This window comes from Paenibacillus contaminans (assembly GCF_003285015.1).
GTDB lineage: Bacteria > Bacillota > Bacilli > Paenibacillales > NBRC-103111 > Paenibacillus_V > Paenibacillus_V contaminans.
Genome location: NZ_QMFB01000012.1, coordinates 1 through 115343, shown reverse-complemented (window position 1 = coordinate 115343; position 115343 = coordinate 1). Strand labels below are relative to the sequence as shown.

Genomic DNA, 115343 nt, shown 5'->3' with positions numbered 1-115343 from the left:
CATCTTGATGGAGCATGAGATCTACCTGGGCCGCGCCGATCCCGACGCTCGCAAGCATTCGTTTGAACATAGACATTATTGCAGATCTCCTCCTTATGATTGCCTACCCACTGATACGTTCAGACAATAGAAGAGGTTTCATGTGCCGGCGATGGAGTTTTTCGGGGCCGATGAGGCGGTCATTTAAGCAAAAAGGAAGTAGGACTATTAGCACTACAGTAAAAATACAATAAAGGAGTAAAGAAATGGATATTTATCCGATAGGTCCTATTGTGGCGAACCGCTTGAATCGTTAACCTTTACTTAGGTATTTGCCGCGAATTATGGGAGGAGAGGTTTACACTTTGCTGAATGTCAGAAATAATAAAATATCGGTCATACTGGCAAGCTTCGTCATGCTGGCAGCGTTGCTGTTCCTTTTTGCAGCTTCGGCCGAGGCGGCGGAGGACAAACGTATTGAAGTATATACGGATAAACAACCGGTCGAGTTTGCGATTGATCCGCTGTTGGAGGACGGCACGACACTGGTGCAGCTTCGCCCGCTGTTCGAGTCGCTTGGCATTGAGCTTTCCTGGAATGGGGAAACGCAAACGGTGAGCGGCAAGAAAGAAGGACTAACCTTTTCACTGACGATTGACAGCGAGACGGCGGAAGTCAACGGACAACCGGTCGAATTGACCAAACCGGCCTCCATTGTCGACGGTAATACGCTGGTGCCGCTGCGTTTTGTCGGGGAAGCGACGGGAGCGGTCGTAGGCTGGAACAGCGGGCAGCGGACGATCAGCGTGTATAGCGAGGAGTTCATCCAGGTTTCCGGTCTTTCCAAGGCCGCTGCGCAAGGACAGGCGGATAAAGGCGTCCCGGCTGCCGCCCAAGGAACGCTTCGCGGTTTTTTTGCAAAATGGGAGATGGATTTGCCGGGAATGAGCTATTGCTCCACGCTGTGCTGGGATTATTATTATTTTATCAATGACACGCAGGTTGCGACCGACTTCCCCGATGGTGGACTAGATGCGCTTGATTGCAGCAAAGACGAATGTTTGACCTATGAAGTCAAAGGGGATCAGCTTGTTTTAAGCAACGGCAAGTCGTATTCGCTCAAGGTGAACTCCGAAACGGAGCTGGAAATCGACGGGGACAAGTATATTCAATATTTGCCGTCCCGCAGATTGAAGCTTGAAGGCGAGTACGTATCCGCCAGCTACTCGTCCAGTCCGACGGGAAGCGGATTGGCAAGCTCGGTCACTTATCGCTTTAATAAAGACGGTACTTTTACCGACAACAAATTCGTAGGTCATACGACCGACGGTTCGGATAGCGGCGACAATTCGGGTGTCTCTACAACCGTTACTTCCGAAAAGGGAGCCTCGGGAACCTATGCGATAGTCCATTATACCTTGCTGCTCAAGTATAAGGACGGAACAAGCAAGCAGCTATTGTTTTTCTTGCCCGAACAGCCAAGCGTCAAAATGCTGCGGATCGGCGGCCGCGATTATCTGATTGAAGAAGATGACGGATCGAATGGTTCCGGTTCGCCGGCTGAAGAACAACAGCCTTATGAGGATATTTTGACGACGGAAAAAATCGCCCGAAAGCAGCTGCTTTTCGCCTGGCAGCCTAACAGAAGCCAGCAGCTGGAAAATATAAGCATTACGCTGGAAGGTTACCAATGGGCAAAGCTGACCATCGATCCGGCGCATGCCCAATCCTTCAAAGGATATGGCGATAATGGGATCATCGCATTGACAACAAAATATCGTATTGAGAATAAGTCGGCGCAAACCATACATGTAAACAGTTTGAAAACGACGCTTGCCATGTCCGGCGCGAGCATACAGGATACAAACGGATTGGCGCCCAAAGTGAAGGATGAACTGAAGCCGGGTGAAAGCGTGGAGAAGATATCGGTCATTTTGCTGCCAACGGATTTTTTTGAAAACAATAAAGATTTCGAGCTTGCATTCGGTCCTCTAAACAATCTCGAGGGCAAGGATATGTTTCAAGACGACTGGCTTGAATTTAATATTTGGAAAGATCTATAGCAGAAAGAAAGCTTCTTGCCGTTCTTCATGAACCGGTAAGAAGCTTTTTTTGTAAGGTAAGACGGATTTCGCATAGAACAAGACATTCGTTTGACCGCTGATTTCCGCATCGTGATAATAGGAAGTAAGCAGGCGGAGCGATAAACATTATGGAAACGAGGACATTTCATGGAACCTAAAATCATAACATTGCCGCTTTTTCATGTTGTAGGATACAGAATGGAAGCACCTGTTGAGGAGTTCGAGTCGGGTCTTGGCAAGAGCAAATATCACTTACTGCTGCAAAGAAAAGACGAAATTCAATATAAGAAAAATGAAAATGTAATGTTAATGCAGATTTACCCGATGAATGCCGATTTTAACCCCAAGGCGGATGTATTTACCCATATTCTTTGTTATGAAGTAAGTAAAAAAGGCGATGTTCCGCCAAATATGAGCAGCCATACCGTTCCGGAAAGTAAGTATGCGGTTTACACACACAAAGGACCTGAATCGGAGCTTTCTCTTTCCTATGACTATATATACGGGCAGTGGCTTGAAGAAACCGGAAACGAGCCGAAGGATTACGATTTTGAAATTTGGGACGAACGTTATAAGCCGGAAAGTCCGGACAATGAAATTGACTTGTTTGTAGCATTGAAGTAGTTATTCGGCTTAATTGCGGACGACAGTATTTGCCGGTGCGCACAGGTCGCACATTTACCGAACATTTATTCATTTACCGATTTATAAAGGCATTACGCCGTTACGGGAATAAAAGTACGGAGATTGCAGCTATCTTGGAGAGAGAATTCGCCTATATAATGACAATTAAGGTGTGGCTTTGGATGGAGTCGATCAGGAGCACCGGCATGATCGCTTTAGCACTTATGATGCAAGGGGGCGGGAAATGAAAATAAGAAGCGCGCTCTGAGGCTTAACAGGAAAGCCGGACGGATATGAAAGCGCTTGCCGTATCCGTGAGTAATCATACGCCGGTTTAGGCGTTTTAAACACCGGACGGGACACATTTTCATCATAGCCTGCGGCCGAGAGGCCATGAACGTTTATCCTTGAAATCAGGAGGCGGAAAAAATGTCGGAAATCATGGATCAAGTCAAGCAAAGCGACGAGCGGCAGGGAGTGGCTGCAAGACCGGACGCAACTAAAGGAAATGCTTCTTCAGCGGCTGAATTAAGCAGAAGAAAATTTTTGACGGCTATGGGCGGCTTGGGGGCGGCTGTTGCGACAGGCGGTTTGCTGCTTGGCGGCGCCGGGTCGGCTTCGGCTGCCGTAAAAACGAGCAGTGATGTCGTCTATCTGGACAGTGTCGCCGATATTCAATCCCTCGATTTATCGACGCTAACCGATGGGCAGCCTATCCATATACATAGCTTCCATCCCGGCACAATCGCCGGCGGCGGGGTTTTCTACGTAGATAAGACTCGTGCAAAATCCGCCCACAACGGCGGGACGATCATCTCGGCCACCGTCCCATGGAATGGAACGGAAGCGGGGCTGCCGGGCTTCCTCAGCGGCACAGGCGAAACGAATCCATCGGGAGCCGGATGTCTGGTCCGCTTCTATGAGGGCAGGCTCACTCCGCTTATGTTCGGTGCGCTGGCCAATGGTACAAGCGACGATACGACCTCCATTCAGAAAGCCATCGACGCTGGCGTACCCCTTTATTTTCCGGAAGGGACCTATTTATTAAGACTGGACAAAACGATCAATCTCGCCGGCGGCCCGAGCGTTTGTGCTTTGATTGCGCGGGACAAAATGGATCTGCAGGGAGCGGGCATCGGCAAAACGATTTTCAAGTTGAAGGATAACGAGTCTACCGATGCGAGCCCCAAATATTTTAACATCATCTCGGGAAACACGGTGATCCACAATCTTTATGTGGAAGGCATTACGTTTGACGTGAACGGTGCGAACAATAAAATTAGTCCTAACAGGGCCAGCGGCGGTTATAACCAATTTAATTGCGCTGGCATTTTTATCTCGGGTACTGTAGCCACTTCCGGCGCCGACGCCCGGCTGTACGATTCCAAAATCACGAATTGCGAATTCATAAACTCCCCCGGCGTTACTTGTATTGCTACAGGGCAGCAAGAATCCCCCGCTACGCACAGCCGCAATGTCGAAATAAGCTTTTGCAAATTTTACAACAACGGGATTGACAGCAGCGACCATTCCTCCGTTTACATGTGGGGCGATAACATCAATGTCCACGACTGCGTATTCGATCACCCCACCGTTTCCACAGGCCTGGCAGGTCCGGTTGTCGCCGCCGAGCTGCATGGGTCCGAAAACCTCTTCAACAATAATATTGTGAATAATTACGCGCAAGGGTTATGGATTACCGGAAATCAGAAAACGCCGTCCAGGGGAATTACCGTAACGGGGAATTCTTTTACCGTTTCGTGGTTCGGCGTCGGGTTGTTTAGCATTGCTCCAATAGACCTCGGGACATCGGATCTGCTGATTGCCAATAACCGAATCCACATTGTGGACGGACAAATTTTAAACCCGTTTATGGGCTTCCCTAAGACTGCGGTATTCTTGAATATGACGAGCGGGGCAGGCGACCGGATGACGGTTACCGGGAATCAATTGTATTGTACGGACCGGTCTTCCAACATTGCCGTTCTGGTCAGCTCCGCCGCAGAAGGTTCTCTGTACGATACCATGATCTCCGGAAATTTGATCAACGGTTTTTGCAGGGGGATTTGTATAGGGCTTGGGGCACTGGGATCCGTTCATAATACGACGGTAAAATCGAATGTGATTTGCAACATGCAGCCTGCGGCAAGCGTGCCCGAAACGGTAGCCATTCACGTATCCGGAACGCAGGGCGGGGTGACGCTGACCTCTAATGATATCGGCGGAGGGACAGGGACGACTCACCAAGGCATTTATCTTGGGGATTTGGGAACCCCTGCCACTCTGGACTACCTTCACATGGAAGGGAATCGCGTAGATGCGGCCACGTCTTCCCCTATCGTGGACAGTATTACGGTAACCGGCCGGCGATCGGGCGATCAGGCGCTGACCTTTGCGGCATTGCCTGCACAATCCACATGGAAGATAGGGGATTCCGCAACCTTACGCTCTCCCATACAAGCGGGCAACGGCTCGAAGAAGTATCTGATGGTCGGTTGGCAAAGGATGACGAACGGTACCTCCAATGTTCTAAACACAGACTGGCTGGAACGAAGAGTGTTTACCGGTAATTGACTTGGCATCCATGCGGCGCCGGCATAAGGACGGATGAATGTATAGGCGGAGGCCATCCTGCAAAGGAAGGCCTTTTTTGTCACAAAGTATATCCTCCGCTGATTGTTCCGATTCCCGGTAAACGCGCTCGTCCTTTAAAGGACGGCGAAACCGCTGAAAGCCCCAACCCACTACCTCCCCCACGCGCAAACGTATATCCTACTCCAAGGACGCCGCAAGGCGTTTTTCTTAGTTTATCAGCAAGTCTATCGTGGAAGCCTATAAGGATTTTGGCGGATCATCTGAATGAAGTTCCGCGTGGAGGCGGATAAAGGTTCGTTTTTGCGTGTGCAGATGGCAATCGTGTTTTTGAGATCGATCCCTTCGACGTAAACTCGCGACAACTCTCCCCGTTCCACATATTCCCGCACGACCAGCGAAGAGACGAAGTTCGCGCCGTATCCGGCAATAACGGCAGTAATCGCTTCATGCAGCCCGTTGAATTGCAAGGAAATGGTAGGGAGGGATGATGTGTAGGTGCGGCAGAGAGATAATAACCGCTCGCGGGTCGAACTGCCTTCCTCACGCATGACGAAAGGCTCCTTCATCATTTCGGACAAAGTAACCCGCTGATTCGCGTACCGGTGATTGGGGGCGACTACAAACCATAACTCGTCTTGAAACAATTCCTCCGTCAGGATCGTATCGGGATATTCCTCGGCGATCCCCCCATAAATCGCTATGTCCGCATCTACATCCAGAAGCCGTCTCAGGGCATCGTTCGAATTGGTCGTCGTGATCGTCATTTCAACTTCTTCATGTAACCGCTTGAACTTTGCGATCCAGGCGGGGATTAGAAAATGAGCCGGCAAATACGTCGCGGCCAAACGAATGCTGCCTTTCGTGCCGTTACGGTAATCATGAGCGAACTGCTCGATCTGCTGCTCGACTGCGAAAAGTCTTTTGGCAAGCAGAGCAAGCTCTTCGCCGGCATCCGTCAGAGCGATTCCTCTTCCCAGAGGTTTAAGCAGGGTGAGCATCAATTCTTTCTCGAATTTTTTAATCTGGGCGGTAATGGCAGGTTGGCTTATATTCAACAGCTCCGAAGCGCGCGTCACGCTTCCGGTAGAAGCTATGGTATGAAATAAACGCAAAGCATGCAGATTCATCGGATACTCCCTTTACTGCAGATTCATATACTATAAGTATAGGTTCATCAAAAACATATATTATATTTATGATTATAACTCGTTTACAATGCAGGTAGAAGATAAAAAAGGAAAGAGGAGATGTGATCGCTATGAATCCACGAAGCACATGGGAAAAGGTCGACGAGTACATTACGGAGCGCTTGATTCCTCAAGACGATGTGCTGGAAAGCGTGTTGGCCGCCAATCAACAGGCAAGGCTGCCGGCCTATGACGTTACCCCCGCGCAAGGAAAGCTATTGCACTTATTGGTCCGCATGCAAGGCGCAAAACGAATTATGGAGATCGGTACGCTTGGAGCATACAGTACGATCTGGTTGGCGAGAGCGCTGCCGTCCGACGGACATATCGTGACGCTGGAGCTCGACCCGTTCCATGCCCAAGTGGCACGGTCGAACATAGCGCTTGCCGGGATGAACGATAAAATAGAGCTTCGGGTAGGAGACGCTTTGGAGCAATTGGCTCGAATGGCGGAGGAGGGCGTAGAGCCGTTTGATTTTATTTTTATCGATGCCGACAAACCGAACAATCCGAAATATCTGAAATGGGCGCTTCACTTCTCGCATCCCGGAACGGTCATTCTTGGGGATAATGTGATCCGGGAAGGCGAAGTCGTCAATGAAAGCAGTCAAGACCCCCGTGTAAACGGAGTGAGGCGGTTTTACGATCTGCTGGCCGAGGAGCCGAGAATTGAGGCAACCGCCATACAAACTGTCGGCAGTAAAGGCTATGACGGCTTTGTATTGGGTATTGTGAATAGCTGAAAATCCCCAAGGATAAGGTGTCTTTGGCGCGCCGGTGGTTTAAGCAGGTTTAAAGCTGCTTTCGCGATAACCTTTCCGATAAACGCATCAAATGGCAGGCGCCGGAAAACGGCAGCCTGCCTTATAAAATCCAAGCCTTAGGGGAGCAGATCGCTAATAATTATCAAGCTCGTAAATAGGTTCAGCTTCCGCTTTCCAAAGGGATGCGTTGCCCGAATTGCAGCAAGTAGCCGTTATTATCGTAGATCGCGAATTCCCTCATGCCGTATGGAAAACTCCCAATGGGGTAGCAGACGCTTGCTTTTCCTTGAATTCCGTCCCAGTATTCGTCCACATTGTTCAGTTCGATGTACAAGGAGCCAGTAAAAGAAGGCTTGTCAAAAGGCATATGCTCGTTCGGCAATGCGGCCATAATGACGACACGATCCAGCCGCAAAGACGCCCATCCCCAATCCTCGCTGTAGCTTTCACATTCAAAACCGAGAATATCCGTATAAAAAGCGATCGTTTCTTTCAGTTCCTTCGTTCGGAGCATAAGGGACAATCCAAGAGCACTCATTTGAATAGCCTTCTTTCATCGAGGGAGTTAGTATCACTATATCAAATTTCTTTTCAGTAGAAATATGGCAATTTGTTTGAGTGCATCCTTAACGAGCGGCGAGGTGGTTTCGCCTTTGGGCGCCTTGAACTTGTGGTCGGCGTTTTGTACGGGGATGAAGGTCACCTGTGCGCCGGCCTGTTTGGCGGCCTCATAAAATTTCTCGGCCTGCTGGAAGGGGACCCTTTCATCAAGCGTGCCGTGTGCGATAAGAGTCGGCGGCGAGTCCTTTTTGATGTGAGTAATGGGCGAAGCCAATATGTATTTGTCGGACATGTCTTCGTAGCTGCCGCCGATCAATCCCTTTAACAGCTCGGCAGCTTCGCCGCGAGCGGCATCGTCGTACCCGCTAAGATCGGTCAAATCGGTCGGACCGCAGAGCGATACGATGCTATTTATTTGAAAATCTACCTCGGCAAGAACGGGATCATCCTTGAAAATGTTGCCTGCCAAGCCTTCGAGCAGCGCCATTTGGCCTCCTGCGGAGGTGCCGATCAGATTGATTTTATCTTTGTCGAGCCCGTATTGCGAGGCATTCCGATGAAGCCAGCGTATCGAGTCGGAAGCGTCTGCAAAGGGCGCGGGAAAGGAAATTTGTTTATTGGTCAGGCGGTATTCCACGCTGACAATCGCGAAACCAAGCGAGCGAAAGATGTTGAAGGTCTCCATATCGCTGTCGCTCAAATGTTTGCTGCCGCTATCCCAACCGCCGCCATGAAAAAACACCAGCATGGGAATCTTCGCTACGAATTGTCTTTCCGGCATATAAATATCAAGCTTGAGCTCCCGGCCGTCCTTTATTTTATAGGGAACGTCAGCATAGACTTGATCCAGCCTCGGGTTATTATTGATGACAAGGTAGTAGAAAACTGCGGTCAGCATAACGGTTGCAAGGCATGCTGCTGTGATGACCAGCACTTTCCGTATTCGAATGCGGAAATTTTTCATAACCCTCCCCCGTTCTCTCCGTATAATAACTATATTGTAAGTTGCATCCATTCGAATTGTATAGCGTCAATCTTTAAGTATTCGCATCGTAATGTATTCCTCTGGAGTTACGTGCCCGATACTTTATATAAAAAAATGCGGCAGAACCCAATACTTTCACTTGCACCTTACGTAACGTAAGGTTTTATAATAAAGCTACCGGTAACCAGCTAGCGCAAATGAAAGGGGATGGTTATGAAGAAGCATTGGAAGGTCGGGGACCTCGCAAAGCTGACGGGGCTTACCGTACGCACTTTACGTTTTTACGACCAAATCGGTTTATTCTCTCCATCCGGCCAGACGGAATCCGGTCACAGGCTGTACAATGAACCCGACTTGTCGCGTTTGCACCAGATTTTATCGCTTAAGGAGCTGGGCCTGTCTCTCGAGGAGATTAAATCGGTCTTGGATGGCGGGCAAATCAGTCCGCTGGAAATCGTCAACCTGCAAATAGGCCGAATCAAAGAGCAGATCAGGCTGCAGCAGAAACTATTGGAGCAGCTCGGACACGTGTCCAAGCTTATGCAGGGGAAAGAGCAAATCACCGTTGATGATTTCACCGGCGTTCTGCAAGCGATGAAAATGGAGTTCGAGAAACCCGTCATTGAGCGGCAAGCGAGCTGGGAGCGGCACTTGGACCTGTTGAGAGATTTTCTTGCCGGAGAGAGCGAGATACCCAAACCTAAGGAGGAAAATGAATGAACGAACGATTCGTCAAACATGCGACTTTTGTCGTCGAGCGGACTTATGCCGCTTCGCCGGAGCGGGTTTATCGCGCCTGGTCCGATCCTGCAGCCAAAGCCAAGTGGTTTTCGAAGGCGGATATCTTCGATTTTCGGGTCGGCGGGCGCGAGTATAGCAGCGGCGGGCCGCCGGAAGGGCCGGTCTTCACCTTCGACGCCAGCTACCTGGAGATCGTTCCGGAGCAGCGGATTGTTTATACGTACACTTTGGATTCGGACAGTACGCGCATGTCCGTCTCGATTACAACGATTGAGCTGATTAAGGCGGAAGGCGGCACGAAGCTGATATTTACGGAGCAGGGCGCGTTTTTTGACGGACACGATACGCCTGAAATAAGGGAGCACGGAACAAACGAATTGCTTAACGCGTTAGGCAAGTCATTGGAAAAGGAGGAGTAGGCATGACGATAGGCGAGAACGAGATCGTTTCCGAACGAGAGTTCGATTTCCCGCGGGAACTTGCGTTTCAAGCCTGGACAACCCCCGAGCTGCTGGCTCGATGGTGGGGGCCGAAGGGCTTTACGAATACGTTTCACGAGTGCGAGATAAAACCCGGCGGTACTTGGCGGTTGATTATGCACGGGCCGGACGGCACCGATTATCCCAATCACAGCGTCTTTGTCGAGATCGTGCCGCTGGAGCGGGTTGTCCTTGATCATTTATCCGGTCACGAATTTCGGATCACGGCTGTCTTCGAGGATCTGGGGGGACGTACAAGAGTCACGTTCCGTCAGCTCTTCAAGGATATAGCGGAGTTCGAGAAAGTCAAAGCCTTCTGCTCGGAAGCCAATGAACAGAACCTCGACCGGTTCGGCGAGCTGTTGGCGGAGTTGGCCGTCTAGCTTTGCTTATATGGTGAGGCTTTACTTGGATGAGCGCTGTGTTGATGCCAAAATCGTTGCCGTTCGCGCTCCCTGCAGGGAGACGGACGGCGTTTTTGATTGCCGTTCCGCCGATCCGACCGCGGCAGGCGAATGTCCGTGCGATTATGATATACTGTTTACAAAGTATACATTTTCGGAACAAGCAATGACGATGGAGGATCGGACAACATGGAGCGCGGCGATGGGATTGATGAAGAAACGATAAAAAAGCTGCCGCCTGGGGTAAGGCTAAGCTGGGGAATCGTCAAGCAGCCGAGCAGAGGACCCAAAGGCGAGCTGAGCATCAAAAAAATCGTCGATGCGGCGATCGCGATTGCCGACCGTGACGGGCTGGCGGCTGTTTCGATGAGCAGAGTCGCCCAATCGCTGGGCTTCACCACAATGTCGCTGTATCGCTACGTCACGAGCAAGGAAGATTTGCTGGTGCTTATGCAGGACGCGATTTGCGACATACCGATTCCGCCGGAGGAGGCGGGCAAACCGTGGCGTCAGGAAATCAGGGAGTACGTATGGGCTTGTATCGGCGTTTTTCGGGAGCATCCCTGGTACGGCGATATCCCGATTATGAGCGTGCCGCTAACGCCGGGCAATCTTCAGGTCGTCGATTGGATGCTAAGAATCATGCGGGATTTCCCTCTTAACGATTTCGAGAAAATGTCTTTCCTGCTGCTCATAAGCAGCTACTCAAGAGCATGCGGCCTGATTGCGCGAGATATGGACCGCGCCATCCGCGAGGGAGGGAGTCCGGAAGCGTTCAACGGAGCCAGCTACGGCGAAGCGCTTCGACAGCTTGTCAAACCCGAACGGTTCCCGAATTTGCATCCGATTGTGATGTCCGGCACGTACACGGATGAAGCCGACAATCCGATTGCCGACGATCTGGATTTCGGGCTCGAACGCATTTTGGACGGCATCGAGCATTACTTAAAGCAGAAAACATCCGGTCAATAACCGGGCTGTTCCCAAAAATTTTTTTCTCATGTTCATGCCCTGCTTGCAGTGCTAAATGACCAAAAGAAAAGCTTCCGTCCCTGCTTTGGCAGCGGGGTATGGAAGCTTTTCCGATTGTATGGACTGTCCGGTTGCCGTTAGCGCCGTCCGCCTTTACGATGGAAAACGATATTGCACCAAGCGATCGCGATCGCCAGAATCACCGTGCACCAGCCGGCCGCCCACCAGACGTAGTCCGTCACCGGCGTTCCGGTCAACAGCCCGCGGATCGTCTCGATGACCGGCGTGATCGGCTGATGGTTGGCGAATCCTTGCAGCCAAGCAGGCATCGTGCTCGTCGGGACGAAAGCGCTCGACAGATAAGGGAGGAACAGCAGCATGAACCCGTATCCGCTGGCGGCGGAAGGACTGCCCGTGACGAGGCCGATCGCGGCGAACAGCCAGGTAAAGGTAAGGATGAACAGGACGATGATGCCGATCGCCCCCAGCCACTCTGCGAAAGTGGCGGTAGGCTGGAAGCCGACAAGCAGGGCGACACAGATGACGATGCCCGTAGCGAGCAAGTTCCGGACGAGGCTGGCGGCGACATGGCCGGTGACCACGCCAAGGCTGCGGATCGGCATAGCTCGGAAGCGGTCTATGATACCGTTCGTCATGTCCGTTGCAACGTCTACGGCGGTGCTTGACGAGCCGAAGCCGGCGCACAGCAGAATGATGCCCGGTACGACGTAATTGACGTAATCGCCGCCCGGATCAATCGCGCCTCCGAATACGTAAGTGAACAGGAGCATTAACATAACGGGCAGCATGATTGCCATGAGGAGAGACTCGACGTTGCGCAAGCTATGACGGATGCTGCGGCCGATGAATACGGCATTAGTCGTCGCGAAAGAAGCGGTTTTGACGGTCGGTTGAAGATTGTTCATGCTAGCGAAGCCTCCTTTTGGTGTGCGGTCGTTAAGGCGAGAAAGACGTCGTCCATGCTGGGCTTGCGAATGACGATCCGCGTATCCGGCGGGCACAGGTGGGCGATCTCGTTCAGCGTTTGACGGACATCGTGAACGCTGCCGCTCGTCGGTATGGTTCGAATCACTTCATCAAGCCGGTTCCGTAATTCGATAACCTCGCCCCCGACATGCGCCTTCAACGCTTCGGCCGTGCCTGCCGCCACGATTCGCCCGGCGCTCAGCACCGCGATTTCATCGGCAAGCTGGTCCGCTTCCTCCAAATATTGCGTAGTCAAAAAAATGGTGATCCCTTGCTCCTTCAGCCGTAAAATAATTTCCCACAGCGAGCGCCTGCTCACCGTGTCCAAGCCGGTTGTCGGTTCGTCGAGAAACAGCACGGGACGATTGACGACCAGGCTTACGGCCAGGTCCAGCCTGCGGCGCATGCCGCCGGAGTAAGTTTTCACGCGTTTGCCTGCGGCGGACTCAAGGTCGAACTGCTTTAGCAGCTCTGCCGTCCGTAAGCGGGACTCCCCGGGCGTCAAGCCGGACAGCCGGCACATCATCATGATGTTCTCCTGACCGGTCAGCACCTCATCTACCGCGGCGAATTGACCGGTGAGACTGATCGATCGGCGGACCTCATTCCGTGCGTAGACGACATCGTGACCTTCGATTCGCGCAAACCCGTCGTCCGGCTCGGACAGCGTGGATAAAATGTGGATCAGCGTCGTTTTGCCGGCGCCATTCGGTCCGAGCAGCGCGAAAATCGTTCCTTTTGCCACTATGAGGCTTACTCCGTCCAATACGGTTTGTTCGCCGAAGCTTTTGCGCAAGTTGCTGACCTCGATGGAATAAGTATTCATTAGGCATCACCCTGTTTCTTTGAATTGTATATTGTATAAACAGTATATTATATACGCTGTTATTTATCCTCATTCTCAAGACGGATATTTCACTCGACTGAAGACGGAACTAAATCGTCGTAGAGACAGCATTACTGCTATACAAATATCCGTGAAGGCCGAACTTTCGATATGTTATAATCTAAGCAAATATATTCACTCAACCTAGAGCGTATACACCACTGCTTTCAACGTACATCGGTAGATTGACGAAAAACGCTGCGGGAGCTCGGGTTCGCAAACAGCCAACGCACACTTGATGCGATTGCCCGGACAACGAATGATCCCCAAATGGCGCGGAGAGTGGAGTTCTTTTGTGAAGTATACTGGAAGAATCGCGATAACGACTGTTATCCTGGTATTGATAGCGTCAGCCAGGATCTACGGCAATCTGTATTACGATGTCCCCATGTTTAAGCCGCCTACAATCGGAATTTTAGCCCTATTGATTTGCTGGTGGCTCGGCAGCCAATATGACAAGGTCAAATTTTACTCCGAGAAAGATATTTTGACTGGAATCCATAACAGGAGATTCGTCGTCCAGAAATTCCCCAAGCTTCTAATGCAGATGAGCAAGAGAAATCGAAAATTAACTATGCTGCTTATCGATATAGATAACTTCAAAGTTGTAAACGATACGTACGGACACGAGAAGGGGGACAAGGTCCTTCAATATATTGCCAAAACGCTGTTATCGAGCACATCGAAAAAGGATATTGTCGCCCGTTGGGCGGGGGATGAATTTTTGATCATTTCCCCTTGCTCGAATGAGAACACGGGTGAAATCATCATGAATCGAGTCCAGCATGCTTTACGAAAATCGTTTGACGAAATCGCAATAGACGTTTCCGTATCCATTGGGGCTTCCATGTATCCGAGAGACGCCGAAACATTGGATGCTTTACTTCATGCTGCGGATCGTAAGATGTATAGCATGAAGTCGCAATCAAAACCCCGCACTAAATAACCGCAAAAAAGCCACTCCCCGATAGGCAGCGAATGGCTCGTCCATGGAGCGTTAAAAATTAAAGTTATCCGGGTCGGGACCGACTCGCCGGTTTTGATTCAACCCATCGATCCGTTCCATATCTTCCTGGCTCATTTCAAAATCGAAAATCGCCGCATTCTCGATAATGCGATGCTCTTTCGTCGACTTCGGTATGGTGATAACGCAATGCTGGATGTCCCACCGCAGAATGATTTGGGCGACGGATTTTCCGTACTTGGCCGCCAGCTCAAGCAGCAAAGGGTTATCCAGAAGCTCGCCTTGCATTAAAGGCGACCAGGCCTCCAATTGAATGCCTTGCTCTTTCGTGAAGCGGAGCAATTCCTTCTGGGTTAAGCGAGGGTGGAATTCGACCTGGTTTATCATCGGTTTGATTTGGGCTTCGCTCATTAAGTCTTCCAAATGGTGAATTTGGAAATTGCTTACTCCGATCGCTTTGACCCTGCCTTCCCGATACAAGGCTTCCAGGGCTCTCCAAGCTTCTTTGTATTTGCCTTTCACGGGCCAGTGGATGAGATACAGATCGAGATAGTCCAGCCCCAGCTTTTCCAAGCTCGCTTCATAGGCGGCCAAAGTCTGCTCATAGCCCAAATCGGCGTTCCATACCTTGGAGGTGACGAAAAGATGCTCCCTGGATAGCGAAGACTCCTTCATGGCTTCGTGAATCCCTTGTCCGACGCTCCGTTCATTCTCATAAATGGCGGCCGTATCGATGCTGCGGTATCCGTGGGCAATAGCCGATTTTACAGCTTGCACGAGCACAGGTCCTTCCTCCACTTTAAATACGCCAAGTCCGAGTCCCGGCATGTTGACGCCATTGTGCAAAGCGACCGTATCTTGAATATGTTTTATCATTATTGTGATCCTCCTAAAATGTTGTTATAGAGTGTGCGGCGGTTTCCTGACTCCGGCAGTTTAGCACGCCTGCGATCGTAGGTTAATTTCGCTTGATTCGAGCGGCCTGTCTGCTTGATCCTTGCTGTCCAAAACTCGGGTCCAAATGGTCAATATAACGGCTCCCGCAACCATTATTGCGCCGATCCACGTCGTATGAATCAGCCCTATCGAGTCGGCGACGACACCGCCTAAATAGGCGCCGATCGCAATGCCGGCATTAAATGCGGCAATATTTACTGCGGAGGCTACATCCTTCGCTTGAGGCGCCAAGCGTTCAGCCAGCATCACGACATATACCTGAAGACCGGGTACATTCATAAATGCGAATAGTCCCATGAAAAAGACGGTAATCAACCCTGCAGCTTGGAATGGCGCGGTAAACGTTAGAACCAAGAGGACAATGGCTTGAATCGCAAACATATAGATCAAAGCCGTTACAGGATTGCGGTTAGCCGCTTTTCCTCCGATTACGTTCCCTATAGCAATGGCGATTCCATAAACAAGCAGGATGACGGCTGTCGTTTTTTGCTCGAATCCGGTTATTTCATGGAGCAGGGGGGATAAATAAGTAAAGACGACAAAGGTGCCTCCGTAGCCTAATGCTGTAATCGTAAAAGCGAGCAGCAGCCGGCGGTTCGTCACTAACTTAACTTGATCCTTAAGACGTATTTTCATTCCTCTGCGCAAATTCGAGGAGACCAACGTCAAGTTGGCAAGTAAAGCAAGGATGCCGACAGCGACGATAGCGAGAAAAGCCGCCCGCCAGCCCATTTGCTGCCCGATGAAGGTTCCTAGGGGAACACCGGTCACCGTAGCTACGGTAAGTCCGGAGAACATAATCGAGATGGCGCTCGCCCGTCGATGCTCGGGTACGAGATCGGCTGCGATCGTAGACCCGATCGACATGAATACGCCGTGAGCTAATGCGGAGATGACGCGCGCTGCCAGCAGCACGGCAATCCCATCCGCCACCGCGGCGAGCATATTGCCCGCAATAAATACGAGCATGATCCATAGCAGCAGCGTTTTGCGCGAAAGCTGCGAGGTCAGGGATGTTAATACCGGCGCTCCGAAGGTGACGCCTAGCGCATATAAAGTAACGGTTAAACCGGAAGTTGTAACCGATATATGAAGGTCCTCAGCAATAAGCGGAAGCAATCCCACGCTGATAAACTCGGTTGTTCCTATCGCAAAAGCGCTGATGGCTAAGGCCAGTAACGCCAAGCTGCTCCTTCTTTTCTCCACTGACATGATTTCCACTCCACTCTGCAATGTTGTGATACCCGGCCGGTAACTGCTATTATGGGTTATAGGGATCGAAATGAATAGTAAGTACTTTTTTGTAATGTAGGTACTTCAAAGTTCCTATCTCCATATAGAAGGGCGGGAGACTATGGCGGAAGAGGTTGCCGTTAAGAAGAAATATAATATTTCCGTCGAGGCGACGCTTGAAGTAATTGGCGGGAAGTGGAAGTGCGTCATTCTTTGCCATCTGACTTATGGGAAGAAAAGAACAAGCGACTTGAAGCGTCTGATGCCGGGCATCACGCAAAAAATGCTGACCCAGCAATTGAGGGAGCTAGAAGAAGACGGTATAGTGAACCGGATCATATACAATCAAGTGCCGCCTAAAGTAGAGTATGAGCTTAGCGAGTACGGCTGGAGCTTGAAATCTATTTTGGATTCTCTATGCGCTTGGGGAGAAAAGCATATCATCAAGGAGTACGGGGATAAATTCGCCGTGCTGGAGGATAATATTTTGAATCGTAAGGAATAGGCGGGGATTGCCCGCAATTCGTGCATCATTTCTATTGAAGAAGTCTTCTGCAAACGAAGGCTTCTTTTTTGTTTTCCGGCAAAGCGTGTTTCGGGGCGGGTTTCCATCAAACAACATATTTCGACCAAAAATTCAGCATACAGGAAATGGATTCCGAATGATGAATACCAAAGTTTGTATGAAGAGGGTTTTACAGGTGGCGTGGACCGAGCTCCGCTCAAGCGGCGGGAGGTTGCATGCAGCGCGAAACTCTAGGTCCGTTAGGCGTGTGGCTCTGGCATGGGAATGATGGATTTTTCACGTGGAACATTTTGTGGAGAAGGGGAGGGGGCGCGGGGAAAACGCAAAAAATGCCGCCGCACCTTCCTTCCGGAAATGGGCGGCAGCGCGTTGCAAATCAACTATTTCTTTTGTTTGGTTGGCTCGGCTTCATGCGGGACGTAGCCGAGCTTGGCCGATATCGTTAAAGCTTTGCTCCGAACGAACCTCCCGATTTCATCCAGCTTATGTACGGGAAGCTCATTGCGCAATGCGGTGACGCCAAGCGAGGCGATAACGGTTCCCGCCTTATCGTAAACGGGAGCGGCTATGCAGCGAATGCCGATTTCCCCTTCCTCATCTTCAAAAGCATACCCGTTCTCCCGGACGGTATGCAGGTTCTCCATCAACGCTTCTTTCGAGCGTATTGTATTCGGTGTATAGGCCTCGAACGTACAAGGTTTCAGAATCTCGGATAATTGCTCGCTCGGCAAATATGCGGCCAGGACTTTACCTCCCGCCGATATATAGATCGGCCATGATTGACCCACGGCGGTAGAAAATTGCACGAAGCCGGGACCGTTAACCTTCTCGACGTACAATGATTTATCTTTCTCCAGAATGGCCAGATGTACCGTAAAACGGAGATGTTCGGCCAACTCTTCCATGATCGGACGGGATACCTGGCGTACGTCCAGCTTGGTCAAAATTTTCGTGCCGAGATTGTTTATTTTTAACGTTAATTTGTATTTGTCGTCAGGCAGCTTCTCAACGTAATCCATATTTTCCAAAGTCGTCATGATCGAAAATACGGATGACTTGGGTAAACCGCAAATCGCATTTATTTCCGTGATGCCGAGCGGCTGATCGGAGTCCGCCAACAACTCGCAAATAAGCAAGCCCTTTTCTAAGGCAGGGACGGCATATTTCTTTTTGTCCATCTTGAGTATCTCCTTTTTGGTTTGCAGAACCTGCATGCAGTCAATCTACTCTTTATTTAAGCATATAACTTAATAGTCGGGCAACTTTCTAAAATATATTTTTGGTATATCGAACACCCGGTTAAAGCGAACGGTGCATAATTAGGGTCAAAACATTCGCGGGCGTGAGGAGAAGCGGCTAATGCGAGGTTCGATACGCTGGAACGAGTTCTCTCTCCCTCTTTTTCGGGTTACGAACGGCGCGTTTTTTTATTATTGACCTATTATCGAACAATTTGTTATTATTTTTATGAACATAAGTTCAGTATATTGAAAATTATGAGGGGTTTTCTGTGGTTCATCTTCAGGTGTCCGGTGTCGCTAAGCAGATGGGGGGAATAACGTAAAAAGCCCGCATGCCGCGAAGAGTTGCCGTCGCTTTCCGTAGAGCGTTAGCGAGTGGATGGTGGATTTTGAAATAATTTTCTGTATACGGAACGGTGATTTGCGGTTCGATGAGAGCGCGATAAGCGGTCGCTGATCCCGTTTTCGTAATAAAACTTATACGACGGAGGATGATATTCATGGCATTGCAAGGTAATATTCCCGTAATTCCCACCCCGTTTGTTAACGGAAACATTGATTACATAAGCTTCGACAGGCTGATTCAAAAAACCGTCGATTATCTGGAAGGCTACGTGGTGTGCGGAAGCACCGGGGAAGCTCCTGCTTTAACCGCGAAAGAAAGGATTGAAATTGTCCGTTATTTTTCGGCTAACATACCGGCAGGCAAAGAGATTGTAGTCGGGTTGGGCCATACATGTCTGGAGGAGGCGGTGGAGATCGGCCTCGCGGCGTCCGAATCGGGTGTAAAAGCGGCGCTTGTGCCGAGCCCGTATTATTTTCCGAATTCCTTGAGTATGGTTGTGGATTATGTCGGGAAGCTCGCCGAGCGAACCGGTCTAGATATCGTTTTCTACGATAATCCGGTAACGACAAGCACGCGTTTTACTACCAACGATTTGATCCAATTGTCCGAGGCGGTGCCTCAAGTGAAGGCGATTAAAATGACCGACCACAGCTTCGAGAAAATTCGCCAGCTGAAGACTCGGACGGCTTTGACGGTTTTTGGCGGCGACGATATTATTTGCTACCGAGCATTTGTGGCGGGGGTCGACGGGAATATGATTATCGCGCCGATTATCTTTCCGGAAGCGTTCCGCACATGCTGGGAGCTGCACCGCGAAGGGAAATTCGAGGAAAGCTTCGATATTTACAGCCGCAAGCTATTGCCGTTCATCAGCATGTTCGGTCCGGGCGATGAAATTCCTACGACTAAAGCTCTTTTTAAACACTTGGGCATATTCGCAAGCGATGAAGTCCGGAGCCCGCTGCTGCCTTCAGACAATCTCCGTGTTCGCGAAGTCTTGACAGGTTATCGGCAAGCCGAGAAGGCCGGGGCGATATAAAGCTCCGGGCAATTACGACGACTTTCAATTTTTCCGCATATCGATCGATTGTTCGGTATGCTGAAATTCGACGTGGTTCTATCCGAGACAAAAGGATTAATGGTGTATAGTTCCTATATTTGGGTAAAGAAGCCTCAAACCACTATAAAGTGGTGAGGGGGCTTCTTTTTTTGAACAAATACAAATATGTTCCACATATCAAGGGCTTATATTTCACCGGTAAACGCACCTGTCCTCAGCTTATGCTTACGAGGCCGCTTTCTTCGAAAGCGTTGAGGACGGCGAAGCCGTTTATCCTTGTGAACTTGGGTGGTTTGAAAAAAATAATAATCAGCAAAAATCGTCAAGGAAATACCGGATGAAGATGTTAACATTATTGGTAACTTACCGGTGGAGGGAATGGGATGCCATACATGGAACGAATTCAGAAAACGATCGATTTCATGGAGGAAAATCTATTTGCCGAGCTTACATTAAAAGAACTCGCCGATATAGCAACATTCTCAGAATATCACTATCACAGGACGTTTCATGTGCTGGTTGGCATAACGGTTGGAGATTACATCAAAAGAAGACGTTTATCTGAAGCTGCGAATTTGCTGCTAACAAGTAAACTAAAGGTTGTCGAAATCGCCTTTGGATGTGGCTATAACAATCATGAGACGTTCTCCAGAGCGTTCAAGAAATTTTTTAAAGTGAGTCCTAAAATGTTTCGTTTGAATGAGGACGACACCGCTATTTATAAAAGAGCCACGTTAAACCGACTGACTCTATCTAAACATACAGGAGGCGCTGTGATGGAACCGCGAATGATTACGATAGACGATTTTAAATGGATGGGCTATCAGCTAAAAACTACGGCCATAGATAATCAGAGTTTTAACGATATTCCTCCGTTTATTGGAAACTATTTTGAAAATAGGCTGGGCGAAAAAATCCCGAACAAAATAAACCCAAATCGGAGACTAAATATACTTACAGACTTCGAGAGACAAAGACACGGGAGTTTCACTTACCTGATTGGTTATGAGACAGATATCCAAGGAAGGGTGCCTGATCCTATGGTTAGCAGGTTGTTCGGCAAACAAAAATTTGCAGTATTTACAACGCCTAAAGCTCGTATAGAAGATTTTTCAAATGCGATTCAAAATACGTGGCGGTATATCTTTCAAGAATGGTTCCCCAAAAGTAATATGGAGCATGCAGGGACGTATGAAATGGAAGTGTACGACGAAAGATGTTTTGATAAATCCGCTATGGAAATGGATATATGCATCCCAGTCATAGCCCGATAAAGAAATGGTTATCAATTACCACGGTAGCGTGTTTGCTGCTCATGATCTAGTTAAAATGGGACATCCCTACCTTGTTGCCATCCAAGTCGGTAAATACAAAACCGGAATGATCGGAATAATGGATAAGCTCTGATACATGTACCCCCTTATTTAGTAACGAGTAGTAAGCGAGCTCGATATTCGCGGTATCCAAATAAAAATAAGGTTGTTGTAACGGTTGGATTGTATCTCCAATAAATAAATGCATGAAATATGATCCGTTGGCATGCAATTCAACAAAATTATTGAAATCTCCATTATAACCTCACTGTTTACCATGCCATCCTCCTTACCATCATTATACCGAGGGAATTCGGATATAACCTGACTGAAATTGCTATTCGGAAAAAATGGATTAGTCTAGGCATAAGCATAATAAAGAAAGGCTGCCGATATGTTCGATCAGTTCATCTTAAAGTTTGAATCCGATTTGCGCAGCTACTGCCGTATGCTGACAGGGACGCCGTGGGATGCAGACGATTTGTATCAAGACACGATAATGAAAGCGCTTAAAGCGCAAGCGAAGCTAGTGGCGCATCCGGCGCCGAGGGCGTTTTTGTTCCGGATCGCTTCGAACGCCTGGATCGATGAATGCCGAAAAAGAAAAGCCAATGTAGGCCTGCCGGACGGCTACGAGGCACTATCCGCCGATTTGGACGAGTATTCGATCGATATCAAGGATTCTTTGGAGCTTTTGGTTTCCTCAGTTCCGCCATTCCAGGCGGTGGTGGTTTTACTGGCGGATGTTTTCGGCTATAGCTCCCGGGAAATTGCGGACATGCTGGAGACTACGGAAGGAGCGGCCAAAGCCGCACTCCATCGAGCGCGCAAGCGGCTAGCCGCCCTTGGACAAGAACAAGACGCGGCATCGAAGGCCGCCCGGCTCTCAAGCAAAAACATGGAAGAGCAAACCTCCTTGATTCAGCGGTTTTTAGCCGCATTTCGCTTACAAGAGCCCATGGCGATAGCGGCAGCGTATCGTCACCTGATCCAAGCGGGCATCCGCGCAGAGCGACTTTCGCTGCGGGGCAAGCTGCATTTTTCATTCTACGATCCCGAGGGAAATGCCTTTACGGTAATGGCCGAATAATTTTTTCAACGTACCGTATCGTTTGGCGGATTTGATTCGTGTATGAAGTGATGGAGAATATTTTGAGAGGAGTTTTGTAAATGTACATCCGCAATCGAATCAACACTTGTTTCATTCATCTGAAAGACCTGAAGAAAGGGAAGGAGTGGTATACCACTGTTTTCCCATTCGAAATAGCGGCAGAGGGCGACGACTTCCTTGAGTTCAAAATGGAAGGGACCAGTCTGATTTTACTGCAATCGCATCATGAGGACATTACGCCGCTGCCGTATTCCGTTTTTTTCTTTGAAACCCCCGATGTGGATATAGCCTTCGAGGAGCTGACGCAAAAAGGCGTAAAAACAGACGGCATTCAACCGTTCCCGGACGGGATGCGCGGCTGCCATGTCTTTGATCCTGAAGGCAATATGCTGCTGATTTGCACGCCGCCTGTCGTATAACCGTGAGCGGCAGTCATGTTAAAAAGACCGGAAGCTTTAGCGGCTCCCGGTTTTTTCCATTCCAATGGAATTCGGCCGTAACCGGAACCAACGTTTTCATCATATCGAGAATCGCATAACCCATATGATTTACCAATCGTATGTACCCTTTATCCGGAACGTCAATAAGAGTCAAAGCGATTACCTCCTGAAATGTGCTCCTCCTGCAAGCCTTCCATGAATCGGACAGGCTCTTTTTGGCATATTAGGAGTAGTGCGCCGTTTGGTCGTCAAAGTGCCGGCAGTGCCGCGTTCGTAATATTGCTCTTTACAATCGCGCCGTCATGAATTACTATACAAGTATAGTTACTTACGAAATTAAAGTTTAAAACAAATACATGACAGGGATGTGCCGAGCATGGATAAATTTCATCAAAGCCCGAATGTGACGGTCGGCGAGATCAATATGAAAGTAAAAGAACTGGAACGCACGGTGTCCTTTTACGAGACGATTATTGGCTTGAAGGTGCAGGAAAAATCGGCGGAGCATGCCGTGTTAACGGCCGACGGGGTGTCGCCGTTGGTGACGCTCGAGCAGCCGAAGGATGTCATTCCGCTTGCCGGGCGTCATTCGGGGCTGTACCATTTTGCGCTGCTGCTTCCGACGCGTGCCGATCTTGCCGTTTTTCTGCGGCATTTGATTCAGACTAACTATCCGTTCGGGGCGGCGGATCATTATGTGAGCGAGGCCTTGTACATCACGGATCCCGAAGGGAACGGGATTGAAGTTTATCGGGATCGCCCTTCATCGGAGTGGAATTGGAAAAACGGCTCCGTGGAAATGGCGACGCTTCAGCTCGACGCGAGAGGGATTCTTGAGGCAAGCAGCGAGCCGTGGAGCGGTCTTCCTGCGGGAACGATCATGGGCCATATCCATCTTCATGTCGGAGATTTGAAGCAAGCGGAGCGTTTTTATAACGACGTGCTTGAGTTTAAGACGGTGTCTTATTACCCGCAAGCGGTTTTCATGTCTACGGGAGGGTACCACCACCATATTGCAGTGAACACGTGGCAGGGCGCCGGGGCGCCGACTCCGCCGCGGAATATGGTCGGTCTGAACTGGTATACGATCGTGTTCCCCGATGACGCGGCCCGGCAAGGGGCGATCGGGCGATTGGAGCAATCCGGTGCGCCGGTGGAGAAAGAGTCAAACGGATATTTTACGAGCGACCCGGCGGGCAATCGGATTCGATTAACGATTGAAGCTAAGGGCGAATGAGGAGAGCATGATGGAAATTGGGGTATACACGTTAGCCGATCTGTGCCGGAATCCGCATACGGGGGTAACCATTAGCGCCAAACAGCGTATCCGTGAAATCATAGAGGCTGCGAAAATGGCGGATGAAGCCGGACTTGACGTTTTCGGCGTAGGCGAGCATCATCGTCTGGAATATGCGGTATCGGCCCCGGCGGTAGTCCTCTCGGCGATCGCTCAAGCAACGAAGCGCATTAAATTGACGTCGGCGACAACTGTGTTGAATACGGTAGATCCGGTTCGTTTGTTCGAGGATTTTGCCACGCTCGATCTTTTGTCGGACGGCAGGGCGGAAATTATTGCCGGGCGCGGAGCGTTTATCGAGTCTTTCCCTTTATTCGGGTACGATATGAACGATTACGACGAGTTATTCGAAGAGCATCTGGAGCTGTTTCTAAAGCTGAACGAATCCGGGAAAGTATCGTGGACCGGCCGTCATCGTCCTTCCTTCCAGAATGCCGATATTGCGCCGCGGCCCGAGCAGGATGAAATCCCGCTTTGGGTCGGTGTCGGAGGCACGCCGGAGAGTGCGGTACGTGCTGGCAGATTGGGAACCAATCTAGCATTGGCGATACTTGGCGGCGATCCGCTCCGGTTCAAGCCGTTCGTCGAGCTGTACCGGCAGTCTGCGCTTCAAGCGGGGCACCCGCCGGAGAAGCTGAAGGTCGCCGTGACGGGGCATACGTTTATCGCAGATACGACTGAGCAGGCCAGAGAGGAATATTATCCGTACTATGTGAACTATTGGGCGGAGGTCAACCGGCAGCGCGGAATGAGCGCCCATCTGTCCAGAGGCGATTACGATCGAATGTCCGCGCCGGAGACGGCGCTATTTGTAGGAAGCTCCCAGCAGATTATCGAGAAAATATTGCACCAGCACGAGTTGTTCGGCCATCAGCGGTTTATCGCCCAAATGGATATCGGCGGAATCCCGTTCGGCAAAATTGCCGAAAACATTGAACGGCTGGCGACGGAGATCGCGCCTGCCGTACGAAAAGCTACGAGGAACGATGTCGCTTAGTGAATAAAAAAACGGGGCACCCATGTCATTCAAAGGGGTGCCCCGTTTTTTGAAATCTCAGAAGAAATCCCCCGTATGATTCGTTTCCGTATATACGGAAATAAGGACAATGGCGGGCTCGTCGCCGATATTTTTCACAAAATGAGGCGTGCAGGCGTTCCACGAAAACGAATCGCCCTCGCCGAACTCGGCCGAATCTTCTCCTTGCTCTGCGTAGATGTTCCCCTTAATCACAACATGTACTTCTTCGCCCTCATGCGCATGCGGAGCATCGCCGGTAGAGGCTCCGGGCGGGAACTCGACGAGCATCATTTTGACGTTTGTCGTAGAGCTCAGGTGCTCCACCTTTAAATTCCCGCCGCCGCTAGTCGTCATCTTCCGTTCCTCTTTGCGCACGATGCACATGCGTTCTTCTTTTTTCAGCAGCAAATAAGCCAAAGGTACTTTCAACGCAGCGGCGATGTTTTCAAGCGTGGCGATCGAAGGAGACGTTTTATTCGTTTCCACCTGGCTTAAGAAGCCTTGGGATAAGCCGGTTTCCTCGCAAATTTGCGCGATTGTAATATTTTTCCGTTTGCGGATTGCCCGTATGTTAGAACCGATGTCCATTGTATTCACTCGTCCCCCATAATATTTGCAATAGAGAATATATATTCATATTAACAATTTTACTATTGACATGCTAGTGCCATGTGAGATAAATTACTTATATAAAATATAAATTATTATTACTAATATATAGTTGATCAGCCGAAAGCCAAGCCTAATAAATCATAAGTGAGGAGATCCATCATGAAACCAGCTTACCTGTATGACATTCATATGCCGGCCAATATGGAACCGGACAGAAAATACCCTGTCATTTTCACGCTTCACGGCAAAGGCTCCAATGAGAAAAATATGCTCGGCTTGGCGGCTCCGCTGGCATCCGAATTCATTATCATCAATATTAGAGGCAATCTTACGCTGGGTAACGGGTATCAATATTATGAGCTCAAAAGCTTGGGCAACCCGATTCGGGAATTGTTCGATCAGGCCGTTCAAAATCTGGAGGCATTTATCCGGTATGCGACGGAGAAGTATCCGGTCGATGCGAACAAGCGTTATTTGTTCGGTTTTAGCCAAGGCGCTATCTTGTCCATGACGCTTGCGCTTACAATGGGGGATCAGCTGAAAGGAATCGTGGCGTTGAACGGGTATGTGCCGGCATTTGTTAAGACCGAATATTCCTTGCAATCCGTCAAAAATACGTCCGTATTTATTTCCCACGGGGAATTCGATTCGGTATTCCCGGTCCGGATCGGACAGGAGACGGCGGCTTATTTTCAAGATCAAACGTCCCATCTGACTTTTAACCTGTATCCGACCGATCACGGCGTCTCAGAGGAGAATCAACGGGACTTTGTGAGATGGCTTGAATCGGATGCCGGTATCAATACGAATAAGGAGTGAACCGCTATATGATGCCATCTTATTTTTTCGCGCACGGTGCGCCTTCTATCGTTCTTGAGGATAATGCATACACGGCTTTATTGAAAAATTTCGCTGCCCATACGCCTAAACCGAAAGCGATTGTATTATTTTCAGCGCATTGGGAGCAATCTATGCAAACGGTGAGTGCGGCAGGCCGGTACAGCACCATTTACGATTTCGGAGGATTTCAAGACGAGCTTTATCGGATGACTTATCCGGCCGAAGGGGATCGGGCGCTAAGCGATCAAATCCAATCGTTATTTTCGAAGCATGGGATTCAGAGCGTACTGGATGAAGAAAGAGGGCTCGATCACGGCGCTTGGGCCGTTCTCAAGCTTCTTTATCCCGATGCGGATATTCCGGTAGTCGCGCTGTCCGTCAACCGTTATTTGACTAACGAGCAGCAGTATCAGGTTGGCAAAGCGCTGTCCGAGCTTAGAAAACAAGATATTCTGATCATCGGCAGCGGGGGAACCGTCCACAACTTGCGTAAATTGAATTGGAAGTCGGAAGGCATTGACGGATGGGCCGAAGCGTTTGATAATTGGATTCAAGCCAAGCTGGAGGCGTGGGATGTCGATTCGCTGTTCAACTATAGAGAACTGGCTCCTTATGCGCAAGAAGCGGTGCCGACAAATGAGCACTTTATTCCACTGCTGCTTGCCATGGGGACCGGCGACGCGAACCGGCAGGCCAAATTGCTTCACCGGAGCTATCAATACGGCAATTTAAGCTTAAGCTGCTGGCAGTTTAATTAGGGCGTGTCTGAAAACTCACTCAGGGTCATCTTTCACCGCCTTTTTGCCCTATGCTTCGTTCCGTTTGCTTGACGTACCCCCGGTACGCCTTCACAAACGCGCCTTGCCTAGAACAAAAATTCGGCCAAATCTGCTCCCCTCGGAGTATTCAGACATGCCCTAAAAAAAGAAGGCGTATCGCATGACAAATAAAGTAAAGGCAGCAATAGACAGGACGATCATTATTCTCCTTGCGGTCGTGTTTATCGTACAACAGGTGACGCACTGGGAGCCGCTGACCGTATTGCTCGGCTGCATGGTTTTTGCAGCAATCGTCCTGCTGCTTTTTCAGCTTAAGGGAGCGACGCTGTGGCTGACCGCTGCCTTCGTGGCCGGCGGTGTGCTGCTCATGCTTTGGCAGAAAGCGGATGCGCTGTACTGGTTCGAATCGGCGAGCATTAATGTGACGCTGGTTACTCTGTTTGTTTTCGCCCCATTGTTCGGCATTCCCGTTCGGCTTCCGGCTTATGTCGAAGCCTTGAAGCGGTTTTACCAAGCGAACGTTCGGAGCAAGACGGCTTTGTTCGCCGGTACGCAGCTCCTTACTCAAATTATGGGTGCATTCATCAATGTAGGCTCCATTCCCGTCGTATACCATCTGACGTTCGTTAAACCGCAGCCGGGCATTATGACCCGGCTGCTTGTTAATGCAATGAACAGAGGATTCGGGGGAGCGATTTTATGGTCGCCGTATTTTGCGGCTATGACAATTGTGACCTCTTCGCTTTCGTTGTACTGGTCATCCCTTCTTCCCTACGTGCTCGGGCTGGCGTTGTTGAGCGTGCTTGTCAGCTTGGTTGTAGATTTCCGGTGGCTAAGGGAGAGCCGGAATGAGGAAGAGGAGACCGCCTCTTCGGAGCGGGAGAGACCCGATGCGAACCGGGAGCGTGCCGGTTTTCCGGCAGGGCTGGGCATGTATTTGCTGCTGGCCATAGCCGCCGTCTTGCTGCTGGAGCGGTTGATCGATCTGCCTATGGTTTTGATCACTTGTATGGCTGCCGTCTTATTCCCGCTAGCCTGGTGCTTGGGGAAGGGAGCGATGGCGACATACCGGCAAGGGCTGACCAATCATTTTACGGTGACGCTTCCGGCTTTGCAGAAAGAAATCGCGCTGTTTCTGGCGGCCGGTTTTTTCAGCGGCTCGATCAGCGCCACCGGGTTCGGCGCTTCCGTCCCAGCACTGCTTGACGCGGTTCCGCTTCCGATTTCTTTATCCTTCTCGATTGCTGCGATAGCTTTAATTGCAGCTACATCTTTGATCGGCATTCATCCGATCGTACCGGTCACCGTTCTTGCGACAGGGATAGATCCCTCGGCGGTTCATATAAGCCCGGTTTATTTCGGGGTTCTGCTGCTTGGAGGCTGGGGCCTGTCGAATCCGATTTCCCCTGTCTCCGCCGTGAACAATCTGTTGGCGGGGATCCTGCAGAAGTCGGTAGTCGAGCTTGCGCGGCCGAATTATAAATATGCGGCTGTAATGGCGGTTATCCTCTTGCTCTTCTTATCTGCGGGCTTGTTCTGAAGCTTGTTGAGAACGCAGCTCACATCATTGCAGGGCATATAAAAATCATGCAGCGCCTGTAAGCTTTTCCGAGGCCGCTGCCGTACCTCCAGTCAACAAAAAAGCCGGCTTAATGCTAAGCCCGGCTTCTTTTCATTTCGTACATGGCATTGTCGGCAATGTTGATCAAGGCTTGCCCCTCGACTCCGTCCGTCGGGTAACGGCTTACGCCGATGCTCATCCCGACGGGAAGAGCTCCGTATTTCGAAATATATTTTGAGAATTTCTCCTGCATGTGCTCGATCTTCCTCTCGACTTCTTCGTACGACGGCGAATTGGCGATAAATAAAATAAACTCGTCCCCGCCCATTCTCGCTGCAACCCCGCAATCTTCAACCGCCTCTTTTATGATTTGCGCCGCGTATTTCAGGGTTTCGTCCCCGGCGAGATGTCCGCGTGTATCGTTCAACAACTTGATTTTATCCAGATCGATAAGGAGGAGGGCCAGCGTTTGGTTATGGCGTTCCGCTTCTTGTAACGCTTCCTCCAATTTCTCATGGAAGTACCGCCGGTTCGGCAATCGTGTCAGCGGGTCGTGATAGGCCAAAAATTTGACCTCTTCCTGGTGCCGTTTCTGAACGGAAATGTCCCGAAGAATCAAAAGCACATGTTGTTCGTTGTCGACCCATACGTAATCGGCGTTAACCAGCAGAAAAAGCCGCTTGTTGTTGTGGGAAATATCCGTTTCATAATGATCGATTTCCAGCTTCGCTTGCATGCGCTCTTTAATTATGGGGTCCAGCAGGTTGAAAAATTGCGCGAACTCCAGTTCAAACGAACGGAAAAGTTGAATCGCCCGCGGATTGGCGTCTTTGACCGTTTGCATGCGATCGATAAGAAGGATGGCGTCCGGATTCATATTGAACAGCTTCTCGTAACGCTTATCGTATAAATTTAGAAAATCATGCCTTTTCATCGTATGTCTCAGGAAGTAACACCAAATAACGCCGCTGTATAAATACGGATATGGAGGCAAGCTGTCTTCGAAATTGAAGTAGCCGAAAATGATATGCCCGATTACGGAGACGACGACGCCGAAAATGAGATGGTTGTATATGGTTCTCTGCTCGAGAGTGTCCGATTTCGACTTTGCGATCAGCAGCGGAATCAAATAGGAGAAATTGATCATTATGCTCACCGACATCGCTTGGTAATAGCCGGCATTATAGACCGGAAGCTTCCACATGCCCATCTGAACGAATTGTTGGGCGGAGATCCATTTTGCGCCTGTAACCAGGTTCATAAAAATGAAAATCAGAGGCAAGTAAAAAACATAGGGGTAAACGAATCTCGGCAGCTTCGTTTCTAAACGGGTAAACTTGACCAGGAAATGAAAGCCGAGTCCGGGAATGGCAATGCCGACGCTGCTTAGCCAAAGGGCGGACAATATGGGGCTATAATCGATGGAAACCTGGTTTCGAATGTATTCCTCGGCGAATAAAAGAAGATAACAAAGAGAGATGAGACTGAGTAAAATATGCTCGGTTTTCTTCTTATTGCGCAGCAATACGTCGGTAGCCATATAGGTGAAAAACAAAATGGGAATGCCGTGCGTAAATAAAAGAATGAACGCTTCCTTCAGATTCATAGGCTCACCTTGGCTTTCTGTATGCTGGGATGCAGTTTGATTCTATTCATTTAATGAATCTATTGCAATAGCTTTATTTATCGACCATACAAGATTTGATATGATTGTAGGGATACCGAAAATATACGCGATTGAAGCAGGTGGGTTCATGATAGAGATACCGGGTTTTCGAGTTGTCGAAAAAATCGGCGGCAATGGGGAAATCAGTGTATACCGATTGCTGCGATTGGAAGATAATCTGAAGATCATTGCTAAGACAACATGCGAAAATTATGCCGGATCGAATATGATCGCTGCCTTTCAATACGAGTATGAGCAGCTGCTTCGTTTAAAGGGCAGAGGAGTGCTTGAGCCGCACAGCTTGGAGCTGGTGGCGGACCGGCCTGTCCTGCTCCTGCACGATCCCGGCGGGACGACGCTTGAGCAAGCGATGCGAACGCGGAGAGCTTCTTTGCGGTTTCCGGAGCTTCTGGGGGCCGCTATAGCTATGGCGGATTGCATTCGGCACATTCATCATGCCAATATTAGGCTCCATGAAATAACGCCTTTCCATATATTAATTAACGATACCTATACCGAAGTCAAAGTGATCGATATTCGTTTATGCTCCACAGAAAAAGACCCGAATCCGTTCTCGCAGCCGGCGGGGAGGCCGGACTCCGTTCTTCCTTACTTGTCTCCGGAGCAAACGGGGAGAACGGGGAGGGGACCGGACTACCGTTCGGATTTTTATTCTTTCGGCGTTATTTTATATGAATGGTTCGCAGGGAGCTTGCCGTTTCAGTTGCAGAACGCGCTGGATATGGTGTATCACCATCTTGCTGCCACTCCGGATCCCGTTTATACCAGAAACCAATCCGTGCCGAAGGTCGTTTCCGATATCGTCGGCAAATGCATGGAGAAAATGCCCGAAGCGAGGTATGCAAGCGCGTACGGAATCAAGGCGGATTTGGAGGAATGTCTCGTTCAGTATCGCGTATCGGGGAAAGTTCAGCCATTTCCTCTTGCCAATCACGATATTTCAGAAAGATTGCTCCTGTCGGAAGGATTTATCGGCAAAGAAGCGGAGCAGCTTATATTGCTGCAGTCGCTGAAACGGGTTTCCGAAGGCGCTGCGGAAGCCGTCTGGGTCGGCGGGGAGGCGGGGGTCGGGAAAACCTCCTTTGTAGTCGAGACTATACGCGACTCCATTCCCGCGAAGGGCTTTTTCACAGTCTGCCAATTCGATTTTATAGCTACCGCGCTTCCTTATGCCGTTTGGCGGCAAGCCATAGCGGAGCTGGCCGACCATTTGCTGACTTTGCATCAGGCGCAAGTGGAAGAGTGGAAGCTGAGAATTTTAGATGCGGTACAAGGCTGCGGGCGGCTGCTGATCGAAATGGCCCCCCGCCTGGAATTGCTGATCGGGGAGCAGCCGGCCGTTGCCGTTTTGCCTGCGGTGGAAGCCCAAAACCGATTTCATCTTGTCATGAACCGATTTTTTCAATTGTTCGTTCAGTCGGAGCAGTCTTTGGTTTTATTCTTCGATAATTTACAGTGGGCTGATGAAGCTTCGATTCAATATTTATGCCATTTGCTGGGGGATAGGGGAACGAAGCGCTTGCTGGTCATCGGCGCATACCGGGACAATGGGACGGCTCCGGAGCATCCTCTTCGCGAGCTGGTAAACAAGCTTGAGGATACCGGTACGCGTATGGAGCGGATACGGCTTACTGCCTGCAATTTCGAAGAGCTGAAGCATATGCTGAGGTCCATGCTCCAAGGCCAAATAGACGGAATCGATGAATTGGCGGATGTATTGCTCCGTAAGACCGGGGGCAATCCGTTATTTCTCAAGCAGTTCCTGCAGGAAATAGTGGACCGCAACCTGGGGAGCTTCGATGAGCGAAGCAGGACTTGGCAGTGGAATGTGCAGCTTATTGCCGAATGGAACGTTTCCGTTAATGCTGCCGCCTCCATATCGAACTCGCTGCAGAAATTGCCGGAGCAGACGGTTTATATACTCGGCCGGGCGGCTTTTCTCGGCAAGCAGTTTAGTCTGCATACGCTTTCCCTTATTACCGGACTTGAAAAGGATCAACTGTTTGGTAGCGTGGAAATTGCCGTCGATAACCGGCTGCTGCTGCCGTCGTACGAAGATCGCACCTCTTACATTTTCCAGCATGATTATATTCAACAATCCGCATACGAGCTTGTGCCCGAGACGGAGCGGACGAAGCTGCATATAGAGTTCGGCTTTCTTCTCGCGCAGCGGATGAGAGCCGGCGAAGACGTCCCCGTATTCGAAGTGGTGGGTCATTTAAACCAGGCTGCGGCACAGGTCGACTCCTTGGAGAAAAAGCTGGAATTGGCGGAGCTCAACGTGCAAGCGGGCGTTAAGGCGAAGCAGTCGAATGCGTTCAGAACGTCGCTGGACTATTTGCGCCATGCCACCGGGCTGCTGGAAGACGATTGCTGGGACAGCTGTTACCCGCTGGCTTATCAAGCATACAAAGAAAGGGCTGAAGCCGAGTTCCTAAACGCGGACTATGCGGCGGCGGATGATACGTTCAACCTGGTATTGAGGAAAGCGGCCGATTTTGACAAAGCGCAGGCATGCATTATGATGATCCAGCTGGAGATGAACCGAAATAACTTCCCAAAAGTGCTTTCGTTAAGCGAGATGACCTTGAAGCTGCTAGGCATGAAGCACAACTTCAACCCCGGTCCGCTGGAGATGCTGCTGCAATGGACGCGAGTGCGGCGAAAGCTCCGCAAACATCCCGTTCATTCCTTCGCCAATCTTCCTCCTATGACGGATGAACGGCGTAAAGCGGCGTTAGCCGTTATGGTCCATTCGACTAACGCGAGCTTTACTTTAGAGAAGAAGGTCTGGCTTTCGTCCATTCTAATGATGCTGGAGATGACGATGGACTACGGGATGACGCCGGAGGCTTCCATCGGGTTCGTGAGCTACGCGATGATTCAGCATTACCAGTTCCATGATTATGAAGCGGCATATAAGTGGGGGCAGCTCGCCCTTGCGACCGCAAAGAACAATCCTGGACTGTATGCGCAAACCTACAGCGCATTCTCGCTCTGCTATGACGGCTGGAGGCGCTACGAGCCCGGATTTTTGCTTGCGTATACCGATCATACGGGCAAGACCGCTTTGCAATCGGGAGCTCTATGGCATGCCAACCACAGTGTGCTGACAAACTGCTCGCTGCTTTTTCAATTCGGTCATCCGCTGAAGGATATTTATACTAGGCTCCTTTCTCAATCGGATGCGTTCAAGCAAAACGAGAACGTGCTGTACTGGAAGCAAGCGGTAATCCTTGGCAATCTGCTTACGGCTTTGACCGGAAATCGGGCTCCGGATGATAGGTTATCGGGAACGAATATCGATGCGAAAGCTTTTATGGAAGATGTGACCGGCGACGCTAAGCGCTATTACTTGCAAGGGCTGGTCAACATTAATCAATATATTACCGGCTACTTGCTCGGCGATTACCGAAAAGCCCGGCTTGCGCTTGAGCACACGATGAATATGGTGAATTTGAGAACAACCCAGATCATTGATTCGTCGAGCTATTATTACTATGAAGTGCTGGTGTTAAAAGAGATCTATGAAGCAGGAAGCAAGCGGGAAAAGGCAAGCTATTGGAATAGGATCCGCCGGAGCTTGAAAAATCTGAAACCCATGGCGCGCCGCAGCCCGGAGAACTATATGCATAAATATCTGCTGGTCCGGGCGGAGCATGCAAGGCTTGGAGGCAAGGGACACGAGGCCGAACGATTTTATGAAGAAGCGTTACATGCGGCACGCACCCGCGGACATGTCCATGACGTGGGCATCATTTCCGAATGTTTTGCCAAGCACTTTATCAATAGCGGGAGACCGCCGCTTGCAAGGCTCTATTTGACGGAAGCCTATGAAGCGTATATGAGCTGGGGGGCGCTTGCCAAAACGGCCGATATGGAAGCGAAGTACGGTCATTTGCTGCAGCCGAAGCGGGAAGCGAAAACCGATTTGGAGCGGATCGACTACTTCTCTGTCGCCATGTCTGCACAAACGCTGTCGGGTGAAATGGAAATGGGCAGCTTGCTGCATATGCTGATGCGTATTATGCTTCAGAATGCCGGCGCGGAATACGGCGCGCTCATTTTCGATCATGAAGACCGCTGGATGGTTGAGGCGTACGGAACGGCCGAGAAGCTTCATATCGAATCGATTCCGTTGGAGGAGGCCGAGCGGCTGCTTCCGGCAGCCATTATCGGTTATACGATACGAACGAAAGAAGAGGTCGTGCTCCATGACGTTGCGGGCAACAGTATGTTCCAACGGAACGAGTACATTAAGAATAACCGGCTGAAATCGGCGCTGTGCCTGCCTATCATGCATCAAAACAAGCTGATCTGCTTGCTTTATCTGGAGAATAATCTGTCGACCGGGGTTTTCACGGAGGAACGGTTGGACATACTGAAGCTGCTCAGCTCCCAATGCGCGATTTCCATTACCAATGCCAAGCTGTATTCGGGAATTCAGTACTTGAAAAACAATTTGGAGGATCAGGTGATGGAACGGACGCGGGCGCTGCAAAGATCCATGGACGCAACATCCGAAGCTTTGGCGGAAACGATGGTTTACGCGGAGCGAAACCGGATCGCGCAGGAAATTCACGATATCGTCGGCCATACCCTCACCTCGACGATTGTCCAGATCGAAGCGGGCAAGCGCCTTTTGCAGAAAGATGCGGAAGGCGCCGTAACAAGGTTTAAGGAAGCGCAAGATCTTGTCCGGCACAGCTTGAGCGAGATCCGCAATTCCGTCCATATGCTGAAAGAGGATAAATATTATGACATCACGGAGGCTTTGCAGCAGCTGATTCAGGACACGGAGCGGAATACGGGAGTGCTCATCCATGCCGAGATGGACCCTATATCCCATTTGTCTTTAATACAGAAAAAAGTCATCTACCACGCGCTGCAAGAAGGTTTAACGAACGGCATACGGCATGGCGGCTGCAATACGTTCAGCTTCAGCTTGCGGAATGACGGTTCGCTGATTCAGTTCATACTGGCGGATAACGGAAGAGGCGCAAGCAATCTCGAGCCGGGTTTCGGCCTTAAAATGATGAGGGACCGTGTACAGCAGCTGAAAGGCACGTTGTACGTGGATGCCGAGCCGGATAAAGGATGCTTGCTGCGAATCAGCTTGCCCTGCTAGTCCGGAGCGCCTCCGGCTGATTCCCCGTAGTTTCGGGCGAGCCGTTATGATAGTATATAGCAGGATAAGAAGAGGAGAAGTGAACGAATATGATCATCATCACAATACCGACGCCGGACGTGACCATCACCAAACAGAAAGACCCCCAGATGAGCAACATTTACGGTTTTACCGATTTTCACCTGATCCCCAGGGATAAGGGCGGGTTCTTCATGTTCTATAACGATCAGGACGAGCTGCTGTTCGTCGGCAAGGCCAGAAAGCTCAGACCGCGGATCAAAAAGCATTTCGAGGATACCGTATCGGACATGAAGAATCACCGCGACGAGGTCGCCAAGATTGAGGTTTGCGTCAACGAAAACCCTGTAGACCGCGAGATCTACGAAACCTATATTATCAATAAAAATAGAGCCAAGTACAACGTAGACAAAGTGTTGTATAAGTAGGGTCCGCGTAAGAAAAAGCGATGAACGCATCCAAAGGGGTATTCCCGTAAAGCGGTATAGTAGCGCTGCGGAGATACCCTATCTGTTTAGCACGCGAATATATCCAGGAGATGAGGCATAGTGACGAAATCGATAGTAGAAAAGCTGAATTTGCATAAGTTCGAGCACGCCGCGATATTGGACGAGCCGAAAGGCTCGGATTACTTCACCGGGCTGTCAGGCTACGATACTGCGCTCGCTAAGGATTGCGCTTATGATCTCATATTTGCTTTTGTGCTGGATACGGAAGCATTAAAGGGACTGGTTAACCGTGTCATCGAGCATCGGCATCTCCGTAAGAACGGCTATCTCTTTATGGCCTATCCTAAAAAGGGAAATAAAGTATACCCGACGTTCATTCATCGCGACGACTTGATGGGCGATCTGGAGAGCGATGAGAACGGGTATGTCGGGACAAGCGATATAAAATTCGCCCGAATGGTGGGGCTGGACGATGTCTTTACGGTCGTAGGGCTGAAAGAGGACGCGTGGGGCAAGAACAAAGAGCAGACTTCTTCGAAAGCAAGCCAACGCGTGGACGATTATGTGTCCTTGATTCCCAGTGTGGAGAACGATCTGGAGGATGCCCCGGAGCTGCTTGCCGTCTACCGGTCGCTTACACCGGGATACCGCAAAGACTGGGCGCGTTATGTCTATAGCGCTAAGCAAGAGGATACGAAGGCAAAGCGGCGCGAGGAAATGAAGATGATTCTGCAGGCGGGCTATAAAAGCCGCGAGCTCTACCGTAAGGATCACCCCTGATGGAGAATGCGGCTCCAATAAACCGATGAGGCTCCGCTTGACTGCAATTCAGGACGGAGCCTCTTCTGAGAACGTAACAAGGCAGATGCCGTTCCGAACGCTCCACCCAAACGTTCAGGAGCATATTAAGCCGGCTTATCCGTCATGCTCCTCCATCAATTGTTCATACTGCGAAAGCAAGCGGTCGAGCTCGTCAAAAAGGACAAACCGGGCTATGCGATACACCTCTTTCCCTTCGTGGAAAACCAGCACTGTCGGTGCGGACAGCGTCAGATACTCGGATGCGACGTCCGGCGCATCCGCTATATATACGTAAATGCCGGCGATGCCCGTCCGGGATTCCAGCATGACGGATAGCTTGGCCTGAACGGATTCGCATACCCCGCAATCGGCTGACTTCATGACAAGCAGAACCAGCTGATTTTCCGCGATAACTTGCTTCAATTCGCTAAGACTCATCATTCGTTTCATTTTTTTACCCCCGATAACCCAATCGTTCGCCGCCGTTGTTAATGTGTCGAGCTTACTACATTATAACATCCCATTTGCCTCAACGAGCTGACGGTAAGCCCCTTTGTACGCTGCAATCCGAAAATGCCCGCTTGGATCATGGAATCGAGGTCCCCATAATACTGGAGTCCGAATTTGCCGGCTTGAAGAATGGATTCACCGGTATGCCGAGCCGAATAGCCTCTGCAAGCGGGCATTTTCGGACTGCCGGCGAGGGAAGGAAGCCAGACTTGATTCCAACAGGGCAAAACCGGACTGCAGCGCAGGCAAGGCAGCTTGGTTTCGTGTGCGGGCAGATGTTATCATGTAGTATTCAAACCATTTTGCGCAGCAGCATGAGAGGATATTTTTTATGAAAAAACGGATTATAGATATTTTTGTCATCATGGCGGGAGCGCTGCTTTTTGCTTTGGCGATCAACCTGTTCGTCATTCCCAATGAGTTCGGCGAAGGCGGGGTAACGGGAATAACCATCATTTTGTACTACCTGTTCGAGTGGTCGCCCAGCCTTGTGAGTTTGATTTTTAACGCCGTTTTGTTGATCGCCGGTTATAAATTTCTCGATAAATCGACGACGGTGTATACGATCATTGCGGTTTCGTTCCATTCCCTTTTCCTGCACCTGACGGAGGATTGGCACATCGCGTCCGATGAATTGACGATCAACGCGATATTCGGAGGCGTGTTCGCGGGCGCGGGGATCGGTTTGATTATACGGGTCGGCGGGACAACCGCGGGGACGACCATTTTAGCGAGAATGATGAATAAGTACCTGGATTGGAATGTCAGTTATGCGCTGTTATTTTTCGATTTGATCGTCGCGTTCTCTTCGTATTTCATTATCGGCGCTCAAAGCTTGATGTTTACGATCGTCATGCTTTATATAGCGACCAAAGTGATGGACTTCATTATTGAAGGCGTGAATCCGAAGAAGGCAGTTACCATTATATCCAAAGAGCATAATAAAATAGCGGAGCAAGTGAACGTAGTGATGGACAGAGGAGTTACCGTCATCTACGGACAAGGCCATTATTCCAAAACGCCCAAAGAGATCCTGTACATTGTAATCAGCAAGCAGGAAGTGAGCATGCTCAAGAAGATCGTCAGATCGATCGACAAAGAGGCGTTCATTACCATTCATGACGTACGCGATGTGTTCGGGGAAGGGTTCGTCGATATTTCGAAGTGACGGCATGGAGTCCGTTAAAGGATCGCAGCACTGGCCGAAAGACGGGATGAACGGAAAGCGGCGGTAAACATTGCGTCGAACCGCCGGCCGGCCGATCGCGATATTCCGGAGGAACGTCTTCCAAGCGGAAAAGAAGGTTCGATTCCGAACGCGATCGGACTCTATGACGCCAATTGATAAATATCCTATAATTTACTATAATGATAGGAATTTCATCTAACTAGGGGGGTAACCCTTGAAATATCGATTACGTACGAGGATATGCGGGGCGCTTCTGGCAAGCGGACTGCTCTTGAGCTGTATTTCCGCACCGATGGCCGCGGAGTCAACGGATTTGTCCGGTTATGCGGATATGAAGCCGGACGATAAAGCTTGGTATTACGATACGATGGCGTGGGGAGTCGAGCAGGGCATTGTTTCCGGCTACGAGGAGTCGGGGCAGAAGCTGCTGCGGCCGGAACGGCAGGTGACGGAAGCGGAGTTTTTGGCTATGCTGCTTAGGTTCTTCCCCGATACGAAGGAAGCGGCGGGCCGGCTGGCACGTCCTCAGGCGGAAACGAATTGGTCGGATCCCTTCTACAAAGCGGCTGCCTTGTACCGCGTTCCGGTTACGGGCACGGAGCTTTCCGATCATCGGCATACGCCGGTGCGGCGCGGTCAAGTGGCGCGGATGATCGCCTCCGCATTCGGCCGCGGCTACTCGGTTTCGGAGTCGATCGAGTTCCTGTACGAGAAGAAGCTGTCGGAAGGCAGGACGGGCAAAAGCGTCGAGGGCTTCGAGCAAGAAGGGTTATTGACCCGGGCGGAGGCCGTCCGCTTCCTGGAGCTGCTTGCGCGCGGCGAATACGGCGGGCGTTTCGTCGTGCCGGAGGGCGCCGACCGCAATCCGGCCATTGTCTCCGACAAAGGCAAAGCTTTGAGCAGACTTGGCATCTACTACGGGATTCCCAGTCTGGTAAACGGAGCCGACGGGGATCTTGCGAAGGCTTTGCAGGCATTCGAGCCCTTCGAAATGCTCATATTCGGAAGCGGCGTGGAGGATCCGGAATATGCGGATTATGCACGTTCCTCCAAGGTCGTGACGGCTCTATCCGAGCAAGGCAAGCGCATATTCGGGTACGTGGACCTCGGAGTGTCGACTAGCGATCTGACTTACGCCCGGATGGAGTTGGCCGTCGATCAGTGGAAGAGGCTCGGCGCTTCGGGTATTTACTTGGATGACGCAGGCTACGATTTCGGAGTCACGCGCGAGAGGCAAAGCCATATGATCGACTACATCCACCGCAGCGGGCTTAACGTGTTTTTGGGAGCCTGGAACCCGGACGATGTGAGCGGCGACTACGATGAGAAGGGGAACTACGCTCCGTCATTAGTCGGCGAAGGCGACTGGTATTTGTCGGAGAGCTGGCTGGTCGGCAAAGGGGAATATATGCCTTTCGATTTATGGCAGGACAAGATCGCCAAGAGCATGTACTATCAGGCCAAAAAAGGGATCAGAACCGCCGCCGTCTCCACCGTTGCCGAGGATTCGGCACAAGCGGACGACGGGGGAAGCGAACGTTTCGCTTTCGCCTGGTGGGCGGCCGCGATGTACGGCATTCCTATGCAGTGGACGGATTTCCATTACTCGGCCACTACAAGCACGCTGCATTATTATCCCGACCTTGCGCCGGATTTGGACTTCATAGGCACGGGACGTCCGATTGCCGTTTCCCCTAGTCAAACCATCATGCGCACAGGGGAAGGAGCCATCTCCATCAACGGCGACGGCAAGCGTTTCGGGCGAGCCGCGTACCATTTGCCGACGGGCGGAAAGAAGCCTGTCCCTGGCATGGAGGGCAAAGATTGGGCGAGTATACCGGTATATGCGCAGAACGGACAAAGCGTTTTGAAGGTAGCCGGTTCGGACCAAAGCATCCGCATTTCGTTAACCGGACTCAGGCCTGCTGTTAGAACGCAGCTGCTGATCCATACCGGCAAACCGGCCGGAGAACGGTTGAATGTCGTCCATTGGCAGGGCTACAAGGCGGATATGCTGCTTGAGGGCAATCGTCTGTACAGATATGCCGGCGACGGCAACACGTGGGAGTGGACGCTGATCCGGACGCTCGATGCCTCCGGTTATGCGGCGGATCCGTCCGGGACGGCGATCGGCATCGTGCTCGATAAAGCCGATCTTAGCCTGGAGACCGGAGAGCTCCATCTGCTGCAGCTCGGGTACATAAGCGACGATAAGCCCGATACGGCCATCCCGAGTGCCGATCATCAGGTACCGATGTTTCTGGATCTGTAGAGAGTATGGCAGGGGCTGTCCCAGAGCTTGAGAGCGGAAGGGGGCAGTCCCGAAATATTGAACAAATACGCTTCCAAAACCACTGTTAAAGTGAGGATGGAAGCGTATTTGTTTGCAAATTCAGCACCTTTTTAGCAGCTTTAAGCGGGGATGTATCTTTTCCATTAATTGACCCCATGTCAGTGAATAACTGGAAATGTCGAGAGATTTGTGCGATGCTTGATTCGTGCATTTCTAATATTGCAGCATGATAATCGAGGCATTTATTAATGGGAGGGAATCCGATGTCCGAGGTTAAGCTTACGATTGATTACGATCAGTATGAGGCAGGACGCAAAATGAAAGAGCTTTTGGAAGAACTGGCGAACGGGCCGGAGGGGCGGGAGCTCACTAGTCTCATTATTGGAGATTGGGGCGGCTCTTACGAGAATGATTCGGGAGAGATTGTAGAAACGCTGGTTGCTTGCAAGGACCGCTTTCCGAAACTGAGGAAGCTTTTCATAGGTGATATGGATTCTGAAGAATGCGAAGTATCCTGGATTATGCAAAGCAACCTTGCGCCGCTTCTGTCCGCTTATCCCGAGCTGACGTCGCTGACGATCAAGGGCGGCAGCGGGCTGGAGCTTGAGCCTGCCGGCCACGAAAAGCTGAAGGAGCTCGTTATCATTTGCGGAGGTCTCGGCAAAAACGTTCTTTCCAGCATCGGCAGCGGCCGATTCCCCGAGTTGAACAAGCTGGAGGTGTACTTGGGCGTAGAGGATTACGGCTTTGACGGCGGCCTCGAAGACGTTCTGCCGCTCGCCGAGCCGAGGAGATTCCCCAAGCTGACCTATCTTGGCTTGAAAAACAGCGAGCTGCAGGACGAAATCGCCATCGCGCTGGCCGACGCGCCTATTCTCGATCAACTGCACACGCTTGATTTGTCGATGGGAACGCTGACGGACAAGGGCGCGGAAGCGCTGATCGGGAGCGGCAAGGCGGCCAAGCTGCAGAAGCTCGATTTGAGCTACCATTACATGTCGGACAAAATGATGCTCCGCTGGAAGCAGTCGGGGCTGAACGTAGATATGAGCGATCAACAGGATGCGGACGAAGATGAGGATTACCGGTATCCGTCATTGACCGAATAAGGATGGAGCAATTGCTGGTAATCGGAAATCCCGGGAATCGGCGTACGGCCGGTCTGCAAAAGGCGAGGGCGGCGCTCGGCCTCCCTCCGGCGGTCGTCGTGCCTTATCTTGATCTTCTCCAGGGCAGAGTCTCACTGGAAGCGGCGGCTCATGCAGGCGGGCTGGGGAGCTGCGCCGCCCCAGCCGCTCCGCTGCTGCGGCTGGATGCGCCGGGCGAGCATTTTGAAGTCGAGCGGGAGCTGATTGCGCTCGGTGCCCCCGATCGCACAGGCAGCGACCGCCTGCTGCCGTTCGGCGGCATCCGCGATCCCGATCCATGGTCGGCGGGTGCCGCTTTGGCCTTGAAGGAACAGAAGGGAAGGCTGTATCATCCTTCCCAATGGTTTCGCGGCTTCGGACGCCTGTTGGCCAAGCTCGACAGCGAGGCGGCTGAGCTTTGGCCGGAAGCCGAGTGGATCAATGCCCCCGGCGATATTGCCGGCATGTTTGATAAACGGCACACCCATCGGGTGCTGTCGGCAGCCGGCGTTCCGACGCCGCGGGCGTTGGCCGCGCCGGAAAGCATACCGAACGGCGAAGCGCTGCGGGAAACGATGCTTCGCGAACGGATGCACCGTGTGTTCGTAAAGCTGGCCTCCGGTTCGGGAGCTTGCGGCGTAGTCGCCTATCAGATCAATCCGGCCACCGGAGCGGAGCTTGCGATCACGACTGTCGGCGCAGAGCATTATGTGTCCAGACCGCCGATCTATTACAACTCGATGAAATTGCGGCGGTATACGAAGCGGAATGAAATTCGCCCGATTCTCGACTGGCTTCTGCGCCACGGCGCGCATGTGGAGCAGTGGATCGCCAAAGCCTCGCATGGAGATCGCGCGTTCGATATCCGGCAGCTTGTCGTCGCCGGCGAGGCTTGCCACAGCGTCGCGCGAGTCAGCTCGACGCCGATTACGAACCTGCATCTGCGCAGCGAGCGCATGAGTCCCGAGGCGGCAGGCCTATCCGACGAGGTGCAGGCCGCGGTGAGGGAATGCGCAGTCGGGGCGCTGGCAGCGTTCAAATCCTCGACCGTTGCGGGAGTCGATATTCTGGTTAGCCGCGGGTCGCATCGGCCCTATGCGGTGGATGTCAATCCGTTCGGCGACTTGCTTTATCATGTCTATCATCAGGACTGCGATCCTTATACGTGGGAGATGAAACGGCTGGGCGGGCGCAGACAAGGCCGGGCAACAGCGGCTGCCGCACAAGGAACGGAAGGAAAGGGGGAACTGTCATGATGGACATGAATGCGATTGTCGGCTCCCACGATATCGTGATGATTACGCTGGATACGCTTCGTTATGACGCTGCCGTTCTGGAAGAACGGAACTGTCCGAACTTATGCGGCGGCGGATCGTGGGAGAAGCGGCATACGCCGGGCAGCTTTACTTATGCGGCGCATCACGCCTTCTTCGGCGGATTTCTGCCGACGCCCGCGACGACGGACAAGTCGACGCATATCCGGTTGTTTCATTCCAAGAACACGGGATTCCAAACGCATCCGCATACGTGGCTGTTCGATACCCCGGATATCGTTTCCGGCCTTCAAGCGGAAGGGTACCGGACGATTTGTATCGGCGGCGTCATTTTTTTCACCAAAAAAGTGCCTTTGGCCCGCGTGCTCCCCGGTTATTTTCAGGAAAGCTATTGGCGCATGACGTTCGGCGTAACCAATCCGCGCTCCACGGAGCATCAAGTCAATCACGCGCTCAAGCTGCTTGACCGGACCGAGCAGGAGCAGCGTTTGTTTCTGTTTCTGAACGTATCGGCGATACATGGGCCCAATCACTATTTCGTCGAAGGCGCCAAAAAGGATTCCGTGGAGACGCAGCGCGCCGCACTGCGGTATGTGGACGGCCAGCTGGGGCGGTTGTTCGATGCGCTGCGGAAGCGGAGTCGCCCGGTGTTTTGCCTGGCGTTCTCCGATCACGGCACTTGCTACGGCGAGGACGGCTATGAAGGGCATCGTCTGGCCCATGAAGCGGTATGGAACGTGCCGTACCGCGAATTTATTTTATAATTGCCCGAAGGAAAGGATGTGAACGTAAGATGTACCCTTCCTCTCATGAGAAGGAATCGGCTAGCGACGCTTCGGCAATCCGAAGCTGGAGCGAAAGTCTGCGTTCCGATCCTTATCGCTCTTATTTGTATTCTTACCCGCATAAAACGGCCTACCGTGAGCTGCAGCCGCGCGTCCCGCTTTCGGAGCTGTGGCGCGGGGAGCAGGCGGAGACGTTTTTCCTGTACATGCATATTCCGTTCTGCGGCGCGCGCTGCGGCTTCTGCAATTTGTTCACGCTGCCCGATAAAAGGCGGGATGCGCATCTGCAGTACGTCGATGCATTGGAACGGCAAGCTCGGCAGTGGGCGCCGTTGGTCAGCCATAAGCCGTTTGCGCGTTTTGCGATCGGCGGGGGGACGCCGACGCTGCTTGCACCGGAGCTGCTGGACCGGCTTTTTGACATTGCCGAAGAGATAATGGGGCTGGACCCGGAGAAAGCCTCGATTTCGGTGGAAACGTCGCCGGAAACCGTCACGGAGGACCGGCTTCGCATTCTGAGAGAGCGGCGCGTGGACAGAGTCAGCATGGGCATTCAAAGCTTCATCGAAGCGGAAGCCGCCGCCATTTACCGGCCGCAGATGCCGCTTGAGGTCGAGAGGGCGCTTGAGCTGCTTAAACGGGAGCCGTTCCCGATTCTTAATTTGGATCTCATCTACGGCTTGCCGGGCCAGACGGCGGACTCGTGGCTTTATTCGGTCGAACGGGCGCTTTCATACGGCCCTGAGGAAATATTCCTCTATCCTCTTTATACGCGGGAGCAAACGATCGTAAAGCCGGAGGATATCCGCAAGCGCGGCGGCGATCTGCGTATGGAGTGTTACTTTGCGGCACGCGACTTGCTGCGCCGATCGGGCTACATCCAGCATTCGATGCGGAGGTTCTCCAAGGAGGACGAAGGGTCAGCCAAAACGCTTCTGCCCTACGGCTGTCAGGAGGAAGGGATGGTCGGGCTGGGCTGCGGCGCCCGCTCGTACACCCGCAATCTCCACTACGCCTCCCGTTATGCGGTAGACCGTCAAGCGACCGCCTCCATTATCGCCGATTATGTTGCGGCGGAGCGGTACGATACGGCCGACTACGGCTTCGTGCTGAATGAGGCGGAGCAGAAGCGGAGGTTTTTGCTTAAGGCGGTTTTGCATAGTGAGGGACTGGCGTTTACCGCATATAAGGACCGTTTCGGAAGCGATGTGCGGAACGATTTTCCGGAGCTGGAAATGCTGCTGCAAAGCGGAATGGCTGTCGTCGAGCAGGGAGAGCTGCGGCTGACCGACGAGGGGCTTGCTTATTCCGATGCGATCGGGGATTGGCTGATTTCGCCCGAGGTGCGGGAGCGGATGGAGGGATTTGGATTTGCATGAAAGCGACCGTCTATTACCGGGGCAGCTTGTCCTCCTGCAATTACGATTGCCCGTATTGCCCCTTCAGCAAGAACAAAGACAGCGCCGAGACGCTGGCCAAAGATCGCGCCCAGATCCGCGAATTTGTGGACTGGGTTAGGCGACAGAAGGATGAGGGGCATCGCCTCTCTCTCTTTTTCAACCCGTACGGCGAAGGGCTGATCCATCGCTGGTACCGGGAAGCCATGATCGAATTGTCGCATATGGAGCATGTAGATAAGGTGGCGATTCAGACGAACCTGTCCGCCAGGCTGGATTGGGTGGAACAGCTGGAGGCGCGGAAAGCGGCTTTCTGGGTGACGTATCATCCGGGGCAGACGGGAGAAACGGCTTTCCTCAAGCAGTGCATGACGCTTTACCGGCAAGGGCTGTCGTTCAGCGTAGGCTCCGTGGGCGTGAAAAGCGCCTTTGGCGCCTTGTCGTCGCTCCGGCGATCGCTGCCTGACGACGTCTACATGTGGGTTAACGCCTTCAAGGATAAAAAAAATTATTATACGGAAGCGGATTTCGTGTTTTTACGCGGGATCGATCCGCATTTTGACCGGAATGCCGAGGATTACGCAAGTATGGACAGGGATTGCAATACCGGCTACGACGTGTTTTACGTGCAAGGTCCCGGCCTGGTGAAGCGCTGCTACAAGGATCGAAGCGTGATCGGGCATTTGTACCGCGACGGGTTGACGGGCTTGTCGGCCAAACGGGCATGCCGCATGAAATGCTGCGATTGTTATATCGGTTATATTCATATGCCCGAGCTGCAATTGGATACCGTATATGGCGGCGGCCTGCTGGAGCGAATCGCGGTTAACGGCTCGGCCGGCTAGGGCTGTCCCAAAAGTCGTTTTCGGAATTTTCGGCTTCACTTCACACTTGAATTCGTGTATCAAAAGAACCTTCATTTCCACTAAGATAGTGGTTTTGAAGGTTTTTTCACATCGTTTATGGGATACGATCACTTGAGCGTGCCCTTTTGGGACAGCCCCTCTTTAAACATTTTTAATAGTTTTGTTGTACGCTAATTGTTTTTGAATGCCTAACCTATCTATCTGAATCCAATACTCTGAAATTTTTTCATTTTCTATTTTATATACCGCACTTGCCAATTGTATTACCGGAAGCCCTGTAGGTTTGTATCCGTCAATTTCTCCTACGTGCGTACCGATTTGTTTCCAACGTACATATACTTTATTTCCGTCTGCTATTAATTCTTGAATTTCTATAGAAAAATTACCGTATGCTTCTTTCATTTCTCTTACGTGTTCAGCATAATCTTCAGGCGTTCTCAATACCGTTTGTTCTTCTTCAGATACGATTTGATGTGCTAACACTCGTTCTTCCATTAACTGATTTGAATAATCAGGCTGTTTACCCGATCGTACTTCTTCAAAAAATGTTCTAACAATTTGTTCCGGCGTCATAAACAACCCCCCAACTTATTAACCTAAAACGTTCATAGTTATAGGTGGTTTTAATCCAAACTGCCCCTTTTAAGATGTTCGATCAGTATTTTTTTCAGGATAGCAAGCTGGTGCCCGGGCTCCAGATCGGACTCGAGCATTAAAATGTTTTGCTGCAGCGACAGCTTTCTGGAGAAGAGGCCGAATGTATTGACCACGGTAGTCAGCGTCTCTCTGACCGGAAGGTCGGAACGAAGCGAGCCGTCCTGAATCCCGTCTTGTATGATTCTTGCGTATTCGTGCGAAATTTTGCGGTTCAGCTCATTGAATTGGGCTATATCTTCCAGGGGCTCGGGCGAATGAGCGGCGTAGCTGTCGAAATCCTCCATAAACTTGGTGCTTGAATTGCTGCGTTCCTCGAGCGACGAAATGAAGAAATCGAACAGCCGGTCGAGCTTTTCCAAGCAAGATACGGGCATGTCGGCGATGGAACGGAAGGCGTCCAGCATCGGCTCGAGCATATTTGTGGCAACCGCTACGATCAGCTTTTCCTTTTTGGGGAAATACCGAAAAACGGTCGCGATCCCGATGTTCGCATCTTTGGCGATGTCCTGCATCGTCGTTTTTTCGATTCCCTTTTGAGTAAAAACGCGCTCGGCAGCCGCAAGAATATCGATTAAGCGCTGCTGCTTGCCGGCGAACCGTTCTTTCTCGTACCTTGCTTTCGGATCCATGAAGGTCGATCCTTTCTTTTACCGCAACCGGTATTTGAATTATGAGTATTATATCGTCCGCTTATTCCTTCCGCAAGAAGGAAATTGAGTTCCCGCTTTCGTGGTGATATAATAATAATCATAATGATAGTTAAACTATCATTTGTGTTTTTCAACAAGCGGTTCGTATAGCCATGGGTCAAAATAAAACCTTCAAAGGAGAGTTGAATATGGCACGGTTGACTAATAAAGTAGCGATTATTACCGGTGCGGGAAGCGGCATGGGACGCGAGGAAGCTCTTTTGTTCGCCAAAGAAGGAGCCAAAGTGGTGGCGACCGATATCAACGCAGCCGCCGTACAAGCCGTCGTCAAGGAAATTGAGACAAGCGGCGGGGAAGCGATGGCTTTCGCGCATAATGTCGCTTCGGAAGAGGATTGGATTCAGGTAATCGAAGGCACGGTTCAGCAATACGGCAAAATCGACGCGCTGGTCAACAATGCGGGCATTTCTCATGCCGCGGGGTTATTGGACACGACTGTGGAGCAATGGAATAAAGTGATGAACATTAACCTGACGAGTACCTTCCTTGGCATGAAGCACGTTATTCCGCATATGCAGGCGAATAATGGCGGCTCCATCGTCAACATTTCCTCGATCGCAGGCTTGACCGGCAGCAGCGGCGCAGGCGCTTATACAGCCTCCAAAGGCGGTGTCCGCATGCTGACCAAAGCGGCCGCCGTCGATTTCGGCAAGGACAACATCCGCGTCAATTCGGTTCACCCGGGATTCATCGAAACGCCGATGAGCGCCGAGTTCGTCAATAACGAACAGATGCTGCAATGGTTCCTGTCGCAGACGGCGCTTCCAAGGGTCGGACGAGCTTCCGAGGTGGCGGAGGCGGTGTTGTTCCTGGCTTCCGACGCATCGTCTTATCTTACCGGCGTCGAGCTGCCTGTCGATGGCGGCGTTACCGCGAAGTAAAAGCTTTATATCGGCGAGAAACCTTCAGTTCCGCGCGTCAAGCGGAGCTGAAGGTTTTTTTGGTTTATCGAAGGATATCGTGGAAGCGGCTCTAAACCTCGGGAAACGCGCTCTTCTTCCGGTAAGGGCGGCGAAGTCGCTTATCGTTTCGTTTTTTTCAGATTGAATTAATCCTTAAAATAGATTACTCTGAAATCCAGAGTAAAGGAGGGCGGTACCTTGCAAACCGTTATCAAGCTGGATAATGTGAGAAAGCACTATGGCTCTAAAGTGGCGCTTGACGATATGACGATTACAATCGGCAAAGGCGAGATCTTCGGCATCGTCGGCCCGAACGGAGCGGGCAAAACGACGCTAATCGAAATCATCGAGGGCTTGCGGCTCGCTGACAGCGGATCGGCGACAGTGCTCGGCAAGGATGTCCGCAAGCATGCGGACGAAATCAAGCAGCGCATAGGCGTTCTGCTTCAATCTACGTCCATACCCGAACGGGCCAAAGTGAAGGAGGTTTTCGCTTTATTCGCTTCGTTCTATAAGAAATCCGTCGATCCTCATGAAATCACGCGGTTTCTGGGGCTTGAGGACAAGCAGAATGCCTACGTGAAATCTTTGTCGGGCGGATGGAAGCAGCGGGTGTCGCTGGCGCTCGCTCTGATTAACGATCCCGAAATTGTCTTCCTCGACGAACCGAGCATGGGACTCGACCCGAATGCGCGCGGCGAAATGTGGAACATCATTCACCGGCTAAGGGATGACGGACGAACGATTGTCGTAACGACCCATTACATGGAGGAGGCGGAAACGCTTTGCGACAGGGTGGCCGTCATCGACAAAGGGCGGCTGATCGCACTCGATACGCCTAAGAACTTGATCGCTCAGCTGGGAGGGACTAAGCGAATCAGCTTTAAAACCGACGTGCGGGCGGCGAAGGAGACGTTATCGGCGTTAGCTCATGTCGTACACGTCGAATGGGGGACGGATCTGGTAAAGCTCCATTCCGACGACATGGATCAAACGTTGAAGGGGCTTTTTCAGTTGGCGGCTCAAGAGGATTGGCTGGTGAGCGGGCTTCGATTGGAGGATGCGTCGATGAACGACGTTTTCAGCAAATTGACTGCACAGGAGAGGGGGAATACGGAATGAGCGGCCTTTTGAAGCTGATTGCCTTCGATTTCCGGCTTTATTTCCGCGATTGGCTGACGATTTTTTGGCTGCTGGTTTATCCGGTTCTGATGCTGCTCATATTCGGCTCTATTTTCGGAGATCAGCCCGTCGCCGCGCCAGGCACCAGATACATCGAATCGTATGTGCCCGCGCTGTGCGTTATGAATGTCATGTCCGTTTCGGTATTCACGCTTAATATCAACATGATTACGCAGCGGGAGAACGGCGTGCTAAGAAGATTTCGGGTCAGTCCGCTGAGGGCGTCTGCCGTTCTCGCATCGCACGCCGTACAAGGCGTTTTTCTGGTTCTCGTCGGCGCAATAGAAATTATCGCGGTCGCCAAAATCGTTTGGGATATCCCGGTTTCCGCTTCCGGCCTGCTCACGCTTTTCCTTTGCTTGCTGTTCGGCTGCATCGGCTTCTTTAGCCTCGGATTCGCGATGTCCGGATTGACGAGAACCGCCGGAGGAGCGAGCGGCTTGGCCATGGTCGTTTTCTTCCCGTTCCTGTTCTTATCCGGGGTTGCGATGCCGGTAACGATTTATCCGCCGTTTATGCAGCGGATCAGCGAATGGATTCCGATGACCTATTTCGTGGATTTAGCGCAGGGCGTGTGGCAGGGGAGCGCCTTGACGGCGTTCGGAGTCGAGCTTGCGGTGCTTGCCGGCTTTGCGGCGGTATGCGTCGCGCTTGCGTTTTTGCTTTTTAGATGGGAGAATTAATGTTCCAATCTATTCTCCGCGAGACCGAGGAGTGTTACGAATGAATGGAAATACCGGCGATTCCGCATCCTCGCTGCAAACGAAAGAAGAAGGCTCAGCAGGCCAAGCTTCGCAGCAGGCGCTGCAGGATATCGCATATATGAAGCGGCTCATTGCCAGAAATATGAGTAAGCTTGATCGATCTCCTCCTTATTTATTCATATGGGGCACCTACATCATGCTGGGTTTGGTCGGGATGCAGGTAAACGATACCGTTTGGCCGATTTGGTTCTGGTCCGTCGGCGCCGTCATCGGCGGTGCGCTTTCCGCCCTTGCGGGTATCAAACAATCCCGAAGCGCTGCCGTACAGGAGGGCGGCTCGTACGGGTGGATGTTTTGGCTTCCTTTTGTCATGGTGTTGTTGTCGGGCTGTTTGATGATGGCCATGGGAATTGTAGAAATGGATTACGCGGCTTTATTCTGGATGATGCTTCTCGGTGTTTCTTATGTTTCGTTGGCGCCTCTGGCGGGCAAAGGAACCGTTATTCTCGGCATCTGGTTTATCGCCTTATCGGCATTGACCCGGCTGTTTTTCCTCGATTATCAATATCTCGTGCTGGGCCTGCTCGGCGGCGGAAGTATCGTGGTAACGGGCTTGCTTCTGAAGCGGCGAGGGAGATACCATGAATGAGAATATACTGGACGCCATTGACGATACCATACATGCCAAAGCGCGGCTTGGAATCATGAGCTTGCTGGCCGTCCACAAGGCGTGCGATTTCGTTTTTTTGCGCAAAGAGCTTCAAATGACGGAAGGCAATCTCGGCAACCACATTCGCGTTTTGGAAGAAGCGGGTTATATTCAAGTGACCAAAACGTTCGCCGGAAGACGTCCGAAAACCATTTGCACGTCGACGGAGCTAGGGATGGACATGTTCCGGCAGTATATCGAGGGGCTGGAGAGGATCATTCGCATGGCGCAGGCGGCAATTCCCAAGCCGGATCAAAAATAAGCGGTTGTCGCGGGTGCGGGGCGTTCCTATGCCCTCCGTTGTATAACGGGCTGTTCGGCGGATAGCCGGCATAAAGCTACCCGGCGTTTGCGGCGGTGCAAGAGGACAAGGAGGAGTCGGATGGAACCCTTTACGCTGCGGGTCATCGAAATTATTAAAGGCATCCCGGAAGGCAATGTCATGACTTACGGGCAAATCGCGAAGGAAGCGGGGAGCCCGAGAGGAGCAAGGCAAGTTGTGCGTATTTTACATTCGTCAAGCGGAGCGCATAAGCTGCCGTGGCACCGGGTGGTCAACGCCAAAGGGGAAATCGCCATTCAGAACGAGGAATCGCGGTTTTTGCAGGCGATGTATTTGGAGCAAGAAGGGGTCTCCGTAGACGAAAATGGCCGGATCGAGCTGGAAAGATTCCGGTTCATGCCGGAAAGCTAGCGCCCCATTGACTGTCCGGAATAATAGAACCGCCGAGAGAACTTCTCTTGGCGGTTTTTAGTGTCTGAAGGTTTCGCTTCATTTCATACCGGGAGTCAAAAATCCGATTTTTCATGATGTTCTGTTAGCTGCCGAACAAGCGATCGGAGATGTGGGAATTTGTGGGCAATCGTTGATCACCCTCCCAGACTGCAGGGAGCTTGCGAACTCTTTTGAATCGGAGGAATACGTTCTTCCATAATCTGATCAAGGGGGACTTTGAATGACTGGCGGACAGGCTAGTGAACATGCACGCAGTTTTTTGGTTTCGAACGACATTTTCCATCAACCGGAATTGGATATTTATTCCCAAATGACATATATCGTGTTAAAAAGCTGCTCCTCGGAAGCGCATTTGCCGGAAGTTTCCGATATAGCACGGCTGGGCCGCATGAACGTCAAGCAGGTGTTGAGAGGTTTGCAAACGCTTGTAGAGGTCAAGCTGCTAACGAATAAAATATACCGCCAGATGATCGGCGATTTTCAGGACGACCGGTTATCGTGGGCGGCGAAGGGATTGCTCGCATTTTGCAAGGAGAACCCGAACGGGAATATCGACGAATTGCTGGAGCTCTCGAGCGAGTCGGGCGAGGACGAACATAGCATCCGCAGGGCGCTGAAGGAGCTGGGTCAATACGGGTATTTGGAAGAATACCCCGAATGGAGCAAAATAGCGAGTCCGGTCTAATAGCTGCTAATGCGTAACGAATGTGCAGCGGTAAGCTAAGCGGGATGAGCGAAAGATAAGCGATATAAATGAATAGGGCTGCCCCGAAATATAAAATAAGCTTCCAATCCCACTGCGAAAGGCGAAAGTGGGACTGGAAGCTTATTTGTTCACTCATTTCGCTCTTAAAGCAGAGCAGCCTGCTAGAACGATGCCGGCAGAAGGTTAGCCCTCTTTAACGGCTTTCGACAGCAAGTGATACGATTTCAAGCGGGCCTGATGGTCATAAATTTGTCCGGCGACAATCCATTCGTCGGCTCCCGTTTGCTCCAGGAGAACCTGCAGCCGCTCCCGTACGGTGTCTTTGCTTCCGGCGACGGAGAAACGCAAGGAGTTATGGACATACGCCTTTTCCTGCGGGGTCCATAGCGGCTCCATACTGTCAACCGGCGGGTTCAACATGCCCGGACGTCCGCGGACGATGTTCAGAAACTGCTGCTGCTGCGAGGTAGCCAACCGGCGCGCTTCTTCGTCGGTATCGGCCGTAATGATATTGATGCCGACCATAACATGCGGCTTATCCAGCACCTCCGAAGGACGGAAGCTGCTGCGATACAAATCCAAAGCTGGCAGCAAATAGTCCGGGGCAAAATGGCTTGCAAACGCAAACGGCAATCCGAGCTGGCCGGCCAGCTGTGCGCTGAAGCCGCTTGACCCGAGCAGCCAGATCGGGATGTTCAAGCCTTCGCCCGGGATGGCCCGAACGCCGGGGACGCCTTGGTACTGCGACGGATTCAGGTAACCGCGAAGCTCGCTTAACAGCTCGGGAAAATCATGACCGTCGCTGCCAAGGCCTCGTCGCAGAGCGCGGGCTGCGGGCTGATCGGAGCCCGGGGCACGGCCCAGTCCCAGATCGATACGGCCCGGGTACATCGATTCGAGCGTACCGAATTGCTCGGCAATGACCAACGGAGCATGGTTCGGCAGCATGATTCCCCCGGAGCCGACGCGAATGCTGCTGGTGCCGGCTGCGATATGGCCTATCACCAAGGATGTGGCCGAGCTCGCGATCCCCGGCATATTATGATGCTCGGCAAGCCAATACCGCTTGTAACCCCATTGCTCGGCATGCTGAGCAAGGTCGAGCGAGCGCCGGAAGGAATCCGCCGGCGTGCCGCCGACGATAACCGGAGCGAGATCCAGGATGGAAATCGGGATTTCGCCGAGCGATTTCGTTTCTTTATGTGCAGGTTGGTTTTCATTCATCGTAATGAGTCCTCCTAACCGATTGGTTGGTGCCATGCAAGACGGTAAACGTCTCTATTAGTTATTATTAGATATCACATGAAAAAATACAAGCGTTCGCTTTTTAGTTAGTTGATATATATTATATACTTCCAATGGCGCCAAGCCGAAAATCGCAAAAATAGGCGAATATCGGCCATTTGAACAGATATCCTTATTTTGCATGATTTTTTTTGAAACATTTCGTCAGTTCCAGCGTAATAACGTAGATGGGCATGAGTCAGCTCCACCTTGATTCGGAATCCATGCAAACGTTTTAGACATTACGGATCCGAAGAGAGGAAGTATCGGCTAGATGCAGCGTGAAGAGCATAATGGTTGGAAAGATAATATTGCCCCTTACGAGAAGCCCCTTATCAAATCGAGCGTATGGCAAATGATCAATACGCTGATCCCGTTTTTTTTGTTGTGGTACGGCGCATATTTATGTTTATCCGTTTCTTATTGGCTAACCTTAGCCCTGACAATTCCCGCAGGCGGGTTCTTAATCCGGATTTTTATTATTTTCCATGATTGCTGTCACCGGTCGTTTTTCCGAAGCCGAACGGCGAACGCGGTTGTCGGGACGATAACCGGCATCCTCACCTGCTGCCCGTACAACCAGTGGCGGCACACGCACTCCGTTCATCATGCGACCAGCAGTAACTTGGACAAGCGGGGGACAGGGGATGTTTGGACGCTGACGGTGAACGAATATATAGCGATGCCGTGGTGGCGGCGGCTCGTTTACCGGATGTATCGCAATCCGGTCTTTATGTTCGGTCTCGGTCCTATTTATATTTTCCTTATCGACTATAGATTCAACCGCAGGAAAGCCTCCACCAAAGAGCGGATCAACACCTATATTACGAATATTGGAATCGCAACTATAGCCGGACTGCTTTGCTGGGCGATCGGCTGGCAGGCGTTTCTTATGATTCAAGGCCCAATTTTCCTTATTTCAGGCATATCGGGCATCTGGCTGTTTTACGTGCAGCATCAATTCGAAGATACGTATTTCGAGCACGAAGAGGAATGGGATTACGTCATGGCTGCCATACAAGGAAGCTCTTTCTACAAGCTGCCGAAAATACTGCATTGGATAACCGGGAATATCGGATTCCATCACGTGCATCATTTGAGTCCGCGGGTACCCAACTATCATTTGGAGAAGGTGCACGATACGAACGCTTTCCTTCATAAGGTACCGGCAATCACTTTACTGTCGAGCTTGCGCTCTCTCCGATTCCGTCTCTGGGACGAGCAGAGCAAGACATTCATCGGATTTAGGCAGATTAGAAGGCGGAAGACAAAGCCGCTTGTAGTGCCGAAAATCAAATCCGTAGGGGAATAACCTGCAAAGACCGGAGAGCCTGTGCAACCAGCGGCTTTCCCGGTCTTTTTTTCAAGCGCCGGGCATGAATGATTTTGGCTTTGAGGGGCAATAATTAGCGCAATGCCGCCGATTTCTCGATCGTCTGGAGGTACGGCTTTACTGTAAAAACCTCGCTTGGAAAAATAAACGAAAAAATTATTAATGTATGCGTTATCAAGAAAAATTTTACTTTGTAGTTTTGCCTGGGAAGGATTAGAATGAAGAGGTCAGAAGACGATGAGCCTTGGAACGTTTCTTTTTATAATGTGTGAAAATGTTCACAAAAAAGTTTCTGCGCTGGAAACAGATTAGGACTTGATCGCTAAAAGACGGTACAAGGGGATCGCTTCAAAAGGTAACGAAAATCAGACACATACGCAATGCAAAGGAGGATTTACCATGTCAGAAACATTGACTCAACAACCGCCGAGCGAAACCACAGCAGTGGCCGCACGCGGGGAGCAGCTGGACGTGCTTGATCAGCTGATGAAGCCGGAAATTCAAAGATCGCTTACGGAGCTGGTTGAAAACCTTCCGAAGCTGGCCGAGCTGGTGGCGCTGCTTACTAAAGCATACGACATCGCGGCTACCGTAGCAAACGATCGCGTGCTGATCGACGATTTGAAGGGCGGCTTGGACGAATTCGTGAAGCCGATCCAAGAGAAAGCCAAAGGTATCGCTGCCGCTGCGGTTGAAGCAAGCGACCGTGCAGCGCAAACCGAGAATGCAACGATCGGTCTTTTCGGCATTCTCAAAATGCTGAAGGATCCGCAAGTCCAAAGCATGCTTCGTTTCTCGCAAGCTTTCTTGACTGTAATGGCGGAGAACAAAAAACAAGGGTAATCCGGCACGAAGTGTCCACTCGAATGGAGGATCAGCATGGCTAAGCAAATTTTAATCATCGGCGGCGGGTACGGCGGTTTGTTGACCGCTTTGACGGCGCGTAAATATTTGACTTCCGAGGAAGCGGCGATTACGGTCGTAAACCGTACGCCATTTCATCAAATCGTGACCGAGCTTCACCGTTTGGCCGTCGGCGGATTGAACGAGAAGAATGTAGGACTTCCTCTGGACAAGCTGCTGCGCGGCAAAAACATCGACCTGAAAATCGATACGGTGGAAAGCATTCAATTGGGTCAAAAAACCGTTCAATTGAACAGCGGTCTCATGTTGAGCTATGATTCGCTGATCGTTGCCCTCGGCAGCGAAACGGCGTTCTTCGGCATTCCGGGCTTGGAAGAGAACAGCTTTACGCTGAAATCGATCGAGGACGCAAACAACATCCGCGCGCATGTCGAAGCTCGCATCGAAGCTTACAGCAAATCCCAAAATAAAGCGGACGCTACGTTCGTCATCGGCGGCGGCGGTCTTTCCGGCATCGAGCTGATCGGCGAAATGGTCGATACGCTTCCGTCGGTTTGCCTTTCCAAAGGCGTAGACTTCAACGACATAACGCTTTATTGCGTAGAAGCCGGCCCGAACATTTTGACAGGCTTCGCTCCGGATCTGATCGAGCGCGCCAAAACAAGCCTGGAGAAGCGCGGCGTGAAGGTATTGACAGGCGTTGCCGTTACGGAAGTGCAAGGCACGAACGTTATGCTGAAGGACGGCACGACGATCGAAACGAATACGCTTGTTTGGACGGGCGGCGTTACGGGCAATACGGTAGTGGCAAACTGCGGCATCGAAGTAAACCGCGGACGCGCTACGGTTACGCCTACGCTGCAGTCGACTTCGCATCCGGAAGTATTCCTGGCCGGAGACAGCGCGGTCGTGATGAGTCCGGAAGGCCGTCCATACCCGCCTAGCGCGCAAATCGCATGGCAAATGGGCGAAACGGTCGGCTACAACCTGTTTGCGGCTGAGAAAGGCTTGCCGATGAAGGAATTCAAGCCGGTATTCTCCGGTACGCTTGCAAGCTTGGGCCGCAAAGATGCGATCGGCACGATCGGCGGCAGCCAGCTGAAGCTGAAAGGTACGCCGGCGTCCCTGATGAAAGAGGCGAGCAACGTGCGTTACTTGTCCCACATCAACGGCCTGTTCTCCTTGGTATACTAGAACATAACATACGTCTTCTTTGAGCAGAGCTGTCTCCAAATCCTACGGGTTTGGGGGCGGCTTTTTATTAACCCATATTGACCGATACGGAGCAAACGTACAATTCCTTTACGTGCGAGATTCATATACCGTACCGAGGTGGTTCCTTTGTACAAAAAGAATTATGCAAGCGCAAAAATACGGGGCAAGCAGCGCGTTTGCCGTTATTTGTCCGCCACAGGGGCGCTGAAACGGCTTGTTCCGCACACGGTTTCCTTAACGGAGCCGAATCTGAGAAGCATGGCGGGGAGATACAAATCGCTCTACATCAAGCCGGATGTAGGGTCCATGGGGATCGGCGTGCACAGAATGACGCGATTAATTGGCGGTTACGAGCTCCTGTCTACGCGGAAACGGAGCCAACTGCGGCGCCGCTTCGGTACGCTGTCGTCGTTGTATCGGCATATGAAGGCGCAGCGTCAAGGCAGGATGATCGTTCAGCAAGCAGTTTGGCTGGATCGGGTGAATGGACGACCTTATGATTTGCGCGCCATGGTTCAGCGTAAGCCGGGCGGTTCGTGGACCTGCACCGGAATTATGGCGAAGGTAGGGGCTCCATACAAAATCGTGACGAACTACTATCAGGGAGGCAAAATCGTAACGCTGCAAAATTTGTTAAAGCAAAAGAGGCTTTCTTCTTCGGCGCGTCGTTCCCGCACGTACTACTTGACCGCCAAAGCGCTGCAAGTATCAAGGGTATTGAGCCGGATGCGCTCGGGCATGCACGAGATGGGGATTGATTTTGCTTATGACCGCAATGGCCGATTATGGATATTGGAGGTCAACTCCAATCATCCACAATACCATCCGCTGAAGAAGCTGGATCGAAGGGCGTACGACCGGATGGCGGAATATGCCCGAAGCTACGGCAGATACGACAACGGACGCTAGCCATGAGGCTCGCTCCGATTTCCGTCGGCATCCTGCCGGCGTTTTGCCGGAATTCCGTCGATGCTTGGTCCCGCCGGCTTTTCTACGGCACTCCGCCGATGCTCCCGCACGGAGTTCCGGTTGTTTTCCGCCGGCACACCGTACTCGGTCGCACTCCCTCGGCCGTCTTTCTGGCGGTATTGCGGATGACTGTGGTTGATCTGCATGTTATGCGGTTGCTTTACCGGTGCTTGTCGGTAGGGCGGCCGCCCCTGTAAACGGAGTATTGAGGCAGCATGTCTATGACGGCATCGGGGTCGATGGCATAAATAACGTCTTTCAACGTGCTTTCTTCCAGGCGGTAAATATCGATTTGCAGGGCGTATACGATGGTTCCGTCGCCTTCTTCCTTGCTGCCAAGCATCGTCGGTTCCCGGCCGGTGGCTTGCTTAAGGGCCGTGCCGATTTCATCTCCCTTGGCGCTGCGAACCCGCATAACCCGGTTTAATGTCGTTCGATGCGGCATCAGGTTGATCTCCAGGAACATGATGACCGCCAAAATTGCGAATGCGATAGCCGAGCACATGACTTCAAGTCTATCGGCTGCCGCCCCCGTTAGCCGCTTTATAGCGGCCGGTTGGATCTCAGCCTGATCGGTAACCGGATGCCAGGCCGTTTCCACTAAGGGTCTCATTCGTGAATTCCTCCTCACCATTTTGGTTTAGAAGCTCCATTATGCGACTTTCAGCAGCGGCTTAGCTCTCCGACGTCACCTCTTTCTTCTTCGGTTCGCCTTGACCCCATCGAGAACGTTTGAAGAGGGGGGCCATTAAACGATAAATATGCTTGGTTTCCTTGGTCAGCAGCGGCCCAAGAATCGCTAATATGAGTACATATAAGGCCGTAAATGGCTGGATAATCTGCAGTAAGCCCCCAGCTTTGGCCAGGTTGGCCATAATGATTGAAAACTCGCCGCGCGCGACGATCGTGATGCCGATGTTTACCGAGGCTTTAGGCGAAAGTCCGGCATTGCGGCCTGCCCACATGCCCGATACGAGATTGCCGATCAGCGTAAGCACGACAGCTCCGATGGAAAGCCAGACGGCACCACCGAGCGAGAGCGGATCGATCGTCAAGCCGAAGCTGAAGAAGAAGATCGCCCCGAAGAAGTCCCGGAACGGAAAGATTAGCTGCTCGATTCGCTTAAGATGCGCGGTTTCGGCAAGCACGAGCCCGACAAGCAGCGCCCCGATCGCTTCCGCAACGTGAATCGTCTCGGAGAAGCCGGCGATCGTAAAGAGCAGTGCGAAGATAACCAGCAAAAACAGCTCGTTGGAGCGTATATTCAGCATGCGGTTGAGCAGCGGAACGCATTTGCGTCCGATCACCAGTACGAGCAGCATGAAGCCGAGCGCGATGAGCGCCGTCATCAAGACGCCTCCCAGCGAGGAAGAGCCGTTCAGGATGAGTCCGGAAAGAATGGAAATGTAGACGGCGAGAAACACGTCGTCAAACATGATGATGCCGAGAATCATTTCCGTTTCCGGGTTTGCGGTCCGTTTCAGGTCCACCAGCACTTTCGCGGCGATAGCGCTTGAAGATATCGTCATGACGCCTCCGACGATAAGCACCTCGAGCAAAGGGAGACCGGCCGCCCATCCGAAAATCAGGCTGAGCGAGAAATTGATCAGAATGTAGATCGTGCCGCCGACGGCGATCGAACGGCCGGATTTGATCAGTCTCCCGATCGAAAATTCCAGTCCCAAGCAGAACAGCAGGAACAAGATTCCGATCCGGCCGAGAAAGTCGATAAAAGGGGCGCTCTCGATAAAGCGCAAATCGAAATGTCCCCATTGAATGGAATGCGGTCCTACCGCCATCCCGACCAAAATATAGAACGGAATAACCGAGAAACGCAGCTTCGTCGACAGCAAGCCGGCTATAGCAATGAGTGCGATTGCCAAGCCGATCTCAAAAACGAGATCATTCATGGTTAACCGCCCCCATTCATGAGCAGATTCTTAAAGGCTTTTTGCTGTCTTCTGTCGCCGGCGACGATAAGCGTCGTATCGGCGGTAAGCGCGATATTCGGATCGGGGTTGATCTGATTGTGGTGCTTTTCCGAAATGGCGATGATCGTCGCTCCCGTACGTCCGCGGATGTCCAGCTCGCCGATGGTTTTGCCTATAAAGCAGCAGCCTTCCTCGATGCGGTACCATTCGATGACGAGATCGTCGAGAACGACTTCGATCGTCTCAAGCGCCTTCGGCTTGTAAGCCATTCCTCCGATAATGCCGGCGACATATCTGGCTTCGTCGTCGTCAAGCGTAATCATGGACGTCATTTCGTCCTGGTCGTCTTGGTCGAAGTGATAACACTCCCGACGTCCGTCATCATGTACGATCAGGACCAATTTGTCGCCGAAGCGCGTGATCATTTGAAATTTTTTTCCAATTCCGGGAAGATCGGTTTCGCGAATGTTCATCTGGTGCCTCCTCATTGCGAGCGCTCTACCGATTCTCGAGATGTTCCCGTATTTCGTTTCCCTCGTGTCCCCTTTTCCAAAAGGATAAAACGTTCGCCGGCGTCTTTTCACGCTGGCGTTTAGCGCAGATCTAGAACCGCTTCCACAACACGCGTTCTGATAACTGATAACTGAAAACGGACCAGCGGTTTCCTTAAAATCTCCTGAAAGTACATCTCCGCTGATTGTTCGATTTCACGGTAAACGCGCACTTCGGAAAAGACGGCGCAGCCGTTTATCCCTTTACAGGCAGCATCAAACAAACCCGCCGCAGGCCGATTTTTAAAAAGCGATTTAAAAGAAGTCTTGTGAATAGCAAGAAAAGGCTTATTATTCACCGGACTTTAGCCTACGGAAAAGAATCGTGTCCAGCTTAAACGAAATACGGTCAGCACAAAGAATGCGGAGAACGCTTCGCTTCATTTTCATAAAAATGGAATTATTTTCATAAAAGGGCAGACGGGTTTCAGGACTTTATTATTACGAGGAAATGCGGAACTACACATAGAGGGATGTGAATTTGATGGGTGATAATCGCAAATGGGTCAAACGGCGGCCGATCTGGGGGCAAAAGGCATTACGGGTTGCAGGCATGATGCGTAAAGACGCAGCTTTCCAGGAAAGAAAGGGGAGCAGGGAGGCGGATAAAAGCACGGCAAGCCGAATGGCATCGGAAGCGGATACGTGCTTGCGAACGAGCCATTTAACGTTGGATTCCACTCCTTGCGACAAGGTGGTACGGGTCGTTTCGCTGCCGAGCTGCGTCTCCAAACTTGGCGTAGGCATCGTAAACAACATCAGGACCGCAATTAGAATCGTAGATAAATAACGAAAGGAAGAGATAATTTGAGATATCATAGGGTTTCACCTCCAATTCCACTCTAATTAACGATATTATAACATAAATCGCCTGTTTTCTCAAACCATTATACTTGCATATTCGCCCAAATGTTAATCAAACCTGCTGCTTCTTGAGCACGAGTATGGTATTCTTGTATGGGAAAGTTCAAAGGAATCCGACAGCTTAAGCGGGTGAAATAGAAGGAATGGACGTAAGCGAATTATTGTCTTCTTTAACGGAAGAAAGGCTTAAGGAATTATTGGAACAGTACCGATCGCTGGGGCCGTTTCCCGGCATTTTTCTTACATTTATGAAATCGTTCGTGCCTCCGCTGCCGACCATCCTTATCGTAGGCGTAAATGCGGCGGTATACGGCCTATGGCTCGGTTTCCTGTATTCGTGGATCGGGATGGTAGCGGGCTGCATGGTTACTTTTCTGGTCGTAAGGAAAATTGCCGGACATCCTTATTTGGATCGTTGGGCCAGGAAGCCGAAGGTGCAGAAAAGCATGACCTGGATAAGGCGAAATGCATTCAGCTATGTATTTCTGCTTAGCATTTTTCCCGTCGGTCCGTTCGTCATCATCAATATGGCGGCCGGGGTGGCCCGCATGCGGATACGCTCGTTCCTCATCGCCGTGTTGTTCGGCAAAGCAATTATGGTGTTCTCGGTATCTTACATCGGTCACGATTTGGAAAGATTTATTAGAAATCCGGTCGAGATCGTATATGTCCTGCTGTTCATCGGGATCTCCCTTTGGATCAGCAAGCGGATCGAGGCGCGGTTCACAAGAGCGGAAGATACGCCGGACGAGCTTCCTGCAGGACGAGGGGAACAGTCGCGGCTGCAATAGAGGGAAGACTTGACGAGTTGCGTTAAGAGCGTACGAGGGCCGAAGCGTCATCGTTCCGCGAGCCCGAGAACCGGACGTTCCGGGCGCTTCGCAGCGCTGCATAACGGCGGTAAACCTGACGTTGTATTCCAATTGAGACCGGCGGCATTTTGGTATATGATGATATAGGAATTTGGATAAAGAACGCCCACAATCATAACATAAAGTGAGAGGAATGCCATGAACCCCAAAGATTTGAATTATTCCATGCCCCCGGAGTGGGCCGAACATACACGTACCTTCATCTCGTGGCCGGTGCAATCGTCGATGGTTTACCCGGACAGCTACGAGTCCGTATCTCAAGGCTACGCACAAATTGCGCTGGCCATAGCCGAATTCGAGCCGGTGGGGATCGTTGTCAACCCGGACGATATCGATCGGGTGAAGGCGCTCGTCGACGCGCCGAATATCGAGCTGATTCCGATCCCGCACAATGACGCCTGGTTCCGCGACAACGGCCCGACGTTCGTCGTTAACGGCGCGGGAGAAGTAGCCGGCGTAAACTGGCGCTTTAACGCATGGGGAGGCAAATATGCTCCATGGGATTTGGATGATCAGGTGGCGCCGCAAATTTTGACGCGTTATGGCGTACGGCAATTCGATGCGCCACTCGTCATGGAAGGCGGATCGCTTCACGTTGACGGCGAAGGGACGCTGATCACGACGGAGGAGTGCTTGCTGAATCCGAACCGGAACCCCGAGCTTACGAGAGAGCAGATCGAAGAGCAGTTAATGACTTTCCTGAGCGTCAGCAAGGTCATCTGGCTCAAAAACGGCTTAAGCGGCGACGAGACGGACGGCCATGTCGATAACATCGCTTGCTTCGCAGCCCCGGGCAAAGTCATCATGCAGGTTTGCGACGATCCCGAGGACGACAATTATGCGATTACTCAAGAAAATCTGCGTATTTTAAGCGAAGCGACGGATGCGCAAGGCCGCAAGCTCGAAGTCATTCCGATTCAGCAGCCGCCGTATGCAAGCTATGAGGATAACCGCTTAACGCTCAGCTACCTGAACTTTTATTTTGTAAATGACGGCATTGTTTTGCCTGTGTTCGGAGGGGCTGCGGAGGAAACCGACCGGCTTGCCGAGAAGGTGCTGGGCGAAACGTTCCCGGACAGACGTATCCGCAAGGTCGACGGGATGGCGATCATTCGCGAAGGCGGCAACGTCCACTGTACGACGCAGCAAATGCCTTCCGGGAAATAAACGGGAAAAGAGGGAACCGATTGAGAAACGTAAAAGTGGCGGCGACGCAAATGAGCTGCTCAACCAATATCGATGAGAATATAAGCAAAGCCGAAGCGCTTGTCAGACAAGCGGCTGCGCAAGGAGCGCAAATCATCCAGCTGCAGGAGCTTTTTGAAACGCCGTATTTTTGCCAGAAGGAAAAAGCGGATTATTACGTATATGCTACCGAATTGGAACATAATAAAGCGGTGAATCACTTCAAGAAGATCGCCAAGGAGCTTCAAGTCGTATTGCCGATAAGCTTCTACGAGAAGAAGAATTATGCCAGATACAACTCGCTCGCGGTAATCGATGCGAATGGCGAAGTGCTGGGGCGCTACCGCAAAAGCCACATTCCGGACGGACCGGGCTACGAAGAGAAGTTCTACTTCAACCCGGGCGACACAGGCTTTAAAGTATGGAATACGCGTTACGGCAAAATCGGCGTCGGCGTCTGCTGGGATCAATGGTATCCCGAGGCTGCCCGCTGCATGGCGCTTATGGGAGCGGAGCTGCTGTTCTACCCGACGGCGATCGGATCGGAGCCGCAGGACGGATCGATCGATTCGAAGGATCACTGGCAAATGTGCATGCTCGGCCACGCCGCGTCCAATCTGATGCCGGTCATCGCCTCCAACCGTGTAGGGGTCGAAGAAGACGAGGACTCCAGTATTACATTCTACGGCTCTTCTTTCATTGCAGGGCCTCAGGGCAATAAAGTGGCGGAAGCGGGACGCTCCGAAGAAACGGTGCTCGTTGCCGAATTCGATCTCGACCAGCTGGAAAATCAGCGGATCGAGTGGGGGATTTTCCGCGACCGTCGTCCGGATCTCTACAAGGTGATTGCCTCGTATGACGGGGATTTGCTGCTGTAAAGCAGGGGTCGCCGAAGGAATCCGGCCGACTGATGGCGAAAGCGTCTCTGCTGCGGCAGCGGCAGGACGCTTAGCCTTTTCAACAACGTATTTTCCGTGTATGATAGGAATAAGTGCAGATAGGAATGGATATACTATCAGAAGGTTATTATTAGACGAGTTGGAGCGATCAGGTTATAAAACCAAAATAATCAAAAATGTTGGGAAACGCTTGCTTTTTTGAAAAACCTATGTTATGCTACATATCGATTGATATAATTTTAACCTAATTCACATAATGTAAAGGGTTAACATTTAGTCGATGGAGCCTTTTACAATGTGTGAATTTTTATTTTTCTTGAAGAATAAAACTAACATGTTACATTTAAATTTATGGAGGTAATACCATGCAAACAGGTACAGTTAAATGGTTTAACGCAGAAAAAGGATTTGGATTTATCGAAGTTGAAGGCGGCAACGATGTATTCGTTCACTTCAGCGCTATCGTAGGCGACGGCTTCAAATCCCTGGACGAAGGCCAACGCGTTGAGTTCAACGTTGTTCAAGGCAACCGCGGACCACAAGCTGAGAACGTTGTAAAGCTGTAAGCTTCAGCTTTATAAGAACTGCCCTTAACGTGAGTTAAGGGCAGTTTTATTTTTTGTGCGTAACTATTGCAGAGCAGTCAGGAAAGCGAGCATCGAATCGGAAGACGAAGCCGTCAAAGCTCCGAAGGAGGCGTCATACATGTACTATAGGAAAAAATCGTCAGAGCCTGTTGCTGAGGAAGTTACAGCGGTATGGTCTTGCACGAAGGATGGCTGTAAAATGTGGATGAGGGACAACTTTTCATTTAAGTATATTCCCAGTTGCCCGGCATGCAATATTCCAATGGTAAGCAGTACCAAAATGCTCCCGCTACTTGTCAACTCGAACAATAATCTAAAAACGCTCAAAAAGGGCGTGCAGATTTAACATCCGTACGAACGGTCTCTTTATTCGCGCGTCTTCCGCAGCATCGACGGAGGACGCTTTTTCCGTTACCAGCCCAGATCAGCTCGGCGTAATTATATCGAGTAATCTGCTATAAGCCGGCGGTAAACGTCGACGTCAATGAAGCCGGCGCGTTTATTACAATCGTCGGGCCAGCTTTTCATAACAGCTTGTGACCCGACCGAGCCCGAACGTTTATCCTAGTCAATCGCCTATAAATTCGTCAATGCTGCGGTCGGCTTTGCTTTGATTGCATTCATTGCATGCGCAGACGCAATTTACAGGGGTTGTGTGGCCGCCTTTGGCCCGGGGAAGGATATGGTCGATCGTATCGCCGTATTCCCCGCAGAAATGGCAGGTGTAACGGTCGCGCGTCAAAATATAACGGCGAAATTTCTTGTTGCTGTACAGCCGTCTTATCGTGTGAGGATTAACGACGACGGCGGCATGCTCCCGCACAAGTGTAACGGCCGTTTCGAGGTCCGTTTCCTGCAGCCAGCCGCGCCCTTTGTCCGTCTTGCCGCGCATGCGGATAAAGCCGCTGCGCGTTAACCGGAGCACGGACGCATCCGGACCTTCCGGTTTCGGCGGAGGCGCCGGCATCGGGCGTTTGATCCGGATTTTCACCGGGGCGGGGGACTCGTCCGCTGCGAACGGGTACTCCGGCATCGGCACAGACGGCTTGGAGACGGCGAAAGCGGCGCCGGAAAGCTCAAGTCCCGCTTCGGAAGCCGATCCGCCGCGTTTCCGGCAAGCCCGGCATGTGCCGCGCCTGGACGTTTTGCCCGACCGTCTTCCCGTTCTGCGTAAAAAGTGGGACAGCGGTTTTAGCTCGCCGCATTGAACGCAGTGTTTATGATTTGTCGATGTATCGTCAAGTGCAGGTTCCTGCGCAGCGATTTGCGGCTCCTTATCCAACTTGTCCACCTCATGTTTTCTCGCCGGTAGCCCGGAAGTCTTATAGTCCTATTGTACACGGTTAAGGGGCAATTTCACACATGGCCGCCGATGGAAATCCAGCCGTTTCCGGAATAAGCCGGTGTATCGGCGTATGAATCCATATTAAGCAGCCATGCCAATGCAAAAAAGAGCTTCTCCCGCGTAGGAGCGGGGGAAGCTTTTTTGAAATAAATAATAGACAGTGTCAACTGCAATTGCGTCGCTGCATGGGGGCGATCGGCCCGGACTCCTTTAGGGAAGCATGACTGCTTTGACCTCATATGTGCTGCTCTTGGAGCTGTGCACGAAATCCGGTTTGCCGTGTTCGCGCAGAGCGGGCAAGGCCGGCTGGGTTTTGCTCCACGTGGAACACTGCGCAGATCGACAATTTTCGGCATCTTGATTTATACGAAAACAGTGCACCTAAGCCGCCGTTTATATTCGGTTTAAAAAAGTCAGGTATAGTAACGGCATATCGATTGCGAATGGAGATGGTCGTGCGTGATCAAGTTGTTCCGCTTTTTAAAGACTTACCGATGGGCGGTGACGTTGGTGCTGGGGCTCGTATTGCTGCAGTCGCTGTCCGAGCTCTATTTGCCGACGTTGATGGCCGACATCGTGGATAAAGGGGTTATCGAGGAAGACCTGCCTTATATTTGGAAAATAGGCGGCTTCATGCTGCTCGTCGCTGCCGCCGGCACCGTATTTTCGATCATAGCGAGTTATGTGTCGGCTAAAATATCCGCGGGCTTCGGTAAAATCGTCCGTAATAAAATATTTACCCACGTCGAGCATTTCTCGCTGCAGGAGTTCGATAAAATCGGTACGGCGTCGCTCATTACACGGACGACGAACGATGTGCAGCAGGTGCAGCAGGTGCTTATCATGATGCTGCGGATGATGGTCATGGCGCCGATGATGTGTATCGGCGGCATTATTATGGCCGTCTCCAAGGACGCCAAGCTGTCGCTGGTCATCGTCGTGATCATTCCGGTGCTCGCGGCTGCAATCATGATCGTGGCGATGAAGGGCGTTCCGCTTTTCAAAAAAATGCAGATCAAGCTGGACAAGCTGAATCTCGTGCTCCGCGAAGCGCTTACCGGCATCCGCGTCATTCGCTCCTTTAACCGGATCGAGCATGAGAAGAAGCGGTTTGACGAGGCGAATGCCGATTTGACGGAAACGGCGATCAAGGTGAATAAAATCATGGGTACCATGATGCCCTTGATGATGCTGATTATGAACTTCGCATCGATCGCCATCATCTGGTTCGGCGGACTGCGCATCAGCGAAGGGCATATGCAGGTGGGGGATTTGATGGCGTTCCTCCAATATGCGATGCAAATCATGTTCTCGCTCATCATGGTGTCGATGATGTTCGTTATGGTGCCCCGTGCTTCGGCTTCGGCGGTTCGGATCAACGAAGTGCTGGACATGGTGCCGGACTTGAAGGATCCGGAGCAACCGAAACGCGCCGACGCCAAAAGAGGTTACGTCGAGTTCCGCGACGTCACGTTCAGTTATCCCGGAGCGGAGGCGCCTGCGATTTCGGGCATTACGTTCAGCGCGCAGCCTGGGGAAATTACGGCGATTATCGGCGGCACAGGCTCGGGAAAATCGACCCTTATCAGCCTTATTCCGCGATTTTACGATGTAAACGGCGGCTCCATTCTGATCGATGGAGCGGATGTGCGCGAGCTGTCGCAGGAGCAGCTGCGCAGCAAAATCGGGCTCGTTCCGCAGAAGGCGGTTCTGTTCACCGGAACGGTTGCCGACAACATTCGGTACGGCAAGGAGGATGCCACGGATGAAGAGGTTCGCCATGCGGCGGCCATCGCACAGGCATCCGAGTTTATCGGCGAAATGAAAGAGGGCTTCGATTCCGCAATCGCTCAAGGGGGTTCGAACGTATCGGGCGGCCAAAAGCAGAGGCTGTCGATCGCGCGAGCCTTGGTCAGAAGGCCGGAAATTTATTTGTTCGACGATAGCTTCTCCGCGCTCGATTTCAAGACGGACGCCAAGCTGCGCGCCGCGCTTAAATCGGAAACGCTGGAGTCCACGGTGCTTATTGTCGCTCAGCGGGTCAGTACGGTCATGAGCGCCGATCGGATTATCGTCTTGGATGACGGGCAAATTGCGGGGATCGGCAGCCATAAGGAATTGATGGACAGCTGTTCCGTTTACCGGGAAATCGTATTCTCCCAGCTATCGGAGGAGGAAATCGCATGAGTGAGCATCGTAAAGAACCCGGACAAGGGAACAAGCAGGGCGGCGGAGGTCCGATGCCGGGCATGCCGTTCGGCAGAGGGCCCGGCGGAATGGGCATGGGCATGCCGGGACAGAAGGCCAAAGATTTCAAGGGCTCGCTCAAGCGGCTGACCGGCTATTTGAAGCCGCACCGCTATCAGCTGTATGCCGTTTTCCTGACGGCTATCCTGAGCACGGTTTTCGCTATTTTAAGCCCCAAGATTATGGGTAAAGCGACGACAAAGCTGTTCGAAGGCATTATGATGAAAGTCAATAAAGTGCCGGGCGCCGAGATCGATTTCACGTATATTTGGCAAATCGTCATGTTTTTGGCCGGATTGTATGTGCTGAGCGCGCTGTTCGGCTATGTGCAGCAATATTTAATGGCCGGCGTCGCGCAGCGGACGGTTTACGATCTGCGCAAGGAAGTGAACGCGAAAATTTCCCGATTGCCGCTCTCATACTTCGATTCCCGCACGCATGGGGAGGTGTTGAGCCGGGCGGTCAACGACGTCGACAACATCGGGAGCACGCTGCAGCAAAGCTTGACGCAGCTCATTACAGCGGTCGTAACGCTCGTCGGGGTCATCGTCATGATGCTGACCATCAGTCCGCTTATGACGCTCATTCTGATTCTGACGCTGCCGCTGAGCTTCATCGTCATCAAGGCGATCGCGAAGCGTTCGCAGAAGCATTTTATGGGGCAGCAGAAGCATCTCGGACAGCTTAACGGGCATGTCGAGGAAATGTATACGGGACATAAGATCGTCAAGGCGTTCGGCCATGAGCAGAAGTCGGTGGACACCTTCAACGGGATTAACGAGGAGCTGTATCATTCCGGCTGGCGGGCGCAATTTATTTCCGGCATCATTATGCCGCTGATGGGCTTCATCAATAATATCGGCTATGTGCTCATTTGCGTAGTCGGCGGTTTGCTCGTCACGAAGAAGGCGATCGATATCGGCGATATTCAGGCATTTATTCAGTATGCAAGGCAATTCTCGATGCCGATCACGCAGACGGCGAATATCGCGAACGTGATTCAATCGACGCTGGCTTCCGCAGAGCGGGTGTTCGAGCTGCTCGACGAGAAGGAGGAAGTGCCGGAGGCGCAGGAAGCGAAGGCGCTCAAGTCTCCGAAGGGCGAGGTTCGCTTCAACGGTGTCAAGTTCGGGTACAAGGAAGACGCTGTGCTGATCGAAGATATGAACATCGATGTGAAGCCGGGGCAGACGATTGCAATCGTAGGACCGACGGGCGCAGGCAAAACGACGCTGATCAATCTGCTGATGCGGTTCTACGAAGTAAACGGCGGCAGCATTACGATCGACGGCGTCGATATCCGCGATATGAAGCGCGGCAATCTGCGCAGCTTGTTCGGTATGGTGCTGCAGGATACGTGGCTGTTTAACGGGACGATCCGCGACAACATCGGCTACGGCAGGGCGGGGGCGACCGAGCAAGAAATCGTGGAGGCGGCGAAAGCGGCGCATGCCGATCATTTTATCCGTACGCTGCCGGATGGCTACAATACCGTGCTGAACGAGGAAGCATCCAATATTTCGCAGGGGCAGAAGCAGCTGCTGACGATCGCGCGCGCCATTCTGGCCGATCCGGCGATTCTCATTCTCGACGAAGCGACGAGCAGCGTCGATACGCGGACGGAAATCTACATCCAGAAGGCGATGAACGATCTCATGCAGGGCAGAACGAGCTTCGTTATCGCGCACAGGTTGTCCACGATTCGTGACGCGGACCTGATTCTCGTGATGAATCACGGCAGCGTCATCGAGAAGGGCACGCACGAAGAGCTGCTGGCGAAGGGCGGTTTCTATGCCGATTTGTACAACAGCCAGTTTACGGGCGGCGGTCTTCAGCAAGAGGTCAGCTAGGAACGCCGGGCGCCGATGTGACGGGTATTGAGCCGATCATAAGGTGTACCGGACAAAGATGAGCGGATATGTACAACGATATCGTGCAGGTCGGTTTGAGGATATTCGAAAAACGCAGGTTTCGGAGAGGCATCTCCGGCCTGCGTTTTTTGCGTAACATTCAAAATCGCCTTCATCGCCGATCAAGCGACAAGTTAGACCGGTGGGGCGCGATCAATCCGGCTTCAGCACGGACTGCGTGAAACGAATCCATTCCCGCGCGGCTAGCGGGATGTAGCGGTTTCTGCGCCAAATCATGGCGGGATGCCACGGGATGACCTCGGCTAACGGCACGCTCCGCGTACGTTCAGTGTCCAGCTCCGCGCAAATCAGCTCCGGCAGCAAAGCGATGCCGAGACCGGCAGCGGCCATCTCGCCGATAAAGTCCCATTGCGAGCTTTTGTACAGAACATTCGGTTCGTAGCCCGCCCGCCGGCACTCTGCAATAATGCGGTCGTGCAAGGCGAAGTCCTCGCGGAACAGCAGGAACGGTTCGTCCTTCAACTCGTGCAGCGCGGCCTCCGGCTTGGCGGCCAGCGGATGCTCGGCATGCACGACCAGCATAAGCCTTTGCTTCGCGATCGGATAGTAGTCGAAAATATCCTCATGAGTCGGCAGCAGGACGACGCCGATGTCGAGCTCGCCCGATTCGACGGCGGCTTCGACTTTTTTGGCGCCATATTCGAACAGCTGCAGCGCGATGCCCGGGTACCGGCTGCGGAATTGCCCGAGCACGCCCGGAAAGAAGCTTGATCCGACCATGGGCGGCAAACCGATTCGAATGCGCCCCTTGCGCAATCCCGTCAAGTCGTCCATATGAGACGTCATTTGCCCGAATGAAGCGACCATCGCCTGCGCCTCCGGCAGCAGAACAGCGCCGGCGTCGGTGAGCGCCACTTGCTTGCCGATACGCTCGAACAGCACGATTCCCATCTCTTCCTCAAGATTCCGGACCATTTTGCTGATGGTCGGCTGGGTGACATACAGCGCTTGCGAGGCCTTCGTAAAGCTTTTGTGCTTGGCTACCTCCACAAAATATTGCAAATGGCGGATATCCATGGCTATCACCTTCCAATGCATAGATAAAAGGCATGGTACGCATTCGATTTATGTATTTTACCTATCGAATTGTATCATATACACTGTGATAGATGTAGGCTAGCTTTGGGAAAAATAAGGGGGAGAACGCCGTGAAGGTCGGATGGAAGATCGTGCCGCAGGTCGCTATGTTCATGCTATTTTCGATGCTGATGAACAAGCTGGCCGCTTTGCTGCATTTGCCGATCCCCGGCAGCATTCTCGGCATGATCGTTTTGTTTCTGCTGCTGGAGGCTCGTATCGTTCGGCTTTCATGGGTGGAATCGGGCGCGAGCTGGCTGCTGGCGGAGCTGCTGCTTTTTTTCATCCCGCCTTCCGTCGGTTTGATTGCGTACCGCAGCCTGCTGCTGCATGAGGGCTTGCGCATTGCGGCGGCGATCGGCTTGGGCACGATGATCGTCATGATATGTACGGGGACTGTCGCTGAACGGATAGCCAATCGAAAAAGAGGGGGCAGCCGGTGATGACCGCATTATTAAGCTTCATGGGAACGATCGGGGTTTACTGGACGGCCAAACGGCTGCACCGGAAGAAGCCGATACTCCTCTTCTCGCCGCTGCTGCTGACGCCGGCCGTTCTCGTCGCGGTGTTGTTATGGACGCAAACGCCTTACGAATCGTACGCCGCGGGCGCCCATTATTTGTCCGATATGCTGCAGCCGGCAACCGTCGCGTTTGCCGTGCCTTTATATAAACATTCGGCGCTGCTTAGAAAACATGCGAAAGAGATCATAGCGGGCGTGCTCGCCGGCTCGGCTGCGGCCATTGGTTCGGCCGTGTGGCTCGCGGAGTTGCTCCATTTGGAATCGCCGCTCGCTTACAGCCTGATTCCGCGTTCCGTAACGACCCCGATTGCCATGAACGTGTCGCAAACGATCGGCGGAATTCCCGCAATGACCGCCGTATTCGTCATGATGACGGGTCTGCTCGGGGCGATAATCGGACCTTTCGTCATCCGGCTCTGCCATATACGAAGCGATGTAGCCAAAGGCATTCTGCTCGGTACAAGCGCACATGGCGCCGGTACGTCAAAAGCGTTCGAAATCAGCTCCGTATCCGGGGCGATTTCGAGCGTTTCGATGATCGTAGCGGCTGTTGCCGCGCTGGTGGCCGTACCATGGGCGCTTTCTTTCGTCGGCACCCTGTAGTCTAAGGTTTGGGAAATTCCAAAAGCAGAATGACGATTGAGGAAAGAACGATCGAAGTTAAAGTGATAAGCGAAATCAGCATGCGGACGCCTGCTTTCGTATGCACGAACCAGCGGCTCCGCTGGCGAATGATTCTGACAACCCGGTTGTCCCGCACAGTGAGCAGCCGGTAAAGGAGCCATGCCGCCGCCAGCGCGATCAAAGCGATGATGATGACCCCGGCATACTGCTTGGCTATGTCGTGAATGATTTCCCATTTCGTTCCGAGCATCGTGCCGCCTACGACGAAGACGAGCACCCAGAACAACGCGCCGGTATAGCAGTAGAGCGCGAAGGTACGGAACGGAATGTTCAGAATGCCGGATAAATAGCCGGTAAAATGCCGGACGCCCGGAATGAAAAACGCGAAAAACAGCAGCTTGCTGCCGTACTTTTCAAACCATTTGGACGTTTGCTGCAGCTTCCGCGGACTTAGCAGAAAACGATGGCCGTATTTTTCAAAAAAAGGATAACCCAGCTTGCTACCGATCACGTAGGTCACGGTCATGCCGAGCGAAGTGCCGAGCCAGGCGAGCGTCAGACTAAGGATGAGGCTCATTTGCCCGTTATAGACGAGATAGCCCGAGTAGCCCATCACCAATTCGCCTGGAAACGGCAGCGCGATATATTCCAGGAGCAGTCCGAAGAAAAGAACGCCGTAGCCGTACTGCTCGAACCAATGCGTAATCGTCTCCATGTTATTGTTCCTCTCTTCCGGATTTTACCGCCGCGTACCGGCGGAATAGAAGCCATGCTGCGCCTAATGTCAAAGCGGTCGCCGCAATGAGCAGAATATGCTGATTCAAATGCCGGAAAATCCGAATCGAACGGTCTCCCAGCAGATAGCCTAGCCCCGTAAACAGGAAAACCCAGCATAACGCGCCGGGCAAGGCATACGAAATAAAATGGCGAAAGGTCCATCGGCTCATGCCGGCCGCATACGCCGTTATATGCCGGACACCGGGAATAAAGTAACCGAGCGGAATGGCGATATTTCCGACTTTATCGAACCAGGCGGACATCCTCCTATGCCTTTTCTCCGTAAAACCGACCCAATGCCCCCATCTCTCGATGAGCGGCAGACCGCATTTCGAGCCGATCCAATAACTGATCGACGTTCCGCATAAACTCCCCAAGAAAGCGGTCAGAGCGACCGCGATATAAGATAAATCTCCCTTAAATGCCAAGTACCCGGCAAATGCCATCAGTAATTCATCGGGAATCGGAAGACCGACAACCCCGAGCGCCTGCAGCAAAAACAAACAGGGGTAACCGTACTCGACCATCCACTGTGTAACAACCTCTTGCGTCACTGTGTCGGCACCTCACTTCCACACTACTGTATTGTACGATAAGAAAGTCATGCTCACGTAGTGGGAAAGGTCATCGTACAGTCATGCCTTGCTGCGTGACTGCGGTCACAGATTTCGCTTTCAACGGTATGACCGCCCATAATAATGAAGCTTGCAAGCGGCGCCGTAATTTGTTATTTTTCTCCTGACATCCTATGCTTGACTTGCTCGGTTCGACTACTTGCACGAAAGGAAGGGGCCAATGGAAGGGACGGGGAAGGGAAACGCGGTAATCGGCAAACTGTTGTTTGGTATAGGGCTCTTGTTCTTCGCGCTGACGCTCGTTCCGGTTTACCGCAATACGGTCCTGCATGCCGGAAGCGAATGGCTTCCCGCTTTAATCGCTGCAGGCGCGTTATGTTTGATCATTCTTGCGGCACACGTACTGACGAAATATACGGCCGATTGGGTGTATATAGCTTTGCTGGCAGCGCTTGCCGCCGGTATTCGGATCGTTTGGGTTTTATCGGTCGATACGCAGCCTGTATCGGATTTTCTGGATATGCATACGGCGGCCGTTCAGGCGGCGGGAGGCGATTTTTCGTTCGGGGAGAACGAGTATTTTTCCCGGTGGGTTTATCAGCTTGGCTTTACGATGTACGAAGCGCTGCTCGTCCGGCTGTTCGGCGATTCGCTCCTGGTGCTGAAAGCATTCAACATCGCGTGGAGCGTCGGCACCGCCATCGTCATTTATGCGACGGCATCGAAGGCGTTCAACCGTTTTTGCGGCAGAGCGGCTTCATTGCTCTACGCGCTGTACGTGCCGAATATTATCATGTGCTCGGTGCTGACCAATCAGCATATCTCGACGTTTTTGTTTTTTCTGGGGCTGTGCCTGGCCGTCCATAAGGGACTGACCAGCCGAACGGGGTGGCTGTGGATCGGACTATGCTTCGGCGCCGCCAACCTGATGCGGCCTTTGGGGAGTTTTTTCCTGATCGGTTTGATCGCTTATGTCGTTCTGTTCAAGCTGTTTCCGTGGCAAAAAGGCAGGACGATCGGTGCGGCGAGCCGCCTGCTCGGCGTGATCGCCGTTTACATGCTCGTACAGCAAGCTGCCGGTTACGCGCTCATTCAGTCAGGCGTGACGACGCTGCCGCTGTCCAGCCAGGAGCCCTATTGGAAGTTCATGGTCGGGCTTAACCGGGAAACGACGGGCGGCTGGTCGTATGACGACGATCAATACGTGATCAAATACAAGCTCGGCGAGGAGCGGAACGCAGCGGAGCTTGCGCTGTTCAAGGAAAGACTGGTTGACAAGGAGCAGGTGCTGCGCCTGTTCGTCGACAAGTTCGCTTTCATGTGGGGGAGGGAGGATACGGCGCCCGTTTGGAGCATGTGGCAAATTGAGCGGCCCTACCTGAAAGAGCAGCTCGTCGAAAGCGAGCGAATCGGCTACTTTATGCTGATGGCGGCGGGAGTTATCGCTATGGCGGCGCTTTTGTTCGGTTATCGCGGAAGCGGCTCGACGTTTGCGGGAAGCGCCGGTGTCAAGGACGAAGGCAGCCGTTTATCCTCGGAGAAGAGTATGACTCCGCATCCGCAGGGGACGGGAAGCCAACTGACCAGTGATACTCCGCACCCGGCCCGCGTACCGGCGGCGCAGCTTTTTCTCATCCTGCTGCTGGGTTATGCGGCGCTTCATATCGTCATTGAAATTCAGACGAGATACCGGTATGACATCATGCCCTGCGTGTTTATTATGCAGAGTTATGGGATTTACGTTTGCTATTCGGGGGTTGCGAGGCTGTTTGTCGGGAAGCGAACGGCGGCGGAATCGTAAGGGGAGGGCTTTACTTTTCCAGTAGCCGAAAACGCTCCATCTGGTGTATAGTTATTCCCGATATCTTAATGCCCGGAAACCGGGCCGCGGTTCGAAAACTCCCGCGTTATCAAAACTAGGAGGAATCTAACATGTTCAACGTTTTATGGGGCGTGCTGTTTGCCCTGGTCAATTTCTCGTTGTTCCTGGTCTGCTACAGGATGTTCGGGAAGCACGGGCTGTATATGTGGGTGGGCGTTGCGACGCTGCTTGCCAACATCCAAGTGACGAAGACGATCGAGATGGTCGGTCTGGTCATGACGCTGGGCAATACGATGTACGGTACGATTTTTCTAGCGAGCGACTTGCTCAACGAGAAATACGGCGAGAAGGAAGCGAAAAAAGCGGTATGGTTCGGCTTTTTCGCGCTTATCGCGTCGACGATCATTATGCAGATGGTGCTCGTGTTCGAGCCGCAGGAGTCCGACTTCGCTCAGCCTTCGCTTGAAACGATTTTCGGCATGATGCCGCGGCTGGCGCTAGGCAGTCTGACGGCGTACTTCGTGAGTCAGTTTCTGGACGTCAAAATCTATACGCTGCTCAAAAAGCTGTGCCCGAAGCCGAATCAGCTGTGGATACGGAACAACGGCAGCACCGGCGTGAGCCAGCTTGTCGATACGCTTATTTTTTGCACGATCGCTTTTGCGGGGGATCCGAATTATCCTCTTGAAATATGGCTGCAAATCGCGCTGACGACCTACCTGATCAAATTCGTCGTGTCGGTAGCGTCGACGCCGGCTTTATATATCGCAAGAAGCTTCAAGTTTCCGGCGCAAGAAACCGCAGACGCGGGCGGTACGGCTGGAGCGTCCAAATAAAAAAAGGCTGCTTCTCGGTTTGAACTATGAACCGTAAGATGGACACTTTGAGAAAAGTGACCCTCTTGCGGGCCGAAGTTCTGCTATCGAGAGGCGGTCTTTTTTTTGAGTTTATTTCAAGGCAGAGGGGTTACCGTGACAGAGGCTAGGCAGTGTCATTTCCGCACCGCGTGCGCCTCCCGGCGCGTGGTGCCATCGCGGCACGCGGTGCTCGGTCACACGTCGGCGGTCAAACCTCGTTCAAAAAAGGATCGAAGGTCCCAATACGCTGTAAACCGAATTTGCCCGATTCGAGCAAGGAGTCGGGGATCTCCGTATGCTGTAGTCCGAAATAGCCCGCTTGAAGCCAGGAATGGGGGTTCGCCTTGCGCTGTAAACCGAATTCACCTGCTTAGAGAGAGGTTTGTCGGTGTGCCGAGCAAAAAAAGCCGCTGCAAGTAGGCGTTTTCGGACTACAGGCGGGGAAAGGATGCCGTACTCGATTCCAAGCGGGCAAAATCGGACTGCAGCGCATGCAAGCGACGGGCGAGGAGGGACAAGCAGGTAAGAATATCGGTTGGGGGCCTGTAAAGGAGCTTCGCTATGGGTGGTCTTTCAGCGGTTGCAAGCCTATACCCATTGCCTCGCCAATGAACAAACGTATATCGAACACTAAGTCCGCCGCAAGGCGGTTTTCTCATTTTGCGCGTTACCCGGGGTAATTGCACGGAACAGTCTGTTCCGTTTTACGAAAAGTTGCCTCCTCGCTCCTGCGTGCTATAATAACTTTCGAAATTGTTCCTTTACTATTGCTGTAAGGCGGGGTGGTAAATCGATGGGGAAAAAGGTGTTGTATATCGAAGACGACCGGGAGATCGGGGCGTGGGTCAACGGGTTTTTGACCGAGCGGGGCTACGGCGTCAAGTGGCTGACCTCCGGCGAGGAGGCGGCTGCGCACATGGACGGCTGCGATCTTGTCGTGCTGGATGTGATGCTGCCGGGGTTGGACGGCTTTACGGTCGGACAGCGGCTGAAGCGGGAGTTTCCGCAGACGCCGATCTTGATGCTGTCGGCCCGGACGTCGATCGAGGATAAGCTGCAGGGGCTGCATTTTGCCGACGATTATTTGACGAAGCCGTTCCATCCCGATGAGCTGGCCGCCCGCGTGGAAGTGCTGCTGCGCCGCTTCGAGAAGCAGTCCTCTTCGCTCATCGCGCTCCGCCATCTGCATATATTTCCGGACGAAAACCGGATCGTCGATACGCGGACAGGGGAGGAGATCGTGCTTACGGGGAAACAGTTTCATATTTTCTCGTATATGCTGCGGCATCCGAACCAGATTTTGACCAAAGAACAGATTTATGAAGGGGTTTGGGGCGAGCCCTACCTGGAAGGCGACAAAACGCTGATGGTCCATATCCGCTATCTTCGCGAGAAGCTTGAGCGCGACCCGGGCAATCCCGAAGTCGTCGAAACGATACGCGGCATCGGCTACAGGGTGAAGCTATGAAATTCCGCCACTCGCTGCTTGCCCGGTATTTGCTGATTATTATGGCGGCTTTGCTGTTGTGGCCTTTCGTGTTTCCGGCCGCTACGATCCTGTATTTCTCGCCGGAGTTTTTCGGTACGATCGGCAAAGACAACCGGGAGGAGCAGCATGCATACGGACGCACTTCCGATGTGGAGAAGATGTGGCATAACGAGGCGGAAAGCTTGAACGGCTCGACCGGAGCCGACATCGACGGGAAGCTGCATGCGTTGAAGGAACGGTACCCGGAGGCGAGCCTTTTTTGGGTGGACGGCGGCGGCCGGACGCGGCTGGCGCTGCCCGAGCGGCCGGAGCTTCCTGCTGAATGGACGGCTGCGGACAGCATCACGTTCATGAAAAAGAGCATCGACGGCGACCCTTTTACCGTCGTCGCTTTTGTCGGACAAGACCCGCAGCAGGGGTTTATGGTTATTCAGCTTTCGCGGGAGCTGTTTCGGATGAAGCAGGAGTCGCTCAACACTTCGTATTTCGCCGTAATAATAGGGCTTACCTTTCTGTTGTTTATTTTCGTATCGTGGCTGTTTTTCTACCGGATCCGCAAGCGGCTTGTCCGTCTGCAGCAGGCGATGACAAGCACGGACTCCAAAGGCATCCCGCTGCCGCTCACAATCAGCAGGCAGGACGAAATCGGACAGCTGGAGCTCGCGTTCAACCGGATGATAAGCGAGCTTCTGGCGAGCCGGATCCGCGAGGAGGAGGAAGGAGCGCTGCGGAGGCAGCTGATCGCCAATCTTTCCCACGATTTACGGACGCCGCTTACGATGATACGCGGTCATGCGTATTCGCTGGAGCAAGAGGCGCTAACCGACAAAGGAAAGTCCTCCGTCGCGATGATTGCGGACAAAACGGATTATCTGGGGCGGCTCATCGAGAATTTGCTTTCCTACACGCTGCTGTCTGCCGGAAAATACCCGCTCGACCGCAAGCCGACCGACGTATTCCGCCTCATTCGCGCGTCTGCCGCCGCTTGGTATCCTATATTCGAGAAAGAGGGCCTGGAGGTCGACGTCGATTTGCCGGAGGAGGAAGAGCTCTTCTGGAGCATCGATCCAGCATGGTTTACCCGTATTCTCGACAATGTATTCCAGAATGTCGTCAGGCATGCCCGTTCGGGACGTTACATCGGCATTCGCTCCGAGAGCGCGGACGAAGGGACGGCGATCGTCATAGCCGACAAAGGCCCGGGCATGAACGCCCGATCCGACGGTAAGGGAGCCGGGATCGGCCTTACGATCGTCTCCATGATGGTGAAGGATATGCAGCTGAAGTGGGAAATCGTGAGCACGCCGGAAGGCACCTCCGTAAAGCTGAGCCGTAAACCGTAGGCAATGGGGAGTAAATATAGACGTTTACCTCCCGTATAGCACGGTGTATATGAAAAATCGTATACATTTGCTCCAACTGGGGATTTTTCGATGAATGTATGCGAAAAACCGAACACATTTGTTTCATATGGAGCCTTTCCGTACGAATGCATATGAAAAATCGCATACATTACAGTTGCGCGGGATGACGGCACAGCTCCTTATTTTTCTCGACTCTCCCGTTCTCGAAGGAGCGCCGCTCAAGCATTGTTTTTTAAACGGAATTTAAACAGAGACGTACGTCAATTTAACCTTGCCCCGTTACGATTAGTGACGGGGTGATTGTTGATGAGTAATTTGGTTATCGAAACGAACGGATTAACGAAGCAGTACCGGGGACGCAGGGCGGTGGACAATGTCAACCTGCAAATCCGCAAAGGCGATATATATGGCTTTCTCGGACCGAACGGCGCGGGCAAAACGACGACGATCCGCATGCTGCTCGGCCTGATCAAGCCGTCGAAGGGCAAGATCCGCATATTCGGCAAGGAGCTGGAGAGGGAGAAGCTGGCCATTCTCCGCAAGGTCGGCTCGCTGGTGGAGTATCCTTCCTATTACGGGCATTTGACCGCAGTCGAAAATTTGGAGGCGATCCGCTGCATTCTGGGCGTGCCCAAATCGCGCATCGACGAAGTGCTGGCCATCGTCCGGCTGACGAAGGAAGCGAGACGCGCCGTCAAGGGCTACTCGCTCGGGATGAAGCAGCGGCTTGGTATCGCAGCCGCTTTGCTCGGCAATCCGGAGCTGCTTATTTTGGACGAGCCGACGAACGGACTCGACCCGGCGGGCATTCTCGAAATTCGCGAGCTGATCAAGCTAATGCCTAAGCAGCATGGAATTTCCGTGCTCGTATCCAGCCACTTGCTGAGCGAAGTGGAGCAAATGGCGACCCGGGTAGGCATTATTCATAAGGGAACGATGATATTCGAGGATGCGATCGAAGCGCTCCGTACGCGTGCGCAAAGCAAAATCCGCATCGCCGTATCCGATCCCGACAGAGCGCTGCGTATCGTGGCGGCAAGCGGCTGCTTCGCCGTCCGGCACGAGGACTCGCTGCTGCTGGACAGCGTTCACGACGATCAAGTGGCGGGCGTCGTCGAAAATCTTGTTCATGCGCACCATTCCGTTTACAGGGTGGAGGAGGACAAGCAATCGCTGGAGGATTTGTTCCTTGAAATGGTCGGGGAGGGGAACAGTCTATGATCGGACGGGTGCTGGCGGCGGATTTTCTGAAAATTCGCCGGAAAATGATTTGGGGGCTCGTTTTTCTCGGGCCTTTCGGCGTCGTCGCGCTCCAGGCGGTCAACTTCGGCCTTCGCTACGATTACTTGACGAAGCAGTACGCTTCCGATCTGTGGGGGGGACTGCTGGAGAACATGCAGTTTCTGTCCGTGCCTGCGCTGCTGCTGGGGATTACGCTCGTGACGTCCATGATCGCCGGCGTCGAGCATCAGATGAACGCGTGGAAGCAGCTGCTCGCACTGCCGGTATCCCGAAAAAGCGTCTTTACCGCGAAGTTTCTGTTAAGCCTGCTTCTGCTGCTCGTTTCGTGCACGCTGCTGGCAGGCGGGGCGATGATTCTCGGCTGGGGGCTTGGCTTCGGCACGGATATTCCGTACGGAAAGCTTGCGAAGCTGTGCTTCTCCCCTCTGATCGCCTCGCTGCCGGTGCTTGCGCTTCAGCTTTGGCTTTCGATTACGATGCGGAATCAGGCGCTTCCGCTTACGGCGGGTATTTTGGGCACGGTGCTGACGCTATTTGGCCCGGTTCTGCCCGATTGGGTGATTTGGAAATGGCCGCTGCTGCAGGGCGACGATGCGGGGGACTACGTGCGCCTTGGCGCGGGCTTGGGCGTGGCGCTGTTGGCGGCCGGGCTAGTCGATTTTACGCGAAGGGATGTGAAATAGGATGGGAACCTTCGTAAGAATATTACGCTCGGAATGGCTGAAGCTGCGTAAATCGAATATATGGCTGCTTATTTTCGTCAGCCCGGCGCTGGCATCGCTGGTAGGGTTCGTTTCGCAATCGGAGGCGGGCAAGGGGGAAGAATGGCTGCTCCTGTTCAGTTATATGGGGGTTACGCATGCGCTGCTGTTTTTGCCATTGTTGACCGGCGTCTTCGCCGCTTTCATTTGCCGGTACGAGCATGGAGGCGGAGGCTGGAAGCAGGTGCTCGCGCTGCCGATTTCGCGGACGCAGCTATTCGTGGCGAAGCTGACGCTCGTCGTCGCGCTGCTTGCGGTTTCGCAGCTCCTCTTTGGCGCCGGTTTGTTGGCGATAGGCTCCTTTAAAGGATTCGCGAGCCCCGTGCCGTGGGCGATTTTGCTGAGAGGCCTGCTTGGCGGTTTGGTAGCAACTCTGCCGCTTGCGGCGCTGCAGTTGTCGGTATCGATCGCTTGGGCGAGCTTTGCCGCACCTCTTGCGCTGAATGTCATTTTTACGCTGCCGAACATGCTGGTCGCCAACTCGGCCACATACGGGCCATATTATCCTTGGGCCCAGCCGATGCTGGCCATGCTGCCGTCGTCGGAGGACAGCTTCGGCGCGTTTAACGTCTCGTTCGAGACGCTGCTGTTCGTTATTTGCGGAAGCTTTGCGCTGTTTTTCGTTTCCGGTCTTGCGTATTTTCGGCGGAAAGAGATTTAGAAGCTTGTGCAAGGTTAAACGGCTGCGCCGTTCTTTCCGGGGTAAGAGCGCGGTTGCCGAGAAATCGAGATACGTTCCAAGAGTAAAAAAAGCCGTTACACCGTTTTTGCGGTGCATCGGCTTTTTTTTGCATTTGATGGTGAGCGGAGGAGCTTCCGTCGTCGGCGCCAATGAAAGGTTAGCGAGTCGAATGCTGCTGGATTTCGCACGCCGTGTGAACGAGCACCGCGCGCCATCGAAACTGTTTCGAGAAGCTGCGGGCAAGCGGATTCGGGACCGTTCCGCTGAATCCGGACCGGGCGGTCGTAGTCCGCTCAAGCGGTTCCCAGCGTGACTCCGCGCTCGGCGAGAAATTGGCGATAGGCGATGCTGACCCGGTCGCATCTGAGCGATAGCTCGACCTGCAGATCGAGCGGGAGATCCTCCGGCTTTTGATTTTCGACGATCGGCTTGTCCTGCGCGAAAATCATGTCCTGGAACCGGACGATTTCCTCGTCCGCCATTCCGGTTTCGTAGTTGAACGACATGACGCCGAAGGCGATGGAGGAAGCAGCGTCAACGGGCAGCACGGTCAGCAAAATCGACATCAGATTTTCGGTTTCCCGATCGCGTTTGGTAAACTTCACCGAAAGTGGAGACAATATTTCGTACGTGTAATAGACGTGCTTCGCTTGGCCGGAACCGTCCGGATCGGGCTGGAAGATGGAGATTTCCTCGGAGCGGATGCCGTTCCCGTCTTTGAGAACCCGATAATCGCCGATTTCCGGGTGAGTGGATACGCCCAGATAACCCTCGTGAACAAAAGCGAGATGGCCGACATCAAGGAAGTTCTCGATGATGCGGGGCGGCTTTGCCTCGACCTGCTGCGGTCCCCAGATGACGTTGCGGAAAGAGGCATCGGCGAATTCGGGCAGCGGAATGGCGTCAGGGCGGTTGTTGCCAAGATTGATCCAGATAAACCCGTAACGTTCCTCACAAGCGTAAGGCAGGGCGCGCGCTTTGCCGGGAATCGGCTGCCCGGGCGGAAGCTGCGGAATTTTCACGCAGGCTCCCGAGGAATCATACTCCCAAGCATGATAAGGGCAAACGAGATTGCCGTCGCGAACGCAGCCAAGCGACAGCGCCGCTCCCCGGTGGATGCATAAATCTTTGAAGGTGTGAACGCCTTCGGCATTGCGGTAAACGACGACGCGTTCTCCAAGGACGGTAACTTGCACAGGACGCTCTTGAACGTCGGCCGCCCGGCAGGCGGCAATCCAGTCATTGCGCAGAACGGGATCTTGAACGGGCATTGTCATGTTGCGGACTTCCTTTCTGTTTTCGCATGTCGAACGGGAGGGGCATTACCGACCGCCGGATAAACGGGTGCTTTCTGCACCGCATGCAGCTCCCAGTGCGCGGTGGGGGGGGACGTGTCGGCAGCCAGTCTGCAGTTGAACCCGGCAACGTCGATATAGCATCAAAGCTGCGGGCGAGCTCGAATGCATACAACAACTTAGGAGGCATACAGGGTGGAGCAGGTACAGAAAAACGTCAACCTGGTAGTAGGCGTAGATGACAAAATCGGATACGGAAAAGCGTTCGTGCTCGGACTTCAGCATGTCTTGGCTATGGATCTGTACATCGCGCCGATCATCATTGCCGGATTGCTGTCGCTGGACGCGGGAAATACTTCGTTTTTCATTCAAATGTGCTTTCTTGCGACAGGCCTGGCCACGCTTATTCAAACGGGCTTCGGGATGCGGCTGCCGGTCGTGCAGGGGCCGTCGTACGTACCGATAGGGGCGATAGCCGCGATCGGCGGTAAGCTGGGGCTCGGTGCGGTGGCGGGCTCTCTCATTCCGGGGGCGCTTATCGTAGCGCTGCTCGGTTATCCGCTTAAATGGTTCGCCCGCGCGGTCCGCATTATTATTCCGCCGTTAGTAGGCGGCACGGTCATCGTCATTGTCGGAATTGCGCTGATGCCGACGGCTATGAACAATATTTATCATGCACCGGGAGCCATCGGAACAAACATCGCAATCGGAGCGGTTTCGGCAGCCGTTCTCGTGGTTTGTATTTTGCTCGGTCGGGAGGCGCGGGGGGCGGGCACTTTTTTTCGGCTCATTTCGGTTATCGTCGCCATTGTGGTCGGCACCGTCTTCGCCTCGTTTTTCGGCAAGGTCGATTTTGCTCCCGTCAGGCAGGCGGCGTGGCTTTCGCTGCCCAAAGCATTTCCGTTCGGCGGTCCGATATTCGATTGGAGCGCCGTGCTGACGATGGTGTTTGTGTATTTGATCATTTTGATCGAGACGACGGGCACCTGGTTCGTCATCTCTTCGGTAACCGGCAAAGAGCTGACAGAGGAGCGGCTGAACCGCGCGGCCATGGGCGAAGGGCTCGGCTGCTTCGTCGGCGCGCTGTTCGGCGGAACGCCGATGACCGGCTATTCGTCGAATGCCGGACTGATTGCCGTTACCGGCGTAGCCAGCCGTATGGCGATTATGGCGGGCGGCGTTATCCTCGTTTGCCTGGGGCTTGTACCGAAGCTGTCCGCCGCCATCACGTGCATTCCCGAGCCGGTCATTAACGGGATTTTCGGTATTGTCTGCGTAGCGATCGTCACGAACGGGATGAAGGTGATTCAGCATATCGCGATCGACGAGAGGAACATGATGATTATCGGCCTCCCGATTTTGTTCACGATCGCGGTGACCGTGCTGCCCAAGGATGTCTTGAACGGACTGCCGGACTTCGCGAACTATATTTTTTCCTCCGGCATTACGGTCGGGGCGCTTGCGACGGTCTTGCTCAACCTCATTCTTCCGAAGGGAAAGTGACTGGCAATCATCCCGACTATAACCGGACGTAAATATGCCCGGTGCGCCTCGCCGCGACCTACAGGAGAAGGTCCCAGAGCTGCTTGCCGATCAGGAGCGTCGTAACGATCAGAAACAGCGGCTTTACATATGCGGAGCCTTTGCGGATAGCGACCTGCGAGCCTGTCAGCGCGCCTGCGATCATCGCGATGCCCATCGGAACGCCGTAGTGCCAGTTGACCGAGCCGAGGAAGAAGAAGGTGGCCAAGCTCCCGAAGTTGCTGCCTAAGTTCAGCACCTTGGAGGCGCCGGAGGCGCGGACGAAATCGAAGCCTGCAAACAGGAACATGAAAATGAGAAACGATCCGGTGCCGGGGCCGAAAAAGCCGTCGTAAAACCCGATAACGGTTGTTCCGATCGCAACCGCTGCAAGTGCGGCCGCTGTCAGTTTTCGTTTTTGAGCGTCAGCGCCCCAGTTTTTTTTCAAAAAGGTGTATACGGTCATCGCGATAAGCAGGACGACAACCATCGGCTTCAGGAAGGACGACGGAATAAAGTGAACGGTATAAGAACCGAGGACGGAGCCGATCAGCGCTAAAGGAAACAGGCCCGCGGCAAGACGGCCGTCCACTTTTCCGGATACGAAAAAGGAAATCGAGCTGGTAAGCGACGACATTGTTGCAGCCAGTTTGTTGGTGCCGAGCGCGATGCCGGGCGGCAAACCCGTGAGCAGAAGCGCAGGAAGCGAAATCAGTCCGCCTCCCCCGACGGCGGAGTCGATGAAGGCCGCAAGAAAGCCGGCGATAATGAGAAACAAAAGCATGAGCGGTTCCGGAAAGTCCATGTGCGAATCGATGCTCCTATAAAAATGATTTGAAAGATGGTCCAGCAAACAGTATAGCGGAAAAACATCCGATCCACTATGGGTTAATCTTGTGGGAATGATTCCCTGACGATCCGCCGGCGTTGCTTGAATACGATAATCGCCCGTTCGTGCCTATGCCGGCCTGAACGGGCGATGTTATATTTCCCACCATGCGATATTAACGGTGTTGTTCAACGTTCCGGCGACGGAAAGAGAGGCGCTTACGGTAACGGTCAACACCTTCGTCGGCGGTACGATAATTTGACCGGACAGGCTGACGACGAACATGCCGGTGATTAGCGGCAGCGCCATGAACGAGGCGCCCCCGGTTGAAGCCGAAGTAGACGATCTGGCGGTCATCGCGCTTGTATTCGGACTGCTTAGGTTGGCATTCGCAGGCGTTGCCGCGGAGGGAGCGGTTAACGTGCCTCCGGACACAAGCGACAAGCTGCCGGAAAGAGACGAAAGCAGGTTAAGCGGTACGCCTATGCCTCCGGTTACGCCGGAGACGTACATCGTTTTGCTGCCGCTGTTGTTTGCGATTTGCAGCGTAATGACGACAGAGCCGCCGAGCAGGCCGAGGGTCACGGCATTAGTGGCGCTGACCATGTACATGGATCCCGCTTTGCTTGCATCGCTCTCCTGCGTCGCTATGATATCCGGCGAGCGGAACGTGTTCGTCGCCAACGTGTACACCGGCTGATTGTTTGTATTGATGGCAAAGTGGTTCGTCATGTCGCACCTCCTTCTTGCAAGGGGTCAAGGATTAACACCTGCTGACGTTTGGCGATTGCGGTTGCCGTTAGTTCAGAAGCGGTTCGGCGGTATGCTTTATGAAACATAAACGTTTGCCCTACGTTTTGCCGCTGTTGTTTGCCGGGTCTAAGGCCGCTTTGACGATAAACATCCGGTTTAAAACTCCCACCACATGATGTTTGCCGAGGCGTTCAGTGCGCCGGTTCCCGCCGAAAAGGTCAAGACGCCACCGGGAGGAACGACGATGCCGCCTCCGAAGCCGATCGTATATTGTCCGGCTGCCGCGAGGATCGCGGTGAAGCTGATCGGGCTGCCGCCCAGCGTACCGGTCGCCGTTTTCGTCGTCATGGAGCTGGCGGTTGCGCTGCCGAAATTCATATTGAAAGGAGCGGGAGTCGCAGCAGCCGTGAATGTTCCTCCCGAAGCGATCGTTAGCGTAGCCGCTGCCGTAATGCCGCCGATGATGCGGGATATATACATCGTTTTGCCGCTGCCGCCCGGATTGGTCACCTGAACGAGGAGGTTTTGGCCGGACGGGACACTCGATATGCCCGAGGCAAGCGTAAAGAGGAGACCGGATTTCGCGGCGTCGCTTTCGGCCAGCGACTCGACGCCGGGAGCGGTATACGTATTCGTCGATTGCGTAAATAGCGGGCTGCCGGCATTGTTGAACACGAAAAAGTTGGGCATACGCCTACCTCCCGATAGAAACGTCCAAGCATGAAGCGCGGACTTGTACTTATTGTCAGTATATACGGAAGGGTGCAGCGCGGTATGTGGGAATCACCCTTAAGCAAGTAAAAAGGGCGTTATGAAGAGTAAGGCGGGTAGCAGTGTTTTATCGATACGAAGTGAACGAGAAGTGACTTTGGTGCAAATCAGGAGAGGCGGGGCGTGCTTTGTCCGTTTATGTGAAATGGATATCAAGAGGGGCTTAACATACAAAAAGGCCAGCGTCTTTGACACTGGCCGGCGCACCGGCCGCCTATGGATGAGATGCATGCACTCTGCAGGTATCGAGCGAAGTAGAGCGGCATCTCGTCGAAACGGAACGGCTTCGGAAGAGGAAGCGTTTATCTTTCAGGCTTTCGTCTGGATCAAAACTGAAAACGGGCGTGTCCGGTCGGCTTGTAATTACGGAAACCCTCCAGCTGGAGAAGCTGCTCCTTAACGTTGAGCCCTCCGCGGAAGCCGGTCAGTGCCGCATTCTTGCCGATGACCCGATGGCAGGGGATGACGATCGGCACAGGATTCGCCCCGTTCGCCGTGCCGACGGCCCTAGTCGCGGCAGGGCTGCCGATCGAGACGGCGATGTCGGAATAGCTGCGGGTCTCGCCGAACGGAATCTGCGCTAACGCGCGCCAGACGGACGTCTGGAATGCGGTCCCTCGCAGGTCGAACGGCAAGGTGAAGATCGTACGCTCTCCGTCCAGATACTGCGTCAGCTGTTCGATGTAAGGGGCCATCTGCCGCTTATCCTCAAGCAAGAGCGCCCCAGGAATGTGCTTCTCGACCCAGCTGCGAAGCGTTTCGAACGATTCGTTCGGCCAGGTGATCCGGCATAAGCCGGCGGATGTGGCGGCAATATAAAGCGGTTTGTCCTGGAATAGAGCCGACGTGATGGCGCTCCAATAAACTTCTGTCATTGCTTTGGACATGGCGAACCTCCTTGAGCCCGATAGGCATGAGGTGAACATCCGTAAGCCCGATGGAATACGGATGTGAAATGAGAAGCGCTGCGGAATCCGACCGCCCTGGCGATGTCGGCCACGGGGAGTTCCGACTGGGCCAGCATGTGTCTGGCCGACTCGAGCCGGGTTTGCATCATATGTTCAGCGGGGCTTTGGCCCGTTATGCGTTTGAACGTCCGCTGCAGATGGTACGGGCTTATATTCAACTGGGCCGCCATAACGGAGAGCGTCAACGGCTCCGCATACCGGCGCTCGATCAGCTCGAGCGCCGATTGGGCGAGCTGCGCGTCGGGCCCGTGCCGCCCCGGATCCTCGGGACGGCAACGCTTGCACGGGCGGAATCCCGCCTTCAGGGCGTCGTCCAGACCGTCGTATACCCGAACGTTCTCCGGCTTTGGGATCCGGGACCGGCACGAAGGCCGGCATACGATTCCGGTGGAGGCGATCCCGACATAGTAGATACCGTCGTATCGGGTGTCCCGCCGCAAAATCGTAGCGTAGACCGCCTGAAATCGTTCCTCTTCCGTCATAGGTCTCGCCTCCTTCATGCGAACATTATACCCCTATGGCGGCGCCGGAATAAACCTTTGGCAATAGGACAGCAAGATTTCGACAGATTCGCGGCCGAAGAATCCGTCCCGAACTTGCTCCTAGCTTAGCATCTCCGCTCGCGGTCCGCGCACCGAAATCATCCGGCTCCACACAAGCCGGCAACCGAAGCGATTCCACCAAACGCTGTCCGGTACGCCAGTTAGTAACCTTTCAAGTCTTATCCTATAGATTTCAAGGATGTAAGGCATTTGATCGAGTAACGGGTAGTGAACCTTGTGGCAAACGAAATGATAGTTGCGTATGGCTCACTATTTGGCGAGAACGAGCATTTTACCTGCGAAATAGTGAGGACAGCCTCATGAACAATAAGGTTTTCTCCACTAGTTGCACGATTCGTGCATAACTGACGATACGATATCCGTGTTCGCTTTCGTAACCAGGTCATCAATCCGTAGTTTTAGATTTGAAGGACTGCTAGCCTTCCTAAACCTTACTCTCGACCATTAGCGGCAATCGAAAGATCCAGATCGTTCAGCGTACGGCGAACGGTTCCGTCTTGCCCGACATGCAGGGTGAGACGGTCTCCTGCAAGCGAACGGTAAGCGACCGAAACCGTTCCGCCGCCGCTTTCAAACTGAGGCGGACGGTTTGCCAGCAGCGCTGCGAGGAGGTCGGTCGTTTCGCCGGCTCCTGCATACACGGCTGCTTCGCCGAGCTCCGGCTTTGCATGGCCGGCATGCAAAGCCGACTGCGTACGATGGCGCAGCAGCACCTCTTCCGCCTCTTGCTTGCCGATCACCTCGAGCACGACGCCATTTCCCCGGCCCGGCAAAGTCAAGGCCATACCTAGATGGCTTGTACGGGCCGCCGGTTTATGACGCATATGCACGGCGAGGTACGCGGAGCCGATGTCTCCGACCCAGAGCTTGTCGCTTATCGACCATACGCCATGAGGCAAAAAGCCGACGACAGTCGGGTCGTCCCCGTCCGGCACAGGGTACAAGGCGGCAACGACGGTACGATGGAGCAGCACTTCGCAATGCCGGCTCGCTTGACGGGCGCCTCCTGCTTCATACCCTTTACCCGGATGGAAGAAAAACGCCTGATTCGCCGCACCGTCGGCGCTAGCAGGGAACGTGACGTCCCAGCGGTGCTGCTCGTTCAAATATTCCTCGGCATATTCCAATACGCCCCCGACGGCAAATTGCCCCGTACGGTATATGTATTGATGCAGAGGGGCGGACGCTTGGCCCGGCGGGGGCGGCAGCGGAGCTTCCCATACCGTCGGTTCGGTGTCGAGCGCGAGCTGCATAACTTCGGGGGATACTCGGTATGAAAAGAGACCCGCGCCCTCCAGCCTTGCAATGTCCGCCGGAAAGCCGAAATCGCCGAACTGCACGTAGTCGAACAGCGTATTGCGGTCGGACGGCGTGTCGTGCGGCAGCACGCGGGAATGAGGCCCGATCCAGGCGCCTTTTAAATAACAGCGGGCGCGGTAGTCCCACAGCCAAGCGAGCGTTTGTCCGGCAATCCGTTTGGCTTCAGAATCTTCGCTAACCTCCCACGAGCAAGTAAACGCTTGTATCCAATGCCAAAACCAAGGGAGCGCGCCGTATTCGTGGAAACCGTTAGCCTCGACATGGCTGCGGATGGCGTCCAAATTTTTTACGGCTGTCTCATGGAGCTCGGCGTCGTTGAAGTAGACCGCCAGCATCAGCTGCAAATTGCAGCGTTTTGCATCGTGATGGTGGAACTGCGCAGGGCCGTCAGCATAAAGACGGCTGCGATAAACGTGAGAAAGCGCTGTGTGGAGCTCAGTCTTAAGCGTTTCCGACAGATCGCTCTTGTATTTGATAGCGAACAAGGAAAGCAAATTGCCGACCAGCTCGACAGGCAGCGGATGGGGCCGGGCGTTATCCGGATCGCTGCCGAGCGCAAGCGGCCAGTGGCCGTAAAGCTCCGTTTGCGGGTCGCGCTGCTGCATGCGCAGCAGGCGAAGCAGCATGGCTTCGGCGAGCTTGCGGGCCTTGCCGCGTTCTCCCGGTAAGCGGATATCTTCGCGGCATGATGCGAGATACAGGTGCAGCGCAAAATACAGATTATCCCGCATATCTCCGTGAAACCATAAGCCGCTTGACTGAAGCGGCAGTCTTAGAGCGGCGGCCGCCGCCTTCTCGATCACTTCGGTTCGTCTTGCTTCAAATTCCGTCATGGTTGTTCGGACCTCCAAGTCGATAATGGGCAGCTAACGCAGCATGCGGCTGACAGCGCGTTCGTACCATTTCCAAGGGATAATTGCTTTAACGAGACTAAGCATCCGCGAGCCGCGGCCCAGCGGATAGCGCAGCTTGGGAGAGCGGGCAAGGACGATGCGGACGATCGCTTCCGCGACCGCCTGGGGTGCGGGGGCCGTTTCCGCGGTTCGCCGGGAATAGTCGAGAACGCGGTCGAGCTTGGCGCGGTATGGCGACTGCTCGGTACGGCTTATTTGGGCGAAGCCTTTGGTCCAAATGTTTGTCCGGAATGCGCCCGGCTCGACAAGGACGACCTTCAAGCCGAAGTCGGCCAGCTCCAGACGAAGCGATTCGCTAAAGCCCTCGACCGCATGCTTCGAAGCGGCATACGGCGCGTAACCGGGCAGGCCGACAAGTCCGCTGACGCTGCTGACGTTGACGATCGTCCCGGATCGGCGTTCCCGCATATGGGGGAGCACGGCCTGCGTCATGGCCACCAGCCCGAAGAAGTTCGTCTCGAACTGCCGGCGCCATTCGGCGATCGGCACTTCTTCCGCGAAGCCGCCCAGCGCGAAGCCCGCATTGTTGATGAGCGCGTCGATCCGTCCGTGCCGGTCGATTACCGCCGCGGAGGCGTTCTCGATCGCTTGGTGATCGGTAACGTCCAGCGGCATGCATTCGATCCGCTCCGAAACGCCGGCGAGTTTCGCTTCTTGTAAGAGCGCTTCGCTTCGCGCCGGATCGCGGACGGTCGCGACGACCGTATAACCGGCCTTGGCAAGTGCGACTGCCGTCAACAAGCCGAAGCCGCTTGAAGCGCCGGTAACGATGGCGACGGGAGTGGCCGTTTGCCCGCTGTGCATGTTCATTTCTCCTTTGAATTCTTATGTAAGTCCACACGATATGCGGCAACGGAATATACCGTCCGTTGTCCGCGCCGCCGGGTAACGGCTGCAAGAGGTTCATTTTTACGAAAAAGGGCGGAAAGCGTTACAGCTTCTTTCTGACCATCAGCGGCACGCCGATGCCGTTAGCGACCCCTGCCAGAAAAGACCAGCAGAGTCTTCTATAAAACGGCAAATGCCGCGTATAAACGGCGCTGTATTCCATTTCCGCTACGGCTCCGCGGTTGCGCTTGAATTGAGCGGCGCCCGAGCTTTCGTTCAACACGCGACCGTTTTCGGAGGCTATCCGAATGAGCATGGCCGAAAGCATCCGGTACAAGCCGGTTTCCAAAGACAGCTTGGTATCGTATCCGAATACAGGCGTCGTCATAACCCCATTCCGGTAAAAATACCCGAGCACCGCGTCAATTCGTCCCGTCTCCCGATGGCGAAGCGCTGTCAGATTAAGCGTGCGCCGCTCCAGCGTCAGCCGGAAGAACCGCTCGGTAAACTGCGGATTGTCCGCCGAATATTTGCCCAGATATAGATCGTTGTACAGCTCCCGGATGCGCGGCATGTCCTCCGGCAAAAGCTCGTCCGCCTGGACCTCATTGTATCCGTTTTTGGCGATCAGCGCATGGTCTCTTTTCAACAGCCATCTTGCCTTCGAATTCATAAAAGACGGATCGGCCGGATCCAGCAAATAAATTTGCCGGCTCGCCGCCAGCGTAAAGCCCATATTGCGGAACGTCCCGGGAAGCGTCCGGTCGGTGAACCCGTTGACGGAACGGAACACGACGGCATGACGGGGGAATGACCGGGCCAAAAAAAGCGTCGCCGCTTCGAGCTGCTCGGCCGACAGGGCGGGATAGAGGTTGGTGGACAGCAGCCAGTTGTTTACATGGACGACCTTGTTGATCCGGGATGCTTTCAGAAGCAGGCCGATCGTATCGAGCACCGGCTTGAGCACGCGTTCGAGCAAAGGGCTGTTCAGCATGACAAGCTCCTGTTTCGCATAGGTCACGTAATGCGTATAGGGCGAGCAGACGTAGGCGTTCCCGTATTCTCGCTCGTTAACGGTAACCGGGAGCACGATATCGTCCACCAGCAGGACGCGGAAGGAGGTGAGGACATTGGCGATAAAAACGTCCGTGCCTTGCTTCACGAGCGGCTCCAAATAACGGCGGGCATACTCACCGTCCTCCGTGTCCGGCCAAGGAAGCCGGTCAATCGTATGCGCGTCATACAGCTTGATGGTCGGCTTCAAGGGCAAATCTCCTTTCTACCCGGCGGAGCTTGACCGCTCCCGGCGTATGGTCGTAATCGCGGAAGCGGACGAAAGGCAGCGCGCACTCCATGCGGCGGCACAGAGACTCGAGCGACAAAAGCACGGCCTCTTGTACCCGCTGCCGTTCCGCGTCTTCGACAAGCAAAAAGATATCGATTTTGTCGGGCGCGTGCTGAACGATCCGGTACTGCTGCACAACCGGGGCGGATGTAATGACGACGCGCGTAAGGAAATCTGGAAATAGGGGGACTAGCGGTCCTTGCCGTCTGGACGGTCGCAAATAGACCATGTCGTCGCAGCGTCCTTCGATGCGCTCGATCGCCGTAAACGGCGAACCGCAAGGACAAGGGGCTGCCGCCTCTGTCAAAATGTCGTTCAGCCGATACCGGACGATCGGCTGCGCACGGCGCGAAAAATCGGTAATGACCGGCACGAACTTTCGCAGCTTCGCATCGAGGTATTCCTTCTGGATGCAGACGATATCTTCGTTCAAATGCAGCGTGCCGTGCGCGCAGGTGGAAGCGAGAAAGCCTTCGGTGCATTGGTAAATCTGATGGACGATTTGACCGAATGCCTCCCGGATATAACGTTCGTCGAGAGGGTCGAGCGTTTCGGCGACGGAGACGATTTTGAGCGGAGCGATTTGCAGCCGCCCCGAGCGTTTGGCGTCGGCGAGGAAGCGCAAAACCGAAGGAGGCGCGACGAGCAGCGTCGGCAAGCTGCCGTTCAGCTTGCTGATATGCTCTTCCAGCGGATCGAGCAGGTCGTAGAAGTCGAATTTGAGACTTCCGCTGTCCACGCTGCCGTACAAGTTGCTGTTCGCACGCAGGAAAAAGGCGATACGCTCCCGGTGAAACAGCGAACGGGGCAGCACCTTGGCCGTCACGCAGCCGACCCAAGCGAGCCGTTCCCGCGCACTGACAAGAAAAAGCCCGCGATTGCCCGACGTGCCGGAGGAAAGTCCGATCGTCACATTGCCGATCATCGGACTGAAATCGCGGCTGTGCTCCGCTTCCAGCGCGATCCGGAATGCATCGTCCTTACGGATGCCGAGCGTATTCAGCTTGTCGAAATGCTCCATCATGAGCGTTTTGTCGATTGCCGGAAGCCGTTCCCATTCGGCTAAGGAGGAATGGCCCCAGTGCTCGCGATAAAAAGGGGAGAGGCGGCGCACCGCCTTCAGATGCCGCAGGATCCGCTTCAGCTGCCACCGCTTCAGCCGGTCTCGGCCCATCAGGCGAAACCGGTACTTGGTTCGCAGGTAGTGCCATAAAATAATCAGCTTGCCGATCATAACGCAACGCCGTCCTTCACGTAAGATGTCCACGGCTCGGTGCAGTGCGACGGGACGATGCGAACCTGCGGGAATTTCTCGTGGAGCAGACGCAAGCGGCGGAAGCTGTCCCGGAATTCGCTGCGGTTCGCCATGATGAGGCCGGCCAGCGGATGGGGCGGCCGGTTTTCTCGGTATGCTTTGCTCGACCATACCGCATCGGCGCACAGCAAATAATCATGCGACTCGGTTGCAACGAGCAGGCCGATCTGACCGTCTGCATGCCCTGGCAGATCGACGGCGATGATGCTTCCGTCGCCGAACACGTCCAGCCCTCTCGCGAACGGGTAGCCGTCCGGCAGCCGGACGGTTTGCTTTTCGTCGAAGGGCCTCGACCGCAGCTCGAAGTCCGCAGGCAGCAGCCCCGGCAGGAAGGCGGCGCGTACGGCTGCGAACCCTTTGCGGAGCTTGACCGCATCGTACGCTTTTTGCAGGTAGTGAAACGTGGCATTCGGAAAGTCGCGGAGACCGCCGAGATGATCGGCATGAAAGTGGGAGAGGACGATGTGCCGGACTTCGTCCGCTTCGATCCCGAGCTTAAGCAATTGACTCGCCGCGCTTTCCTCCGGCCGGAAGAAAACGGGGGTTACGCGAGCGTAAAGCGAGTAGGGGAAACGTTTCGTCTCCGTATAGAAGCGTTCCGAATAACCGGTATCGAACAAAATCGGCCCAAGCTCCGGATGTCCGATGCAGGCGAAGCCGGCGGGAAAACGGCTCGAGCGGAAAGAGCCGCCGCGTATTGTCAAATATTCGCTGTGCGTGCAATAGCCTGCGGCAAGCAGCCTCAGGGTGACAGGTATGCGTTTCATCGATGCAGACTGCTCCTTTCGTGCTTGCATCCGCTTCAGGACCTTGAACGAAGAGGGCAAGGTTATGGCTGGAAAAGCGGGAATAACTGAAAAAACCAACCTGCAGCTATTTTCGGCTGCAAGTCGAGAAAAAGGCATTTTAACGCGAAAACTTACAGATAACTTTGGATATTTCAGCCTTTAGGTAATTTCAATAATCGCGTATCGCGCCACCATTCCGCAAAAGCGTCCAAGCCGGCGGCGACGCTGATTTTCGGCTCGTATCCGAGTTCCCGTTTGGCCGCGGAGATGTCAAGCGTCTGGCTTTTGGCGATAACGCCGACGGTGTAGCGGGTCAACAGCGGCTCCCGGCCGCTTCCCGAAACGCTAGCGGCGAGCTCCAGCATACCGGCCAGTGCATAGGCGGCGGGATAAGGGATTTTTTTGGCCCTTAGAGGCTGGCCGAGCTTCCCGAACAGCTGCCGAAGCGCGTCGATCAATTGTACGGGCTCTCCGTTCGATATATTGTAAACCTTGCCCAGCACCGAATCGGGGGCGGCAGCGCACAGCATAAGCGCGTCTACGGCATTATCGATGTAAGTAAGATCCAGCACGGCTTTCCCGCCGCCGATAAGCGGCAATCGGCCCCGTTCGTTCGCCAGCAGCAAACGCGGCAAAATGGTTCTGTCCCCGGGACCGAATATCGCACGCGGGCGAATCGTTACGGCAGCAAGCCCTTCCGCCCGGGCGCGGTCGATTTCACGCTCGGCCTCCAGCTTGGTCGCCGCGTACAGATTGACGGGTTTGGCGGGAAGCGGAGCGTCTTCGGCGATCGCAAACCGGTCCTTGAAGTCGAAGTAAATACTCGGCGTGGATACGTGAATGAGCCGCTTGACGCGATGGGCGATGCAGCCGGCCGCGATATGCCGGGTTCCCAGTACATTGCTTCCGTAAAAGTCGGCGTACTTTCCCCAAGGCGACGAAAGCGCTCCGCAGTGGAACGCATAGTCTTGCCCTTGGCAGGCACGGATAACGGCAGCTTCGTCCTGCAGATCGAGCTCGATAAAGCGGCGGACGCCTTGCCCGATCAGCAGGGCTCCTTCCCGCTTGTTTCTTCCTGCGGCCGTGACCTCCCAACCTAGCGAGGCCAGACGCCCGGCCAGCGCGCCTCCGAGAAAACCGGTAGCGCCGGTTACGAGTGCTCTCATCGGTCAATCTCCATTCCATTCGATATCCAGCGTAGAAGCATGCAGCATCGAAACGCGGTGTGCCCGGCTTTCCCGCCACGTCGACCATAACGTTCGAAACTGCTCCAGAAAAGGCAGCGGGTCATTCAGGCGGAACACGACGTCCGTCGCCCGGCCGAACGTTCCCGCCCATTCCTGCAGCCTGTGCCGCGACCGGACCGATCCGAGTCCGTAGCTCAGCATGGCGAGCGCGATCATCGAGCGGCTTTCCGGCTGCGGGACGATGACCGTGCCTTCATTCGAGCGCTCCGCATGCTGGGGCTGTCGGCCCGCATTTGCGGCGGTATAAGGCGTCGGGGAACCGCAGCTTTCCAGAAAGGCCCGGTCCAGCCGGTCGCAAGCCTTGAATAGGTGAATGCCGCTCGTCGCCCGGGGGTTGCATTCGATCGGGTAAATCGTTCCGTCCGCCGCTACGATAAAATCGAAGGCGATTTGTCCGGTAAAGCCGGCTTGTCGTACGAATCGCTCGACCCAATCGGCTAAAGGCCGGCTTTGGAACGGGCGAAAGCTGATGCAGGCGCCGCGTCCCGCCGTAAAGTCGACGTCGTAGGCGGCATGGGCGGTCACGGCGCCATTCCACACGACGCTATACGTGCATATTTGCCGGCCGCCGATAAACTGCTGAGCTACCCAGGGGCGCTCGGCGGAAACGTTAAGCCGCTTTGCGGCGGATTGCCAGCCGTGCTTAAGCAGCTCGTCCGCCTGAAGCACGATAACATTCGCGGCAAAACGCGAATAAACCGGCTTCAGCACGAGCGGCAGCAGCTTCGGCCGGCCGTTCCCGGCAGCGGCAGTCTCGCCGGCGCGGCAGTCTCCGCCGCGCGCTTCCGCTTCGGCGTCCTGAAGGAGCGCCTCCAGCTCGGCTTGCGAGCCGAGCAGCCGCGTCGCCGGGACGTCAAAGCCCCATTCGGCCGCTTGCCGAATGAAGGACCATTTGGAGTGCAGCACGCGCAGCTTGCCGATCGGCTCCGCGAATACGCGGCAATGCTTGCTCAACCGCTCCAAGCCTTGCGAAACATAAAAAATTTCCTCGCACATCGGAATAAGCAAATCGGCTTTCTCCGATTTGACTATGCGTTCCAGTGCGTCGATATACGCATCTGGCTGCATGTTCGGGCGCGGTACCGCGTAGCTTCGCGCCGTATGCCGGGAAGCGCCGGCGACATGATAACGCATGCTTTCGGCCACGATGACGCGGTGGCCGGCGGCTGCGAATTGGCGCGCCATATCGAGCGTAGCCGGCGCTCGGCCCCCGGTAAGCACCACCGTTCGCGCATCAGTAGTCAAAAATGAGTCCTCCCAAGGAAACGCCGGCCGATGTGCCCAGCAGCATCACGCGGTCGCCGCGCCGTATGCGTCCTTGCTTGGCGGCTTCATGAAGGCCGATCGGAATCGAGGCGGCGATCGTGTTGCCGTATTCCGGCGTAATGTACATCAGCTGCTCCTCCGCGATCCCCAGCTTCTTGCGCAGCAGCCGCATCGCCATGGCGCTTCCTTGATGAGGGATGACGAGCTTGATATCGGACATGCGGCAGCCGGCTCCGTCCAGCAGCTCGCGGGTGAAGTCGGGAAGTATTTTGGAAGCCAGCTTGAAAATCGCTTGCCCGTCCATATGAAACAGAAAATCCCGTTCGTTATCCGGATTGAACGACTGTGCAGGCAGCTTGCTGCCGCCGCCCCGTATTTCCGATAAATGAGCGCCCTTGCCGTATGTGCGCATGGCGGCATGGACGATTTTCGACCGGTCGTCCGGCCGGCCGTTCCGCTCGATGACGACAGCCGCCGCACCGTCGCCGAATAAAGCGGCGCTTTCCTTGTCGCTCCAGTTAAGCCCGCGCGATGCGATTTCCGTTGCGACGAGGACGATTCGCGGGTACCTTCCGGCATCGGCGAGATAGGACATCGTATCGAGTCCGGCGACGAAGCTTAGGCAGGTCGAATTGATATCGAAAGCGGGCGTACCGGAATCGCCTTCGCCCAGCGCTTTCTGAATAAGGGCGGCCGTACAAGGAATCGGCTGCTCCATCGTTCCGCTCGTGCAAACGATACAATCGATGTCGGCGAACGTAAGCCCCGTATCGGCCAAAGCCGCTTTCACCGCATACGCGCCCATCTGTGCGGCGGTTTCGTCTTCAACAAAGTAACGGACGGAGACGTCCGATTTGCGCAGCACCCATCCGGGCTCGGTTCCGAGCAGACGATCCATTTCATTCGCGCTTACTTGACGTTTGGGCAAATAGGTGCCGGTTCCGGCGATTTTGACGTTTCTGGTTGCTTGCATCTTATATCCTCCTGGGCTAGCGGCCGGCCAAAGTCCGGCTGCGGCCAGCAATCCGTTCTTCTGTGTTTATATGAAAAGGGTGCTGTTCGAACTTGACGAAGACGGTATGTTTTCGCTTCTCAGCCGAAAGTTTCCATGGGGTCTCTAAAACGAGCGTTTATACGTGCTTATTTTCCATTGTAAATGAAAAACGGCTTTCGAATAGTACGAATTTTCTCTAGTACCCTGGACGGACCGGCTTACGCTTGAGGAAGGCTTGGGTTAGCGGTAAGATAGGGCTATAGCCGTATGCGGTTCGGATTGCCGCAGGCTCCTTCGTATACGGGGCCGTTTTGCCGGCTCGGGGCAGCAAGCCTCATGGCTCATGGCTGCCGACCGACGATAAAGGAGAGATTGCTGATGATTATTGATATTTTTCAGGATACGGTATGTCCATGGTGCCGCATTGGCAAGCAGAACCTGCTTGAGGCATTGAAGGAATGGAAGGACGAGCCGGTGGAAATTCGTTACCGCGCATTTCAGCTTGATCCGACCACGCCGGTGGAGGGGCTGCCTTTCCGCGAGACGATGACCAAAAAATTCGGTTCGGCCGGCACGGATATTTTGCCGATGTTCGGGCAAGTAGAGCAAGCGGGCAAGGCCGCAGGCGTGCCTTTCGATTTCTCGAAGGTGGAATACATGCCGAATACGCTATTGTCGCACCAGCTGTACAGTTTGGTCCCTCGGGAACAGCAGGCGGAGCTCGTGGAGGCGATCTACAAGGCATATTTCGAGGATGGGCGGAACATCGGAGATATCGAGGTGCTGCTTGAGATTGGAGAAACGTTCGGGCTTGAACGGGAATCGACGAGAGAGCGTCTCGTGAGCAAAGAGAAGCTGCCGCAGGTGGAGAAGGATCTTGCTTTCGCCAAGGAAGTCGGAATAACGGGCGTGCCGTTTTTCATCATTAACAATAAGTTTGCGCTAAGCGGCGCTCAGCCGCCTCACGTTTTCGTGCAGGCGCTGGAGAAGGCGAAGCAAGTATAAGCGAAATAGGTTTTCCCAAAAGCCTATTCGTTCTAAACCAATTTCCATAAAGAAGACTGAACCGTGCTGCCGGCACCGTTCAGTCTTCTTTTTTGTCCGTTTCAATCCTGTACCTTGTGGCTATTTTTTCCACGAACATTATACGGTCGTTACATGGAAATCATTCGTGTTTTTTAGTATAATGAATGGCGGTCGACTTAAAACGACAGGATTCGTCAAAATGCAACAAAACGATGAACGTTGTAAAAAGAAGGTTGACTAATCCACAGTTATCCGATAGGATTTAATGAAATCATTGCAAGAGGGGAGCTTACATCACATGAAAAAATGGTTACTGCTCATTGTCGCATTCGTCCTCGTTATCGCGGGCTGTGCAAGCAATAAAGAGAAAGACGGGGCAAGCAGCCCTTCGCCGGGCGCAGGCGGCTCCGCCGCTCCGAAATCCGACAAGAAGGTCGTGCTCGTCCTGCCTGAGAAAATCGGCGTCAATCCGTTCTTCCAGCTGATGGACGAAGGCGTCAAGAAAGCGGGCAAAGAATTTAACGTTACTACCAAAACCGTAGAGTCGACGGACCCGAACGCGTTCGAGCAAAACCTGCGCGCGGCGCTGGCCGACAAATACGATCTGATCATCACCGCGACCTTCCAGGCGGAAGACGCGCTTAAGAAAGTGGCCGCCGAAAATCCGAAGCAGGCGTTCACGATCATCGACACCGTCGTCGATTTGCCTAACGTTCGCAGCGTATCGTTCCGCGAGTACGAATCGTCTTATTTGCTGGGGGCGCTGGCCGGCTTGTCTACGAAGAAGAACGTCGTCGGCATGGTAGCGGCTGCTGACATTCCGCTCATTAAGAAGTGGACGACGCCGTTCGAGCAAGGCTTGAAAGCAACGAACCCGAATGCGAAATTTCTCGTCAACTACGTAGGCGGTTTTACCGATCCTGTGAAAGCGAAGGAGCTTGCTCTTCTGCAATTCGGCCAAGGCGCGGACTTCATCATCGGCGCATCGGCTGCGGGCGATTTCGGGGTTTTCGAAGCGGCGAAGGAGAAAAACTTCTTTACCTCCGGCCAAGATATGGACCACACGAGCAAAGATCCGGACCACATCGTCATGTCGCAAATTAAAAGCACGGACGTTGCCGCTTACGAAACGATCAAGGAATTCGTCAACGGCTCGTACAAGGCGGGCGCGATCGATTACGGCTTGAAGGAAAAAGGCGTAGGCTTGCCGTTCGTCACGCACGAAACGCAAACGAAGCTGAATCCTTTCATCACCCAAGAGACGATCAACAAAGTGAAGGAACTGAACGACCAGATCGTTTCGGGCAAGCTGGTATTGCAAAACCCGCTGGCTCAAAAGTAATAGACGCCAATCGTTTGTAGAACACAATTGCACTTGAACCGGCTGCCGCCGCTTTGGCAGTCGGTTTCCTCATTATAGAGCCGTGCGGAGGGAATAAGAGCCATGCTGCTGCAGATGGAGCAAATTACGAAAACTTACGGCGAGCTGACCGCGAACAAGGCGGTCGATTTTACGCTCAGGGAAGGCGAAGTGCACGCGATCGTCGGGGAGAACGGCGCCGGCAAAACGACGCTGATGCGCATCTTGTACGGGATGGAGCAGCCGACGTCGGGCGCGATCCGGATTCGCGGCAAGGAAGCGTCTTTCGGCAGTCCGCGCGATGCGATTACGAGCGGGATCGGCATGGTGCATCAGCATTTTATGCTGTTCTCCAGCTTTACTGTCGCAGAGAACGTTGTCATCGGTGCGGAACCGGTCAAGGGCGCTTGGTTCGACCGCCGCAAGGCGGTGGAGCGGGTCAACGAGCTAAGCCGCACATACGGCATACCGGTCGAGCCGGAGCGGAAGGCAGGGGAGTGCTCGCTTGGCGCGCAGCAGCGGGTGGAAATCCTGAAGGTGCTGCATCAAGGCGCGGAAATCATCGTGCTGGACGAGCCGACGGCCGTATTGACGCCGCTTGAGGTGAAGGAGCTGCTGGCTGCGATCCGGCGGCTTGCGGGACAAGGGAAGAGCATTATTTTGATTACGCACAAGCTGCATGAAGTGATGGAGGTCGCCGATCGGATTACGGTGCTGCGCGGCGGCCAGGTTACGGGCGTTCTCGAAAAAGCGGAAACGAACGTCGAGGAGCTGTCCCGCCTGATGGTCGGGCGCGAGCTTGCGGAGCTGAACAAGAGCAGACCGATGCCGGGTGAAGCCTCCCTTCGCGTCGACAAGCTGCTTGTTCGGGGCGACAATGGCAAGCCGGTAGTCGATGAAGTCAGCTTCCGGGTGGCTCAAGGGGAAATTGTCGGCATCGCCGGCGTATCCGGGAACGGGCAATCCGAGCTGATTCAGAGCTTGTGCGGCCTTCGCCGGGCCGATCAAGGAACGGTGGCGCTGAACGGCCGCGACGTGACGAACAAGCTGCCGGGGGTTATTCGCGAAGCGGGGCTCGCCCACATACCGGAGGATCGTTACCAGTGGGGGACGGCGAAGGATAGGACCCTCGTGGAGAACGGCCTGATGGGTCATCAGAGCAAGTTCAGCCGTTCAGGCGTGCTGCAGAAGAAGCGAATCCACCAGGCGGTTTCTGATTGGGTGCAGAAGTTCGGGGTGAAAACCTCCTCCGTTCAGGAAAAAGCGCAAAATTTGTCCGGGGGCAATCTGCAGAAGCTGATCGTAGCACGTGAGCTTGCCCAGGAAACGCCGTTTCTGATCGCAGCCGAGCCGACGCGGGGCGTCGATATCGGGGCGATGGAGTTTATTCACAAGCAGCTGCTCGACAAACGCACGGAGGGCGGGGCTATATTGCTCGTTTCGTCCGAGCTGTCCGAGGTTATGAAGCTGTCCGACCGTATTCTCGTCATGTACGAGGGAAAAATAGCCGGCGAGCTGGACGGTCACGAAGCGACCGAGGAAGCGATCAGTCTGCTCATGGCTGGAGGGAAAAGTAAGCATGAATAAGCGCAAAGAATGGGCGTCTTCGCTCCTGCATCCCGCCATGGCTATGGTGTTCGGACTGCTGGTCGGCGCTGTAGCGGTGCTGCTTGTCGGAGCATCGGTAGGCGAAACGTACGCCGAAATGTGGAAGGGCGCGTTCGGCAGCTTCTACTACTTGACGAACACGCTGACGCGGGCGACGCCGATCCTGCTGATCGCCCTGGGGCTTTCCATGGCGTTCCGCGCCGGTTTTTTCAACCTGGGGGCGGAGGGCCAAATGGTGCTGGGCGCCGTATCGGCGGCATTAACCGCATTGTATTTGCCGGGGCCCGGCTGGCTCAAGCTGATCGCCGCGATCGTCGCGGGTGTCGCAGCCGGCGGTATATGGGCGGCATTCGCCGGCTGGCTTGATGCCAAATACAAGATCAATTTGCTCATCTCGACGCTGCTGCTGAACTATGTGGCCATCTATTTTGCCGGTTACTTGGTGGCGAAGCCGTTCAAGGATACGACCGGCTCCGCGGCGCTCGCCCAAACGCCGATGATCGATAAAGGCGCATGGCTGCCGAAGCTTTTTACCGGCTCCAGCTTGCATGCGGGCTTTCTGCTCTCGATAGCGGCCGTGGTTATTTTGTTCTGGGTCGTACGCAGCACGTCTTTCGGGTATAACTTGACGATGACGGGAAGCAACGGGCAATTTGCGGCATATGGCGGCGTACGCCGCGTGCCGATGATGCTGGCGGGCATGATGATCAGCGGCGGGCTTGCCGGCTTGGCCGGTACGGTGGAGGTGCTCGGCATGCAGTATCGATACCTGGACGGCGCGCTCGTGACGCCGGGGTACGCATGGTCGGGCCTGATGGCGGCCCTGCTTGCGAATTCGAATCCGATCGGCGCGGCGCTTGCATCCATTTTGCTGGCTGCTTTGCAGACGGGGGCCATGGGCGTGGAACGGAACACGGAGGTGCCGCTGGAAATCGCCAGCGTCATTCAGGCCGTTATCGTCGTGTTCGTTTCGGCCAAATTCGGCTATTCGTTCATCAAACGGAGGAAAGCGAGGAACGACCGTGGATCAGCTGTTTGATATCGCGCTGTTTAATTCGACGATCCGGATGGTGACGCCGATCTTGCTCGCTGCTTTAGGCGGCGCTTTATGCGCGAGAGCGGGGGTTTTCAATGTCGCCCTGGAGGGGCTTGTGCTGGTGGGGGCGTTCTCCGGGATACTCGGCAATTATTTGACGGGCAGCGTGTTTTTAGCCGTGATTTTTGCCGTCGTGTGCGTCATGCTGTTCTCACTGCTGTTCGGTTACGTCAGCATCCATCTGCAGGCGAATCCGATCGTCGTCGGGATTTCGCTTAATTTTCTGGCGCTGGGGTTAACGACGTTTTGCCTGCGCGCTATTTTCAATGTTAAAGGTACCTACTACGATAAAAACATGGTCGGATTGCCCAAGTGGGACATTCCTCTCGTACAAGACATACCGTGGCTCGGGGGCGTGCTGTCCGGACATTCGCCGCTCGTTTACTTGACGATCGTCATTGTGCTTTTGCTGCATTTGTTCCTGTTCAAAACGATTGTCGGCTTCAGGCTTCTTGCGGTCGGAGAGAACGGCATTGCGGCCAAAAGCATGGGGATCGGGATCCGCCGCTACCAATACGGCGCTATTCTGGCATGCGGGGCGTTATGCGGATTGGCGGGCGCACAGCTGTCGCTCGGTCAGGTGACGATGTTTACCGAAGGGATGACCTCCGGCCGCGGCTTCATTGCGCTGGTTGCGATGATGCTCGGTCAGTCGAGTCCGCTCGGCACGATGGGCGCGAGCCTGCTGTTCGGCTTCATGGACGCTGTCAGCATCCGGCTGCAAGGGCTATCGATTCCGACGCAGTTCACGATGATGATTCCATATGTCGTGACGCTGATTTCGTTATTTTTCTTCAAGGACAAGGGCTATCTGGCGGAAGCGCAAAAAACGAGCGGCAGCTCGCGGTAGCGGGCTTTCATCATTCGGATGGCGATGAGCGGGGGCGGGAGCTCCCTTTCTTCCTGAGGAGCAGGGACTGCAATTGCGAGAGCCCCATTGGAATGCTAGTTCGTGCAAATCGGACGTTCTGGCAAGAACGGAAGACGACGGAGTCCCGTAGACGAACCGAAACGGGGCGAGACTCGATTGCAAAAGGAACCGGCAGCCGTTATTCTGCTTAAAAAGGGCCTTTTCCACATCTAACGGAAATGATCGCCCTTATGGTTATGCCGGGACCGTGCGCTTAGTGGAGAAAACATTATTGTTAATGAGGCAGTCCACACTATTTCACCGGAATAATGCTCGTTTTCACCCGTTAGTGAGGCAACCGCCATTATCAATTTCGTTTGCCTCACTAATAATGAATTTTTCCTCATTAACTCGTCCGAACACGGGTTTTCGGCGAGAAATAGTGAGGCTTGCCTTATAAACAGTAAGCTTTTCCTTACTATTTCTTCGGTCGTATTAATTTTGTAACCGAATAGGAACGCAAAGGAGAAGGACATCGATGTATTTACCTATACTGCAAATCCATTCTGAAGATATGCCCGCCTATGCGATCGTATGCGGGGACCCGCGGCGCGCGCAGGCGATAGCGGGCAAGCTGAACGGGGCGAAGGAGCTCGCCTTCGCTAGGGAATACCGCACCTTCGTCGGCGAATATGACGGCGTGCCAATCGCCGTCGTCAGCCATGGCGTAGGCTCGCCCGGAGCTGCGGTTTGCTTCGAGGAGCTTATCCGCGCCGGCGTCAAAACGCTGATTCGCGTAGGCACGGCGGGCTCCTACCACGCGGACATCCCTTCGGGCAGCCTCGTCATCAGCACGGCGGCGGCGCGCGAAGAAGGGCTGACCCGCCAGCTCGTGCCGATCGGCTTTCCGGCGGTTGCGGACGGCGCGGTTGTCGATGCGCTGTCGCAAGCGGCAGTAGGCGCGGAAGGGGTCGTGCGTAAAGGAATTACCGTTTGTTATGACGTATTTTTTGCGGGCGTGGAAGAAATTCCGCATAAGAAGTACAAGAAGGCCGGCGTGCTCGCCGTCGAGATGGAAATTGCGGCGCTTTATGTCGTCGCCTCGCTGCGGGGCGCCCGCGCAGGCGCTATCGTGGCGATCGACGGCTTCGCCGACAGCGACTTGGCGGCGGAGTACGATCCGCATACGGACGTGGTGACGCAAGCTGTCGAACGCGAGATTGATGTCGCGCTGCGGGCCTTGACCGGTCTTGCCAAACGGGATGCCGGGCAATAAAGCAAGGCGGCAGTGCTGCAAGTAAAGGGTAGCGCAGTGAACGTAAGTTTGGAACGCAGGCAAGGCGGCAGCGCGGTGAGCAAGGACTGATTGCCAAATGTGGTTGTGCCAATGGCCAATGCAGAGCCTTTGCGATAGTAGCGGTTGCGATGAATGTATACGAAAAGCCATGCTGGAATTGCGCTCGGAAGTGCAAGGGTTTCGTTTGCCTTCAAGTACTGATTTTGGGGTGGCCGCGTAGAGCCGACTTTCTTCGAGGAAAAGGACCTCAGTCCTCCACTTTGCCGTGGAAGCTGAGGTCCTTCGTGTGCAAGGGGAATGTTTACTTGTCATGCGAACGCTGTTGGAGCAGCTCTGCATGAATCACCGAATCTTCGGCCGCTTCTTACTTCAATTTCATATATTCAAGCAGCTTCATGACAACTGTCACAGCTTCTGCCCGAGTGGCGGTATCGTTGGGCGCAAACAAGTTGCCTCCGCGCCCTTCGACAATGCCCGCCTGCCGGATCGCGGCTGCTGCGGCTTGCGCCCAGACCGGAATCGCTTCCTCGTCTGCAAAGCTTGCCGCAGCTGCCTCCGCTTGAGCGAAGCCGGCGGCTCTTGCGATCATAACCGCCAGCTCCGCGCGCGAGATGCTGGCGGCAGGCCGGAACGTTCCGTCCTCGTAGCCGTTCACGATGCCCGCGCTCACGGCCAGACCAACGGCTTGCTGCGCCCAGACCGGAATCGGGTCGGCAAAGCTTGGTTCATCTCCAGCCCCGGAAGGCTTCAGCGCGTTAATGAGCATGATGGAAAACTCGGCCCGTGTTATCGTCCCCTCCGGTTGGAACGTCCCGTCCGGATAGCCGCTAACGATGCCGCGCTTCGCCGCTTGCCGGATCAGCTTATCGGCCCAATGGCCGGCTGTATCCGCGTAGGAGGCTGCGAGCTTGTCCACCGCGAGGACGGCGTATTTGCCAAAATGGCCGACTTCCGCATGGATTGTGTCGCCGATTATTTCACCGCCGACTTCTACCCAAGTATGCGTTGTTTCGTCGTAAGCGAAAATGGCCGCGTATTGCTCGAATCCGACCTTCGCCGGATCAAACTTGAGAGACATGATCACCGGCTTATCCAGATCGCCGGCAAGGTCCTTCTTCAGCTCGAATACCGGACTTGCCAGTTGTTCGCCGTGTTTGAGGAGTGATGCCGTATCCTTCACTTTCTCGACGGTTACCGTCAGCTCCTTGTCCGCCGCTCCAGCCGGAATCGCCACGACGATCTCGTCTCCAAGCTTCGCCTCGCCCGCGCTGCCCGTCGGGATCGTGGCCTTGCCTTCAGGCGCAGGCGTTGATGACGGCTTCGGCGTTGATATTCCCGGTCCCATGATCGTTCCAGCATCCGTCGGAGACGATGGCGACACAGTCGGATTCGGTGTCGTCGGTGAAGGAGACGATGGCGACGCGGTCGGGCCCGGTGTCGTCGGCAAAGGGGAAGGGGACGATTTCGTCGACACTACGAGTTCCTTCGTGTCGACCTGATCGCGCTCCCCCGCGATAATCTTATAAGTTCCGGCTGGCTCGGAACCGGCGAGCGTGAACGTGGTCGAGAACCGGCCCTCGTTCACTTTGATGATGTCGTAGAATACGACGCTGTTGCCAGGACGCAGCACCTTAACGATGATCTCGTCCAGGGATGAGGCTCCTGTAACCGTGACAGATCCACCCTGCTGGATGGTAGCCGGAGACTCGAGCGTGACAGCCGCGCCTTCTGCGGAAGCCGCCGCAGGCATCAGCGCCAGAAATAGCGCCAGAATCGTCAGCATACTCAATAATCGGATTTTCAAAGGGTCCCGCCTCACTTTCGTTTCAAGCTTTAATCAATCTCCGAATAGAGTTTATACAGATTCATCTCGGATTGCGATATGATTGTGGCCATATTGGTGCTTACGCTCGACGGATCGTTGTCGTACCGGCCGACGATGAACGCGCGAACCGTATAATTCGGATTCGTAGCTGCGTCAGCTACATTGAAATTAACGGTATACGTGCCTGTGGCGACTTTCAGATCAGCCGATACGATGCTTACAGGCGTCGTTCCGTTCATCAGCTCGAAGACGATCGCTTGCGTTCCTGTCGAGTTCGAGTAGTTGCTGCCATACCGGTCAAACACGTCAATCGTTGCCGTAAGTCCGTTGGTCGTCGTCATGACCGGTTCTGTCATGTAGTAAATAGCGCCTGCGACTCCGCGCCCTTCAACAAGCTTTCTGGCATAGCCGTCTGCATCAATGGCAAGCTTATACCAATCTCCCTCAAGAAATACGCCGGCATTCACCGTCAGCTTGCCTGCGGTCAGTGTGTACTCCGAGCTGCTTAACGCTCTAGCTCCTGCATGGGAATACAGATAGACTTGTTTCACCTTGCTTCTCCAGATCGGGTTGTCAGCAAAAACAAACTCGCTTGGCTTGGCTACACGGAAGAAGCCGGTCACCTCTGGAAGGCTGTAGCGGGCCTTCACTTCAATCAAATCATTGGGCTTGGCGAACGGATACTTCGCGGTTACAGCGCCGGCCTCGATCTTGATGAACACATAGCCGCCGTCCAGAGGCGGTTCCTTGAACTCGACAAACAAATTGTTCCCAGCGACGCTCACGCGATCCTGCTCGCTCAACGCTCTGTACGTCATTCCGCCGTCGGTTGAAATCGACAGCTTCTCTTTAAGATGGGACGTGCCGGTTACGAACGTGTTGTCAGCAATCTCTTCATTAAACCAAATGAACAGCGACTTGCTGTCGGCAGCGAACCAGCCCTCCTCGTCGGCAGAGAAATAGAAGGGATACAACCCGGAAATGGACCAATACCCATCATTTTGTGCTACGTTTCCGTTTACATCTTTGACAATGTTATTGGGAAACCGGAAGGAACTATCCGTCTCCCATCCTTGCGGGTTATAAATGGCGAGCGTATTGCCCGATACGGTCACCGAAACGCCCGCAGGCAAAGGATCGTCGTTTCCAGTTTGGATAGAACCCGCCATATCCTCCCGATTCGGCAAGATTTCCTCGTTATACACGAAATACGCCGTTTTGCTGTCGTCGGACAAATAGCTGTCCATAAACTCCGGAGGGGTAATATCAGCCATATTCCCTGTCAATAAAGGTGTAGTCAGATTATCGCCGCTTCTGAAATTGCCGTTGTGATCCCTCACAGCATAAGGGTATATACTGAATTGAACCTTCGAGCCCGATAACGGCTCTGCCAAGCTGATGACAATCTTGTCGTTATTGATGGAAACCGTATCGGCATTGGATAATCCGCTGCTATAATAATATCCGTGGCGGTATTTGTAGATGTACGATTTCAGATTGTAGCCGTCGGTTACCGAAATTTCCTCATCGAAGGCAATCGTCACTTCCCTGAAGTCCTCGCTTATCGTTGCATTTTGAATGCGAGGAGCTCCGATATCGAAATCCATCTCCGGAACCGCATTGTTGCCGGAAACCAGCAACGTGCCGCTTTTGATCTTCAGGCGAGTGTGCGGGCCCTGTGCAATGGGAGCTCCGCTTCCGTAAATTGAGAAGAAGTTTTCCCCCCACTGCCACGTTTGCACCCGTAAGTCTTCAGGCAGCGGCTGATAGTTAACGCCGTCCTGCGCAATAAGGAACTTGCTTCGCAGTTCTTCGTCGGAGAGGAGAGAAGTGACCGAACCGTTAAAGTATACCTTGAGCTCGGAATCAGACCGACTCGTTTGTTCCTTCCCGGTAATTTGAGGAACAACGACGGACATATACGGAGTCGTAAATTCGCCGCGCGGCCCACCGCTGTTGTCCAATAGAGCGCCGGCATTCACTTTAATCCTGTAATAGTAGTTTTCAGCTAACGGCGTTTCTAGCGTTACCGTCAGAACGGCAGGCTGACCGGCAGTGACATCCGTGCCGGAGAACGCGATCGTGTCGTTGGCGCCAAGTGCGGTGAAACTGCCACTAAAATTACGCTCTACGGAAATCCGCGTCTTCAGCTCCGCCAGCGTTCCTGACTGTGCCGCGTACGTATCGAACGTAACCGTCACTACTTTCCCGGCTTCGCTAACGATTGACTGATTCGTTCCGGCGGCCGACGCTCCGGACGAGTACGTGAACGATACGGCAAGCAGAAGCGCAAACATGAGGCCTAGAGAGGCATTTTTGGCAGGCTTCTTTATCCAATCAAATATCATTCCACTTTCATCTCCTCTAAAATGTTTGTACTCACAACACTATAGAGGATACGAACAGAAAATTTTAGTCACAGCTGTCATCAGTTTGTCATATGACAAAGGACCAAAGGGCGATCGTTTGTTTAGAAGGCTTCCATGTCTGTTATGACACACCGTTTGCCAGTGCAGTGATCAAGGCCGGAACGCAAGCAAAGGCGGCAGCGCCAGGATTGAACGCCGAATACCTCCAACCCGATTGCGGGATTGGAGGTATTTCTTTAGCGTATATTTTCGCTTTTCTCGGTTAACGCGCATTTCCTTTGTAAAGGGTAAGCGCAGTCGTTTGTTATGAAAATGCTCGATTCTGCGTCGAATTTCATCATAGCCTGAGACCCGATGAAAGGTGGCAGGAACGTTTATCCTCGGATACTCGCTCGAAACGTAAATCGTGGAATCGGCGGTATACGAGCGTCTGTTTACCTATTGCCTCCCAGCATCCTGCGCACATAATCTGCAGCCGCTGCCGTTTCTTCGGGTAGGATGCTTTCAAGCACGACGTCGACATGAGGCTTGCAGGCGCGGAGCTTCTCGCCCAGCAGCGCATAGTTCAGCTCGCCTTGTCCGGCCGCTACGTGGCTAACCTCGCCGCCGGCAGTCCGCTGCGCATCCTTGGCATGGACAAGCACGATCCGGCTGCCCAGACGCCGAAAAGCATCTTCGATCACGTCGTCCTGACCGGCGATATTCGCAGCGTCCAGCAAGTTGACGGGGTCGAGCACGATGCCGATGTTGGAGGACGGCACGTCCGCCAGCAGCCGTTCCATTCGTTCGGGCGAGTGGATCACATGGGTTGCCGCAACTTCAATGCCTACGAACGTCCCCCACCGTTCCGCTTCCTCCGCCAGCTCTTCAAGAACCGTTCTGACAGACTGATAGCTCGTCTCGTTCCGGTTGTCGGGGTGGAACAAATAATCCGCGTCCAGCGATCCCGTTTCCGTCGCCACAATGCGCGTGCCAAAATCGCGGGCAAAACGCAAATGCTCCTTAAAACGGTCGATGCCGTAGCGCCGCACATTTTCGTCAGGGTGAAGCGGGTTGAAATAACAGCCGAGCACGGCGATACGGACTCCTTCGCGGTCGAAAGCCTCGCCGATATGGTGTCCGAGTCCGGGACTCAACGCCCCAAGGCGGGTATCGATGCCATGAATCGCTTTAGCCAAAGCCAATTGGATGTAACTGAAGCCGTGTGTGTTAACCTGCTTGGCCAATTCGTGGACGGGCAATTGCCCGAAGCTGTGCGCCAAAATGCCGAGCTTCATTGTCGTTCCTCCTTTTGTGCATGCCGGTCGAAAAAGGAAAGCACCCAACCGCACCATTCGATCTGCGTATTGGCGAGCGTGATCGCTTTTCGGATCAAAATATATCTGCCGAAATTTTTGTCGTCGATGCTTTCCAGGTTGTCTCCGCTTTCCTGCTTCACTTGTTCGAGCAGCCTGTCATAATATTCGAGCTTCTCCCGGTGATGGGCCGCTTTCGTTTCAAAAAGCTGGCGCATGGCGTCTTTGTCGCTGATCATCCACATCGCGTATGCTTTCAGGTTGATTTCGTCGCGGGTGGTGGGCGGTTCGGCGGCGGGCTCCGGCACCCATTCGATCAGCGCTTGCCGGCCTTTCCCGGTCAGGGAGTAAACCTTTTTATCCGGCTTGTCGGATTGCTCGATTTTAATATGTTCAACATACCCCGCCTGGTCCAATTTGGCAAGAAGGGGATAGATTTGACTATGCTTCGCCTGCCAGAACGGCTGCAGCTTAAGCATAAGATCGTACCCAGAGAAGGAACCGCGGGAAAGCATGCAAAGCAATCCGAAAGAAAGTGTATTCAACATAAAACCTCCATGAGTATATGTATAGTTTGACATATCGAAAAGATGGCAGTATGCTAGTTCATGCTAGTTTATATGTAAATTGATACATATGCAAATGCATGCGTATTTCAAATATGGGGGGAGATGCGATGAAACCGGAAGAGCAGGCGCAGACGGTACGTTTTTGGCCGATCATGATCGCCATTTTCTTTGGAACGTTCCTGGCGGTTTTGGCGAATACGACGGTCAATGTAGCGATCCCGATGCTCATGGACCATTTCCAAAGCCCGCTCAGCTCGATCCAGTGGACGATGACCGGCTTTATGCTGATGACCGGAACGGTGGCGCCTCTTGTCGGTTATTTGGGTGACCGATTCAGCTACAAAAAGCTATATGTAACCGCGCTTGTCGGCTTTACGCTGTTTTCCGGCCTGTGCGCTTTTGCCTGGGACTCCAGCTCGCTGATCGTTTTTCGCATGCTGCAAGGGTCGTTCAGCGGCTTGGTTATGCCGGCCACGATGACGATTATATACCAGGTTATCCCGCGAGAGAAACAGCCCTTCGCAATGAGCCTGTGGTCGCTGTCCGCTATGCTGGCGCCGGCTGTCGGCCCGACCTTGAGCGGTTTTCTGATCGATGCGTTCAGCTGGCAGTGGCTCTTTCTGATGAACGTGCCGATCGGCGTCGTGGCGATCGTTATGGTTTTATGGCTGGTTCCGTACTACAAAATGAACGTGCCGAAATCGTTCGACGCCTTCGGGCTCGTCACCGTCGTCGTCGGCAGTTTGTCGCTGCTGATCGCGTTTAGCGAAGGACATAACTGGGGCTGGACTTCTGCGCGGCTGTTAGGTTTAACCGGCTTCGGCGCCATCGCCCTGCTATTGTTTATCCGTCGGCAGCTGCGAAGCGATCAGCCTCTGCTTCAGCTGCGCATTTTGCGAAACACCCGATATTCGACCAGTCTTCTGCTTAGCAGCATTATTACGGTCGGTTTATATGCGGGCAGCTTCCTGACGCCGCTGTTTCTTCAAACGATTCAGCAAGCTACGCCGCTCGAGGCAGGACTTATTTTGCTGCCTTCTTCTATGGTAATGGCGTTAATGATGCCGATTACGGGCAAACTATATGTCAAAGTCGGACCGTTCTGGCTGATCCTCGCCGGAGTTGCGCTGATTGCCTTGGGCACTTATGAAATGGGGAGACTGTCGGTGGATGTATCGCACGGCTACGTGATGTTCTGGATGTCCGTTCGAAACATCGGCGTCGCACTGTCGACCATGCCTTCCAACAATGCGGGCATGATGAGCGTGCCCCGTGAGTTGTCCGGGCAAGCGTCGTCGATCAACAATTGGGTCCGGCAGGTCATCGCTTCGTTCTCGATCGGTTTGTTCTCTTCCATGCTCGCTTCGCGTACGGCTTCTCATGCCGGTGCGCTTGCTGCGGCGGGAACGGACGGTCTGCCGGCCGTGCAGCTGCAGTCGTTCACGCTTGGCGTTAACGACGTGTATATGCTCGCGACCGTTATTATGATTCTATGCATTCCGCTTGTTTTCCTTCTGCGGCGGAATGCAGCGGGCACATCCGCGACGGGCGTCCGGACGAACGCATAAGAAACCCTGATGGTTTCGATAACGGATCGGAATTTCACATTCCGGCTTCGCCCCTTTATAGTTAGAGCTGTTAACGATGCGATGCGTTGCATGCAAGCAAAGTCAACTGTAAAGGGGATAATTATATGCAGCGGACACCGGACAGCCGGCTCCACCCTAATAGAATATCACATACTGAACCCGTATCGGGCCTGCCGAAAGCCAACCAGACGAAGAAGGCAGGCATTAGGGGATTTCTGACAAACGGATTTACGTTAGGTTTGACCCTGACCATCGGGCTTGCTGTCGTTGCGAAGCTTCTGGCTTCGATTCCATATTTGACGATAATGGGACAGCTCGTGCTGGCTATTGTGCTCGGTATGATATGGCGCGCATCGATCGGCGTACCGGAAAGAGCTGCTGCGGGCATTTCTTTTTCCAGCAAAAAGCTGCTTCGTGTCGGCATCATTCTGCTCGGCATGCGGCTTGATTGGAGCGATATTGCCGCAGCGGGGCCGAAGGCGGCCGCAATCGCCGCCATCAACATCGCTTTCGCTCTGATGGTCGTTTACTTCTTGGCGCGCATGCTCGGCGTCGAGTCGCGGCTCGGCATGATGACGGCATGCGGGACGGCTATATGCGGAGCGGCTGCCGTTATCGCTGTATCGCCGCAGCTAAAAGCGAAAGACGAGGAGACGGCCATCGCGGCTGCGACGATCGCCGTGCTCGGTACCATTTTTACGTTAGCGTATACGTTTCTATACCCGGTTCTCGGCTTGTCGCCATATGGATACGGCGTTTTTGCCGGCGGGACGCTGCATGAAATCGCGCATGCGATTGCGGCCGCAGCTCCGGGAGGGGGCGAAGCCGTCGATACGGCGGTTGTCGTGAAGCTGACGCGCGTGGCCATGCTTGTACCAGTCGCCGTCCTGATCGGCTTCTGGGTAAAGCGCAAGGAACGGCGGGAGATCCTGCAAACGGAAAGAGGAAGTGCAGGGGCGGGAGTTGAAGCGGAGGCAGGAGCACGGACAGGTGCAGGATCGGCGGCGGGACCCGGAGCGGGAACTGAAGCAAGGACAAGCGCGGGATCGGTGGCGGGACCGAAAGCAGAAGGCTCTGCTTTGCCGGACGGTACGGGAGCAGGGACGCGCAGCGGCACCGGCACTGGCACAGGCTTTTGGCGGTCGCTCCCGATTCCGTGGTTCATTTTCGGTTTTTTGGCCGTGAGCGGGCTGCATTCGCTCGATATCGTGCCGCAAGCTGCAGCTGATCTGATTGTAGTGGCGGCATACATGCTCATTGCATCGGCCATGGCGGGCCTGGGCCTGAACGTCGATGCGGCGGCATTCCGCCGATTGGGCGTCCGGCCGCTAGTCGCGGCGTTTATCGGCTCGCTGCTGCTTTCTGGACTCGGCTACGCGCTTGTGTTCGCGTTCGGAATGGTATAAATCGTTTTAAAGCTCCGGCATGTTATACACTGGTACCCACAGTCTGGACACTTTGAAAAAGTGTCCAGACTGTGGGTACCTTTTTTTTGT

Annotated in this window: 108 protein-coding genes (1 of these 108 running past the window's edge); 66 read left to right on the top strand and 42 right to left on the bottom strand. The window is 53.4% G+C overall.

Features of this window, described 5'->3' with window-relative positions; translation table 11 throughout:
- Positions 1–76, bottom strand: partial view of a sporulation protein gene (locus tag DQG23_RS20565; RefSeq protein ID WP_113032757.1) — the 5' end (the start) only. Its footprint begins 704 nt before the window's first position; only the first 76 of its 780 coding nucleotides appear in the window; its start codon is at positions 74–76; its stop codon lies off the left edge, out of view.
- A 268-nt stretch (positions 77–344) separates the two neighbouring features.
- On the opposite strand from DQG23_RS20565, the gene DQG23_RS20560 reads away from it, so the two are divergent.
- From DQG23_RS20560 to DQG23_RS20550, 3 genes are all read left to right on the top strand, one after another.
- Positions 345–2042, top strand: coding sequence for a copper amine oxidase N-terminal domain-containing protein (locus tag DQG23_RS20560; protein ID WP_158560610.1), 1698 nt, complete (start codon positions 345–347; stop codon positions 2040–2042).
- Between the two features lie 168 nt (positions 2043–2210).
- Positions 2211–2687 (top strand): GyrI-like domain-containing protein, encoded by a 477-nt coding sequence (locus DQG23_RS20555; RefSeq protein WP_113032755.1) that lies wholly within the window; start codon positions 2211–2213, stop codon positions 2685–2687.
- Positions 2688–3116: 429 nt separating this feature from the next.
- On the top strand, positions 3117–5261 hold the full coding sequence (locus tag DQG23_RS20550; protein ID WP_113032754.1) for a glycosyl hydrolase family 28-related protein: 2145 nt from the start codon (positions 3117–3119) through the stop codon (positions 5259–5261).
- A gap of 245 nt (positions 5262–5506) precedes the next feature.
- Here DQG23_RS20550 and DQG23_RS20545 read toward each other — a convergent pair whose 3' ends face one another.
- Positions 5507–6409 carry a LysR family transcriptional regulator gene (locus DQG23_RS20545; RefSeq protein ID WP_113032753.1) on the bottom strand — a complete coding sequence of 301 codons (903 nt, stop codon included), beginning with the start codon at positions 6407–6409 and terminating at the stop codon, positions 5507–5509.
- Between the two features lie 131 nt (positions 6410–6540).
- Between DQG23_RS20545 and DQG23_RS20540 the strand changes: the two genes are divergently transcribed.
- Positions 6541–7212, top strand: a complete 672-nt coding sequence (locus DQG23_RS20540) for an O-methyltransferase (protein WP_113032752.1) — start codon at positions 6541–6543, stop codon at positions 7210–7212.
- A 181-nt stretch (positions 7213–7393) separates the two neighbouring features.
- On the opposite strand, the gene DQG23_RS20535 is transcribed toward DQG23_RS20540, so the two are convergent.
- Positions 7394–7771, bottom strand: coding sequence for a VOC family protein (locus tag DQG23_RS20535; RefSeq protein WP_202865932.1), 378 nt, complete (start codon positions 7769–7771; stop codon positions 7394–7396).
- 36 nt (positions 7772–7807) lie between these two features.
- Positions 7808–8758 (bottom strand): alpha/beta hydrolase, encoded by a 951-nt coding sequence (locus DQG23_RS20530; RefSeq protein WP_158560609.1) that lies wholly within the window; start codon positions 8756–8758, stop codon positions 7808–7810.
- 234 nt (positions 8759–8992) lie between these two features.
- Between DQG23_RS20530 and DQG23_RS20525 the strand changes: the two genes are divergently transcribed.
- From DQG23_RS20525 to DQG23_RS20510, 4 genes are all read left to right on the top strand, one after another.
- Positions 8993–9499, top strand: coding sequence for a MerR family transcriptional regulator (locus DQG23_RS20525; RefSeq protein WP_113032750.1), 507 nt, complete (start codon positions 8993–8995; stop codon positions 9497–9499).
- Entirely contained in the window at positions 9496–9939 is a 444-nt protein-coding gene (locus DQG23_RS20520) for an SRPBCC family protein (protein ID WP_113032749.1), read from the top strand. The genes DQG23_RS20525 and DQG23_RS20520 overlap by 4 nt, the downstream gene beginning before the upstream one ends.
- Positions 9940–9941: 2 nt before the next feature.
- A complete protein-coding gene (locus tag DQG23_RS20515; RefSeq protein WP_113032748.1) occupies positions 9942–10382 on the top strand; it encodes an SRPBCC family protein in 441 nt (146 codons plus the stop codon).
- 210 nt (positions 10383–10592) lie between these two features.
- A complete protein-coding gene (locus DQG23_RS20510) occupies positions 10593–11375 on the top strand; it encodes a TetR/AcrR family transcriptional regulator (RefSeq protein ID WP_113032747.1) in 783 nt (260 codons plus the stop codon).
- 137 nt (positions 11376–11512) lie between these two features.
- On the opposite strand, the gene DQG23_RS20505 is transcribed toward DQG23_RS20510, so the two are convergent.
- Positions 11513–12301 (bottom strand): ABC transporter permease, encoded by a 789-nt coding sequence (locus tag DQG23_RS20505; RefSeq protein WP_113032746.1) that lies wholly within the window; start codon positions 12299–12301, stop codon positions 11513–11515.
- Entirely contained in the window at positions 12298–13188 is an 891-nt protein-coding gene (locus DQG23_RS20500) for an ATP-binding cassette domain-containing protein (protein WP_113032745.1), read from the bottom strand. The genes DQG23_RS20505 and DQG23_RS20500 overlap by 4 nt, the downstream gene beginning before the upstream one ends.
- 355 nt (positions 13189–13543) lie before the next feature.
- Here DQG23_RS20500 and DQG23_RS20495 point away from each other — a divergent pair, with 355 nt between their 5' ends.
- A complete protein-coding gene (locus DQG23_RS20495; RefSeq protein WP_158560608.1) occupies positions 13544–14194 on the top strand; it encodes a GGDEF domain-containing protein in 651 nt (216 codons plus the stop codon).
- 51 nt (positions 14195–14245) lie between these two features.
- Here DQG23_RS20495 and DQG23_RS20490 read toward each other — a convergent pair whose 3' ends face one another.
- Both DQG23_RS20490 and DQG23_RS20485 read right to left on the bottom strand, forming a co-directional pair.
- A complete protein-coding gene (locus tag DQG23_RS20490; protein WP_113032743.1) occupies positions 14246–15088 on the bottom strand; it encodes an aldo/keto reductase in 843 nt (280 codons plus the stop codon).
- Positions 15089–15148: 60 nt separating this feature from the next.
- Positions 15149–16381 carry an MFS transporter gene (locus DQG23_RS20485; protein ID WP_113032742.1) on the bottom strand — a complete coding sequence of 411 codons (1233 nt, stop codon included), beginning with the start codon at positions 16379–16381 and terminating at the stop codon, positions 15149–15151.
- 142 nt (positions 16382–16523) lie between these two features.
- Between DQG23_RS20485 and DQG23_RS20480 the strand changes: the two genes are divergently transcribed.
- On the top strand, positions 16524–16907 hold the full coding sequence (locus tag DQG23_RS20480; protein WP_113032741.1) for a winged helix-turn-helix transcriptional regulator: 384 nt from the start codon (positions 16524–16526) through the stop codon (positions 16905–16907).
- Positions 16908–17308: 401 nt separating this feature from the next.
- On the opposite strand, the gene DQG23_RS20475 is transcribed toward DQG23_RS20480, so the two are convergent.
- On the bottom strand, positions 17309–18106 hold the full coding sequence (locus DQG23_RS20475) for an IclR family transcriptional regulator (protein WP_158560607.1): 798 nt from the start codon (positions 18104–18106) through the stop codon (positions 17309–17311).
- A 563-nt stretch (positions 18107–18669) separates the two neighbouring features.
- Between DQG23_RS20475 and DQG23_RS20470 the strand changes: the two genes are divergently transcribed.
- The 4 genes from DQG23_RS20470 (at position 18670) to DQG23_RS20445 (ending at position 22418) form a co-directional block, all read left to right on the top strand.
- Positions 18670–19554 (top strand): dihydrodipicolinate synthase family protein, encoded by an 885-nt coding sequence (locus DQG23_RS20470; protein ID WP_158560606.1) that lies wholly within the window; start codon positions 18670–18672, stop codon positions 19552–19554.
- Positions 19555–19958: 404 nt separating this feature from the next.
- On the top strand, positions 19959–20849 hold the full coding sequence (locus DQG23_RS20460; RefSeq protein ID WP_113032737.1) for an AraC family transcriptional regulator: 891 nt from the start codon (positions 19959–19961) through the stop codon (positions 20847–20849).
- Positions 20850–21282: 433 nt separating this feature from the next.
- Positions 21283–21978 (top strand): RNA polymerase sigma factor, encoded by a 696-nt coding sequence (locus DQG23_RS20450; RefSeq protein WP_113032735.1) that lies wholly within the window; start codon positions 21283–21285, stop codon positions 21976–21978.
- 80 nt (positions 21979–22058) lie between these two features.
- On the top strand, positions 22059–22418 hold the full coding sequence (locus DQG23_RS20445; RefSeq protein ID WP_113032734.1) for a VOC family protein: 360 nt from the start codon (positions 22059–22061) through the stop codon (positions 22416–22418).
- A 13-nt stretch (positions 22419–22431) separates the two neighbouring features.
- On the opposite strand, the gene DQG23_RS42210 is transcribed toward DQG23_RS20445, so the two are convergent.
- Positions 22432–22593, bottom strand: a complete 162-nt coding sequence (locus DQG23_RS42210) for a hypothetical protein (RefSeq protein ID WP_158560605.1) — start codon at positions 22591–22593, stop codon at positions 22432–22434.
- A 222-nt stretch (positions 22594–22815) separates the two neighbouring features.
- On the opposite strand from DQG23_RS42210, the gene DQG23_RS20440 reads away from it, so the two are divergent.
- Positions 22816–23676 (top strand): VOC family protein, encoded by an 861-nt coding sequence (locus DQG23_RS20440; RefSeq protein WP_113032733.1) that lies wholly within the window; start codon positions 22816–22818, stop codon positions 23674–23676.
- A gap of 10 nt (positions 23677–23686) precedes the next feature.
- Positions 23687–24733, top strand: coding sequence for an LLM class flavin-dependent oxidoreductase (locus tag DQG23_RS20435; RefSeq protein ID WP_113032732.1), 1047 nt, complete (start codon positions 23687–23689; stop codon positions 24731–24733).
- Between the two features lie 57 nt (positions 24734–24790).
- Here DQG23_RS20435 and DQG23_RS20430 read toward each other — a convergent pair whose 3' ends face one another.
- A complete protein-coding gene (locus tag DQG23_RS20430; protein ID WP_113032731.1) occupies positions 24791–25342 on the bottom strand; it encodes a helix-turn-helix domain-containing protein in 552 nt (183 codons plus the stop codon).
- A gap of 183 nt (positions 25343–25525) precedes the next feature.
- On the opposite strand from DQG23_RS20430, the gene DQG23_RS20425 reads away from it, so the two are divergent.
- The 3 genes from DQG23_RS20425 (at position 25526) to DQG23_RS20415 (ending at position 28525) form a co-directional block, all read left to right on the top strand.
- Entirely contained in the window at positions 25526–26185 is a 660-nt protein-coding gene (locus tag DQG23_RS20425) for an alpha/beta hydrolase (RefSeq protein ID WP_113032730.1), read from the top strand.
- Between the two features lie 8 nt (positions 26186–26193).
- Positions 26194–26964 carry a dioxygenase family protein gene (locus DQG23_RS20420; protein WP_113032729.1) on the top strand — a complete coding sequence of 257 codons (771 nt, stop codon included), beginning with the start codon at positions 26194–26196 and terminating at the stop codon, positions 26962–26964.
- A 181-nt stretch (positions 26965–27145) separates the two neighbouring features.
- Positions 27146–28525 (top strand): hypothetical protein, encoded by a 1380-nt coding sequence (locus tag DQG23_RS20415; RefSeq protein WP_113032728.1) that lies wholly within the window; start codon positions 27146–27148, stop codon positions 28523–28525.
- A 115-nt stretch (positions 28526–28640) separates the two neighbouring features.
- Here DQG23_RS20415 and DQG23_RS20410 read toward each other — a convergent pair whose 3' ends face one another.
- Positions 28641–30152, bottom strand: a complete 1512-nt coding sequence (locus DQG23_RS20410) for a GGDEF domain-containing protein (protein ID WP_113032727.1) — start codon at positions 30150–30152, stop codon at positions 28641–28643.
- Positions 30153–30300: 148 nt separating this feature from the next.
- On the opposite strand from DQG23_RS20410, the gene DQG23_RS20405 reads away from it, so the two are divergent.
- The 3 genes from DQG23_RS20405 (at position 30301) to DQG23_RS20395 (ending at position 36608) form a co-directional block, all read left to right on the top strand.
- Positions 30301–35361: an AAA family ATPase gene (locus DQG23_RS20405; RefSeq protein ID WP_113032726.1), complete on the top strand. Its 5061-nt coding sequence runs from the start codon at positions 30301–30303 to the stop codon at positions 35359–35361.
- Positions 35362–35450: 89 nt separating this feature from the next.
- Positions 35451–35807 carry a nucleotide excision repair endonuclease gene (locus DQG23_RS20400; protein ID WP_113032725.1) on the top strand — a complete coding sequence of 119 codons (357 nt, stop codon included), beginning with the start codon at positions 35451–35453 and terminating at the stop codon, positions 35805–35807.
- A 120-nt stretch (positions 35808–35927) separates the two neighbouring features.
- Positions 35928–36608 (top strand): YdeI/OmpD-associated family protein, encoded by a 681-nt coding sequence (locus tag DQG23_RS20395; RefSeq protein WP_113032724.1) that lies wholly within the window; start codon positions 35928–35930, stop codon positions 36606–36608.
- A 135-nt stretch (positions 36609–36743) separates the two neighbouring features.
- On the opposite strand, the gene DQG23_RS20390 is transcribed toward DQG23_RS20395, so the two are convergent.
- Entirely contained in the window at positions 36744–37079 is a 336-nt protein-coding gene (locus tag DQG23_RS20390; protein WP_113032723.1) for a thioredoxin family protein, read from the bottom strand.
- A gap of 391 nt (positions 37080–37470) precedes the next feature.
- Between DQG23_RS20390 and DQG23_RS20385 the strand changes: the two genes are divergently transcribed.
- The 7 genes from DQG23_RS20385 (at position 37471) to DQG23_RS20355 (ending at position 46049) form a co-directional block, all read left to right on the top strand.
- Positions 37471–38307, top strand: a complete 837-nt coding sequence (locus DQG23_RS20385; RefSeq protein WP_113032722.1) for a YitT family protein — start codon at positions 37471–37473, stop codon at positions 38305–38307.
- Between the two features lie 235 nt (positions 38308–38542).
- Positions 38543–40600 carry an S-layer homology domain-containing protein gene (locus DQG23_RS20380; RefSeq protein ID WP_113032721.1) on the top strand — a complete coding sequence of 686 codons (2058 nt, stop codon included), beginning with the start codon at positions 38543–38545 and terminating at the stop codon, positions 40598–40600.
- A gap of 284 nt (positions 40601–40884) precedes the next feature.
- On the top strand, positions 40885–41730 hold the full coding sequence (locus DQG23_RS20375) for an STM4015 family protein (RefSeq protein WP_113032720.1): 846 nt from the start codon (positions 40885–40887) through the stop codon (positions 41728–41730).
- Positions 41731–41732: 2 nt separating this feature from the next.
- Positions 41733–43004, top strand: a complete 1272-nt coding sequence (locus DQG23_RS20370) for an STM4014 family protein (RefSeq protein ID WP_192894613.1) — start codon at positions 41733–41735, stop codon at positions 43002–43004.
- A complete protein-coding gene (locus DQG23_RS20365; protein ID WP_113032719.1) occupies positions 43001–43786 on the top strand; it encodes an STM4013/SEN3800 family hydrolase in 786 nt (261 codons plus the stop codon). Before DQG23_RS20370 ends, DQG23_RS20365 begins: the two co-directional genes overlap by 4 nt.
- 29 nt (positions 43787–43815) lie before the next feature.
- Positions 43816–45186, top strand: a complete 1371-nt coding sequence (locus DQG23_RS20360; protein ID WP_113032718.1) for an STM4012 family radical SAM protein — start codon at positions 43816–43818, stop codon at positions 45184–45186.
- Positions 45183–46049 (top strand): STM4011 family radical SAM protein, encoded by an 867-nt coding sequence (locus DQG23_RS20355; protein ID WP_113032717.1) that lies wholly within the window; start codon positions 45183–45185, stop codon positions 46047–46049. Before DQG23_RS20360 ends, DQG23_RS20355 begins: the two co-directional genes overlap by 4 nt.
- 162 nt (positions 46050–46211) lie before the next feature.
- Here DQG23_RS20355 and DQG23_RS20350 read toward each other — a convergent pair whose 3' ends face one another.
- Together DQG23_RS20350 and DQG23_RS20345 are read right to left on the bottom strand one after the other, a co-directional pair.
- Positions 46212–46643, bottom strand: a complete 432-nt coding sequence (locus tag DQG23_RS20350; RefSeq protein ID WP_113032716.1) for an ester cyclase — start codon at positions 46641–46643, stop codon at positions 46212–46214.
- A gap of 50 nt (positions 46644–46693) precedes the next feature.
- On the bottom strand, positions 46694–47356 hold the full coding sequence (locus DQG23_RS20345; RefSeq protein ID WP_113032715.1) for a TetR/AcrR family transcriptional regulator: 663 nt from the start codon (positions 47354–47356) through the stop codon (positions 46694–46696).
- A 209-nt stretch (positions 47357–47565) separates the two neighbouring features.
- Here DQG23_RS20345 and DQG23_RS20340 point away from each other — a divergent pair, with 209 nt between their 5' ends.
- The 7 genes from DQG23_RS20340 to DQG23_RS20310 all read left to right on the top strand — a co-directional run bounded on the left by DQG23_RS20340 (position 47566) and on the right by DQG23_RS20310 (position 52355).
- Complete coding sequence (locus DQG23_RS20340; RefSeq protein WP_113032714.1) at positions 47566–48318, top strand: SDR family NAD(P)-dependent oxidoreductase; 753 nt, start codon at positions 47566–47568, stop codon at positions 48316–48318.
- A 219-nt stretch (positions 48319–48537) separates the two neighbouring features.
- The gene (locus DQG23_RS20335) at positions 48538–49461 is read left to right on the top strand and encodes an ABC transporter ATP-binding protein (RefSeq protein WP_113032713.1); all 924 of its coding nucleotides are present in this window, start codon (positions 48538–48540) and stop codon (positions 49459–49461) included.
- Positions 49458–50204, top strand: coding sequence for an ABC transporter permease (locus tag DQG23_RS20330; RefSeq protein ID WP_113032712.1), 747 nt, complete (start codon positions 49458–49460; stop codon positions 50202–50204). Before DQG23_RS20335 ends, DQG23_RS20330 begins: the two co-directional genes overlap by 4 nt.
- A 40-nt stretch (positions 50205–50244) precedes the next feature.
- Positions 50245–50874 (top strand): hypothetical protein, encoded by a 630-nt coding sequence (locus DQG23_RS20325; protein ID WP_113032711.1) that lies wholly within the window; start codon positions 50245–50247, stop codon positions 50872–50874.
- A complete protein-coding gene (locus DQG23_RS20320) occupies positions 50867–51196 on the top strand; it encodes a winged helix-turn-helix domain-containing protein (RefSeq protein ID WP_113032710.1) in 330 nt (109 codons plus the stop codon). The genes DQG23_RS20325 and DQG23_RS20320 overlap by 8 nt, the downstream gene beginning before the upstream one ends.
- A 120-nt stretch (positions 51197–51316) precedes the next feature.
- Entirely contained in the window at positions 51317–51628 is a 312-nt protein-coding gene (locus DQG23_RS20315; RefSeq protein ID WP_113032709.1) for an MGMT family protein, read from the top strand.
- Positions 51629–51890: 262 nt separating this feature from the next.
- On the top strand, positions 51891–52355 hold the full coding sequence (locus DQG23_RS20310) for a hypothetical protein (RefSeq protein WP_113032708.1): 465 nt from the start codon (positions 51891–51893) through the stop codon (positions 52353–52355).
- Between the two features lie 204 nt (positions 52356–52559).
- On the opposite strand, the gene DQG23_RS20305 is transcribed toward DQG23_RS20310, so the two are convergent.
- Entirely contained in the window at positions 52560–53600 is a 1041-nt protein-coding gene (locus DQG23_RS20305; RefSeq protein ID WP_113032707.1) for an LLM class flavin-dependent oxidoreductase, read from the bottom strand.
- 334 nt (positions 53601–53934) lie between these two features.
- Here DQG23_RS20305 and desA point away from each other — a divergent pair, with 334 nt between their 5' ends.
- The 4 genes from desA to DQG23_RS20285 all read left to right on the top strand — a co-directional run bounded on the left by desA (position 53935) and on the right by DQG23_RS20285 (position 57981).
- Positions 53935–54972 (top strand): Delta(5) desaturase DesA, encoded by a 1038-nt coding sequence (desA, locus tag DQG23_RS20300; RefSeq protein ID WP_113032706.1) that lies wholly within the window; start codon positions 53935–53937, stop codon positions 54970–54972.
- A 420-nt stretch (positions 54973–55392) separates the two neighbouring features.
- Entirely contained in the window at positions 55393–55836 is a 444-nt protein-coding gene (locus DQG23_RS20295; RefSeq protein WP_113032705.1) for a helical membrane plugin domain-containing protein, read from the top strand.
- A 36-nt stretch (positions 55837–55872) separates the two neighbouring features.
- Positions 55873–57051, top strand: a complete 1179-nt coding sequence (locus DQG23_RS20290) for an NAD(P)/FAD-dependent oxidoreductase (protein WP_113032704.1) — start codon at positions 55873–55875, stop codon at positions 57049–57051.
- Positions 57052–57198: 147 nt separating this feature from the next.
- Positions 57199–57981 (top strand): YheC/YheD family protein, encoded by a 783-nt coding sequence (locus DQG23_RS20285; protein ID WP_113032703.1) that lies wholly within the window; start codon positions 57199–57201, stop codon positions 57979–57981.
- A 220-nt stretch (positions 57982–58201) separates the two neighbouring features.
- Here DQG23_RS20285 and DQG23_RS20280 read toward each other — a convergent pair whose 3' ends face one another.
- The 4 genes from DQG23_RS20280 to DQG23_RS41840 all read right to left on the bottom strand — a co-directional run bounded on the left by DQG23_RS20280 (position 58202) and on the right by DQG23_RS41840 (position 60822).
- Complete coding sequence (locus tag DQG23_RS20280; RefSeq protein WP_113032702.1) at positions 58202–58654, bottom strand: hypothetical protein; 453 nt, start codon at positions 58652–58654, stop codon at positions 58202–58204.
- A gap of 61 nt (positions 58655–58715) precedes the next feature.
- Positions 58716–59951, bottom strand: coding sequence for a cation:proton antiporter (locus DQG23_RS20275; RefSeq protein ID WP_113032701.1), 1236 nt, complete (start codon positions 59949–59951; stop codon positions 58716–58718).
- Positions 59952–59953: 2 nt separating this feature from the next.
- Positions 59954–60445, bottom strand: a complete 492-nt coding sequence (locus DQG23_RS20270; protein WP_113032700.1) for a cation:proton antiporter regulatory subunit — start codon at positions 60443–60445, stop codon at positions 59954–59956.
- 119 nt (positions 60446–60564) lie between these two features.
- A complete protein-coding gene (locus tag DQG23_RS41840) occupies positions 60565–60822 on the bottom strand; it encodes a hypothetical protein (protein WP_146762341.1) in 258 nt (85 codons plus the stop codon).
- Positions 60823–61007: 185 nt separating this feature from the next.
- Here DQG23_RS41840 and DQG23_RS20265 point away from each other — a divergent pair, with 185 nt between their 5' ends.
- From DQG23_RS20265 to DQG23_RS20240, 6 genes are all read left to right on the top strand, one after another.
- Entirely contained in the window at positions 61008–61313 is a 306-nt protein-coding gene (locus tag DQG23_RS20265) for a hypothetical protein (protein WP_113032699.1), read from the top strand.
- Between the two features lie 217 nt (positions 61314–61530).
- Positions 61531–62178 carry a TVP38/TMEM64 family protein gene (locus DQG23_RS20260; RefSeq protein WP_113032698.1) on the top strand — a complete coding sequence of 216 codons (648 nt, stop codon included), beginning with the start codon at positions 61531–61533 and terminating at the stop codon, positions 62176–62178.
- A 219-nt stretch (positions 62179–62397) separates the two neighbouring features.
- Positions 62398–63426: an agmatine deiminase family protein gene (locus DQG23_RS20255; protein WP_113032697.1), complete on the top strand. Its 1029-nt coding sequence runs from the start codon at positions 62398–62400 to the stop codon at positions 63424–63426.
- A gap of 20 nt (positions 63427–63446) precedes the next feature.
- Positions 63447–64322 carry an N-carbamoylputrescine amidase gene (aguB, locus tag DQG23_RS20250; RefSeq protein ID WP_113032696.1) on the top strand — a complete coding sequence of 292 codons (876 nt, stop codon included), beginning with the start codon at positions 63447–63449 and terminating at the stop codon, positions 64320–64322.
- 386 nt (positions 64323–64708) lie between these two features.
- Positions 64709–64909, top strand: coding sequence for a cold-shock protein (locus DQG23_RS20245; RefSeq protein WP_040951936.1), 201 nt, complete (start codon positions 64709–64711; stop codon positions 64907–64909).
- A gap of 139 nt (positions 64910–65048) precedes the next feature.
- Entirely contained in the window at positions 65049–65276 is a 228-nt protein-coding gene (locus DQG23_RS20240; RefSeq protein WP_113032695.1) for a cold-shock protein, read from the top strand.
- Between the two features lie 222 nt (positions 65277–65498).
- Here the strand turns inward: DQG23_RS20240 and DQG23_RS20235 are convergent, their stop codons facing one another.
- Positions 65499–66194, bottom strand: a complete 696-nt coding sequence (locus DQG23_RS20235) for an HNH endonuclease (RefSeq protein WP_113032902.1) — start codon at positions 66192–66194, stop codon at positions 65499–65501.
- Between the two features lie 540 nt (positions 66195–66734).
- Here DQG23_RS20235 and DQG23_RS20230 point away from each other — a divergent pair.
- Positions 66735–68462 carry an ABC transporter ATP-binding protein gene (locus DQG23_RS20230; RefSeq protein ID WP_113032694.1) on the top strand — a complete coding sequence of 576 codons (1728 nt, stop codon included), beginning with the start codon at positions 66735–66737 and terminating at the stop codon, positions 68460–68462.
- Positions 68459–70372, top strand: a complete 1914-nt coding sequence (locus DQG23_RS20225) for an ABC transporter ATP-binding protein (RefSeq protein ID WP_113032693.1) — start codon at positions 68459–68461, stop codon at positions 70370–70372. Before DQG23_RS20230 ends, DQG23_RS20225 begins: the two co-directional genes overlap by 4 nt.
- A gap of 213 nt (positions 70373–70585) precedes the next feature.
- Here the strand turns inward: DQG23_RS20225 and DQG23_RS20220 are convergent, their stop codons facing one another.
- Entirely contained in the window at positions 70586–71470 is an 885-nt protein-coding gene (locus DQG23_RS20220) for a LysR family transcriptional regulator (protein WP_113032692.1), read from the bottom strand.
- A gap of 131 nt (positions 71471–71601) precedes the next feature.
- Here DQG23_RS20220 and DQG23_RS20215 point away from each other — a divergent pair, with 131 nt between their 5' ends.
- A complete protein-coding gene (locus DQG23_RS20215; protein WP_113032691.1) occupies positions 71602–71973 on the top strand; it encodes a CidA/LrgA family protein in 372 nt (123 codons plus the stop codon).
- On the top strand, positions 71973–72656 hold the full coding sequence (locus DQG23_RS20210; RefSeq protein WP_113032690.1) for an LrgB family protein: 684 nt from the start codon (positions 71973–71975) through the stop codon (positions 72654–72656). The genes DQG23_RS20215 and DQG23_RS20210 overlap by 1 nt, the downstream gene beginning before the upstream one ends.
- 1 nt (position 72657) lies before the next feature.
- Here the strand turns inward: DQG23_RS20210 and DQG23_RS20205 are convergent, their stop codons facing one another.
- Positions 72658–73392 (bottom strand): DedA family protein, encoded by a 735-nt coding sequence (locus DQG23_RS20205; RefSeq protein WP_113032689.1) that lies wholly within the window; start codon positions 73390–73392, stop codon positions 72658–72660.
- Between the two features lies 1 nt (position 73393).
- Positions 73394–74008, bottom strand: coding sequence for a DedA family protein (locus DQG23_RS20200; protein WP_146762340.1), 615 nt, complete (start codon positions 74006–74008; stop codon positions 73394–73396).
- 241 nt (positions 74009–74249) lie between these two features.
- Between DQG23_RS20200 and DQG23_RS20195 the strand changes: the two genes are divergently transcribed.
- The 7 genes from DQG23_RS20195 to DQG23_RS20165 all read left to right on the top strand — a co-directional run bounded on the left by DQG23_RS20195 (position 74250) and on the right by DQG23_RS20165 (position 82225).
- Positions 74250–75830: a glycosyltransferase family 39 protein gene (locus DQG23_RS20195; protein ID WP_113032687.1), complete on the top strand. Its 1581-nt coding sequence runs from the start codon at positions 74250–74252 to the stop codon at positions 75828–75830.
- Positions 75831–75961: 131 nt separating this feature from the next.
- A complete protein-coding gene (locus tag DQG23_RS20190; RefSeq protein ID WP_113032686.1) occupies positions 75962–76687 on the top strand; it encodes a queuosine precursor transporter in 726 nt (241 codons plus the stop codon).
- Between the two features lie 814 nt (positions 76688–77501).
- Entirely contained in the window at positions 77502–78176 is a 675-nt protein-coding gene (locus tag DQG23_RS20185; protein ID WP_113032685.1) for a response regulator transcription factor, read from the top strand.
- The gene (locus tag DQG23_RS20180; protein ID WP_113032684.1) at positions 78173–79540 is read left to right on the top strand and encodes a HAMP domain-containing sensor histidine kinase; all 1368 of its coding nucleotides are present in this window, start codon (positions 78173–78175) and stop codon (positions 79538–79540) included. Before DQG23_RS20185 ends, DQG23_RS20180 begins: the two co-directional genes overlap by 4 nt.
- 327 nt (positions 79541–79867) lie before the next feature.
- Positions 79868–80782, top strand: coding sequence for an ABC transporter ATP-binding protein (locus DQG23_RS20175; RefSeq protein WP_113032683.1), 915 nt, complete (start codon positions 79868–79870; stop codon positions 80780–80782).
- A complete protein-coding gene (locus DQG23_RS20170; protein ID WP_113032682.1) occupies positions 80779–81486 on the top strand; it encodes an ABC transporter permease in 708 nt (235 codons plus the stop codon). Before DQG23_RS20175 ends, DQG23_RS20170 begins: the two co-directional genes overlap by 4 nt.
- A 1-nt stretch (position 81487) precedes the next feature.
- A complete protein-coding gene (locus DQG23_RS20165) occupies positions 81488–82225 on the top strand; it encodes an ABC transporter permease (RefSeq protein ID WP_113032681.1) in 738 nt (245 codons plus the stop codon).
- Positions 82226–82539: 314 nt separating this feature from the next.
- Here the strand turns inward: DQG23_RS20165 and DQG23_RS20155 are convergent, their stop codons facing one another.
- Positions 82540–83517 (bottom strand): aromatic ring-hydroxylating oxygenase subunit alpha, encoded by a 978-nt coding sequence (locus DQG23_RS20155; protein WP_113032901.1) that lies wholly within the window; start codon positions 83515–83517, stop codon positions 82540–82542.
- A 219-nt stretch (positions 83518–83736) separates the two neighbouring features.
- On the opposite strand from DQG23_RS20155, the gene DQG23_RS20150 reads away from it, so the two are divergent.
- Entirely contained in the window at positions 83737–85044 is a 1308-nt protein-coding gene (locus DQG23_RS20150) for a nucleobase:cation symporter-2 family protein (protein WP_113032679.1), read from the top strand.
- Between the two features lie 58 nt (positions 85045–85102).
- On the opposite strand, the gene DQG23_RS20145 is transcribed toward DQG23_RS20150, so the two are convergent.
- From DQG23_RS20145 to DQG23_RS20085, 13 genes are all read right to left on the bottom strand, one after another.
- The gene (locus DQG23_RS20145) at positions 85103–85867 is read right to left on the bottom strand and encodes a sulfite exporter TauE/SafE family protein (RefSeq protein ID WP_113032678.1); all 765 of its coding nucleotides are present in this window, start codon (positions 85865–85867) and stop codon (positions 85103–85105) included.
- A gap of 177 nt (positions 85868–86044) precedes the next feature.
- The gene (locus DQG23_RS20140) at positions 86045–86623 is read right to left on the bottom strand and encodes a hypothetical protein (protein WP_113032677.1); all 579 of its coding nucleotides are present in this window, start codon (positions 86621–86623) and stop codon (positions 86045–86047) included.
- 177 nt (positions 86624–86800) lie between these two features.
- Positions 86801–87334, bottom strand: a complete 534-nt coding sequence (locus tag DQG23_RS20135) for a hypothetical protein (protein ID WP_113032676.1) — start codon at positions 87332–87334, stop codon at positions 86801–86803.
- Between the two features lie 407 nt (positions 87335–87741).
- Positions 87742–88302 (bottom strand): methylated-DNA--[protein]-cysteine S-methyltransferase, encoded by a 561-nt coding sequence (locus DQG23_RS20130; RefSeq protein WP_113032675.1) that lies wholly within the window; start codon positions 88300–88302, stop codon positions 87742–87744.
- The gene (locus DQG23_RS20125) at positions 88287–88865 is read right to left on the bottom strand and encodes a bifunctional transcriptional activator/DNA repair enzyme AdaA (protein ID WP_113032674.1); all 579 of its coding nucleotides are present in this window, start codon (positions 88863–88865) and stop codon (positions 88287–88289) included. The genes DQG23_RS20130 and DQG23_RS20125 overlap by 16 nt, the downstream gene beginning before the upstream one ends.
- 512 nt (positions 88866–89377) lie before the next feature.
- Positions 89378–91099 (bottom strand): hypothetical protein, encoded by a 1722-nt coding sequence (locus tag DQG23_RS20120; RefSeq protein WP_113032673.1) that lies wholly within the window; start codon positions 91097–91099, stop codon positions 89378–89380.
- Between the two features lie 33 nt (positions 91100–91132).
- A complete protein-coding gene (locus DQG23_RS20115; protein ID WP_113032672.1) occupies positions 91133–91990 on the bottom strand; it encodes an SDR family oxidoreductase in 858 nt (285 codons plus the stop codon).
- A 121-nt stretch (positions 91991–92111) separates the two neighbouring features.
- Positions 92112–93272, bottom strand: coding sequence for a GNAT family N-acetyltransferase (locus DQG23_RS20110; protein WP_113032671.1), 1161 nt, complete (start codon positions 93270–93272; stop codon positions 92112–92114).
- Entirely contained in the window at positions 93247–94587 is a 1341-nt protein-coding gene (locus tag DQG23_RS20105; protein ID WP_113032670.1) for a F390 synthetase-related protein, read from the bottom strand. The genes DQG23_RS20110 and DQG23_RS20105 overlap by 26 nt, the downstream gene beginning before the upstream one ends.
- Complete coding sequence (locus tag DQG23_RS20100; protein ID WP_113032669.1) at positions 94584–95435, bottom strand: MBL fold metallo-hydrolase; 852 nt, start codon at positions 95433–95435, stop codon at positions 94584–94586. Before DQG23_RS20100 ends, DQG23_RS20105 begins: the two co-directional genes overlap by 4 nt.
- A gap of 173 nt (positions 95436–95608) precedes the next feature.
- Positions 95609–96622, bottom strand: a complete 1014-nt coding sequence (locus DQG23_RS20095; protein WP_113032668.1) for an NAD-dependent epimerase/dehydratase family protein — start codon at positions 96620–96622, stop codon at positions 95609–95611.
- A gap of 3 nt (positions 96623–96625) precedes the next feature.
- Complete coding sequence (locus tag DQG23_RS20090) at positions 96626–97948, bottom strand: ATP-grasp domain-containing protein (protein WP_113032667.1); 1323 nt, start codon at positions 97946–97948, stop codon at positions 96626–96628.
- Positions 97938–98942, bottom strand: coding sequence for a beta-ketoacyl-ACP synthase III (locus DQG23_RS20085; RefSeq protein ID WP_113032666.1), 1005 nt, complete (start codon positions 98940–98942; stop codon positions 97938–97940). The genes DQG23_RS20090 and DQG23_RS20085 overlap by 11 nt, the downstream gene beginning before the upstream one ends.
- A gap of 399 nt (positions 98943–99341) precedes the next feature.
- Here DQG23_RS20085 and DQG23_RS20080 point away from each other — a divergent pair, with 399 nt between their 5' ends.
- From DQG23_RS20080 to DQG23_RS20055, 6 genes are all read left to right on the top strand, one after another.
- Complete coding sequence (locus DQG23_RS20080; RefSeq protein ID WP_113032665.1) at positions 99342–99968, top strand: DsbA family oxidoreductase; 627 nt, start codon at positions 99342–99344, stop codon at positions 99966–99968.
- Positions 99969–100287: 319 nt separating this feature from the next.
- Entirely contained in the window at positions 100288–101331 is a 1044-nt protein-coding gene (locus tag DQG23_RS20075; protein ID WP_113032664.1) for a BMP family lipoprotein, read from the top strand.
- Between the two features lie 102 nt (positions 101332–101433).
- A complete protein-coding gene (locus tag DQG23_RS20070; RefSeq protein WP_113032663.1) occupies positions 101434–102936 on the top strand; it encodes an ABC transporter ATP-binding protein in 1503 nt (500 codons plus the stop codon).
- Positions 102929–103996 carry an ABC transporter permease gene (locus tag DQG23_RS20065; RefSeq protein ID WP_113032662.1) on the top strand — a complete coding sequence of 356 codons (1068 nt, stop codon included), beginning with the start codon at positions 102929–102931 and terminating at the stop codon, positions 103994–103996. Before DQG23_RS20070 ends, DQG23_RS20065 begins: the two co-directional genes overlap by 8 nt.
- The gene (locus tag DQG23_RS20060) at positions 103980–104903 is read left to right on the top strand and encodes an ABC transporter permease (RefSeq protein ID WP_238177951.1); all 924 of its coding nucleotides are present in this window, start codon (positions 103980–103982) and stop codon (positions 104901–104903) included. The genes DQG23_RS20065 and DQG23_RS20060 overlap by 17 nt, the downstream gene beginning before the upstream one ends.
- Positions 104904–105441: 538 nt before the next feature.
- On the top strand, positions 105442–106179 hold the full coding sequence (locus DQG23_RS20055) for a nucleoside phosphorylase (RefSeq protein WP_113032661.1): 738 nt from the start codon (positions 105442–105444) through the stop codon (positions 106177–106179).
- 385 nt (positions 106180–106564) lie between these two features.
- Here DQG23_RS20055 and DQG23_RS20050 read toward each other — a convergent pair whose 3' ends face one another.
- The 4 genes from DQG23_RS20050 to DQG23_RS20035 all read right to left on the bottom strand — a co-directional run bounded on the left by DQG23_RS20050 (position 106565) and on the right by DQG23_RS20035 (position 112237).
- Positions 106565–108004 carry an S-layer homology domain-containing protein gene (locus DQG23_RS20050; RefSeq protein WP_113032660.1) on the bottom strand — a complete coding sequence of 480 codons (1440 nt, stop codon included), beginning with the start codon at positions 108002–108004 and terminating at the stop codon, positions 106565–106567.
- 29 nt (positions 108005–108033) lie between these two features.
- Positions 108034–110373 carry a hemoblobin-interacting domain-containing protein gene (locus DQG23_RS20045; RefSeq protein WP_113032659.1) on the bottom strand — a complete coding sequence of 780 codons (2340 nt, stop codon included), beginning with the start codon at positions 110371–110373 and terminating at the stop codon, positions 108034–108036.
- 455 nt (positions 110374–110828) lie between these two features.
- A complete protein-coding gene (locus tag DQG23_RS20040; protein ID WP_113032658.1) occupies positions 110829–111671 on the bottom strand; it encodes a sugar phosphate isomerase/epimerase family protein in 843 nt (280 codons plus the stop codon).
- Positions 111668–112237 carry a PadR family transcriptional regulator gene (locus DQG23_RS20035; protein WP_113032657.1) on the bottom strand — a complete coding sequence of 190 codons (570 nt, stop codon included), beginning with the start codon at positions 112235–112237 and terminating at the stop codon, positions 111668–111670. Before DQG23_RS20035 ends, DQG23_RS20040 begins: the two co-directional genes overlap by 4 nt.
- A 128-nt stretch (positions 112238–112365) precedes the next feature.
- Between DQG23_RS20035 and DQG23_RS20030 the strand changes: the two genes are divergently transcribed.
- Both DQG23_RS20030 and DQG23_RS20025 read left to right on the top strand, forming a co-directional pair.
- Positions 112366–113826, top strand: a complete 1461-nt coding sequence (locus tag DQG23_RS20030) for a DHA2 family efflux MFS transporter permease subunit (protein WP_113032656.1) — start codon at positions 112366–112368, stop codon at positions 113824–113826.
- 125 nt (positions 113827–113951) lie between these two features.
- On the top strand, positions 113952–115253 hold the full coding sequence (locus DQG23_RS20025; RefSeq protein WP_113032655.1) for a YeiH family protein: 1302 nt from the start codon (positions 113952–113954) through the stop codon (positions 115251–115253).
- The last annotated feature ends 90 nt before the right edge of the window (positions 115254–115343 follow it).

Excerpts from the sequence above, each read along its gene's own strand:
- DQG23_RS20055 (WP_113032661.1), top strand. The coding sequence starts at position 105,442 with ATGTATTTACCTATACTGCAAATCCATTCTGAAGATATGCCCGCCTAT.
- DQG23_RS20270 (WP_113032700.1), bottom strand. The coding sequence starts at position 60,445 with ATGAACATTCGCGAAACCGATCTTCCCGGAATTGGAAAAAAATTTCAA.
- DQG23_RS20400 (WP_113032725.1), top strand. The coding sequence starts at position 35,451 with ATGATCATCATCACAATACCGACGCCGGACGTGACCATCACCAAACAG.
- DQG23_RS20340 (WP_113032714.1), top strand. The coding sequence starts at position 47,566 with ATGGCACGGTTGACTAATAAAGTAGCGATTATTACCGGTGCGGGAAGC.
- DQG23_RS20390 (WP_113032723.1), bottom strand. The coding sequence starts at position 37,079 with ATGAAACGAATGATGAGTCTTAGCGAATTGAAGCAAGTTATCGCGGAA.
- DQG23_RS20095 (WP_113032668.1), bottom strand. The coding sequence starts at position 96,622 with ATGAGAGCACTCGTAACCGGCGCTACCGGTTTTCTCGGAGGCGCGCTG.
- DQG23_RS20350 (WP_113032716.1), bottom strand. The coding sequence starts at position 46,643 with ATGACGCCGGAACAAATTGTTAGAACATTTTTTGAAGAAGTACGATCG.
- DQG23_RS20440 (WP_113032733.1), top strand. The coding sequence starts at position 22,816 with ATGGATAAATTTCATCAAAGCCCGAATGTGACGGTCGGCGAGATCAAT.
- DQG23_RS20120 (WP_113032673.1), bottom strand. The coding sequence starts at position 91,099 with ATGACGGAATTTGAAGCAAGACGAACCGAAGTGATCGAGAAGGCGGCG.
- DQG23_RS20280 (WP_113032702.1), bottom strand. The coding sequence starts at position 58,654 with ATGAGACCCTTAGTGGAAACGGCCTGGCATCCGGTTACCGATCAGGCT.
- DQG23_RS20180 (WP_113032684.1), top strand. The coding sequence starts at position 78,173 with ATGAAATTCCGCCACTCGCTGCTTGCCCGGTATTTGCTGATTATTATG.
- DQG23_RS20435 (WP_113032732.1), top strand. The coding sequence starts at position 23,687 with ATGGAAATTGGGGTATACACGTTAGCCGATCTGTGCCGGAATCCGCAT.
- DQG23_RS20040 (WP_113032658.1), bottom strand. The coding sequence starts at position 111,671 with ATGAAGCTCGGCATTTTGGCGCACAGCTTCGGGCAATTGCCCGTCCAC.
- DQG23_RS20225 (WP_113032693.1), top strand. The coding sequence starts at position 68,459 with ATGAGTGAGCATCGTAAAGAACCCGGACAAGGGAACAAGCAGGGCGGC.
- DQG23_RS20530 (WP_158560609.1), bottom strand. The coding sequence starts at position 8,758 with ATGAAAAATTTCCGCATTCGAATACGGAAAGTGCTGGTCATCACAGCA.
- DQG23_RS20115 (WP_113032672.1), bottom strand. The coding sequence starts at position 91,990 with ATGAACATGCACAGCGGGCAAACGGCCACTCCCGTCGCCATCGTTACC.
- DQG23_RS20525 (WP_113032750.1), top strand. The coding sequence starts at position 8,993 with ATGAAGAAGCATTGGAAGGTCGGGGACCTCGCAAAGCTGACGGGGCTT.
- desA (WP_113032706.1), top strand. The coding sequence starts at position 53,935 with ATGCAGCGTGAAGAGCATAATGGTTGGAAAGATAATATTGCCCCTTAC.
- DQG23_RS20305 (WP_113032707.1), bottom strand. The coding sequence starts at position 53,600 with ATGAATGAAAACCAACCTGCACATAAAGAAACGAAATCGCTCGGCGAA.
- DQG23_RS20080 (WP_113032665.1), top strand. The coding sequence starts at position 99,342 with ATGATTATTGATATTTTTCAGGATACGGTATGTCCATGGTGCCGCATT.
- DQG23_RS20035 (WP_113032657.1), bottom strand. The coding sequence starts at position 112,237 with ATGTTGAATACACTTTCTTTCGGATTGCTTTGCATGCTTTCCCGCGGT.
- DQG23_RS20445 (WP_113032734.1), top strand. The coding sequence starts at position 22,059 with ATGTACATCCGCAATCGAATCAACACTTGTTTCATTCATCTGAAAGAC.
- DQG23_RS20460 (WP_113032737.1), top strand. The coding sequence starts at position 19,959 with ATGCCATACATGGAACGAATTCAGAAAACGATCGATTTCATGGAGGAA.
- DQG23_RS20315 (WP_113032709.1), top strand. The coding sequence starts at position 51,317 with ATGGAACCCTTTACGCTGCGGGTCATCGAAATTATTAAAGGCATCCCG.
- DQG23_RS20505 (WP_113032746.1), bottom strand. The coding sequence starts at position 12,301 with ATGAACAATCTTCAACCGACCGTCAAAACCGCTTCTTTCGCGACGACT.
- DQG23_RS20175 (WP_113032683.1), top strand. The coding sequence starts at position 79,868 with ATGAGTAATTTGGTTATCGAAACGAACGGATTAACGAAGCAGTACCGG.
- DQG23_RS20555 (WP_113032755.1), top strand. The coding sequence starts at position 2,211 with ATGGAACCTAAAATCATAACATTGCCGCTTTTTCATGTTGTAGGATAC.
- DQG23_RS20045 (WP_113032659.1), bottom strand. The coding sequence starts at position 110,373 with ATGATATTTGATTGGATAAAGAAGCCTGCCAAAAATGCCTCTCTAGGC.
- DQG23_RS20030 (WP_113032656.1), top strand. The coding sequence starts at position 112,366 with ATGAAACCGGAAGAGCAGGCGCAGACGGTACGTTTTTGGCCGATCATG.
- DQG23_RS20410 (WP_113032727.1), bottom strand. The coding sequence starts at position 30,152 with ATGAATCTGAAGGAAGCGTTCATTCTTTTATTTACGCACGGCATTCCC.
- DQG23_RS20135 (WP_113032676.1), bottom strand. The coding sequence starts at position 87,334 with ATGCCCAACTTTTTCGTGTTCAACAATGCCGGCAGCCCGCTATTTACG.
- DQG23_RS20480 (WP_113032741.1), top strand. The coding sequence starts at position 16,524 with ATGGCGGAAGAGGTTGCCGTTAAGAAGAAATATAATATTTCCGTCGAG.
- DQG23_RS20100 (WP_113032669.1), bottom strand. The coding sequence starts at position 95,435 with ATGAAACGCATACCTGTCACCCTGAGGCTGCTTGCCGCAGGCTATTGC.
- DQG23_RS20355 (WP_113032717.1), top strand. The coding sequence starts at position 45,183 with ATGAAAGCGACCGTCTATTACCGGGGCAGCTTGTCCTCCTGCAATTAC.
- DQG23_RS20450 (WP_113032735.1), top strand. The coding sequence starts at position 21,283 with ATGTTCGATCAGTTCATCTTAAAGTTTGAATCCGATTTGCGCAGCTAC.
- DQG23_RS20105 (WP_113032670.1), bottom strand. The coding sequence starts at position 94,587 with ATGATCGGCAAGCTGATTATTTTATGGCACTACCTGCGAACCAAGTAC.
- DQG23_RS20550 (WP_113032754.1), top strand. The coding sequence starts at position 3,117 with ATGTCGGAAATCATGGATCAAGTCAAGCAAAGCGACGAGCGGCAGGGA.
- DQG23_RS20490 (WP_113032743.1), bottom strand. The coding sequence starts at position 15,088 with ATGATAAAACATATTCAAGATACGGTCGCTTTGCACAATGGCGTCAAC.
- DQG23_RS20275 (WP_113032701.1), bottom strand. The coding sequence starts at position 59,951 with ATGAATGATCTCGTTTTTGAGATCGGCTTGGCAATCGCACTCATTGCT.
- DQG23_RS20520 (WP_113032749.1), top strand. The coding sequence starts at position 9,496 with ATGAACGAACGATTCGTCAAACATGCGACTTTTGTCGTCGAGCGGACT.
- DQG23_RS20420 (WP_113032729.1), top strand. The coding sequence starts at position 26,194 with ATGATGCCATCTTATTTTTTCGCGCACGGTGCGCCTTCTATCGTTCTT.
- DQG23_RS20365 (WP_113032719.1), top strand. The coding sequence starts at position 43,001 with ATGATGGACATGAATGCGATTGTCGGCTCCCACGATATCGTGATGATT.
- DQG23_RS20475 (WP_158560607.1), bottom strand. The coding sequence starts at position 18,106 with ATGGACAAAAAGAAATATGCCGTCCCTGCCTTAGAAAAGGGCTTGCTT.
- DQG23_RS20190 (WP_113032686.1), top strand. The coding sequence starts at position 75,962 with ATGTTCAACGTTTTATGGGGCGTGCTGTTTGCCCTGGTCAATTTCTCG.
- DQG23_RS20125 (WP_113032674.1), bottom strand. The coding sequence starts at position 88,865 with ATGACGGAAGAGGAACGATTTCAGGCGGTCTACGCTACGATTTTGCGG.
- DQG23_RS20500 (WP_113032745.1), bottom strand. The coding sequence starts at position 13,188 with ATGAATACTTATTCCATCGAGGTCAGCAACTTGCGCAAAAGCTTCGGC.
- DQG23_RS20145 (WP_113032678.1), bottom strand. The coding sequence starts at position 85,867 with ATGGACTTTCCGGAACCGCTCATGCTTTTGTTTCTCATTATCGCCGGC.
- DQG23_RS20240 (WP_113032695.1), top strand. The coding sequence starts at position 65,049 with ATGTACTATAGGAAAAAATCGTCAGAGCCTGTTGCTGAGGAAGTTACA.
- DQG23_RS20085 (WP_113032666.1), bottom strand. The coding sequence starts at position 98,942 with ATGCAAGCAACCAGAAACGTCAAAATCGCCGGAACCGGCACCTATTTG.
- DQG23_RS20185 (WP_113032685.1), top strand. The coding sequence starts at position 77,502 with ATGGGGAAAAAGGTGTTGTATATCGAAGACGACCGGGAGATCGGGGCG.
- DQG23_RS20245 (WP_040951936.1), top strand. The coding sequence starts at position 64,709 with ATGCAAACAGGTACAGTTAAATGGTTTAACGCAGAAAAAGGATTTGGA.
- DQG23_RS20485 (WP_113032742.1), bottom strand. The coding sequence starts at position 16,381 with ATGTCAGTGGAGAAAAGAAGGAGCAGCTTGGCGTTACTGGCCTTAGCC.
- DQG23_RS20360 (WP_113032718.1), top strand. The coding sequence starts at position 43,816 with ATGTACCCTTCCTCTCATGAGAAGGAATCGGCTAGCGACGCTTCGGCA.
- DQG23_RS20545 (WP_113032753.1), bottom strand. The coding sequence starts at position 6,409 with ATGAATCTGCATGCTTTGCGTTTATTTCATACCATAGCTTCTACCGGA.
- DQG23_RS20345 (WP_113032715.1), bottom strand. The coding sequence starts at position 47,356 with ATGGATCCGAAAGCAAGGTACGAGAAAGAACGGTTCGCCGGCAAGCAG.
- DQG23_RS20165 (WP_113032681.1), top strand. The coding sequence starts at position 81,488 with ATGGGAACCTTCGTAAGAATATTACGCTCGGAATGGCTGAAGCTGCGT.
- DQG23_RS20170 (WP_113032682.1), top strand. The coding sequence starts at position 80,779 with ATGATCGGACGGGTGCTGGCGGCGGATTTTCTGAAAATTCGCCGGAAA.
- DQG23_RS20130 (WP_113032675.1), bottom strand. The coding sequence starts at position 88,302 with ATGTCCAAAGCAATGACAGAAGTTTATTGGAGCGCCATCACGTCGGCT.
- DQG23_RS20430 (WP_113032731.1), bottom strand. The coding sequence starts at position 25,342 with ATGGACATCGGTTCTAACATACGGGCAATCCGCAAACGGAAAAATATT.
- DQG23_RS20075 (WP_113032664.1), top strand. The coding sequence starts at position 100,288 with ATGAAAAAATGGTTACTGCTCATTGTCGCATTCGTCCTCGTTATCGCG.
- DQG23_RS20515 (WP_113032748.1), top strand. The coding sequence starts at position 9,942 with ATGACGATAGGCGAGAACGAGATCGTTTCCGAACGAGAGTTCGATTTC.
- DQG23_RS20405 (WP_113032726.1), top strand. The coding sequence starts at position 30,301 with ATGATAGAGATACCGGGTTTTCGAGTTGTCGAAAAAATCGGCGGCAAT.
- DQG23_RS20220 (WP_113032692.1), bottom strand. The coding sequence starts at position 71,470 with ATGGATATCCGCCATTTGCAATATTTTGTGGAGGTAGCCAAGCACAAA.
- DQG23_RS20325 (WP_113032711.1), top strand. The coding sequence starts at position 50,245 with ATGAATGGAAATACCGGCGATTCCGCATCCTCGCTGCAAACGAAAGAA.
- DQG23_RS20205 (WP_113032689.1), bottom strand. The coding sequence starts at position 73,392 with ATGGAGACGATTACGCATTGGTTCGAGCAGTACGGCTACGGCGTTCTT.
- DQG23_RS20260 (WP_113032698.1), top strand. The coding sequence starts at position 61,531 with ATGGACGTAAGCGAATTATTGTCTTCTTTAACGGAAGAAAGGCTTAAG.
- DQG23_RS20370 (WP_192894613.1), top strand. The coding sequence starts at position 41,733 with ATGGAGCAATTGCTGGTAATCGGAAATCCCGGGAATCGGCGTACGGCC.
- DQG23_RS20415 (WP_113032728.1), top strand. The coding sequence starts at position 27,146 with ATGACAAATAAAGTAAAGGCAGCAATAGACAGGACGATCATTATTCTC.
- DQG23_RS20470 (WP_158560606.1), top strand. The coding sequence starts at position 18,670 with ATGGCATTGCAAGGTAATATTCCCGTAATTCCCACCCCGTTTGTTAAC.
- DQG23_RS20535 (WP_202865932.1), bottom strand. The coding sequence starts at position 7,771 with ATGAGTGCTCTTGGATTGTCCCTTATGCTCCGAACGAAGGAACTGAAA.
- DQG23_RS20330 (WP_113032712.1), top strand. The coding sequence starts at position 49,458 with ATGAGCGGCCTTTTGAAGCTGATTGCCTTCGATTTCCGGCTTTATTTC.
- DQG23_RS20320 (WP_113032710.1), top strand. The coding sequence starts at position 50,867 with ATGAATGAGAATATACTGGACGCCATTGACGATACCATACATGCCAAA.
- DQG23_RS20290 (WP_113032704.1), top strand. The coding sequence starts at position 55,873 with ATGGCTAAGCAAATTTTAATCATCGGCGGCGGGTACGGCGGTTTGTTG.
- DQG23_RS20070 (WP_113032663.1), top strand. The coding sequence starts at position 101,434 with ATGCTGCTGCAGATGGAGCAAATTACGAAAACTTACGGCGAGCTGACC.
- DQG23_RS20375 (WP_113032720.1), top strand. The coding sequence starts at position 40,885 with ATGTCCGAGGTTAAGCTTACGATTGATTACGATCAGTATGAGGCAGGA.
- DQG23_RS20195 (WP_113032687.1), top strand. The coding sequence starts at position 74,250 with ATGGAAGGGACGGGGAAGGGAAACGCGGTAATCGGCAAACTGTTGTTT.
- DQG23_RS20425 (WP_113032730.1), top strand. The coding sequence starts at position 25,526 with ATGAAACCAGCTTACCTGTATGACATTCATATGCCGGCCAATATGGAA.
- DQG23_RS20065 (WP_113032662.1), top strand. The coding sequence starts at position 102,929 with ATGAATAAGCGCAAAGAATGGGCGTCTTCGCTCCTGCATCCCGCCATG.
- DQG23_RS20155 (WP_113032901.1), bottom strand. The coding sequence starts at position 83,517 with ATGCCCGTTCAAGATCCCGTTCTGCGCAATGACTGGATTGCCGCCTGC.
- DQG23_RS20210 (WP_113032690.1), top strand. The coding sequence starts at position 71,973 with ATGACCGCATTATTAAGCTTCATGGGAACGATCGGGGTTTACTGGACG.
- DQG23_RS20265 (WP_113032699.1), top strand. The coding sequence starts at position 61,008 with ATGGGTGATAATCGCAAATGGGTCAAACGGCGGCCGATCTGGGGGCAA.
- DQG23_RS20540 (WP_113032752.1), top strand. The coding sequence starts at position 6,541 with ATGAATCCACGAAGCACATGGGAAAAGGTCGACGAGTACATTACGGAG.
- DQG23_RS20255 (WP_113032697.1), top strand. The coding sequence starts at position 62,398 with ATGAACCCCAAAGATTTGAATTATTCCATGCCCCCGGAGTGGGCCGAA.
- DQG23_RS20295 (WP_113032705.1), top strand. The coding sequence starts at position 55,393 with ATGTCAGAAACATTGACTCAACAACCGCCGAGCGAAACCACAGCAGTG.
- DQG23_RS20310 (WP_113032708.1), top strand. The coding sequence starts at position 51,891 with ATGACTGGCGGACAGGCTAGTGAACATGCACGCAGTTTTTTGGTTTCG.
- DQG23_RS20025 (WP_113032655.1), top strand. The coding sequence starts at position 113,952 with ATGCAGCGGACACCGGACAGCCGGCTCCACCCTAATAGAATATCACAT.
- DQG23_RS20510 (WP_113032747.1), top strand. The coding sequence starts at position 10,593 with ATGGAGCGCGGCGATGGGATTGATGAAGAAACGATAAAAAAGCTGCCG.
- DQG23_RS20385 (WP_113032722.1), top strand. The coding sequence starts at position 37,471 with ATGAAAAAACGGATTATAGATATTTTTGTCATCATGGCGGGAGCGCTG.
- DQG23_RS20140 (WP_113032677.1), bottom strand. The coding sequence starts at position 86,623 with ATGACGAACCACTTTGCCATCAATACAAACAATCAGCCGGTGTACACG.